This window comes from Corynebacterium epidermidicanis (assembly GCF_001021025.1).
GTDB lineage: Bacteria > Actinomycetota > Actinomycetes > Mycobacteriales > Mycobacteriaceae > Corynebacterium > Corynebacterium epidermidicanis.
The window spans coordinates 517,553-632,082 of record NZ_CP011541.1; the positions used below are offsets into that span (position 1 = coordinate 517,553).

The 114,530-nt window shown below is 57.4% G+C and carries 106 protein-coding genes and 2 pseudogenes (2 of these 108 running past the window's edge); 54 read left to right on the forward strand and 54 right to left on the reverse strand.

Features of this window, described 5'->3' with window-relative positions; all coding sequences use genetic code 11:
* Positions 1–362, forward strand: the final stretch of a protein-coding gene (locus tag CEPID_RS02470; protein ID WP_236684277.1) for a protein adenylyltransferase SelO family protein. The gene continues 790 nt to the left of window position 1, outside the view; only the last 362 of its 1,152 coding nucleotides appear in the window; the start codon falls outside the window, past its left edge; its stop codon occupies positions 360–362.
* Positions 363–364: 2 nt separating this feature from the next.
* Here CEPID_RS02470 and CEPID_RS12800 read toward each other — a convergent pair.
* The 4 genes and pseudogenes from CEPID_RS12800 to CEPID_RS02495 all read right to left on the reverse strand — a co-directional run.
* A pseudogene (locus CEPID_RS12800) lies at positions 365–1,598 on the reverse strand (IS3 family transposase); the annotation flags it as partial.
* Positions 1,599–1,931: 333 nt separating this feature from the next.
* Positions 1,932–2,609 (reverse strand): methionine ABC transporter permease, encoded by a 678-nt coding sequence (locus CEPID_RS02485; protein ID WP_047239619.1) that lies wholly within the window; start codon positions 2,607–2,609, stop codon positions 1,932–1,934.
* Positions 2,606–3,652, reverse strand: a complete 1,047-nt coding sequence (locus CEPID_RS02490; protein WP_047239620.1) for a methionine ABC transporter ATP-binding protein — start codon at positions 3,650–3,652, stop codon at positions 2,606–2,608. The genes CEPID_RS02485 and CEPID_RS02490 overlap by 4 nt, the downstream gene beginning before the upstream one ends.
* 4 nt (positions 3,653–3,656) lie before the next feature.
* Entirely contained in the window at positions 3,657–4,517 is an 861-nt protein-coding gene (locus CEPID_RS02495) for a MetQ/NlpA family ABC transporter substrate-binding protein (protein ID WP_047239621.1), read from the reverse strand.
* 258 nt (positions 4,518–4,775) lie between these two features.
* Between CEPID_RS02495 and CEPID_RS02500 the strand changes: the two genes are divergently transcribed.
* The 3 genes from CEPID_RS02500 to CEPID_RS02510 all read left to right on the forward strand — a co-directional run bounded on the left by CEPID_RS02500 (position 4,776) and on the right by CEPID_RS02510 (position 13,470).
* A complete protein-coding gene (locus CEPID_RS02500) occupies positions 4,776–7,940 on the forward strand; it encodes an error-prone DNA polymerase (protein WP_047239622.1) in 3,165 nt (1,054 codons plus the stop codon).
* A 211-nt stretch (positions 7,941–8,151) separates the two neighbouring features.
* Positions 8,152–9,534: an anaerobic C4-dicarboxylate transporter gene (locus CEPID_RS02505; RefSeq protein ID WP_047239623.1), complete on the forward strand. Its 1,383-nt coding sequence runs from the start codon at positions 8,152–8,154 to the stop codon at positions 9,532–9,534.
* A gap of 675 nt (positions 9,535–10,209) precedes the next feature.
* On the forward strand, positions 10,210–13,470 hold the full coding sequence (locus CEPID_RS02510) for a proline dehydrogenase family protein (RefSeq protein WP_083984339.1): 3,261 nt from the start codon (positions 10,210–10,212) through the stop codon (positions 13,468–13,470).
* 33 nt (positions 13,471–13,503) lie between these two features.
* Here CEPID_RS02510 and CEPID_RS02515 read toward each other — a convergent pair whose 3' ends face one another.
* Entirely contained in the window at positions 13,504–14,124 is a 621-nt protein-coding gene (locus CEPID_RS02515) for a trimeric intracellular cation channel family protein (RefSeq protein ID WP_047239624.1), read from the reverse strand.
* A 115-nt stretch (positions 14,125–14,239) separates the two neighbouring features.
* Between CEPID_RS02515 and CEPID_RS02520 the strand changes: the two genes are divergently transcribed.
* The 7 genes from CEPID_RS02520 (at position 14,240) to CEPID_RS02550 (ending at position 20,321) form a co-directional block, all read left to right on the forward strand.
* Entirely contained in the window at positions 14,240–14,689 is a 450-nt protein-coding gene (locus tag CEPID_RS02520) for a PH domain-containing protein (RefSeq protein WP_047241288.1), read from the forward strand.
* Positions 14,686–16,047: a PH domain-containing protein gene (locus tag CEPID_RS02525; RefSeq protein ID WP_047239625.1), complete on the forward strand. Its 1,362-nt coding sequence runs from the start codon at positions 14,686–14,688 to the stop codon at positions 16,045–16,047. Before CEPID_RS02520 ends, CEPID_RS02525 begins: the two co-directional genes overlap by 4 nt.
* 108 nt (positions 16,048–16,155) lie before the next feature.
* A complete protein-coding gene (locus CEPID_RS02530; protein WP_047239626.1) occupies positions 16,156–17,277 on the forward strand; it encodes a metal ABC transporter substrate-binding protein in 1,122 nt (373 codons plus the stop codon).
* Positions 17,274–17,930, forward strand: a complete 657-nt coding sequence (locus CEPID_RS02535; RefSeq protein WP_052843317.1) for a metal ABC transporter ATP-binding protein — start codon at positions 17,274–17,276, stop codon at positions 17,928–17,930. The genes CEPID_RS02530 and CEPID_RS02535 overlap by 4 nt, the downstream gene beginning before the upstream one ends.
* Positions 17,930–18,775, forward strand: coding sequence for a metal ABC transporter permease (locus CEPID_RS02540; RefSeq protein WP_047239627.1), 846 nt, complete (start codon positions 17,930–17,932; stop codon positions 18,773–18,775). Before CEPID_RS02535 ends, CEPID_RS02540 begins: the two co-directional genes overlap by 1 nt.
* The gene (locus tag CEPID_RS02545) at positions 18,772–19,632 is read left to right on the forward strand and encodes a metal ABC transporter permease (RefSeq protein WP_047239628.1); all 861 of its coding nucleotides are present in this window, start codon (positions 18,772–18,774) and stop codon (positions 19,630–19,632) included. The genes CEPID_RS02540 and CEPID_RS02545 overlap by 4 nt, the downstream gene beginning before the upstream one ends.
* 5 nt (positions 19,633–19,637) lie before the next feature.
* Entirely contained in the window at positions 19,638–20,321 is a 684-nt protein-coding gene (locus CEPID_RS02550; RefSeq protein ID WP_047241290.1) for a metal-dependent transcriptional regulator, read from the forward strand.
* Here the strand turns inward: CEPID_RS02550 and CEPID_RS02555 are convergent.
* Entirely contained in the window at positions 20,294–20,776 is a 483-nt protein-coding gene (locus tag CEPID_RS02555) for a tRNA (cytidine(34)-2'-O)-methyltransferase (RefSeq protein WP_047239629.1), read from the reverse strand. The two genes, CEPID_RS02550 and CEPID_RS02555, sit on opposite strands and share 28 nt — an antisense overlap.
* 100 nt (positions 20,777–20,876) lie before the next feature.
* Between CEPID_RS02555 and CEPID_RS02560 the strand changes: the two genes are divergently transcribed.
* Both CEPID_RS02560 and CEPID_RS02565 read left to right on the forward strand, forming a co-directional pair.
* On the forward strand, positions 20,877–21,725 hold the full coding sequence (locus CEPID_RS02560) for a bifunctional methylenetetrahydrofolate dehydrogenase/methenyltetrahydrofolate cyclohydrolase (RefSeq protein ID WP_047239630.1): 849 nt from the start codon (positions 20,877–20,879) through the stop codon (positions 21,723–21,725).
* Between the two features lie 21 nt (positions 21,726–21,746).
* Positions 21,747–22,079, forward strand: a complete 333-nt coding sequence (locus tag CEPID_RS02565) for a DUF3017 domain-containing protein (RefSeq protein WP_047239631.1) — start codon at positions 21,747–21,749, stop codon at positions 22,077–22,079.
* Here the strand turns inward: CEPID_RS02565 and metX are convergent.
* Together metX and CEPID_RS02575 are read right to left on the reverse strand one after the other, a co-directional pair.
* Positions 22,047–23,183, reverse strand: coding sequence for a homoserine O-acetyltransferase MetX (gene metX / locus CEPID_RS02570; RefSeq protein WP_047239632.1), 1,137 nt, complete (start codon positions 23,181–23,183; stop codon positions 22,047–22,049). The two genes, CEPID_RS02565 and metX, sit on opposite strands and share 33 nt — an antisense overlap.
* The gene (locus tag CEPID_RS02575) at positions 23,183–24,499 is read right to left on the reverse strand and encodes an O-acetylhomoserine/O-acetylserine sulfhydrylase (RefSeq protein WP_083984340.1); all 1,317 of its coding nucleotides are present in this window, start codon (positions 24,497–24,499) and stop codon (positions 23,183–23,185) included. The genes metX and CEPID_RS02575 overlap by 1 nt, the downstream gene beginning before the upstream one ends.
* A 363-nt stretch (positions 24,500–24,862) precedes the next feature.
* Here CEPID_RS02575 and CEPID_RS02580 point away from each other — a divergent pair, with 363 nt between their 5' ends.
* Positions 24,863–27,127: a carbon starvation CstA family protein gene (locus CEPID_RS02580; protein WP_047239634.1), complete on the forward strand. Its 2,265-nt coding sequence runs from the start codon at positions 24,863–24,865 to the stop codon at positions 27,125–27,127.
* A complete protein-coding gene (locus CEPID_RS12805) occupies positions 27,114–27,293 on the forward strand; it encodes a YbdD/YjiX family protein (RefSeq protein ID WP_083984341.1) in 180 nt (59 codons plus the stop codon). The genes CEPID_RS02580 and CEPID_RS12805 overlap by 14 nt, the downstream gene beginning before the upstream one ends.
* A 12-nt stretch (positions 27,294–27,305) precedes the next feature.
* On the opposite strand, the gene CEPID_RS02585 is transcribed toward CEPID_RS12805, so the two are convergent.
* Positions 27,306–28,493, reverse strand: coding sequence for a saccharopine dehydrogenase family protein (locus tag CEPID_RS02585; RefSeq protein ID WP_047239635.1), 1,188 nt, complete (start codon positions 28,491–28,493; stop codon positions 27,306–27,308).
* A gap of 423 nt (positions 28,494–28,916) precedes the next feature.
* On the opposite strand from CEPID_RS02585, the gene CEPID_RS02590 reads away from it, so the two are divergent.
* From CEPID_RS02590 to CEPID_RS02605, 4 genes are read left to right on the forward strand one after another with little or no spacing between them, the layout of a single operon-like run.
* Positions 28,917–29,150 carry a hypothetical protein gene (locus tag CEPID_RS02590; protein ID WP_047239636.1) on the forward strand — a complete coding sequence of 78 codons (234 nt, stop codon included), beginning with the start codon at positions 28,917–28,919 and terminating at the stop codon, positions 29,148–29,150.
* Between the two features lie 3 nt (positions 29,151–29,153).
* Positions 29,154–30,545 carry a glycosyltransferase family 2 protein gene (locus CEPID_RS02595; protein WP_052843319.1) on the forward strand — a complete coding sequence of 464 codons (1,392 nt, stop codon included), beginning with the start codon at positions 29,154–29,156 and terminating at the stop codon, positions 30,543–30,545.
* 5 nt (positions 30,546–30,550) lie between these two features.
* Entirely contained in the window at positions 30,551–31,186 is a 636-nt protein-coding gene (locus tag CEPID_RS02600) for a family 16 glycoside hydrolase (protein ID WP_047239637.1), read from the forward strand.
* 26 nt (positions 31,187–31,212) lie between these two features.
* Positions 31,213–32,982, forward strand: coding sequence for a DUF2334 domain-containing protein (locus CEPID_RS02605; protein WP_052843321.1), 1,770 nt, complete (start codon positions 31,213–31,215; stop codon positions 32,980–32,982).
* Positions 32,983–32,991: 9 nt separating this feature from the next.
* Here CEPID_RS02605 and wecB read toward each other — a convergent pair whose 3' ends face one another.
* Positions 32,992–34,140: a non-hydrolyzing UDP-N-acetylglucosamine 2-epimerase gene (gene wecB, locus CEPID_RS02610; RefSeq protein ID WP_047239638.1), complete on the reverse strand. Its 1,149-nt coding sequence runs from the start codon at positions 34,138–34,140 to the stop codon at positions 32,992–32,994.
* 450 nt (positions 34,141–34,590) lie between these two features.
* On the opposite strand from wecB, the gene CEPID_RS02615 reads away from it, so the two are divergent.
* Positions 34,591–35,502 (forward strand): DUF2599 domain-containing protein, encoded by a 912-nt coding sequence (locus CEPID_RS02615; RefSeq protein ID WP_158408013.1) that lies wholly within the window; start codon positions 34,591–34,593, stop codon positions 35,500–35,502.
* A gap of 1,165 nt (positions 35,503–36,667) precedes the next feature.
* Here the strand turns inward: CEPID_RS02615 and CEPID_RS02620 are convergent.
* Positions 36,668–38,884, reverse strand: a complete 2,217-nt coding sequence (locus tag CEPID_RS02620) for an NADP-dependent isocitrate dehydrogenase (protein WP_047239640.1) — start codon at positions 38,882–38,884, stop codon at positions 36,668–36,670.
* Between the two features lie 139 nt (positions 38,885–39,023).
* Between CEPID_RS02620 and CEPID_RS02625 the strand changes: the two genes are divergently transcribed.
* The 3 genes from CEPID_RS02625 (at position 39,024) to CEPID_RS02635 (ending at position 41,928) form a co-directional block, all read left to right on the forward strand.
* Positions 39,024–40,256: an MFS transporter gene (locus CEPID_RS02625; protein ID WP_236684279.1), complete on the forward strand. Its 1,233-nt coding sequence runs from the start codon at positions 39,024–39,026 to the stop codon at positions 40,254–40,256.
* A gap of 120 nt (positions 40,257–40,376) precedes the next feature.
* Positions 40,377–41,012 carry a hypothetical protein gene (locus tag CEPID_RS02630; protein WP_047239641.1) on the forward strand — a complete coding sequence of 212 codons (636 nt, stop codon included), beginning with the start codon at positions 40,377–40,379 and terminating at the stop codon, positions 41,010–41,012.
* Between the two features lie 10 nt (positions 41,013–41,022).
* Positions 41,023–41,928 (forward strand): exodeoxyribonuclease III, encoded by a 906-nt coding sequence (locus CEPID_RS02635; protein ID WP_047239642.1) that lies wholly within the window; start codon positions 41,023–41,025, stop codon positions 41,926–41,928.
* On the opposite strand, the gene CEPID_RS12390 is transcribed toward CEPID_RS02635, so the two are convergent.
* Together CEPID_RS12390 and panC are read right to left on the reverse strand one after the other, a co-directional pair.
* On the reverse strand, positions 41,919–42,242 hold the full coding sequence (locus CEPID_RS12390; protein WP_052843324.1) for a thiol-disulfide oxidoreductase DCC family protein: 324 nt from the start codon (positions 42,240–42,242) through the stop codon (positions 41,919–41,921). The genes CEPID_RS02635 and CEPID_RS12390 overlap by 10 nt on opposite strands.
* On the reverse strand, positions 42,239–43,132 hold the full coding sequence (panC, locus tag CEPID_RS02645) for a pantoate--beta-alanine ligase (protein ID WP_047239643.1): 894 nt from the start codon (positions 43,130–43,132) through the stop codon (positions 42,239–42,241). The genes CEPID_RS12390 and panC overlap by 4 nt, the downstream gene beginning before the upstream one ends.
* 132 nt (positions 43,133–43,264) lie before the next feature.
* On the opposite strand from panC, the gene trpS reads away from it, so the two are divergent.
* The 4 genes from trpS (at position 43,265) to CEPID_RS02665 (ending at position 47,402) form a co-directional block, all read left to right on the forward strand.
* The gene (trpS, locus tag CEPID_RS02650; RefSeq protein ID WP_047239644.1) at positions 43,265–44,293 is read left to right on the forward strand and encodes a tryptophan--tRNA ligase; all 1,029 of its coding nucleotides are present in this window, start codon (positions 43,265–43,267) and stop codon (positions 44,291–44,293) included.
* 174 nt (positions 44,294–44,467) lie between these two features.
* Entirely contained in the window at positions 44,468–45,538 is a 1,071-nt protein-coding gene (yhjD, locus tag CEPID_RS02655; RefSeq protein WP_047239645.1) for an inner membrane protein YhjD, read from the forward strand.
* 72 nt (positions 45,539–45,610) lie between these two features.
* A complete protein-coding gene (locus CEPID_RS12395) occupies positions 45,611–46,405 on the forward strand; it encodes an RDD family protein (RefSeq protein ID WP_052843326.1) in 795 nt (264 codons plus the stop codon).
* Between the two features lie 22 nt (positions 46,406–46,427).
* Positions 46,428–47,402, forward strand: a complete 975-nt coding sequence (locus CEPID_RS02665) for an amidohydrolase family protein (RefSeq protein WP_047239646.1) — start codon at positions 46,428–46,430, stop codon at positions 47,400–47,402.
* Between the two features lie 9 nt (positions 47,403–47,411).
* On the opposite strand, the gene CEPID_RS02670 is transcribed toward CEPID_RS02665, so the two are convergent.
* From CEPID_RS02670 to CEPID_RS02680, 3 genes are read right to left on the reverse strand one after another with little or no spacing between them, the layout of a single operon-like run.
* A complete protein-coding gene (locus tag CEPID_RS02670; protein ID WP_047239647.1) occupies positions 47,412–48,638 on the reverse strand; it encodes a hypothetical protein in 1,227 nt (408 codons plus the stop codon).
* Between the two features lie 24 nt (positions 48,639–48,662).
* Positions 48,663–49,541, reverse strand: a complete 879-nt coding sequence (locus CEPID_RS02675; protein ID WP_047239648.1) for a C40 family peptidase — start codon at positions 49,539–49,541, stop codon at positions 48,663–48,665.
* Entirely contained in the window at positions 49,538–49,819 is a 282-nt protein-coding gene (locus CEPID_RS02680) for a hypothetical protein (protein ID WP_047239649.1), read from the reverse strand. Before CEPID_RS02680 ends, CEPID_RS02675 begins: the two co-directional genes overlap by 4 nt.
* A gap of 71 nt (positions 49,820–49,890) precedes the next feature.
* Here CEPID_RS02680 and upp point away from each other — a divergent pair, with 71 nt between their 5' ends.
* Complete coding sequence (upp, locus tag CEPID_RS02685) at positions 49,891–50,532, forward strand: uracil phosphoribosyltransferase (protein ID WP_047239650.1); 642 nt, start codon at positions 49,891–49,893, stop codon at positions 50,530–50,532.
* Positions 50,533–50,541: 9 nt separating this feature from the next.
* Here upp and CEPID_RS02690 read toward each other — a convergent pair whose 3' ends face one another.
* Complete coding sequence (locus CEPID_RS02690) at positions 50,542–52,098, reverse strand: phospho-sugar mutase (RefSeq protein ID WP_047239651.1); 1,557 nt, start codon at positions 52,096–52,098, stop codon at positions 50,542–50,544.
* A gap of 75 nt (positions 52,099–52,173) precedes the next feature.
* On the opposite strand from CEPID_RS02690, the gene CEPID_RS02695 reads away from it, so the two are divergent.
* Together CEPID_RS02695 and CEPID_RS02700 are read left to right on the forward strand one after the other, a co-directional pair.
* Positions 52,174–53,406: a M20 family metallopeptidase gene (locus tag CEPID_RS02695; protein WP_047239652.1), complete on the forward strand. Its 1,233-nt coding sequence runs from the start codon at positions 52,174–52,176 to the stop codon at positions 53,404–53,406.
* 94 nt (positions 53,407–53,500) lie between these two features.
* Positions 53,501–54,877 carry an NAD(P)H-quinone dehydrogenase gene (locus tag CEPID_RS02700; protein ID WP_047239653.1) on the forward strand — a complete coding sequence of 459 codons (1,377 nt, stop codon included), beginning with the start codon at positions 53,501–53,503 and terminating at the stop codon, positions 54,875–54,877.
* Between the two features lie 70 nt (positions 54,878–54,947).
* Here CEPID_RS02700 and CEPID_RS02705 read toward each other — a convergent pair whose 3' ends face one another.
* From CEPID_RS02705 to CEPID_RS02720, 4 genes are all read right to left on the reverse strand, one after another.
* Positions 54,948–56,060 carry a hypothetical protein gene (locus tag CEPID_RS02705; protein WP_144413426.1) on the reverse strand — a complete coding sequence of 371 codons (1,113 nt, stop codon included), beginning with the start codon at positions 56,058–56,060 and terminating at the stop codon, positions 54,948–54,950.
* 32 nt (positions 56,061–56,092) lie between these two features.
* Entirely contained in the window at positions 56,093–57,742 is a 1,650-nt protein-coding gene (locus CEPID_RS12400; protein ID WP_052843328.1) for a YiiX/YebB-like N1pC/P60 family cysteine hydrolase, read from the reverse strand.
* 18 nt (positions 57,743–57,760) lie between these two features.
* A complete protein-coding gene (locus tag CEPID_RS02715) occupies positions 57,761–57,949 on the reverse strand; it encodes a hypothetical protein (protein ID WP_047239655.1) in 189 nt (62 codons plus the stop codon).
* A 143-nt stretch (positions 57,950–58,092) separates the two neighbouring features.
* Complete coding sequence (locus CEPID_RS02720; protein ID WP_047239656.1) at positions 58,093–58,542, reverse strand: hypothetical protein; 450 nt, start codon at positions 58,540–58,542, stop codon at positions 58,093–58,095.
* 182 nt (positions 58,543–58,724) lie between these two features.
* On the opposite strand from CEPID_RS02720, the gene CEPID_RS02725 reads away from it, so the two are divergent.
* Both CEPID_RS02725 and CEPID_RS02730 read left to right on the forward strand, forming a co-directional pair.
* On the forward strand, positions 58,725–62,129 hold the full coding sequence (locus CEPID_RS02725) for a pyruvate carboxylase (protein WP_047239657.1): 3,405 nt from the start codon (positions 58,725–58,727) through the stop codon (positions 62,127–62,129).
* Between the two features lie 21 nt (positions 62,130–62,150).
* Positions 62,151–62,957 carry a hypothetical protein gene (locus CEPID_RS02730; protein ID WP_236684280.1) on the forward strand — a complete coding sequence of 269 codons (807 nt, stop codon included), beginning with the start codon at positions 62,151–62,153 and terminating at the stop codon, positions 62,955–62,957.
* A gap of 12 nt (positions 62,958–62,969) precedes the next feature.
* On the opposite strand, the gene CEPID_RS02735 is transcribed toward CEPID_RS02730, so the two are convergent.
* The 11 genes from CEPID_RS02735 to CEPID_RS02780 form a co-directional block, all read right to left on the reverse strand.
* Positions 62,970–63,887, reverse strand: a complete 918-nt coding sequence (locus CEPID_RS02735; RefSeq protein ID WP_047239658.1) for a Sir2 family NAD-dependent protein deacetylase — start codon at positions 63,885–63,887, stop codon at positions 62,970–62,972.
* A complete protein-coding gene (gene glpK / locus CEPID_RS02740) occupies positions 63,884–65,377 on the reverse strand; it encodes a glycerol kinase GlpK (protein ID WP_047239659.1) in 1,494 nt (497 codons plus the stop codon). The genes CEPID_RS02735 and glpK overlap by 4 nt, the downstream gene beginning before the upstream one ends.
* Before the next feature lie 177 nt (positions 65,378–65,554).
* Positions 65,555–65,803, reverse strand: a complete 249-nt coding sequence (locus tag CEPID_RS13710) for a DUF1963 domain-containing protein (protein WP_407921612.1) — start codon at positions 65,801–65,803, stop codon at positions 65,555–65,557.
* 49 nt (positions 65,804–65,852) lie between these two features.
* The gene (locus tag CEPID_RS02745) at positions 65,853–66,251 is read right to left on the reverse strand and encodes a DUF1963 domain-containing protein (protein WP_047239660.1); all 399 of its coding nucleotides are present in this window, start codon (positions 66,249–66,251) and stop codon (positions 65,853–65,855) included.
* A gap of 176 nt (positions 66,252–66,427) precedes the next feature.
* Entirely contained in the window at positions 66,428–66,790 is a 363-nt protein-coding gene (locus CEPID_RS02750; protein WP_047239661.1) for a hypothetical protein, read from the reverse strand.
* A 270-nt stretch (positions 66,791–67,060) separates the two neighbouring features.
* A complete protein-coding gene (locus tag CEPID_RS02755; protein ID WP_047239662.1) occupies positions 67,061–68,272 on the reverse strand; it encodes an MFS transporter in 1,212 nt (403 codons plus the stop codon).
* Positions 68,272–69,015 carry a cytochrome P450 gene (locus tag CEPID_RS02760; RefSeq protein ID WP_158408015.1) on the reverse strand — a complete coding sequence of 248 codons (744 nt, stop codon included), beginning with the start codon at positions 69,013–69,015 and terminating at the stop codon, positions 68,272–68,274. Before CEPID_RS02760 ends, CEPID_RS02755 begins: the two co-directional genes overlap by 1 nt.
* A gap of 1,317 nt (positions 69,016–70,332) precedes the next feature.
* Complete coding sequence (locus tag CEPID_RS02765) at positions 70,333–70,740, reverse strand: DUF1707 SHOCT-like domain-containing protein (RefSeq protein ID WP_047239664.1); 408 nt, start codon at positions 70,738–70,740, stop codon at positions 70,333–70,335.
* An 18-nt stretch (positions 70,741–70,758) separates the two neighbouring features.
* Complete coding sequence (locus CEPID_RS02770; protein WP_047239665.1) at positions 70,759–71,541, reverse strand: DUF1963 domain-containing protein; 783 nt, start codon at positions 71,539–71,541, stop codon at positions 70,759–70,761.
* Between the two features lie 79 nt (positions 71,542–71,620).
* Entirely contained in the window at positions 71,621–73,402 is a 1,782-nt protein-coding gene (locus tag CEPID_RS02775; protein ID WP_047239666.1) for an acetyl/propionyl/methylcrotonyl-CoA carboxylase subunit alpha, read from the reverse strand.
* A gap of 175 nt (positions 73,403–73,577) precedes the next feature.
* Complete coding sequence (locus tag CEPID_RS02780; RefSeq protein WP_047239667.1) at positions 73,578–74,456, reverse strand: sulfurtransferase; 879 nt, start codon at positions 74,454–74,456, stop codon at positions 73,578–73,580.
* A gap of 201 nt (positions 74,457–74,657) precedes the next feature.
* Here CEPID_RS02780 and CEPID_RS02785 point away from each other — a divergent pair, with 201 nt between their 5' ends.
* Positions 74,658–75,713 carry a Cj0069 family protein gene (locus tag CEPID_RS02785; protein WP_047239668.1) on the forward strand — a complete coding sequence of 352 codons (1,056 nt, stop codon included), beginning with the start codon at positions 74,658–74,660 and terminating at the stop codon, positions 75,711–75,713.
* Between the two features lie 37 nt (positions 75,714–75,750).
* On the opposite strand, the gene CEPID_RS02790 is transcribed toward CEPID_RS02785, so the two are convergent.
* From CEPID_RS02790 to CEPID_RS02835, 10 genes and pseudogenes are all read right to left on the reverse strand, one after another.
* Positions 75,751–76,020: a hypothetical protein gene (locus CEPID_RS02790; protein ID WP_047239669.1), complete on the reverse strand. Its 270-nt coding sequence runs from the start codon at positions 76,018–76,020 to the stop codon at positions 75,751–75,753.
* 374 nt (positions 76,021–76,394) lie between these two features.
* Positions 76,395–76,688 (reverse strand): hypothetical protein, encoded by a 294-nt coding sequence (locus CEPID_RS02795; RefSeq protein ID WP_047239670.1) that lies wholly within the window; start codon positions 76,686–76,688, stop codon positions 76,395–76,397.
* A 3-nt stretch (positions 76,689–76,691) separates the two neighbouring features.
* Positions 76,692–77,909: an inorganic phosphate transporter gene (locus CEPID_RS02800; RefSeq protein WP_047239671.1), complete on the reverse strand. Its 1,218-nt coding sequence runs from the start codon at positions 77,907–77,909 to the stop codon at positions 76,692–76,694.
* Positions 77,910–78,025: 116 nt separating this feature from the next.
* Positions 78,026–78,997, reverse strand: coding sequence for a lactate/malate family dehydrogenase (locus CEPID_RS02805; protein ID WP_047239672.1), 972 nt, complete (start codon positions 78,995–78,997; stop codon positions 78,026–78,028).
* Between the two features lie 42 nt (positions 78,998–79,039).
* A pseudogene (locus CEPID_RS02810) lies at positions 79,040–80,981 on the reverse strand (OPT family oligopeptide transporter).
* A 120-nt stretch (positions 80,982–81,101) separates the two neighbouring features.
* The gene (locus CEPID_RS02815) at positions 81,102–81,467 is read right to left on the reverse strand and encodes a DUF3151 domain-containing protein (RefSeq protein ID WP_083984346.1); all 366 of its coding nucleotides are present in this window, start codon (positions 81,465–81,467) and stop codon (positions 81,102–81,104) included.
* Between the two features lie 10 nt (positions 81,468–81,477).
* Positions 81,478–82,074 carry a Maf family protein gene (locus CEPID_RS02820; protein ID WP_047241298.1) on the reverse strand — a complete coding sequence of 199 codons (597 nt, stop codon included), beginning with the start codon at positions 82,072–82,074 and terminating at the stop codon, positions 81,478–81,480.
* 23 nt (positions 82,075–82,097) lie between these two features.
* Entirely contained in the window at positions 82,098–82,304 is a 207-nt protein-coding gene (locus tag CEPID_RS02825) for an acyl-CoA carboxylase subunit epsilon (RefSeq protein WP_047239674.1), read from the reverse strand.
* Positions 82,305–82,312: 8 nt separating this feature from the next.
* Positions 82,313–83,938, reverse strand: coding sequence for an acyl-CoA carboxylase subunit beta (locus CEPID_RS02830; protein ID WP_047239675.1), 1,626 nt, complete (start codon positions 83,936–83,938; stop codon positions 82,313–82,315).
* A gap of 148 nt (positions 83,939–84,086) precedes the next feature.
* Positions 84,087–85,685: an acyl-CoA carboxylase subunit beta gene (locus CEPID_RS02835; protein WP_047239676.1), complete on the reverse strand. Its 1,599-nt coding sequence runs from the start codon at positions 85,683–85,685 to the stop codon at positions 84,087–84,089.
* A 294-nt stretch (positions 85,686–85,979) separates the two neighbouring features.
* On the opposite strand from CEPID_RS02835, the gene CEPID_RS02840 reads away from it, so the two are divergent.
* Together CEPID_RS02840 and CEPID_RS02845 are read left to right on the forward strand one after the other, a co-directional pair.
* Entirely contained in the window at positions 85,980–86,747 is a 768-nt protein-coding gene (locus CEPID_RS02840) for a biotin--[acetyl-CoA-carboxylase] ligase (RefSeq protein WP_047239677.1), read from the forward strand.
* On the forward strand, positions 86,747–87,226 hold the full coding sequence (locus CEPID_RS02845; RefSeq protein ID WP_047239678.1) for a PH domain-containing protein: 480 nt from the start codon (positions 86,747–86,749) through the stop codon (positions 87,224–87,226). Before CEPID_RS02840 ends, CEPID_RS02845 begins: the two co-directional genes overlap by 1 nt.
* Positions 87,227–87,384: 158 nt before the next feature.
* Here CEPID_RS02845 and CEPID_RS02850 read toward each other — a convergent pair whose 3' ends face one another.
* The gene (locus CEPID_RS02850) at positions 87,385–87,693 is read right to left on the reverse strand and encodes a hypothetical protein (protein ID WP_047239679.1); all 309 of its coding nucleotides are present in this window, start codon (positions 87,691–87,693) and stop codon (positions 87,385–87,387) included.
* A gap of 1,404 nt (positions 87,694–89,097) precedes the next feature.
* On the opposite strand from CEPID_RS02850, the gene CEPID_RS12815 reads away from it, so the two are divergent.
* From CEPID_RS12815 to CEPID_RS02875, 7 genes are all read left to right on the forward strand, one after another.
* Complete coding sequence (locus CEPID_RS12815; protein WP_083984347.1) at positions 89,098–89,418, forward strand: transposase; 321 nt, start codon at positions 89,098–89,100, stop codon at positions 89,416–89,418.
* 340 nt (positions 89,419–89,758) lie between these two features.
* Positions 89,759–89,950, forward strand: coding sequence for a hypothetical protein (locus CEPID_RS13085; RefSeq protein ID WP_144413427.1), 192 nt, complete (start codon positions 89,759–89,761; stop codon positions 89,948–89,950).
* A gap of 291 nt (positions 89,951–90,241) precedes the next feature.
* The gene (locus CEPID_RS02860; RefSeq protein ID WP_047239680.1) at positions 90,242–91,450 is read left to right on the forward strand and encodes an IS110 family RNA-guided transposase; all 1,209 of its coding nucleotides are present in this window, start codon (positions 90,242–90,244) and stop codon (positions 91,448–91,450) included.
* A gap of 234 nt (positions 91,451–91,684) precedes the next feature.
* Positions 91,685–92,410: a hypothetical protein gene (locus tag CEPID_RS02865; protein WP_047239681.1), complete on the forward strand. Its 726-nt coding sequence runs from the start codon at positions 91,685–91,687 to the stop codon at positions 92,408–92,410.
* Positions 92,411–92,416: 6 nt separating this feature from the next.
* Positions 92,417–92,992 (forward strand): SdpA family antimicrobial peptide system protein, encoded by a 576-nt coding sequence (locus tag CEPID_RS12825; RefSeq protein ID WP_083984348.1) that lies wholly within the window; start codon positions 92,417–92,419, stop codon positions 92,990–92,992.
* Positions 92,973–93,842: a hypothetical protein gene (locus CEPID_RS02870; protein WP_144413428.1), complete on the forward strand. Its 870-nt coding sequence runs from the start codon at positions 92,973–92,975 to the stop codon at positions 93,840–93,842. The genes CEPID_RS12825 and CEPID_RS02870 overlap by 20 nt, the downstream gene beginning before the upstream one ends.
* A 6-nt stretch (positions 93,843–93,848) precedes the next feature.
* Positions 93,849–94,334, forward strand: coding sequence for a hypothetical protein (locus tag CEPID_RS02875; protein WP_047239683.1), 486 nt, complete (start codon positions 93,849–93,851; stop codon positions 94,332–94,334).
* A gap of 877 nt (positions 94,335–95,211) precedes the next feature.
* Here CEPID_RS02875 and CEPID_RS02880 read toward each other — a convergent pair.
* Positions 95,212–95,748, reverse strand: coding sequence for a hypothetical protein (locus CEPID_RS02880; RefSeq protein ID WP_047239684.1), 537 nt, complete (start codon positions 95,746–95,748; stop codon positions 95,212–95,214).
* A gap of 91 nt (positions 95,749–95,839) precedes the next feature.
* Between CEPID_RS02880 and CEPID_RS02885 the strand changes: the two genes are divergently transcribed.
* From CEPID_RS02885 to CEPID_RS02895, 3 genes are all read left to right on the forward strand, one after another.
* Complete coding sequence (locus tag CEPID_RS02885; protein WP_047241299.1) at positions 95,840–96,997, forward strand: 5-(carboxyamino)imidazole ribonucleotide synthase; 1,158 nt, start codon at positions 95,840–95,842, stop codon at positions 96,995–96,997.
* 990 nt (positions 96,998–97,987) lie between these two features.
* On the forward strand, positions 97,988–98,488 hold the full coding sequence (gene purE, locus CEPID_RS02890; RefSeq protein ID WP_047239685.1) for a 5-(carboxyamino)imidazole ribonucleotide mutase: 501 nt from the start codon (positions 97,988–97,990) through the stop codon (positions 98,486–98,488).
* Positions 98,489–98,935 (forward strand): YdcF family protein, encoded by a 447-nt coding sequence (locus tag CEPID_RS02895; protein WP_047239686.1) that lies wholly within the window; start codon positions 98,489–98,491, stop codon positions 98,933–98,935.
* Here the strand turns inward: CEPID_RS02895 and CEPID_RS02900 are convergent.
* The 6 genes from CEPID_RS02900 to CEPID_RS02925 are packed head-to-tail and all read right to left on the reverse strand — an operon-like array spanning position 98,932 to position 102,760.
* Positions 98,932–99,195, reverse strand: a complete 264-nt coding sequence (locus CEPID_RS02900; protein ID WP_047239687.1) for a type II toxin-antitoxin system RelE family toxin — start codon at positions 99,193–99,195, stop codon at positions 98,932–98,934. The genes CEPID_RS02895 and CEPID_RS02900 overlap by 4 nt on opposite strands.
* A 7-nt stretch (positions 99,196–99,202) precedes the next feature.
* The gene (locus CEPID_RS02905) at positions 99,203–99,457 is read right to left on the reverse strand and encodes a type II toxin-antitoxin system prevent-host-death family antitoxin (protein WP_047239688.1); all 255 of its coding nucleotides are present in this window, start codon (positions 99,455–99,457) and stop codon (positions 99,203–99,205) included.
* A gap of 40 nt (positions 99,458–99,497) precedes the next feature.
* Positions 99,498–100,130 carry a response regulator gene (locus tag CEPID_RS02910; RefSeq protein ID WP_047239689.1) on the reverse strand — a complete coding sequence of 211 codons (633 nt, stop codon included), beginning with the start codon at positions 100,128–100,130 and terminating at the stop codon, positions 99,498–99,500.
* Positions 100,127–101,260, reverse strand: a complete 1,134-nt coding sequence (locus CEPID_RS12405) for a sensor histidine kinase (RefSeq protein WP_052843332.1) — start codon at positions 101,258–101,260, stop codon at positions 100,127–100,129. The genes CEPID_RS02910 and CEPID_RS12405 overlap by 4 nt, the downstream gene beginning before the upstream one ends.
* Before the next feature lie 10 nt (positions 101,261–101,270).
* Positions 101,271–102,098, reverse strand: a complete 828-nt coding sequence (locus tag CEPID_RS02920; protein WP_047239690.1) for a hypothetical protein — start codon at positions 102,096–102,098, stop codon at positions 101,271–101,273.
* Positions 102,099–102,100: 2 nt separating this feature from the next.
* Positions 102,101–102,760 carry an ABC transporter ATP-binding protein gene (locus CEPID_RS02925; protein WP_047241301.1) on the reverse strand — a complete coding sequence of 220 codons (660 nt, stop codon included), beginning with the start codon at positions 102,758–102,760 and terminating at the stop codon, positions 102,101–102,103.
* 130 nt (positions 102,761–102,890) lie between these two features.
* Here CEPID_RS02925 and CEPID_RS02930 point away from each other — a divergent pair, with 130 nt between their 5' ends.
* Together CEPID_RS02930 and CEPID_RS12830 are read left to right on the forward strand one after the other, a co-directional pair.
* Positions 102,891–103,145, forward strand: coding sequence for a type II toxin-antitoxin system Phd/YefM family antitoxin (locus tag CEPID_RS02930; protein ID WP_047239691.1), 255 nt, complete (start codon positions 102,891–102,893; stop codon positions 103,143–103,145).
* A gap of 5 nt (positions 103,146–103,150) precedes the next feature.
* Positions 103,151–103,405 carry a Txe/YoeB family addiction module toxin gene (locus CEPID_RS12830; protein WP_083984351.1) on the forward strand — a complete coding sequence of 85 codons (255 nt, stop codon included), beginning with the start codon at positions 103,151–103,153 and terminating at the stop codon, positions 103,403–103,405.
* On the opposite strand, the gene CEPID_RS02940 is transcribed toward CEPID_RS12830, so the two are convergent.
* From CEPID_RS02940 to CEPID_RS02950, 3 genes are all read right to left on the reverse strand, one after another.
* The gene (locus CEPID_RS02940; protein ID WP_047239693.1) at positions 103,374–103,835 is read right to left on the reverse strand and encodes a hypothetical protein; all 462 of its coding nucleotides are present in this window, start codon (positions 103,833–103,835) and stop codon (positions 103,374–103,376) included. The genes CEPID_RS12830 and CEPID_RS02940 overlap by 32 nt on opposite strands.
* Before the next feature lie 170 nt (positions 103,836–104,005).
* Positions 104,006–105,139 carry a hydrogenase formation protein HypD gene (gene hypD / locus CEPID_RS02945; RefSeq protein ID WP_047239694.1) on the reverse strand — a complete coding sequence of 378 codons (1,134 nt, stop codon included), beginning with the start codon at positions 105,137–105,139 and terminating at the stop codon, positions 104,006–104,008.
* The gene (locus tag CEPID_RS02950; RefSeq protein WP_047239695.1) at positions 105,136–105,399 is read right to left on the reverse strand and encodes a HypC/HybG/HupF family hydrogenase formation chaperone; all 264 of its coding nucleotides are present in this window, start codon (positions 105,397–105,399) and stop codon (positions 105,136–105,138) included. The genes hypD and CEPID_RS02950 overlap by 4 nt, the downstream gene beginning before the upstream one ends.
* Before the next feature lie 72 nt (positions 105,400–105,471).
* Between CEPID_RS02950 and hypE the strand changes: the two genes are divergently transcribed.
* Both hypE and CEPID_RS13550 read left to right on the forward strand, forming a co-directional pair.
* On the forward strand, positions 105,472–106,575 hold the full coding sequence (gene hypE / locus CEPID_RS02955) for a hydrogenase expression/formation protein HypE (RefSeq protein WP_083984352.1): 1,104 nt from the start codon (positions 105,472–105,474) through the stop codon (positions 106,573–106,575).
* 74 nt (positions 106,576–106,649) lie between these two features.
* Complete coding sequence (locus tag CEPID_RS13550) at positions 106,650–106,952, forward strand: hypothetical protein (RefSeq protein WP_083984353.1); 303 nt, start codon at positions 106,650–106,652, stop codon at positions 106,950–106,952.
* A gap of 72 nt (positions 106,953–107,024) precedes the next feature.
* Here the strand turns inward: CEPID_RS13550 and hypF are convergent, their stop codons facing one another.
* Positions 107,025–109,157 (reverse strand): carbamoyltransferase HypF, encoded by a 2,133-nt coding sequence (hypF, locus tag CEPID_RS02965; RefSeq protein ID WP_047239697.1) that lies wholly within the window; start codon positions 109,155–109,157, stop codon positions 107,025–107,027.
* Positions 109,158–109,189: 32 nt separating this feature from the next.
* Between hypF and CEPID_RS02970 the strand changes: the two genes are divergently transcribed.
* The 5 genes from CEPID_RS02970 to cybH form a co-directional block, all read left to right on the forward strand.
* Positions 109,190–109,522 carry a hydrogenase maturation nickel metallochaperone HypA gene (locus CEPID_RS02970; protein WP_047239698.1) on the forward strand — a complete coding sequence of 111 codons (333 nt, stop codon included), beginning with the start codon at positions 109,190–109,192 and terminating at the stop codon, positions 109,520–109,522.
* 3 nt (positions 109,523–109,525) lie between these two features.
* Positions 109,526–110,332 (forward strand): hydrogenase nickel incorporation protein HypB, encoded by an 807-nt coding sequence (gene hypB, locus CEPID_RS02975; protein ID WP_047239699.1) that lies wholly within the window; start codon positions 109,526–109,528, stop codon positions 110,330–110,332.
* A gap of 276 nt (positions 110,333–110,608) precedes the next feature.
* Positions 110,609–111,772: a hydrogenase small subunit gene (locus tag CEPID_RS02980; RefSeq protein ID WP_047239700.1), complete on the forward strand. Its 1,164-nt coding sequence runs from the start codon at positions 110,609–110,611 to the stop codon at positions 111,770–111,772.
* Positions 111,772–113,523 (forward strand): nickel-dependent hydrogenase large subunit, encoded by a 1,752-nt coding sequence (locus tag CEPID_RS02985; protein WP_047239701.1) that lies wholly within the window; start codon positions 111,772–111,774, stop codon positions 113,521–113,523. The genes CEPID_RS02980 and CEPID_RS02985 overlap by 1 nt, the downstream gene beginning before the upstream one ends.
* Positions 113,520–114,530 carry the 5' portion of a Ni/Fe-hydrogenase, b-type cytochrome subunit gene (gene cybH / locus CEPID_RS02990; protein ID WP_047239702.1) on the forward strand. It continues 168 nt past the right edge of the window, so only the first 1,011 of its 1,179 coding nucleotides appear in the window; the start codon lies at positions 113,520–113,522; its stop codon lies off the right edge, out of view. The genes CEPID_RS02985 and cybH overlap by 4 nt, the downstream gene beginning before the upstream one ends.

Consider the following 114,530-nt stretch of genomic DNA (forward strand, 5'->3'; position numbering starts at 1 on the left):
CCTATGGGCGCCAGCCCGCAATCCTGCAGTGGAATCTCGCACAGCTGGGTTTTACCGGGGATTTCGTCTCGATGTTCTCCGATGCGTTGCAGGAGGTGTTTTCACGCAAACTGGGCACCGCCGACCCCATGGGCATCAATGAGTGGTTCGCCTCCTTGCCCGGAAAGGACCACACTCTGGCTCACGCCGAACTCCCAGGGGAAAACCCTCAGGTCATCCCTCGTAACTTCGCGGTGCAGCGCGCGTTAGATACCGCGAACGAGGGAGACTTGGCACCGTTCCTGGAGTGTCTCGAAGTCTTGCTGAGGCCATTTGAAAAGCCTGCCGACGTGAACTGGCCCCCGAAAGTTGGACTGGTTTAATTCTAGGCGGTTTGGGTTTCAAGGGTCTGGTTCCGATAGTGCATCGGAGTCAGGCCCTTAAGTCGTTGTTGGATGCGTTCGTGGTTGTACCAGTAGATGTAGTCATCGAGTGCGTGGTAGAACTCGTCCAGGCTGGTAAATGTTTCACCGTGGTACATCTCTGTCTTGAGGTGCCCGAAGAAGTTCTCCATCACCGCGTTGTCGTAGCAGTTACCTTTCCTTGACATTGACTGCACACCACCAATGCTGTCAATGAGGTCGCGCCAGCTGGAATGCTGGTACTGGAACCCTTGATCCGTATGCACCAGTAAACCTTTTCCTGGTGATTCTTGTGCGATGGCATCACGCAAAGACTGTGACGTCAATGCGGTATTCGGTGAGGTAGACACGCTATACGACACGATCGCCCGATCATATAGGTCCATGATCGGCGACAAGTAAACCTTGGTGCCAGCGACCCGAAACTCCGTGACATCACTTACCCACACCGTATTTGGTGTATCCGGTGTGAAGCATCGATCCAGCACGTTCTTGGCGATGTGGCTGACAGTGCCTTTGTACGAGTTGTACTTCTTTTTCACCCTGACCTTGGATTTCAGCCCTAACTCATCCATAAGCTTGTAGACCAGCTTGTGGTTAACCGCCCACCCTTGCCGTTGGAGTTGAGCATGCACCCGCCGGTAACCATAACGACGGTTCATCCGCTGAAAGATGTCACGGATTGCCTGCTTAAGCTGGGCATGCTTATCAGCTGCAGTGAGGCGTTGTTGGTGATAGTAAAACGTCGACCGGGCAAGACCTGCCGCAGCAAGCAGATCATCCAGCCGGTGGTCTGACTTGAGGATGACGATAGCCTCGACTTTTAACCTCGTCGCTGGTTCCTCAAGTCCCGCAATTTTTTTAGGTATGCGTTTTCCGCCCGCAGTTTCTCTACCTCGCGGCGCAGCCGATCCTCCTCGGTCACTGTCTTCGTAGGTGAACTGCCCTTGGGTCGTCCTTTTGGCTTCGGTCGCAAGGCTTCGTCACCACCTGCACGCCAGGCACGGACCCAACTCGAGACAAGCTGGTCGGAGGACAACCCGAACTCGCGGGCAAGATCCATCTTCGACTCACCAGCAATGAAGCGATCGACGACTTCCTTCTTCACCTCGAAGGAAAACTGCTGCTTGGTTGGTTTTTCCACAAGACACAGCTTGCCATGAAGCTTGAACCGGCGTTCAAGCTTTCGCACCGGATCACGAGCGACACCAAGCCGGCGTGCCGCTGCTTTATAACCCAAGCCTTGTTCAAACAAGTCAACGAGCTGCTCTCGCTGCAGCTTGCTCAGAGAACTTCGTGCCCTCAAAGAAATACTCCCCACTAGTTAGAAACTGATTTCTCAGTCCAACTAATGGGGAGCAGTTCAACGCCACGTATTTAGCGGCGGGCCCGAGCGAGTCAAGCTTCGTAACTTACTGCGGAACATAAGGTGAATTTGTGCTGCAGAGCTGTTCCTGCTCACTGCTCTCACCACGAGCAGCGCATACGCAAAAGGCCCTCCCGAAGGAGGGCCATGAGCGCAAAACAGGTTTACCGGCGCATGATCTTCTTGGACAGGTAGTTGCCGAGCAGCTGCGCGATCTGGACGATCACGATGATCACGGCAGTTGCAGCCAATGTGACTTCGGTGTCGAAGGATCGGTATCCGTAGACGATCGCGAAGTCGCCCAGGCCGCCGCCACCGATGTAGCCGGCCATCGCGGACATGTCGACTACCGCGATGAACACGAAGGTGTAGCCCAGGATCAGCGGCCCCAGCGCCTCAGGAATGATCACGGTGCGGATGATGCGCCATGGGGAAGCGCCCATGGAGCGGGCTGCTTCGATCATGCCGGGGTCGATGGAGACGAGGTTTTGCTCGACGATGCGGGCGATGCCAAACGTCGCGGCCACGGACATCACGAAGGTCGCGGCATCAATGCCGATTGTTGAACCGATGACTAGCTTGGTCAACGGCCCGATGAAGGCAATCAAAATGATGAAAGGGATCGGTCGAACAAAGTTCACGATCACGTTGAGCACGGTGTAAAGCGCCTTGTTCTGCAAGATTCCGCGAGAGCGCGTCGTGTATAGTAAAATGCCGAGGCCAAGGCCGAGGATGCCTGCCACCACCATCGTGATCGAAACCATGTACAAGGTGTCGATAATGGAGGTCACAAAGGAGTCGCCTAAGCGATCCCAGTCAGCTGCAAGTACGGTCTGGTTCATCGGATGATCTCCTGTACGTCAGCATTGGTGGACACGGCCTGGTAGAACTGTTCAATCGCCTCGTCCGGGCCGGTGAGCTGCACTGTGACCTTGCCAAAGGACTGGTGCTGCAACGTGGTAATGCCGCCGTGCACAATGTTGATGTTGACACCAGCTTTGGTGGCATCGGCGGAGGCAGCGAAGAACCCGGTTTTTTCGGTGAGGTCGATGGTAAAGATTCGGCCGTCGCGAAGCGCGAGCTCGTCGGATTCGACCATGTCGGGGGTGTTGCGCAGCGATGTGGCTACGAAGCGGGCGGCCACATCGGTCTTCGGGTGGGAAAAGACCTCGTAAACTGAGCCATATTCGACAACGCGCCCAGACTCCATGACGGCGACCTTGTCCGCGATGGAGCGGACCACTTCCATTTCGTGGGTGATTACGACGATGGTGATGCCGAACTTCTTGTTCACCTCGCGGAGCAAACGCAGCACGTCTTGCGTGGTTTCGGGGTCGAGTGCGGACGTCGCTTCGTCGGCAAGCAGCAGTCGCGGGTTGGTGGCCAGCGCGCGGGCGATGCCGATGCGCTGTTTTTGGCCGCCAGATAGCTGCTCCGGGTAGTGCTTGGCTTTGTCGGCAAGACCGACGAATTCGAGCAGTTCAGCCACGCGCTTTTCTCGCTCCGCTTTCGGCACGCCAGCAAGTTCCAACGGGTAAGCGATGTTGCCGGCGGCGGTGCGGGAGCTAAAGAGGTTGAACTGCTGGAAAATCATGCCGATGTCACGGCGTACCGATCGCAGTTGGCGTTCGGAAAGACCGACGACATCGAGGTCGTCGAGAAGCAGCTGTCCGGAGGTGGCTGCCTCCAGACCGTTGATTAGGCGCACGAGGGTGGATTTGCCCGCGCCGGAGTAGCCGATGATGCCGATGATTTCACCGGGCTCGACGGTGAGGGTGACATCCTCGAGCGCGGTGGTGGTTTTCTTGGCGTTGGTAAACACCTTGCCAACGCCGCGGAACTCGATGCGAGTGCCACGGCGTTGCGTTTGATTTGAATTGCTCAATGTTCTACTTCGTGTTTTGGAGACGATCCAGGATGGCCTTCAGATCTTCCTTAGAGCGCTTGACCTCGACGGACGTGCCCTTGGAGTCTTCTGCAAGCGCCTTTTGCACCTCAGGGGAGTGGTAGACATCAACGAGCTTAGCGATCTTTTCGTTGTTGACGTCTTTCTCTTTCACCACGATGGCGTTGATGTAAGGCTCTGCTTCCTTGGAATTCGGATCATCCTTGAAGATCGCGGTCTTCGCATCAATCTTCGCGCGCTCGAGGAAGGTGTTGTTCACGATTGCTGGCTTGCCTTCGTTGTACACCGTCGCGGTCTGCGCGGAGTCAACTGGCACGACCTTCACCTTCGACGCAGCCGTATCGACGTCCGCTGGGGTAGGAGTAACCAGATTCTCGGACTTCAGCGTGACCAATCCGGCCTGCTTCAAAACGTTGATGGCGCGCCCCTGGTTGGAAGGATCGTTAGGTAGGGCGATGTCTTGGCCTTCGATGCCATCCAAGCCGGTGTGGCCCTTCCAGTACAGCGCCAGTGGCACGATCTGGGTGGAGCCGATTGGCACGAGGTTGTCGTTAGCACCCGTGTTGTAAGCAGCGAGGAACTTCAGATGCTGGAAGAGGTTAGCGTCTACTTCGCCTTCGGAGAGCGCGCGGTTTGGTGTGTTGTAGTCTGCGAACTGGGTGGTCTTGATTTTCACGCCAGCCTTTTCGGCTTCCTGCTCGAAGACCTTCCAGTAGCCCATGTCGGCCTCGGTGGTGCCGAGCTTAATGGTGTCTTCGTCCGAAGCGCCACGACCGCAAGCGGCGAGGGACGTGGTGGTTGCAATAGCTGCCAGCGCGAGCGCTGCTGTACGGCGGAATTTCATTTCTTGCTGCCTTTCTAGACCAAGCTTTCTGTTTGTTGTTGGGAACACTAGCAGCTTTAGGAAACCAGGTACAGCTTAGTCTAGAAAGCTTGGTCTGTTCTTTCGCGTGAAAGGCGGGTGAGCTGGGGTGTCGGCATGCGTGTGAGGTGCATCACGGCGGGGTGCTTTGGTTGTCGAAGGAGGTTGATTCCAGGCTTTCTGGCCATGTTCGACCATCTTCAATTTTGAGCCGGGAGCCATTGACGGTTCTGGTCGAACATGTGTACGCTTGCGTCTGTGGAATGGAACGGGGGAGGATTTAATGGACGTCCGCTGAGCTGGTCGAAGCTTGAGCGTATCTTGAGCGGCAAAGAAGTGCCCACGCCTGTTTCCGTCTTACATACCGCCACGGCCAATCCGGAGCCAAAAGCGGAAACTACCACAGCTTTTGTGGAGCTCCATGCTCGAGGCAGTTATAATTTTCTGGTCGGCGCTTCGGAGCCGGAAGACCTCGTCGCGGAGGCCGTTCGGCTAGGAATGCCCGCCTTGGGAATCGTTGACCGGGATGGATTCTATGGGATGGTGAAATTCGCAGAAGCTGCCGGACGGTCTGGGTTGGCAACTGTGTTCGGTGCTGAGCTTTCCGTGCAGGGGCCAGAAAACCCACCCTTGACCGTGCTTGCCCGGGGGCCGGAAGGATACCGGCGTCTTTCTCGGGTTATCTCCGCTGCCCGAATGGCAGGCGGAGACAAAGATTCCGTGTGCTATCCCATGCTCGAGGAACTCGCCGAACACGCATCCTACTGGCTCGTCCTTGCAGATCACGAGTGGTTCCCAGCGCTGGATGCGTTGATCGCCACCTTCGGCTCCGACAGCGTGGTGCTGGAGCACCGCTGTGCGATGTTGCCCGTGGACTCTGACCGGCTGGCCGCATTGCGCGTCGAACAGCAAAAGCGTGGACTGCGGGCGGTGATCTCCGGGACACCGAACGCTGCCACGCGTGAGGATGCGGGACTGGCAGCCGCTAAAAACGCCCTCTATCTGAAGCAAAGCCTTGGAGAAGTAGTGGGCGAGCTCCATCCCATGGGTAGCACCTGGTTGCGGGACGCGGAAACCTTGTGGCGTGCCGTGCCGGATGCGTCCGACTTGATTGCGGAAACCCTGCGGATAGCGCAGGAGTGTGCCTTCGCGCTGAACCTGGTCGCGCCTAATTTGCCACGGTGGGAGACCCCCGAAGATCACACCGAAATGAGTTGGCTGCGAAAGCTAACACGGCAACGGGCCGAGATTCGCTACCGTAGCTGGCCGGCAGACATCCAGGAAAAGGCGCACGCTCAAATCGCATATGAACTAGGTGTGATCGAGAAGCTGGGATTCCCCGGTTACTTCCTCATCGTGATGGACTTGGTGGATTTTTGCCGCAAGCAGGACATTTTGTGTCAAGGCCGGGGGTCGGCCGCGAACTCGGCTGTCTGTTTCGCGCTCGGGATTACTGCGGTGGAGCCGATTCAGGCGGGGCTGCTGTTCGAGCGGTTCCTTTCGCCTGATCGGGACGGACCGCCGGACATCGACATTGACATCGAATCCGGTCGTCGCGAAGAAGTAATCCAGTATGTCTACGACAAGTATGGTCGGGACAACGCCGCCCAGGTTGCGAACGTAATTACCTACCGCACCAAAGGCGCAATTCGCGACGCCGGTCGCGCGCTCGGCTATCCGCAGGGCGCCTGTGATGCGTGGTCTCGCGGTGTGGAGGAGCCGCCGGAGCGAGTGCTTGAGTTGGCTGCGAAGTTCAAAGGGCAGCCACGTCACCTGGGCATTCATTCCGGTGGCATGGTGATCTGCGATCGCCCCATTGCCGATGTGGTGCCCACCGAGTGGGCCCGCATGGAAAAACGATCAGTGGTCCAATGGGACAAAGACGACTGCGCCTCTGCTGGGCTTGTGAAATTTGACCTGCTCGGCCTCGGCATGCTCGAAGCGCTGCACCACATGATTGACCTGGTGAAACAGCATCGTGGCCGCCAAGTAAACCTGTGGGAGCTCGACCTCGCCGACCCAAAAGTCTACGAAATGCTCGCCCGCGCTGATGCCGTCGGAGTTTTCCAAGTCGAATCCCGCGCCCAGATGGCCACCCTCCCACGCCTGAAACCCCGCTGCTTCTTTGACCTGGTGGTTGAAGTGGCCCTTATCCGCCCCGGCCCCATCCAAGGCGGCAGCGTCCACCCCTACATCCGGCGTCGCAACGGTCAGGAGCCGGTCACGTTCGACCACCCCTGCCTGGAAAACGCCCTAGCCAAGACCCTCGGTATCCCGCTCTTCCAGGAGCAACTCATGCAAATGGCGCGCGACGCGGCGGGCTTTTCCGGGGCCGAGGCCGATGCTTTACGACGTGCCATGGGCTCCAAACGCTCTCCCGCCAAGATGGCGGCGCTGCGTAGTCGCTTCTACCAGGGGCTAAAAGACACCAACGGCATAGCAGGATCGGTGGCGGATAACCTCTGGAACAAGATGGTTGCTTTTGCAGCGTACGGCTTCCCGGAATCCCACTCGCAATCTTTCGCGGGGCTGGTGTATTTCTCCGCGTGGTTCAAGTACTACTACCCGGCGGAATTCTGCGTGGGGCTGTTGCGCGCGCAGCCGATGGGGTTCTATTCGCCACAGTCATTGATCCAGGACGCGCGCCGACACGGCGTGCAGATTCTGCCCATCTCGGTCAACGATTCGGCGGTGGAAGCCGACTGTCCGAATGGGGAGATCCGGTTGGGATTGAACCTGGTGAGCGGACTCGGTGACAAAGCTGCGCAGCGCGTGGCAGCCAACGCTCCCTATCGAGACATCGCGGATGTGGCTCGCCGGGCCGAGCTCAACGTGCCACAGACCGAGGCGCTAGCTAAAGCCGGGGCATTTGATTGCTTCGGGGTGGACCGTCGACAAGCATTGTGGCAAGCAGGCGTTGCGGCGACGGAGCAGGAGGAGATGCTGCCGGGCTTGTCGTCGATTAGCGCGCCAAGCCTGCCTGGGATGAACGCGTTTGAAATGGTGGTTGCAGATGTGGCGGCGACCGGGGTTACGCATGACACGCAGCCGATGGAACTACTGCGGGATGCGCTCAACTCGCAAGACGTGGTGCCTGCGAACAAATTGCTGGAGCCGGAAGATGGGACGCGGATCCGGGTGGCGGGTGTGGTCACGCACCGGCAGCGCCCGCAAACCGCGAGCGGGGTGACGTTCCTTGGGATGGAGGACGAGACCGGGCTGATGAACGTCATGATCTCGCCTGGGCTGTGGGCGCGTGAAAAGCGGGTGGCGCGAACCTCGAAAGCGCTGCTCATCCGCGGGATTATCCAGAATGCCACCGGCGCGCCCACCCTGGTGGCGGATCGCATTGAGCCTCTGCCGATTGGGGAATGGATCAGTCGTGGTTCACGTGACTTCCGTTAGTCCGTGCTTGGATGTTGTGGTTTCCCAAAAAAAATGGGCGTGAGTATGTTGTTTAACGCGCTGTCAATTTTTGATTATGTGGGATTTATTAAGCCCTGTGCGTTAGGTGTGGAGACTCATGCGGTTTTAAGCTAGAGATGATGCAGATTGCGAATCGAAGCGTGATCTGGGTTTGTATCCAAAACCTGCTTAAAAACCGAAAGGGGAGATCGTGCTCGCCTCGATCCTCGACCCGTCCTCCGCCCTCGCCATCGTGCTCCAAATAGCCGTGGTGCTGTTCTGCCTGCTCTTGGGCACGCGCTACGGCGGCATCGGCCTGGGCCTCATTTCCGGCTTTGGCCTCTTGCTCATGGTGTTCCTGTTCGGCCTGAAGCCGGGCACCCCGCCTGTCGACGTCATGTTGACCATCATCGCGGTAATCGGCTGCGCCGCCACGCTGCAACAAGCCGGCGGTCTCGACGTGATGATGCAATACGCAGAAAAGTTGCTGCGCAAGAAGCCCGAAATGATCACCATTCTGGCTCCGTTGACCACCTGGTTCTTGACCGTGCTGTGTGGCACCGGCCATGTTGTGTACACGATGTTCCCGATTATTGAAGACATCGCGATTAAGAAGGGTATCCGCCCAGAGCGCCCGATGGCAGTATCGTCCACATCTGCACAGATGGGTATTACGGCTTCTCCGGTATCTGTTGCGACAGTATCGCTGGCCTCGATTCTGGCTAAGGAAGCCGGTGCGATCGACAAAGCGTTTACTATCCCACAGATCCTTATGGTTGCCATTCCAGCATCGCTAGCTGGCGTTTTGCTCGCGGCACTCTGGTCCCTGCGCCGCGGCAAGGACTTGGATAAGGACGAGGCGTTCCAGGAACGTTTGAAGGACCCAGAATTCCGGGCAAGTGTCTATAACTCTTCCGAAACCTTGATTGGCAAGGTCTTCCCGAAGGAATCCTTCCGTGCCATGTGGACATTCTTTGTTGCAATCGCAGTGGTGGTTATCCTTGGTGCTTTCGAAAATCTTCGTCCAGCTTTCGAGGGCAAGAAGGGCATGGAGCCACTGTCGATGAACCTCGTGATTCAGATGGTGATGCTGGTAGCCGGTGCCTTCATCTTGATTTTCTGCCGTGTAGAGTCCAATAAGATCGCCTCTACCGCAGTGTTCAAGGCCGGAATGACGGCCGTGTTCTCGGTGTTCGGAGTGGCGTGGATGGCGGACACCTTCTTCCAAACACACATCGACGCTCTGAAAGGCTCCTTGGGTGGCGTAGTGGAAGCAGCCCCATGGGCATACGCAATCGTACTGCTTGTCGTTTCTAAGCTGGTCAACTCCCAGGCTGCGGCCCTGGTTGCGATCGCCCCTATCGGCCTCCAGCTGGGTGTAGCGCCTGAACTGATCGTCGGTTTCTACGGTGCTGCGTATGGCTACTTCATCTTGCCCACGTACCCATCGGACTTGGCTTGCATCGGCTTCGATAAGACCGGCACAACCCGCATCGGCAAGTACGTGCTCAACCACTCCTTTATCATCCCGGGCTTCATCTCGGTGATTACCTCCTGTGTCGTGGGATCGCTGCTCGCACAGGTAGTGCTGTAGCCGTGGCGTGAGTTGGTCGTTTCCCATGGACTCGGACGTCTGAATGACAAGTTTTAGCTGTGTTAAGTGGTGGCCACTCGTAGTGGCTGCCACTTAACACTTTTTGTGGGTCGCCGCGGGTTAAGTAAAGATAAGTGTGTCTCGTCGGCGTGTCGTCGGCCGTGCGGGTGTGCTGCACAAGTGCTATGTCGTCGCTTCGGCGTAGTCCGACTACGCAGAGCAGCGTTTTTTAATGAATTAAATCCCACAGCGGTAGTCCGACTACACCGAAGGGACGACATCGAGCGAGCTACGGCTCCCAGACAACACTAAATACTGGCTTCAGGCCCACAACGCTGCGGGAAACATGCATCAGAGACACACTTTTCTTTACTTAACCCGTCGCCGCGGTGGACCCGGCTGGACCCGGCTGGACCCGAAACTTGACCACATAGTAGCGTCTGATTTTGGCCTGAAAACGGTCATAGGGTGTGGCGAAGTTTTGCCCGCCTCCATAGGCACAGCCCAAAGCGCCTACCGCCTAGAACAGGACTATTGTGGCCAGAGTTGCCGACCGCCAGCGAAAAAGAAGCGCATTAGGGGTTTCTCACTTGGTCGTTCGAGGGTAACCTGCAACACATAGGTGGTGTTTCGGTTCACCGATCACTTGCGAATACAGCGTCGGAGAGGAGACCCATGTCTGACCAGCACGCACGAAAGAGCGAGGCCGCCGACCCACTGGCCGCCGACCCACTGGCCACGGACCCATTAGCAGGGGTCATTTCCCAAGCCACCGCGCAGGCGGTGCAGTGGAATGCTGGAATAGATCAGGAAAACCAAATCTCAGACATGGTGCGCAGCGATGGGGGAATCGATTTCACCATGCGTTTTGTGGATCGTGTGGCACGGCCTACGGATAATAAGGCAGCCGCGAAGGCGCTCCATGAGCTTCAAGCACCACCGAGCTTCATCAGTGGTGTGGATCGCGCGCTGTTTCTCGCCGGCATCAGGCTTGCACCTGTGTTGCCACACATCGTTATCCCGGCGGCTAAGCTGCGGTTACGGCAACTAGTGGGGGACCTCATCCTTGATGCGGATGGCAGCGCCCTCAATGAGCTTTTGGATGAGGCCCAAGAGCAGGGCATTCAGCTTAACCTGAACCTGCTCGGCGAGGCTGTGTTGGGGGAGAAGGAATCTGACAAACGCCTGCAGGACACCATTGAGTTGGTGAAGAACCCTCGGGTGTCCTATGTGTCCATCAAGGCGTCGTCAGTGGCAGCCCAGCTCAACCCCTGGGACATGGAGGGTAACCTTGCCCGGTTGAAGGGGCGTCTGCGTCCGCTCTACCGGGCGGCCCGGGACAATGGGGTCTTCGTCAACTTGGACATGGAAGAGTACAAGGACCTGCAGGTCACTGTGCGCCTGTTTACGGAGCTGCTGAGCGAGGACGAGTTCAGGGACTATCAGGCCGGTATCGTGCTCCAGGCATACCTGCCGGATAGCTACGATGCGCTTCGCAGCCTGGCAACGTTTGCCACTCAGCGGGTCGCCGATGGGGGCGCGAGCGTGAAGGTCCGTATCGCGAAGGGCGCGAACCTTTCCATGGAGCGTGTCGAGGCCGAACTGCACGACTGGCCGCAGGCGCCGTACCTCACCAAGCATGAAGTCGATGCCAACTACTATCGACTCCTCGACTTCATCCTGCAGCCCGAATACGCCGACAGCATCCGCATTGGCGTCGCCAGCCATAACCTGTTCACGATGGCTTTTGCTAAGAAACTGGCTGCTGCTCGTGGGGTCGAGCGCCAAATCGACATGGAGATGCTGCAAGGCATGGCCCCGGCGATCGGCGAGGAAATCCTCTACACCCCAGTGGTCCGGGCCGAAGATTTTGACGTTGCAGTGTCCTACCTGGTTCGTCGATTGGAAGAAAACGGCGCCGAAGAAAACTTCTTGCATGCGCAGGCTGTGGGCGACTTCGAGGGGCAAAAGGCTGCGTTCTTAAGTGCAGTGGCGGATCGGTGGAACGTTGCCGATACGCCTCGGCGTAGCCAAGATCGGAGCGTCGACAAGCAGGCCCACGCCGGGCACCGCGGTTTCCGCAACGAACCAGACACCGACCCTGCACTCGCAGTGAACCGCGCATGGGCGTTGCAGCACTTGCGCCAAGACCCTGGCCCGGCGCGCTCGGCGCAAGTCACCGACGTGCAGCTTATCGACGCCGCGGTGGCTCGCGCTCGCGATGCGGCACCGCTTCCCGCGGCGGACCGGGAACGACTGCTCCACGCGGCTGCGGATGCGCTTGCTCGTCATCGCGGTGACTTGATCGCGGTGATGGCGTACGAAGCGGGAAAGACGGTGGATCAGTCGGATCCGGAGATCTCCGAGGCGATCGACTTCGCGAATTACTACGCGTCGTGCATCGCGGGACTGGATGATCGATTTACTCCGAACAGGGTCGTGGTGGTGATTCCGCCGTGGAACTTCCCGGTGGCAATACCGATGGGTGGGGTGTTCGCGGCGATCGCTGCTGGTGCCCGGGTCATCCTGAAGCCGGCGCCGCAGACGCTGCGGTGCGCCGAGGTGGCTGTGCAGGCGCTGCGAGAAGCTGGCATCACCGAGGATGTGCTGCAACTGGTGAATGCCGACGAATCGGATGCGGGCAAGCGACTCATTTCGCATCCGGAGGTGGACACGGTGGTGCTGACGGGTGCGTCGGAAACCGCGCGGTTGTTCCGCTCGTGGCGTCCGGAAATGAACCTGTTGGCGGAGACGTCGGGGAAGAACGCGATTATCGTCACCCCGCACGCGGATCCCGACCTGGCAGTTGCTGATGCCTACAAGTCGGCCTTTGGGCACGCGGGTCAGAAGTGCTCGGCGGCTTCGTTGCTGATTCTGGTCGGTGACTGTGGGCGCTTCAAAAACCAGCTGGTGGACGCCGTTGCCACGCTGCGTGTTGGGCGGGGAACGGAGATCTCTACCACCATGAATGGACTGATCGAAGCTCCGGGCGAGAAGCTGCGCCGGGGGCTCACCCAACTCGACCCAGGGGAGAGCTGGCTGCTGCAACCTCGCGAGATTGCGCCGGACCTGTGGACGCCGGGGATCCGAGACAACGTCCAACCCGGGTCCTGGTTCCACACCACCGAGTGCTTCGGGCCGGTGACAGGGATCATGTATGCATCTTCGCTCGAGGAGGCCATTGAGTGGCAAAACAGCACTGGTTTCGGCCTGACGGGTGGGTTGCATTCCCTCGACGAGGAAGAAATCGCTTACTGGCGGGAGCACGTCGAGGTGGGTAACGCCTATATCAACCGTGGTATTACCGGGGCGATCGTCCAGCGGCAGTCGTTCGGTGGCTGGAAGAATTCCGCCATTGGGCCGGGGGCGAAGGCCGGTGGTCCGAATTATGTGGCACAGTTTGGCAGTTGGGAAGATGGCGCATTGTCGCCGGTCGCCGGAGTTTCCTTGGCTCCAGCCGTAACTCAACTCCTTCGCGCTGCCCACCTCCCAGCTGCGGACCTGGAGTGGGTGACCCGAGCCGCCGAACTCGACGCGTTCGCCTGGGCCACGGAATTCGGGGTGGAACACGACCGGACCGGGCTACGCAGCGAATCGAACGTCTTCCGCTACGTTCCAGCCGACTCCTATCTGTACTATGCCGCGGAACTAACCCAGCGCGACGAGCTACGGCTCAAGATTGCCAGCGAACTCACCGGGGTGCCGCTCATCCGCCTCCGATCCGCCGACTTCCCCGCCAATTCCCGAATCAGGGTAATCGGCGACGCGCCCGAAGAGCTCCGCCGGCTCGCCGCCGACAACGGCTCTTACCTGCTCGAAGGGCCATTGCTTGCCGACGGCCGCCGCGAGTTACTCCTCTTCCTCAAAGAGCAAGCTATCTCGCAGACCATGCATAGGTTTGGGGTGATCGCGGCGGGCGCCCACGCCGGTCGCTGATCTGGGGCAAGCTGGCGAGGCAATGGGCGTCGATTAGCTGCGTTCTTGGTAATCAAAGATTGGCAGCGACCAGCCTCGCCAAATGGCCAGGAGGCGCACCGTCACCGCGACCAAAATGGACACGATGACGGTGACGGAATCCGAAGCGCCGAGCGCGCGCAACAAGAAATAAACGCAGGTGGCGAGCACGGCCACGGAGGCGTACAACTCCTCCTGGAAGACCAGTGGGATTTGATTACTCAGCAGGTCTCGGATCACGCCACCGAACACCCCAGTCACCACAGCGGAGACCACCGCGATCACAAAGCCATGGCCCAACCCCAAGGCCACTTGGGTGCCGATGACGGCAAAAACAGAGAGTCCCACGGCGTCCAGTACGAGGAACACAACTCGGAAATTTTCCAACAGGAAAGGCATGCTGACGGTGACGAAGCTCGCCACCACAACCAGGACCAGGTACTGTGGCTCCGCCACCCACGTCAACGGATAGTGCCCGAGTAAAACATCGCGAATCGAGCCACCACCGATCGCAGTCACCGACGCTAAAACTGCCACCCCAAAGAGGTCCATCTTCCGGCGACCGGCAGCAAGCGCGCCAGTCATCCCTTCAGCGGTGATGCCGATGATCCAGAGGATTTTCAACAAAGAGAGCATATGCGCAACGCGGCCTTACTAACCGAGGAGGAAAACAGGACACGTAGAGACTAACCCACCGGCGAATTCCGCAGCGATGCGCCCAGGCATAATGGGAATCATGAGCATGCCACACATGAATCCAGCAGAATCGAAATACATCAAGGTGCGCTACCTAGTGGAGCTGCCCTGGATTGTCGTCTTTGCTATCGGGTGTGCCATCGGTGGTCTGCTGTGGACTCCGTGGCTGCACATCGCCACCGGGGTATGCATGTTGTGGTTGCTGTGGTGGTTGTGGCTAGTTCCACAGCAAGTAAAGAACTTAGGTTGGCTGGAAGCCGAGAACGAACTACTACTGACGAAAGGCAAGTTGTGGCATACCTTTACGGTGGTGCCCTACGGACGCATCCAGTTTGTCGACGTCAAAGCCGGTCCTGCCGAACGAGCCTTTGGCCTCAAACACGTGGAACTACACACCGCGTCTGCCACCAGTGATTCCAAAGTTCGGGGACTCAGCGCCACCACTGCAGATGAATTGCGCGATCGCTTGGCCATGAAAGCGCGCGAACGGATGAGCGGGCTATGAACGAGTTCCGTCATGTGCATCGAGCTACGCCACTGCTGCAATTTTGGACGACCATCCTAGCGATCCTCGCGGTCGCCCTGGCTAACGTCTCGGCGACAGTCCTACGTGACATCGTTGCTGCCGTGCAACACGGGCAGATCAAGTCGGTGTGGTTCCTGGCGGCCATCGCCGGTTTCGTCGCCCTGTGTGCGGTCATTTGGCTGGTTTCTGGCATCTGGTGGAAAGCGATAGGCTTTCGGCTCGGCTCGGAAGAACTGGCAATCAAACACGGGGTGATCTCGCACTCTTTGCGGACCGCCCGCTATGACCGCATCCAGGCCGTGGACGTTGTGGAGCCGGTAATCGCGCGGATCTTTGGCGTGGCGAAAGTACGGGTGGAAACCGCCGGCGGTAACAATTCCGTACTGGAGATCAGCTATCTCAAGCGCGCAGAAGCTGAACAAGTTCGCGCGGAGGTGCTGGCGCGCCGGGCAGGGATCGGCCATGAAAACCCGCGAGAAGCAGGCGAAACAGATAACGCCGGGCTACTCCCTCCGCAAGCTGCACCTGCGCTCATTCCGCCGATCCCGGTGTCACGCAGCATTGCTGTTGCCGTGTTGTCCAGCCACGCGGTTGTGGTCGTGTTGTCGCTGCTGGGCGCGGTGTTTCTTCCCGGTGGCTTCGGAATCGTGCTGCCTTTCATAGTTGGTTTCGGTCCGGCGCTGTGGCGAATTATCGATACCTCCTACGGATTCACGGCCGAACTCGATGAGGACGTATTAAACATCTCCTACGGGCTCGCTGATCGACGCCGCCAGTCCATTCCGCTGGGACGCATTCACGCGGTCCAAGTCGAGCAGCCACTGTTGTGGCGGGGCACCGGCTGGTGGCGGGTACGCGTCTCGATCGCTGGGTATGGCGTCGACAAGCAGAATGCGTCGACGACGTCCCTGCTGCCAGTGGGCACTTTCGAGCAGGCGCTCGCAATGCTTGCGGTGATTACCCCGCTGAGCGAGCAGGACCTCGCTACGGTCGCAGACCCGCGCGGGCATAAGGGGGCACAGTTCCGCAGCCCAAAGGTGGCGAAGTGGTTGAGCCCCATTGATCGCGATCAGCAGGCAACCACGCTTATCGACGACCGCGCGGTGGTCATGCACGCCGGTCGGTTGGGGCACCGGATGAAGGTGATTCATCCCAGCCATATCCAGGAGCTGTCTTTTGATCAGGGGCCGATTGGGCATGCGTTGGGTCTGGCAAATGTGCGTCTTGACTTGGTTCGTGGTCCGGTGGCAATGACGGCTGCACAGCTTACGCGCGCGGATGCGTCGATCTTGTTGGAGCACCTCAGACATCGAAAGTTCAATTCATTGACCATCTAATTTCAATGTATTGAAAATAGTGTTAGGGTGAGCTTGAAAAGCTCACTCTAATGCTGCGCGCCTTTCCTCGGCGAGGAGCATTAGCCCAACCCTTGGGAAGGATCGTCAATGTCCGTTCGAGGTACCAAAGCCCTCATCGTGGCCAGCGCGCTCGCGCTAGGCGGGTGTAGCCAAGCAGCCACCCAATCGCACTCCAGCCAGCCAGCAGCGCTCCGAGTGGTAGCCACCACCACGCAAATCTGTGACTACCTCACCCAGCTTTCTTCCGGAGTGCCAGTACGCCTAACTGACCCCCAAGGCAAGACCCACACCAGCGAGCAGCAGGACCCGAAACTGGATCTCACCTGCATTTTGTCTCCCAACGCATCGGCGCACGAACATGAGATGACTGCCCAACAGATGGCGGCATTGGCCACTGCGGACGTGATCTTCGTCAACGGCGTGGACTTGGAACGCTTCATGGATCAAGCCATCGAATCCTCCGGATTCCATGGCAAATTAGCCGTCACTTCCGGCAAAGACGACACAGCTCAGTCTGCCGGGAAGCGCGAGTACCAGCGCGTCGTTGGCACGCACAAGATCGATGTCGCCCCTTGGCCGTTCGCGCCCGAACCGGGTGAAGAAGCGGAGTTCGAATTCGACCCGCACGTCTGGACCAGCCCCAAAGGCGCCATGATGCAAACTCGCAATATCGCCGAAGCACTAGCGGCGGAAAGCGCTGGCGATGTCCAGTGGAACGCGCAGGCCGAACCCTACCTCAGCAAGCTCGCTGATCTGGACCGGTGGGTGCAAGATAGCTTGCAGACCGTACCGCGTGAAAAGCGGGTGCTATTTACCTCGCATGATGCCTTCGGCTACTTTGCGCGCGACTATGATGTGGACTTCATTGGGTCTGCACTCTCGGACTTCAACGCCCAGCAGGATGCAACATCCCAGCACATTCAAGCGGGCGTCGATCAAGTGCGTCAGGCCCACGCCGAAGTGATTTTCGCGGAGAACTCGAACAACGCTAAGTCCATTGAAGCTATCGGCCGGGCGGCCGGGGTGCGCGTCATTACCGGTGACGAAGCCCTCTACGGAGATTCGCTCGGCCCAGCAGGCAGCGACGGCGCCACCTATATCGGCTCGATCCTGCACAATGTCACCAACCTGGTGCGCGCGTGGGGTGGCACCCCGGCACCATTACCTGTTTCCTTGCAGCCTTGGGCCCCGAAGGAAACTATCCAATGAGCACGCCGGTGGTGACTTTTGACCAGGCATCGGTGGGCTACCGAGGCCACGAAGTGCTCACTGATGTTTCCTTCTCGATCCCCTCACACAGCATGGTCACGCTGGTAGGCGACAACGGGGCTGGTAAATCAACCATCTTGAAAGCGATCTTGGGACTCGCTGAAGTGTTGCGTGGAAGCGTGACCGTGGATGGCGAACACCGCACAAAGTCAGCGCAAGGCAGCGTCGGGTATGTGCCTCAGAAACTCGACGCCGCTAAGGATTTCCCGATTACCGCCCTTCAGGTTGTGGGTCTTGGTCTAGTGAGCCGGTTGGGTCCGTTCCGCAGGCTCAGCAAAGCTGATCGGGAAAGCTGCCATCGGGCGCTCGCCGCGGTAGACCTCGCCGACTGCGCACGCTTGCGTTTCGGGGAGCTTTCCGGCGGGCAACAGCAGCGGGTACTCATCGCCCGCTCCCTCGTCTCCGGACCCCGACTGCTGCTTCTCGACGAACCCTTCAACGGCCTCGACGAAGCTGCCCGTAATCGCTTGATCACGCTGCTCAACGAGCTCAAACATCGTGGCCTAGCGATCATCGCATCCACACACGACGTGCGCCTGGCCACCGAAACCGATGCCCGCCTGCTGCGGGTGGAAGACGCGACGGTGCGCTGATGGAAGTGCAGGCGTTGTTCACAATCCCATATCTCTACCGGCCCCTGATCCTTTTGCTCGCGCTCGGTATATCCGCAGGGTGCGTGGGTGCGCTAGTAAATCTCCGACAAGCAGAATTCACCGCGGAGACCATGGCACATGCGATCTTCCCGGGCGTGGTACTTGGGTTCATCGTTAACGGAATCAGCGGGATTATCCCGGGTGGTTTTTGGGCCGGTTTGCTCTGCGCCGCGGTACTGACTGTGCTGCCCCGCACTACCGACCACAGCAACGAGGCCGGTACCGCAGTCATTCTGGCAACCTTCTACGCGGTGGGCATGGTCATCTCCCTGGCCCACGCCGACCGCTCGGGTCAACTCGAGGCTCTGATGTTCGGCCGTCTGCTCGAGCTGTCCCCGGCACGCCTTCAACAATCCCTGGTGATCTGCGGACTGGCCACTATCACCATGCTCAGCCTGCTCCCCGCGCAAGTCAGCGTGGCGTTTGATCGGACGACGGCCACGATCGACGGAATCCGCCCCCGGCTTCTCGACGCGATATTCAACTTCAGCGTCGCCGCCACAGTAGCTGCCGGTGCCTCAGCTGTGGGGGTGCTGCTGGTGGTGGGATACCTCGTCATTCCAGCCGCCGCGGGCAGAATCCTTTGCCGCACCGTGGGCGCGCAATTGGCATTCGCGGTGGGTTTTGCCAGCGTTGGAGGTCTGGTGAGCATGTTGATTGTGACGGGGCAGCACAGCCACCCGGTCTCCGCGCAGGCGTGCGTCATCATGGTGTTTTTGGTGCTGTTCGGCCTAGCAATCGGCTGGGTTCAGTTGCGCCATCGGGTAGCGGGAGGTCGACGATGAACTGGTGGGAGATACATTTCTGGCCCCTCGCGGAGGTCCTCGTGCTGGGGGCCGGTACCGGTCTGGTTGGGGCACTGGCATTGCTCCATCGCCGGATCTTCTTCGCCGAGGCGATCTCGCACGCGTCGTTTCCCGGGGCTGTTATCGGGGTGGTGCTCGCGGCTTCCTTGTCCGCAACTCAGCTGACGGGCTATATCTTCCTTGGGGCCTTTGCCGGCTGCGTAGCGCTAGCGCTGTTGATGCGGGCATTGGTGGACGTTCCGGGTCTCAACAGCCAATCTGCTGCGGGTATTGTGCTGTCATCCGGGTTTGCTTTCGGATATTTCCTGGCCAATTGGTTTAAACCCTTACCGATCCGAGTCGATTCTTTCCTCACCGGCTCTGTTGTGAGCGTGGGAAGAATGGATGTGTATGCTTCGGTAGCAGTGGCGCTGACCGCGTTATTGGTGGTGGCTGCCTTCGGCTCCGCGCTGATCAGCATGGCCTTTGACCAGACGCTTTTCCGCGCCGCTGGAGGAGCTACACGACGTCTGGATGCCCTGGTCCTGTTGTTGATTTGTGCAGTCATTGTTGTGGCGATTCCCGCGGTGGGCACCATTGTGGTGATCGCGCTGTTGGCCGCACCTGCAGCGAGCGTGCAACCGTGGGTACGCAGCCCAGTTGCGTTGTTATGCTGGTCTCCGATCCTGGGTGTGCTGGTGGGCGGGCTCGGTTTTGCGTTGGCAGTTCAGTGGGGCCTGTCGGTGGGCGGGACAATTGCCATCGTGTGCGGTGGGTGTTTCACTGTTTCCCAGTGTGGGCACCAGCTAGCGACGAGTACCCGCCAACCGTCAGCCATGTTCCGACGCTATTCTTGATCACCATGGACGTCGCTACGCTGCCTGCTAAAACCCAGGACTACCTGAAGATTATTTTTGACATCGTCGAGCGCACCGGCCAGGCGGCGACGATGGGCGAGTTGGCGGCGGCGATGAAACAGCGCCCGTCAACCACCACCGAGGGAGTCAAGCGACTGGCGGAAAAAGGACTTGTCCACCATGAGCGTTACACCGGAATCACGCTCACCGAAGCTGGCCGGGGCATTGCGACGGCCATGGCGCGTCGGCACCGGCTGATTGAAACCTTCCTCGTCGCGCAGCTGGGCTATAGCTGGGACGAAGTGCATGCAGAAGCGGATCTGCTCGAACACGCGGTATCCGACCTGTTTATCGCGCGTATCGACGAACTCCTCGGCCATCCGACGCGGGACCCACACGGTGATCCGATCCCGTTAGCAAACGGGGAGGTCGAGGAAATCAGCGTCACCCCATTGCAGCAGCTTCCCGACGGAGCCAGCGCTTTAATCGAGCGAGTTCACGATTCCAATGCAGACCTACTGCGCTATCTAGCGGAAAAGGGGATTCGCCCCGGGGTGGTTGTTCAAGCCGTGGGGACGGAATTCGCCGGGATGCGGCTGATTTCCGTTGCTGGGAGCAACATTGCGCTGGCCGCGGAAGCGCTCGAGGTCATCGATGTGAGCTACTCGCCACCGACAAATCCCAGCTGACGCCAGGCTTCATAGGTAGCCACCGCGGCAGCATTCGACAGGTTCATCGAGCGACGTCCTGGAAGCATAGGGATACGCACTAGTTCCGTGATCCGAGGGTGGTTGAGGGCATAATCATCGAGCCCGGTCGGTTCGGTACCGAACAATAGGACGTCGCCGTGTTCAAAAGCGATATCCGTGTGGCGGATGCTGGTGCGGGCGGTGAAAGCGAAGACTCGGGCCGGACCGATCGCTTCGAACGTGGCGTCGAGATTGTCATGCACGGAAACGTCAGCGAGGTCGTGATAGTCCAGTCCGGCGCGACGCAAGTTCTTTTCCTCGAGGTTGAAACCCAATGGCCCGGCCAAGTGCAGGCGCGCGCCGGTGCCAGCACACATGCGAATAGCGTTGCCGGTGTTCGGTGGGATCACTGGTTGATCAAACACGACGTGGGCAAACGGGGAGTCAAAGTGCATGTGGTTAGGGTAGCCCTGAAGAAGCGCTGATTGAAATTTGCCCGGTGTGTAAAAGACGCGATTCCTCAGCTACTCCGCCAAACGTGGAATAATGTCCCCTATGACTGCAACCAAGCTGGATGGCAACCTGTACCGTGATGAAATCTTTTCCGATCTTGCGCAGCGTGTAGCCGCACTCAATGAACGAGGCATCGTCCCGGGCCTGGCGACGGTCCTGGTGGGTGACGACCCCGCTTCGCATTCCTACGTGAAGATGAAGCACCGCGACTGCGAGCAAATCGGAGTTCGTTCGATCCGCAAAGACCTCCCAGCCGACGTTTCGCAGGAAGATTTGCTCGCAGTCATTGAGGAGCTCAACAACGATCCGGCCTGCACTGGCTACATCGTGCAGTTGCCGCTGCCGAAGCACCTGGATGAAAACGCCGTGCTCGCTGCCATCGATCCAGCCAAAGATGCTGATGGCCTGCACCCAGTTAACTTGGGGAAATTGGTTCTCAACGAGCCTGCACCACTGCCTTGTACGCCGAATGGTGCGATCTCTTTGCTGCGTCGATTTGGCGTCGAGCTTGATGGTGCGAAGGTCGTCGTGATTGGGCGCGGAGTGACCGTGGGGCGCCCGATCGGTCTGATGCTCACGCGACGTTCGGAAAACGCGACCGTCACCTTGTGCCACACCGGCACCAAAGATCTGGCCGCAGAGACCCGCAATGCAGATGTCATCATCGCCGCTGCTGGTCAGCCACATATGCTCACCGCCGACATGGTGAAGCCAGGGGCTGCCGTGCTTGACGTCGGAGTTTCCCGGAAGGACGGAAAACTGCTGGGCGATGTGCATCCAGACGTATGGGACGTTGCCGGTTTCGTTTCGCCGAACCCTGGTGGAGTTGGGCCACTGACCCGTGCGTTCCTGGTGCGCAACGTGGTTGAGCGCGCAGAGCAGCAGGCCTAGTTGCGGTAAAGCAGTTCTTTCGTGCCCCGACAGCGCCGGAACCAGTTGGCGAATCCTCACGACGTAGGACTCGCCCCTTCCCGCCTACCCAAACAAATCCAATTCTTTGGTCTCGCCGCCTTGGCGGTGCTGTTGGTGGTGGCATTGGGGTATTTCGTCACCGAACACTGGCGTCGAGGCACCCTGGTATTCGGCGTAGCGGTGCTGTGGTTGGCGGTGCTTCGCCTGGCTTGCGATTCCGGGGTGCTGGGGGTTTTGGCAGTCCGCTCTCGTCGATTCGATTTTTGGTTCACCACGGGGTTGGGCTGCGCAATCGTCTACCTAGCTGTGTCGATCGACGCCCTCGGCAGCTAATGGCCGATCGCCTTGCGCGCGCAGTAGCCGAAAGAAGCGCCGCATGATTTGATCCAGCTGTCGCGTTTCCGTCAAGAACGCATCATGCCCGACTGGCGAGGTGATCTTTGCCATCCCCAGCAGGTTGCCTACATTGCGCGAAAGGTGTTCCTGCTGGTGGTAGGGGTACAGGATGTCGGTGTCTACGCCAACGATGAACGTCGGCACGCTCATCGACGCCAGTGCCTTGTTCAATCCGCCTCGCCCCCTACCGACGTCATGGCGGTTAAGGGCCTCGGTGAGTGCGACATAGGAGCCGGCATCGAATCGCGCCAGCAGCTTCTGCGCCTGATAATCCAAGTAGCTTTCCACCGCAAAGCGTTCGTCGGCAGAGCGAAACACTCCGAGTGGTTGTTCGCCTTCCTGCGGGTCAGTGCCAAAGCGCTCGTCGATTTCCAGCTCGCCGCGGTACGTCAAGTGAGCTAGTTTGCGTGCGGTCGCCATCCCGGCGTCGGGGGAAACGCCCGTGCTGTAGAAGTCCCCTCCGAGCCAATCTGGGTCTTTTTCGATGCTTGCGATTTGTGCGCATTGGATCCCGATTTGCCACGCGCTCGCTCGCGCCGACACTGCCAGCACCAGAGCAGCCGTTGTCATTTCGGGATACATCAACGCCCACTCGAGCGTTCGGGCGCCACCCATGGAACCGCCGATCACCGCGGCCAGGCGATCAATTCCCAGAGATGTCAGCAGCTTGTGATCTGTGGCGACGATGTCGCGGATGGAAATCGCAGGGAAACGAGAGCCCCAAAATCTGCCATCGGGGTGCGGAGACGATGGTCCGGTCGAGCCTTGGCAACCACCCAGCGCATTGGTGCAGATCACACAGTAAACATCTGTGTCGATCGCCAGACCCGGACCGATGAGCCCGGCCCACCAGTCCACGGCATTGGCATCGCCGGTGAGGGCGTGGTTGACCAGAATCACGTTACTGTCGGTCGCGGTGACGCGTGGGATGCCCCAGAACCGGAAGGCGATATGGACATCCCGAATCACACCACCAGCCTCTGTGGTGACATCGCCGATCCGCCGGACCTGCTGCTCGCCGGGGGTGCCGAGGCTGAGCATTAGACCGCGTCCAGAGCCTGGCGAAGATCAGCGAGGATATCGTCGATGTCCTCAATGCCGACGGACAACCGTACCGTGGCCTGGGTGACACCAGCGCGGGCGAGTCCGGCCTCGTCAGACTGAGAGTGAGTGGTCGAAGCTGGGTGGACCACCAAGGAACGGACATCACCAATGTTGGCGAGGTTGGAGTGGAGGCGAAGGGCGTCGATAAAGCGCCAGGCCTCTTCGCGGCCGCCGTCGATGTCAAAGGACAACACGGAGCCGGTATAACGCAGGCCGAGCTTCTGCTTGACTTCGTGCCATGGCGACGTCGGCAGGCCAGCAAAATTCACTTTGGTGACCTTTGGATGCGCTGCCAGGAATTCTGCGACGGCCTGGGCATTGTCGTTGTGCTTGGCTACGCGCAAGCTCAGGGTGTCGAGACCCTGTGCCGTGACCCAGGCATTGAATGGGGATGGCGTGGCGCCAGTGTCGCGCAGAATACCGACCCGGGCCTTGAGCCCGAAAGCAGGTGCGCCGAGGTCGGCATATTTCAGGCCGTGGTAGGCCGGATCTGGGGTGACGAACTGTGGGAACACGGGCTTGCCGTTGCGCTCGACGGTCCAGTCGAGTTTTCCGCCGTCGACAAGCACGCCGCCCAGGCCGGAGCCATTGCCGGTGTAGAACTTGGTCAGCGACGCCACCACGATGTCGGCGCCGAGTTCGAGTGGTTTGACTGCAGCGGCGGTGGCAATGGTGTTGTCGATGATCAGTGGGACATTGTTGCGGTGCGCGACTTCGGCGACGGCTGGGATGTCCAGGACGTCAGCGATCGGGTTGCCGAAGGTCTCGCCGTAGAAAGCCACCGTGTTTTCCTGTACTGCGTCCTGCCAGGACTGGGGATCATCTGGGTTTTCTACGAAGGTGGTTTCGATACCCAGGCGTTTGAGGGTCACCTGGAAGAGGGTTTCCGTACCGCCATAGAGGCGTGGGGAGGTCACGATGTGGGACCCGGCTTCAGCGAGGTTGAGGATTGCAGCGGTTTCCGCTGCCTGGCCTGAGGCGAAAAGAACTGCGTGGACACCGCCTTCCAAGTTGGCGATGCGGTTTTCTACTGCCTCGACAGTCGGGTTAGTCAGTCGCGAGTAGACCGGGCCGGCATCCTCAAGGGCGAAACGCTGCTTGGCGTGCTCCGCGGAGTCAAACACGTAGGAAGAAGTGAGGTAGATCGGGAGGTTACGTGCTTTCACGTCAGAATCGAGTGGCTGTTCGGCGTGGATAGCGCGGGTGGCAAAACCCCATTCAGCTGCATTTTCGTTGCTGTACTTAGTCATGATCGTGTCCTTCGTTTGTGATTCGAGAGTGGGTAAAACCAGCTTGGGTAGTGCAGCATGTTGGCCGCTGCGCGGGGCCTCACCAAAGCTTGTTACACACCATAGCGGACAGCTTGGTCTATGTAAACCGCTTTGTCTATTTTTCTGTAAAGTTGCAGGTTAATGGCGTAAAATATTCATACCGCTCAGTCTGTGAGCTGCGCGGTAGGTAGCTGTGATCTACCCATGGCTAGAAAGTAGTTGTGCCCTGACCTGATCCATAGTTGACTTGTAATTAGTTCAACTCGTCGGTGGAGATACCCAGCATTCACAACCCGTGTGCGCAGAGTGCTCCCAGCAACTGGATACCGAAAGGGGAGTGCACACATGAGCAGCACTCTGGCAGTACCAAAAGACGTCGAATTGCTTCATTCCGAAGCCACAGACTTGCCGGTTGGGGTCGTGGATAACCGGCCAATGAGCACCAAAAAGAAAATCATCATTGCGGTGTGCGGACTTCTTGCAGCGTTGGGCTGGGGAGCGATCGCCACCGCGCGCGGAGAAACCGTCAATGCGGTGTGGCTAGTTTTCGCCGCCATCGGCTCGTATATCATCGCGTTCACGTTTTACGCGCGCCTGATCGAATACCGCATTGTCCAGCCCAAAGACAATCGCGCCACTCCGGCGGAATACCTTCAGGATGGCAAAGACTTCCTGCCTACCGACCGTCGCGTGCTTTTCGGACATCACTTCGCTGCGATCGCTGGAGCCGGACCGCTGGTCGGTCCCGTGATGGCAGCCCAAATGGGCTACCTACCGGGCACGCTGTGGATCGTCATTGGTTGTATCTTGGCGGGCGCGGTGCAGGATTACCTCGTGCTGTGGATCTCTACCCGTCGCGGTGGCCGCTCCATGGGACAAATGGTGCGTGATGAACTCGGCGCATTTGGCGGGTTTGCCGGCATTATCGCCGTTATCGCCATCATGATCATCATTATCGCGGTGCTGGCGCTCGTAGTGGTGAACGCGCTAGCGGAGTCGCCGTGGGGCGTGTTCTCCATCGCGATGACCATCCCGATCGCTCTGTTCATGGGCATATATCTGCGCTTCCTGCGCCCGGGACGCGTGATGGAAGTCTCCCTCATTGGCGTTGTTTTGCTCCTGCTCGCCATCGTCGCCGGCGGCTGGGTAGCCGAAACATCGTGGGGCCAAGATTGGTTCACGCTCAGCAAACTCACCCTGGCTTGGTGTTTGATTATTTATGGCGTCGTTGCTGCGATTTTGCCAGTGTGGCTGCTGCTTGCGCCGCGTGATTACCTCTCCACCTTCATGAAGATCGGCGTGATCGGCATGCTGGCCGTGGGTATCGTTATTGACCACCCTGAGGTGCACATGCCGGCGGTGACTGAGTTCGCGCGGACGGGGCAGGGGCCAGTCTTTTCCGGAAACCTCTTCCCGTTCTTGTTCATCACCATTGCCTGTGGCGCGCTTTCGGGTTTTCACGCGCTGATTTCCTCCGGCACGACTCCGAAGCTGGTGGAGAAGGAATCGCAGATGCGCATGATCGGCTACGGCGGCATGCTCATGGAGTCGTTCGTGGCTATCATGGCTCTGATTACGGCCGTGGTTATTGACCGGCACATGTACTTCGCCATGAACGCACCAACCGCGTTGACCGGGGCGAACCCGGAGATGGCGGCGGCTTTTGTCAACGGACTGGGACTACCTGGCGACGGCATTACTGGCGCCCAGCTCACTGCCGCAGCCGAAGCAGTTGGCGAGCACACCATCGTTTCTCGTACTGGTGGCGCCCCAACCTTGGCATTCGGCATGTCGCAGATTCTTACCAGCATCGTCGGGCATCCTGGTATGCAAGCATTTTGGTACCACTTTGCGATCATGTTTGAGGCGTTGTTCATCCTGACTACCGTCGATGCTGGTACCCGCGTGGCACGCTTTATGATGACTGATACCTTGGCTAACGTCCCAGGGCTCGCCAAGTTCCGCGATCAGTCTTGGACGGTAGGCCACTGGATTTCCACCATGTTTGTGTGCGCACTATGGGGCGCCATCTTGATCATGGGTGTTACGGATCCGCTTGGTGGCATCAACGTGCTGTTCCCGCTGTTCGGTATCGCAAACCAGCTCCTCGCAGCCATCGCGCTTTCGCTCATCGTGGTGATCGTGGTGAAGAAGGGGCTGCTGAAGTGGGCCTGGATTCCAGGGTTGCCGATGTTCTGGGACCTCATCGTCACCATGTACGCCTCCTGGCAGAAGATCTTTTCCGACGACCCAAAGGTGGGCTACTTCGCGCAGCACAACCGCTTTGCCGAAGCCCAGGCTAAGGGGCTACACGAATTTGGCACCGCGAAAAGCCCGGAGGCTATCGACGCCGTGGTCCGCAACACCATGATCCAGGGCATGCTCTCGGTAATCTTTGCCGTGCTTACCTTGATTGTGGTGCTGGTAGCCATGTGGGTATGTGTGCGAACGATCGCAGCGCAGCGACGCGGGGAGGCTACGCCTACCAGCGAAGACCCGGATGTTCCATCGGAGTACTTCGCACCTATTGGCATGGTAGCGACGGACGTCGAAAAGCAGATCGAGGCGCAGTGGCAAGCGCGTGGCCCGGTGGCGCATGCGCACACTTAAAGCAGTGTGGTGGTGGCTCGGGGAGCTTGTTGGTGAGCGGGAGTATGAAAAGTACGTGGCTCACCTGCGGGCTAGACACCCCGGGCACCCGATACCTAGCGAGCGAGAGTACTTCCGCCAGCGCTTCGCGGAAAAGGACGCGAACCCAGGCGCGCGCTGCTGCTAACTAAACCTGCTGCTAACTAAACCGCATGCCGTTGCGGTGAAGCGCTTCCACGTATGCTGAGCCGAGAGCGGTGGCGGGGGTGAGCACCCCAGAGCGCTGTGGCAGATCCTCGGGGTGCGCTGCGAGCAGCACCGCCGCCTCGGCCAGCATCATTGCCGTGACCTTGTAGCCGGGATCGCCCTCAGCCTGGACCCGTGCGGAGTGCAGGCTTCCGTCGGTGGCCCGGCCATAATGCGTGATGCTAAAACCACCCTTATTGATGTCTTTCGGGCCCTCGCCGGCGACGGGGAAGATAGCCTTGAGAGGTTTACGGAGGCTATCTGTCATGACGGCCGCGAAACCCAATTTGACCGCAGTGTCCAGTGCACGTGCCTTAAGCATTCCGGCAAGTCCAGTGCCTGTCGGCATGACCTCGCGGTAGCGCAGGTGTGACCCATATGCGTAATCCTGCAGGGTGTTGGAGCGCCGGACGACGCGCGTGTTAAACATCGCCATGAAGAATGGGCCGGTCCACTGCCGGATGAGCTGGTCGAAGTGGACCTCGAAATCTGGTTGAGGCCCCAGGTCCGGTTCTTGTTTGTGATCGGGGGAAAGCGAATATGGGCTATGCAAGATGGCGCCACCATGAGGCATCCGCTTCGCATCCGCGCTGACTTCGCGCATCGAGTCGACGGTGCCTCCGGAAAGGCCTCCGCGGAGGTCTTCGACAGCCATCGTCACTGCATCAAACTGTTTCCCGGACTTTTGATGCAGGTGAAATAGCCCCATGTCACTGGGGACGGAGTCAAAACCGCAGGACGGAACAATTTTGGCGTTTGTGCGGCCGTGCCAGCAGTCAATGATCCTGCGGATGAAAAGTGCTTCGCCGCATAGATCGACGTAGTGGGTATTATGCTCGGCGCAGGCGTCGACGAGCATATCGCCGTAGCGGGTGTAGGGGCCCACCGTGGAGATCACAACTTTTGTACGAGCGGTGAGCTCATCCAGCTTCGGCTTGTCGGTAGCATCCGCGATGATGAGGGGGATGGAGTCCGCACCGATGTCTTTACACAGGGCTTGCAGTTTGTGTTCATCGCGCCCGGCAAAAGCGATCCGGAGCTGTGGGTGCTGCTCAATCAGGTAGGCCGCGGTGGTCTTACCAACGAAGCTGGTGGCGCCAAAAAGGACGAGGTCGAAGTCGCGGGTCTCTTGGGAAGTCATGACCTTCACTGTATCGGTAAAACAAGGTACGAGTGGGACGGCGCATGAGCGGAAAATCGCTTAAAGATGCCCGCGGCCTATTTATTTTGCATTAAGTTCAGTCTTATTTATGGGGGTATTTTCTGGGGGCTAAATTTAGTTCCGACTACCACGGTGGGTAGGGTTGGGGAATTTTGAAATCTCACACTATTGCTGGTCGAATGCGGTGGAAAACGTTTTGAAAGTGTGGGATCGGACTTAAACCCACACCTTCGACTTTGGGGATACCTTTAGCGGTGAAACATATATATGGATTGATTATTTGGCCAATGTTAAGTTTTTGAGTCGTTGAATACACTCTTGACCACCATTTATCCGATGGGCTGCGTAAATTACGTCTTTCGGAGAGCCATTTTTAAGCTTTAGATGAGGGGATGTAAGTCAATGTTGGAAAATGTGTCCGCAGTAGAAGATATCCTTCTTAATTTTTCTCGGCTTTTGCTGGAAATCGGTGCAACGCTAGTGCTCGCCGGCATTATCGCGATGGCAATCATTCTGCTGCTCACGTGGCGGCCAAAGACTACCAAGATGGCCATGGTGGAGGCCTATCGAGCAGAAATGATGGTTCGGGCCGAGTTGATGCACACTGGCGTCGACAAGCGCCACGCGCAGGTGTAGCGCATGGTCAGTTTCCGAGGCGAGATTTACGATATCGTCCTATTAGTTTCGGTCGCAGCTATCGTGCTGTCTTTGGCTTACCTAGCCATGTTACTAGTGCTCTCGCGCGTTAAGAAGCCCAAATGGCGCCCGCGGAACTATGACAGCTGGACCGGTACCACTCCGGAAATCGTCTTCGTGATGCCCTGCTTGAACGAAGCCACCGTGGTGGGTGCCTCCCTGCAGCGTCTGTTGGCGATGGACTACCCGCGGCTGAGCATCGTCGTCATCGACGATGGTTCCGACGACGGCACCGGAGACATCGTCAAACAAGTTGCCGACCCCCGCGTCCACCTGTTCCAACGCACCCTCCCCAATGCCCGCAAAGGCAAGGGCAAAGCGCTTAACGACGCCTTCCAGTTCATTTACGACGGTGGCATTAATCCCCATATCGACCCGGAAAACACCATCCTGGTCGTCGTCGATGCTGACGGAAGAATGGATCGACGATCCTTGGACTACGTCATTCCAGCCTTCGACGATCCGATGCTGGCCGGGGTGCAAATCGGCGTGCGGATCAACAACCGCGTCAGCAACATGCTCGCGCGTATGCAAGACCTCGAGTTTGTGCTCTATACGGAAGTTTTCCAGCGTGGTCGAGTCAAACTCAACAGCGTCGGGCTGGGTGGCAACGGGCAGTTCGTGCGCCTTTCCGCACTTCGTCTCCTGGGACGTGACCCCTGGAGCGACTCCCTCACTGAAGACCTCGATCTAGGCATCCGACTGCATCTGCTTGGATTCCGGCTCGACTACTGTCCGGAAGTAGCGGTGCACCAGCAAGGACTGGAAGACCTTGGGCGTTGGATTCGCCAGCGGACCCGTTGGTTCCAGGGATACTTGCAGGGCTGGAATCAGGTGGCCAATATCCTCGTTCGGCTCTGGGGCACCGCACGCATCGACCTGTTTTGGACAATCGCCAGTCCAATCCTGCTGTTGTGCGTCACCTTCTTCACCGCCTCGTTCCTGGTCTGGCTCGTGGCATTCGGAATTGGGTTTGCGCGGGGAACGGCACACTTTGGTTGGCAATTCCTGGTGATTTACCTCCTAGCCTTCGGCCCAACCCTGGTGTTGAGCTTTCTGTACCGCAAGAATGAGCCGCAATTGGGCATCGTGAAGGCGCTGCTGCTTGGGCACGCTTACGTGTTCTATGCACAGCTGTGGGGAATCGCGGGGTGGAAAGCCGTGTGGAACCAACTACGCGGGCGCACGGGTTGGGCAAAGACTGAACGGGTGGCTGAAGTTCCAGAGGCGGAAACCCCAGAGCTAGAAGCCGAACGGCAACCGGCCCTAGAGCCGGGGCCCATCCCGCAGCCACTACCCGATGCTCGCGCGACGCACCTGCACAAGGAACACTAGGGGACATGTGGAGAAAGATACTTGGCGTCCTAGTAGGACTGGTGGCGATGGTGTCAATCAGCGCGTGTAGCCCAGGCACAGATGACAAATGGCACGAAGGAAAAACCTACGGTCAGTGGCACCTCGCTTTTGACGGGCATGGGGCAGTGACCGGCAACGACGCCGAAGTCCAGATGTACCCAAAGTCTGCCGAAGCTGCGGAAAACACCCATGCCTGCCTGGTGCACACCGAGAAGAAGTTCGCCGAAAACGTGGACTTCTCAATCAATGTACGCACCGAAGAACAAGTACGGCGCGGCACGCCAAACCCCTGGGAAGTGGGATGGGTGCTGTGGAACTACGAGAACAACGAGCGCTTCTATGCTCTCGCTCTCAAACCCAATGGCTGGGAACTGTCTAAGCAAGACCCGGCCTACCCGGGCAGCCAGCGCTTTTTGGCCTCTGGCCACGAACCTGGCTTTGCCATCGGTACGGAAAACCACGTTCGTGTCAGCCAGCACGGAAGCACCGTCCGATTCTGGGTCAACGGCACCCAACTCGGCGAATTCACCGACACGGAACGCCCATATTTAGGTGGCGCGATCGGACTTTATACCGAAGACGCACGAGTCGTTTTTAAAGATTTGGCGGTTGAGCCTTAACACTAAAACTAAGGAGTACAGCGAAATTGGAAGCGAAAAAGCTAGATCAAAAGCGTCAACGCACCAACGTAGTCCTCGGGGTGGTGGTAGCGCTGAGCGTGCTCGTCGCCACGATCGTCATCTTTTCCTTCACTGATCGGGATTTGGAAAAGGGCACCGAGTCGGCGCTGGTGCGAACCTTTGTTCAGCCTTATCGCAACACCGCTGACATCCAAGGCTCCTACCAAAGCTCTACCTTTAGCTCGACTTATGGCACCCCAGGCGGCAAACGCACGCTCGTGCTCTACGATGACTCCGCCTCGGACAGTGAAGTGCTCGGCATCCTCGCCGCGAACCTGGCAACCCACTTCGGTACTGCAACGGTGCAGCCCATTGGCGCATACACCGCAGGGCAGATCGCGGACTTTGATGCCGTGGTCTACCAAGGCTATGACTACAACCAAGTCATCCCGGATTCACTGCGCACCGATATCCGCACTACCGAAAAACCCGTCTTGTGGGCAAACGCCAACCTGCGGAAACTAGCCGGGCCCGCCGGGAGTCCCGAGGCAGCCGAGTTTGTGGAGCACTACGGGATAGATCCGCACGCTTTCACCCTCAACGAGGCCGACAAAATCAACACAGTCCGATACAAAGGACAAGAACTGTCCCGAAATGAAAACAGCAGGGGAATGCAGGTGCCGGCCGTCGTGAAGCCTGAGCTCGTGCGTACGCTGGGCGAGGCCGTGTGCGACGGCACTTCCTGCACCGGCACTGAGCACAAAGAATTCCCTTGGGCAACGCAAAGTGGCAACCTCATCTACGTTGCCGATTTGCCTTTTGAATGGCAAGAAAATGGTTCGCACTACCTCGCCTATGCTGACCTGTTTTACGAGATGCTTGATCCGCACGCAGCTCCCTCTGCGAAGGCCGCGGTCCGCATCGAAGACGTCAGCCCCAAATCCAACCCCGCCGACTTGCGACGCGTCGCCGACTACCTCGGCTCTCGAGGTATCCCATTTCAGGTAGCGGTAGTACCCATCTACATTGGTCCGAAAGCTAACCCAAAGGACGACCGCGCTATCGGACTCGAGCTCAAAGACACCCCCGAAGTCGTCGAAGCGCTCAAATATATGGAATCCAAGGGTGGCGAGCTCATCCAGCACGGCACCACCCACCAATTCGGTAACACCCCAAACCCTTACCCGGGCGCGGCCACCACTGCCGACTACGAATTCATCCGTTCCCAATGCAGCACCACCAACACGCCACCGTGGACTTTCGAGGACTGCCAGCAGAATTCGTGGGTCCAGCTCACCGGCCCGCTTATCGACGACCGTGTCAGCGACCACACCAAACGCATCGAAGTGGGGAAGAGGGCTTTCGAAGCCGCAGGATTGCGGGTGCCAGAGGTTTTCGAGACCCCGCACTATGGCGCAACGCCGAACGCCTACGAAGCGATGGGGCAGCAATTTGCCTACCGATACGAGCAAACCGAATACTATGCAGGCCTCGTATCGGGCCAGAAGCAGGACTTTAGGACCTCTCTCACCCAGATCCTGCCTTATCGGGTCACCGATGTTTATGGGGCTACAGTCTTGCCGGAAAACATCGGTAACCCATCCATCGAGGACCTCAACAACCACGCCGCTCGGCCACCGGCACTGCTGGTGGACAATGCAGCAAAGAACCAGGTGGTGCGCCAAGCCACGGCTAGCTTCTTCTTCCACCCGTTCCTTGACACCGCACTGCTAGCCGAAATCGTCGACGGCATCGAGGGGCTGGGCTATGAATTCGTCCCAGCCCGTGAGCTCTAAGACTGGCGGTTAAACGCTAGCGAAATCCGGCAGGCGCTCGCCGATGCCTAGTAGTTGGGCGATGGCTGCGACGGTGCGGGCGGCGGCTTTGCCGTCGCCGTAGGGGTTGACGGCGTTGGCCATCGCTTCGTAGGCCGCTGGGGTATCCAGCAGGATCTTAGCTTCGGAGACGATGCGGTCTTCTTCGGTGCCGATGAGTCGGACGGTGCCTGCGGTAACTGCTTCGGGGCGTTCGGTGTTTTCCCGCATCACTAGGACAGGCTTGCCCAGCGCGGGTGCTTCCTCTTGCACTCCACCGGAGTCGGTGAGCACGATGTGGGCGCGTGCCATCAGCTTGGTGAACTCGTTGTAGGGCAGCGGGTCAGTGACCAGGATGTTGTCGCGCCCTTCGATCTCCGGGAAGACTGCTGCCCGGACTTTAGGGTTCAGGTGTGCAGGTAGCACGAAGACGATGTCTGGGTAGTCTTCGGACAGTCGGCGCATAGCCCGGCCGATGTTGGCCATCGCGTCGAGGTTTTCACGGCGGTGGGTGGTAAACAGCACGATCTTGGCATCGGAGTCTGCTGCTGCTTGGAGTCGTTCGTCGCTGAATGTGGTATTCCAGGAGGTTGCTTCCAGGAGTGCGTCGATGACGCTGTTGCCGGCTACGACGATGTCGGCGGAGCGGAAGTCCTCGCGCTGGAGGTTGCGTTTGGATTCTTGCGTCGGTGCGAGGTGGAGGGCTGCGACCTGGCCGATGATTCGGCGGTTGGCTTCCTCGGGGAAGGGGGAGAGGATGTTGCCGGTACGTAGTCCTGCTTCGAGGTGGACGATTTTCACGCCGCGGTTGAATCCGGCGATGGCTGCTGCCATGGCGGTGGAGGTATCGCCCTGGGAGATGATGATGTCGGGTTGTTCCTGCTCGATGATGGTGTCGAGGCCTTCGATGGCGCGGGCGACGATGCCGTTGAGGGTTTGTCCAGGGCGCATGATGTCCAGGTCGTGGTCTGGGGTGATGCCGAACTGCGCGTTGACCTGGTCGAGCATTTCCCGGTGCTGGCCGGTGGTCACCGCGATCGAGGTGAAGCGCTCATCAGCCTCAAGGGCTTTAATCACCGGAGCAACCTTGATCGCCTCCGGGCGAGTGCCGTAGACGGTCATAACCTTAGGAGCAGACATAAATTATCCTTGAGCAGCGTTGATGCCAGTAGAGTCTCTATCGAGTATAGGTGCTCAGGCCCGGGCTCGATGTCTTGGCGAGCGCTACGGTGGTATCCCTGTTTGCGACGTTCTCTGGAAAAGGTTTTCCTGTAAGGAGGAGTCACTTGAACGTGACGAACTGAAGCATGCTGACTGGGTCTGGCTCGTCGTCTCCGCACGTGGACTAGCCCGTGTGATGGCACTCGATGCATATGACCTCGGAGACTAGGGCGACTATGACTTCGGAAAATGTGAAGAAGTTGGGTTAGCAATCCGTTATCGATTAGTTATCGATAATTCAACTCGGGTTTATTTTCATCAACATATGGTTGAAGGTGTCCGTTCCGTTTTTTCAAAGGAGGAAACTGGTGAAACAGTCTCGCGTGTTAGTTTTTTTTGGCATCACTTTCACTGATGCTGAGTCCGTCAGTGGCGGATGCACAGGAAAGTCATGAAGTGACACCTGAGCAGATTGCTGATTTGATTGGGGTCGATTATCGGCCACAAATTCATGAGGAAGACCGCGCTTCGACCCGTTCGGCGGATGCGAGTGATGATCGAAACGTGAAGCTGCGGACGACTGCTGGAGATATCGAGCTTTCAATTCCAAAGGGAACTCAAAATGCTTCTAAAACCGCAACCGGCATTGGTGATCGGTCGGTGATGTTTGATCAGGGGGACGACACGGTTGCTACGGTAACGGCCTATCCAGATGAAAGCATGCAAATGCACTCGGTCATTTTGTCTCCGACTGCGCCGCACGAGTTTCGCTACGACGTTTCGTTACCTGCTGAGGTCTCAATGTCAAAGAATGAGGATGGTGGCATTGATTTTGTTGACTCGAAACAGAATTTTGTTGCGGGGATTGCGCCGGCATGGGCTCGAGATGCCGAAGGTAACAGGGTTTCCTCTGAGTACGACGTCGTTGGAGATTCGATCGTGCAAAAGGTAGCTACGGTATCTGCCGATCAATACCCGGTTGTTGCGGATCCATTCCTTGGTAAGCATCTGTTTAACAACCTTTGGCAAGGTGAATGGAATGGTGACGCGACCTTCAATGGGACAGTTTCTCCCTGGGGAGCCGTAGTAATGACTGGCGGAGGCGGAGTTGGTGGCTACGTTGCCGGGCAAGCAATAATGCGCGATGCAGGGTGGAAAGAATGGGAAGCGGCATTCCCCGATATCAATTCCAAAGCATCTGTTCGCCAACAATATGAATGCCATATTCTAGCTGGGACCCTCGGTCTGCCATATACCGGCGAATACAACCTTGAGCGGGCACGGCCTGACAAGGGAGATTGGGCCTTGACTCCCCACCAACACCATTGCAATTGGGAATAACATTGAAAAAGATATCTACGTCGAACTTGCTTTGGCTTTGCGGGTTGATCGCTGGAGTACTGTCATTTGTTGTGTCGATCATTGCTAATGGCCTCCACTACCGGGCGCATGAGCATGATCCTGGGGCAAAAGCATCCTACACGCCCCAATGGATCCTAAACTGGCACTATTTTTCTTTGGCCTTCATCGTGATTTGCCTAATCGGACTGCTGTGGACCTGGTGGAGGAGGCGTCAACAATCCTAAGGCCACAGTTTTCATCTCAACAGGGGTTCATTAACCTGATGTAAGTCGGTAGTGATTGCTGGAGTTGTGCCGACTTCGAACGGTGAGATTTATCCCTGTCAGTGGCGTTGTGGCCTCAGTCCGGAGCGGTTTCCTAAACCGCTCCGGATATCGAGCTTGGTATCGATCCAGTTCATACTGCCTTGTTATCCACTTGTTTTGCCAGGTTTCGCCGAAGGCCTCACTCGGAGTGAAATCTCCAGTTCTGGTGCGGACCTTTTTTGGTTTTGTGACGGTCCCCAGCGCTTCATCCAGGCGCGTGCTGATTCAAGATCCCTAAAAATTCCGGGATGAGTGGGGTGTGTTTTAATCGTTGCGAAACCGACTCCGAATACGAATTATATTTAGAATCCCACGGCCTCGAATTCGATGGTTGTGCCCCGAACTGTCCAAACAACTCCTTGTCCTCACGAGGGATCATGGCAGCACCATTTTCGGCATGAATCACACCTGGTATAGACACATTAAAAGGGGCAAGTCCGGTGGAATAGTATCTGGTGGAATGGTGTACGAACCCTTTTCGATCTAACTGGGGTTATGTCATGAGCTTGGGTAGGAGTAGACATTACGCGGCGATCTCCTTTCCAGCCGAAAGCAAGATGCTTTCCAGACTCTGCCAAGACAATTTTGCGGTTGTGTGTCGAAGAAAGCTCGGGAGCAGGCCGATCGGGGATGCTGCGACAGCATTTCGGCATCAGAAGCAAGAAACGAGCAAGAAAACGTTAGTGCAGGTAAAAGCAGGTTTCTGGTGTGAAAAGTGTCGATTTTGAGCAAGTTTTCGGCGAACGGAGCAAGAAACGAAGCATGCTGTGCTGCATGCGAAAAGCCGCCCCCACCAACGACGTGGTGAGTGGCGGCTATCGGCGCAAATAAGATGAAGTTTACTTCTTCAGTGCGTCGATGATTTCGTTGAACTTCGCTGATGGGCGCATGACTGCGTTGAGCTTGTCTTCGTCTGGTGCGTAGTAGCCGCCGATTTCCACTGCCTTGCCCTGAACATCCAGGAGGTCTTTTTCGATCTCGGTGGAAGCTGCAGCCAGAGAGGCAGCCACCGGCTGGAAGATGCCGGCCAGCTCAGCGTCTTCAGACTGGGAAGCCAGTTCTTCTGCCCAGAACTTGGTTAGGAAGAAGTGGGAGCCACGGTTGTCGATTTCTCCAGCCTTGCGGGATGGGGAGAGGTTCTCGTCGAGAAGCTTCTCGGTGGCCTTGTCGAGGGCGTCGGCAAGCACGGCAGCCTTGGCGATACCAGCGGTGTTAGCGAAGTGGCGCAGGGACTCAGCCAGCGCGAGGAACTCGCCGAGGGAGTCCCAACGCAGGTGGTTCTCGTTGACCAGCTGCTCGACGTGCTTTGGTGCGGATCCGCCAGCACCGGTCTCGAAGAGGCCACCACCAGCCATGAGCGGAACGATGGACAGCATCTTCGCGGACGTGCCGAGCTCGAGGATTGGGAAGAGGTCGGTGTTGTAGTCACGCAGGACGTTACCGGTGACGGAGATGGTGTCTTCGCCGCGGCGGATGCGGTCGATGGAGAACTTGGTGGCCTCGACTGGGGACATGATGCGGATGTCCAAGCCATCGGTGTCGTGGTCCTTCAGGTACTTCTCCACCAGGGAGATGAGGTTGCGGTCGTGAGCACGCTCGGTGTCCAGCCAGAAAACGGCTGGCATGCCGGAGAGGCGGGAGCGGGTAACGGCGAGCTTGACCCAGTCCTGGATTGGGGCGTCCTTGGTCTGGCAGGCGCGCCAGATGTCGCCCTCGGAAACCTCGTGCTCCATGAGAACTTCACCAGCGCCGTTGACGACGACAACCTTGCCGTCAGCTGCGATCTTGAAGGTCTTGTCGTGGGAGCCGTACTCTTCGGCCTTCTGAGCCATCAGGCCGACGTTAGGGACGGTGCCCATGGTGGCTGGGTCGAATGCGCCGTTCTCGCGGCAGTCATCGATGACCACCTGGTAGATGCCAGCGTAGGAGGAATCAGGCAGCACCGCGAGGGTGTCCTGCTCCTCACCAGCAGCGTTCCACATGTGGCCAGAGGTGCGGATCATGGCTGGCATGGAAGCGTCCACGATGACGTCGGAAGGAACATGCAAGTTGGTGATGCCCTTGTCGGAGTTCACCATGGCAACCGCCGGGCCCTCAGCCAGACCCTTTTCGAAAGCAGCCTTGATTTCTGCGCCGTCGTCGAGAGACTCGAGACCGGAGTAGATGGCAGCCAGGCCGTTCTCGCCGTTCAGGCCGGCAGCCAGCAGCTGCTCGCCGTACTGAGCGTAAACGTCAGCGAAGTAAGCGCGAACCACGTGACCGAAGATGATTGGGTCGGAGACCTTCATCATGGTGGCCTTGAGGTGGGTGGAGAAGAGCACGCCTTCTTCCTTGGCGCGCTTGATCTGCTCCGTGAGGAAGGCGTCGAGGGCAGCTACGCGCATGACGGTGGCGTCGATAACTTCGCCCTCGAGGACCTTCAGGCCCTCCTTGAGGACTTCCTCAGAGCCGTCAGCCTTGATCAGCTTGATGGTAAGTGCATCGGCAGCTGGCATGATGACAGACTTCTCGTTGTGGCGGAAGTCGTCGGCAGCCATGGTGGCCACGTTCGTCTTGGAGTCAGCGGTCCACGCGCCCATGCGGTGTGGGTTCTTCTTAGCGAAGTTCTTCACCGCGATCGGTGCACGACGGTCAGAGTTACCCTCACGCAGCACTGGGTTCACGGCCGAGCCCTTGACTGCGTCGTAACGTGCGCGGATGTCCTTTTCTTCGTCGGTTTCAGGAGCATCTGGGTAATCCGGCAGCTGGTATCCCTCGGCCTGCAGTTCCTTGATGGCGGCCTTGAGCTGAGGCACAGAAGCCGAAATGTTAGGCAACTTGATGATGTTCGCCTCAGGAGTCTTGGCCAACTCGCCCAGCTCAGCCAGAGCATCGGCAACTTTTTGCTCCTCGCCCAGGTAATCCGGGAACTGAGCCAGGATGCGGCCAGCCAGCGAAATGTCGCGGGTTTCTACCTCAATGCCGGCGGTGGAAGCGAAGGCCTCAACAACTGGCTTCAGCGAGTAGGTCGCGAGCAGTGGGGCTTCGTCAGTGCGGGTGTAGATGATTTTTGCCAATGTAACTCCCTAAAAAAGTGTGTAGTACAAAGCTCAAGTTTAGCTGTACTTGCCCGCTTGTCGACGGGTAGGGGTGCGCATCGGGGCGATTCAGCACGCAACATGCGTCGGGGAAAGAGAGCGGGTAGCGTGAGCGAACGTGAATTCCTTGCCACTGCCTCGTCGTCGAGCTCTGCCGCTGCAAACCGAAATTTCTCCGCTTCATCGTTCGATCGTGATGTTCGCAATTGCACTCGGCGGCTTTGGAATTGGCACCACGGAATTTGTCTCTATGGGTTTGCTTCCCCTCATTGCTGCCGACTTTCAGATGACGGAGGAAGAAGCTGGCCGGATTATTGCGGCGTATGCGTTGGGGGTCGTGATCGGCGCGCCTGTGATTACCACGCTGACGGGTCGGATTCCTCGGCGGCGTCTCTTGCTTATTCTGATGGCGTTCTTCGTGTTGGGAAACGCACTGTCGATGCTCGCTCCGAGTTACGGGTTGTTAATCTTGGCCCGGTTTATCGCCGGTTTTCCCCATGGGGCATACTTTTCGGTTTCGGGGCTCTGTGCCGCATCGATGGCGCCGGCGGGTCAACGCGGGCGGGCACTCGCGTTGGTGGGGATTGGGTTCTCAGCTGCCACAATCGGCGGGGTGCCCCTGGCGCAGTGGCTTGGCCAAGTTGTGCACTGGAAAGCGGCATATGGCGTCGTCGTGACCGCCGGGGTTTTGACCCTGCTTGCGCTGTGGTTCTTCATGCCCCACATGACGGAGATGAAATCAACCTCTCCAGCTACCGAACTGGGCGCTTTGGCCCGCAGTCAAGTCTGGTTAACCCTGGCAATCGGCACCGTGGGCTTTGGCGGGATGTTCGCGGTGTACACCTACATCGGTTGGACGATGACCGATCCGACTCGCGCAGCGATGTCTGCCTCCCTCATTCCGTTTGTACTGGCGGCCTATGGTGCCGGTGGTTTGGTGGGCAACCTGTTTGGAGGGCACCTAGCAGACCGAAATTTGGAACTTGGCATTGGCTTTGTCTTGAGCTGCATCGCTATCACGCTGGTTTGCTTCTATTACCTGTCCGCCTGGGTAGCGGGCGGAATGGTGCTTTTCGCACTGCTCGGCTTGTTTGGTTCGGCCCTTGTGCCTCAGTTGCAGATCCGGCTCATGGATGTCGCGGGTGATGCCCAAACACTGGCAGCCGCCCTCAACCACTCAGCGCTCAATATGGCCAACGCAGCTGGAGCTGCCGTCGGCGGTGCACTCATTGCCTCAGGATTGTCTTATGCTTCCCCAGCGTTGGCTGGCGCAGCCATGGCAGGCGCCGCTCTTCTGGTCTGGTGGGCTGCCGTAACAACTCGGGCCAAGACCCGCGCACACACCCTGTGAGATGTATTAATAAAGCACAGGTTTTTGCTCGTGCAAGCATTAGGATAGTTTTACGTAATTGACGACCCCGCCTTTTCACGCTCGGCCGTGAACGAACTCGGCCGAGTAGGAGACTGGTACATGAAACGCAGATCGACACTTGCTCCAGAGCAAGAGACTCCCAGAGTGGAGTGTTGGGGTGCCTTCTGTGGCGCGTGCTCCTTGTTGGCCCAGTTCTTCACCAGCTTGATGAGCAGCTCAGCAGAGCGACCAAGCGACCTTTACTTCATATTAATTGCCGTCAATTCCATTTTGTTTGTGCTCTCCATAGCCTGTTTTGTCGTATTTTGGCGTCGTGACATGGTTTGGGCATTATCCATGTTCCTATTGGGGTTGGTGGGAACCAGTGTTTACCAATACGAAATGCACACCATGCCAGAGATGGTGGAAAACTTCGCCACAGCCGAGTACCCCATCCGGCTCTCTCAGCTGATTCTGCCATTAGGGTTGATCCCAATTTCCGTGTTGTGCTTTCATGACGACCGCGTCCCTAACTTGTTGGCGTACTTCTTTGCGATAAACGCGACCTGCTGGTTCACCCTAAGCGCAGTCAACGGCAACGTATCGGCACAAGTGTTCTGGGCCTTCATGACGGACCTTTCCGCGCTGATCGCCAATGGCGCGTTGTGCACCTGGATGATCTACCTTGGTTCGAGTGTGTTGAAAGCGCCGGCGAAAGGCGAATCCGGAGGAAACACACCAGTGCCCGCAAGTTAAGCTGTGAGTCATGACTTTCACAATTAGCACCGTCAACGTCAATGGAATCCGCGCCGCGGTGAAGGAACGAAGCGAAGAAAACAAGGGTTTTCTTGCCTGGCTCAACGAATCTACCAGCGATGTGGTGCTGCTCCAGGAAGTGCGCGCCAGTGAAAAGCAAACCTTGGACGCCCTAGCCCCTGCGTTGGATGACGGTTGGCACTACATAGGCGCTGAAGCATCAGCGAAAGGGCGCGCCGGGGTGGGGATCCTGTCGCGCAGCCCGCTCACTGAGGTCAAGGTTGGTATCCCAGGTTTTGAAGAAGCAGGCCGCTACATTTCGGGGACTCTCTCCGAAGAAGGCATCACGGTGGCATCATTGTACTTGCCGTCGGGAAGCGCGGGCACCGAAAAGCAGGACGAAAAGTACCTGTTCTTGGATGTGTTTGAGGACTATCTCGCTGGGCTCGCTCAGGCGCACCAGCAGATGGTAATTGGTGGCGACTGGAACATCTGCCATCGGCAACAGGATTTGAAGAACTGGAAAACCAACCAGAAGAAGTCCGGGTTTTTGCCTGATGAGCGGGCGTTCATGGATGCCGTATTCGGGTGTTACCCGGATGAGGAATCGCAAGTGGAAGCGCACGGGGAGTTCCTTGGTGCGGTGGATTATGTTGCCAGCAAGCCACGTCGTCAGCCGACTACCCAGCCTGCTTGGTTCGATGTCGCCCGTCGGCTCAACCCGGAAGATGCCGCCTACACCTGGTGGACGTATCGAGGTCAGGCTTTTGACACCGATGCCGGGTGGCGGATCGACTACCAAGCCGCCACTGCCGCGATGTTGGAAAAGGCTGTGCTTGCGTGGGTGGACAAAGCAAACGCTTATGATTTGCGCTGGTCAGATCACTCGCCGCTGAACGTCACCTATCAGATCTGACAGCTAGATACGCCCACTAGCGGGCCGAGTCGGTGGCGGTTCATTGCGACGAGACGATAAATGATCGCCGCCGGAGGTATGCCCACTACGCGGCCCAAAAAACGGATCAGGGCGGTTCGCCCGTGGCGGAGCAACGCGTGGCTGATCCCGCGGTGCCCGAGGAATTCCTTGCCGTTGTCGTCGACGTAGTAGGCGTTTCGTTGGATGTAAAGGCCACGGCCTGGGGCTGTGGTGAGGTTGGTGGTCATGCGACGCAGATGACCTACGGCCCAGGTGCAAAAACCGCAGTCCGCGTCGTAGTAGAACACGCTCATGACGGACGGGGCTGGCCGGTAACTTCTTCGGAGCCGAAGTCGATGCCGACGTTGTCGAGTAGTCGAGTGCTGCCAATCCGGGCTGCTACCAGGAGCCGGTTGGCTCCTCGCGGGTCGACGTCGCCAAGCTGCGCCCCGCGCAGTTCCAGGTAGTCCACAGCAATGCTGGGCTGCGCCTCGAGCACTGCTTGGGCCGCAGCGAGGACGGCCTCGGGACCCTGGCCAGCGTGGTAGGCACCCGCCGTCAGCGCGGCCGAGAGTGTTAAGGCGAGCTCGCGCTGCTCAGTGGACAGGTATGCATTGCGGGAGGACAGCGCGAGGCCGTCGGTTTCGCGGACGATAGCGGAACCGATGACCTGGACATCCAGGTTGAGGTCGGTAACCATCTGTTGGACCAGCAACAATTGCTGATAGTCCTTTTCTCCGAAGATTGCGTGGGTGCAGTGGGACAGCTGCATCAGTTTGTGGACGATCGTCAACATGCCAGCAAAATGGCCCGGCCGGGATGCGCCCTCCAAAATGTCGCCGAGAGGCCCAGGAGTAATCATTGTTCGTGGCCCGTGCGGGTACATCTCCTCAGCTGCGGGGGCAAACACCGCATCCGCACCAATTGCTCGCAGCTTTTCGACGTCCGTTTCCAACGTACGCGGGTAGGCAGCCAAATCTTCACTTGGGCCGAATTGCGTGGGGTTGACGAAAATACTCACCACGACCAGCGCACCGGGGATCCGTTTAGCTTGCGTCACTAAGGAAAGGTGACCGGCGTGCAGTGCACCCATGGTGGGCACAAGTACAACGGGTCGCGCGAGTTTTCGCCATGCGCGCGTGAGCTGCGCGATCTCGGAAGCTGCGTGAAACACGGTGGCCTGGCCTGGTTGGAAAGTGCTCATGGCTTCCACATTGTAGTGTGGCGTTACCGTGGCGTTTCACGTCGGCTGCGCTCGGGGAACCGGCTGGCTGCGGTGCGCGTTTGGGTTAAGTTATGGCGAACCAAGCAGACGAAGGCGATAGACTAAGACACCATGAGCGAACAGGTATCCGAAAAGAAGAAGCGCGTCCTTTCTGGAATTCAGCCGACGGCAGATTCCTACCACCTGGGAAATTACCTGGGTGCTTTGAAGCAGTGGATTGATCTCCAAGACGATTACGAGGCGTTTTACTTCATCCCGGACCTGCACGCGATCACGGTGGATCAAGATCCCAAGGAGCTGCGCGAACGCACCATGACCGGCGTAGCACAGCTGCTAGCGCTCGGCATTGATCCGGAGCGCTCGACGCTTTTTGTGCAGTCCCACGTCCATGAGCACGCGGAACTAGGCTGGGTGCTTACCTGTTTGACCGGTTTCGGCGAGGCATCGCGGATGACCCAGTTCAAGGACAAGTCCGCCAAGCGGGGTGCGGATCGCACTTCGGCTGGTTTGTTCACCTACCCGATGCTCATGGCCGCTGACATTTTGCTGTACCGCCCACAGGTGGTTCCGGTAGGTGAAGACCAGCGCCAGCACCTGGAGCTCACTCGCACCCTCGCAGAGCGGTTCAACTCGCGGTACAAGAAGACCTTCGTGGTGCCCGAGGGCCTCATTCCGGAAGGTGCCGCCAAGATCTACGACTTGCAGGAGCCTACTGCGAAGATGAGCAAATCGGGCGCCAACCCGAAGGGCCTCATCAACTTGCTGGATGAACCGAACATTTCGGTCAAGCGCATCAAATCCGCCGTGACCGATAACGACGGTGAGATCCGCTATGACAAGGAAAACAAGCCCGGGGTATCCAACCTGCTGGTCATTCAGTCTGCCCTGACCGGAAAAAACATTGATGACCTCGTGGCGGGGTACGCGGGCGCCGGGTACGGAGCACTGAAGACGGACACCGCCGACGCGCTGGAGGCCTTCACCACGCCACTTCGCGAGAAGTTCAACCTCTATATGTCTGATCGTGGCGAATTGGAGCGGGTCCTCGCCCAAGGAGCGGAGCGAGCTTCCGAGATCGCATCGCGCACGCTTGCCGACGTCTACGATCGCGTTGGTTTCCTCGCTCCGCGTGGCCGCTAGCTTGCGACGGCTGGTGGCGCAGCTCACGTCGAAAAGCGCGCGGTTAGCGGAAGTTGGGTAACAATCCCGCAAAGACCTGCACCACGGAACCCTAAGTGTCGTGTGGTGCAGGTCATTTGTCATTAGGGTGGAACAGAACGTTATTAATTATTTGTGAAAGGTTAGCCACCCACTATGCCTGCTGTTACCCGACCGGAAAAATCGAAGACCGATGAATACGGGATTGAGCGTGTTAACAAGGACGACCCGGGGTTTGTCGCTAAGTTGAGGCTCGAGCATGAATGGTTTGACCATCTCATGCGGATGAACGAGAGGTTTGGGCAGTCCGGCGGTAACCAATATGCCGCCGGCATTACCTACTTTTCGGTGCTCTCGATGTTCCCCATCCTGATGCTGGTATTCGCCGGTGCTGGTTTTGCCTTGGCGAACAACCCAGAACTCTTAGCCGAGGTGCAGGCTAAGATCGCCGACTCCGCGCAAGGGGAGATGGGCAAGACTATCAACGAGGTGCTGGTCACGGCGATCGATCAGCGAGGCGCTATCGCTGGAATCGGTACGTTGACGGCCTTATGGTCCGGGCTGGGATGGATGGCCAACCTGCGCTACGGGGTTTCCAAGATGTGGAAAGTTGATCCGAATGCGCAGAATTTCCTCGTAGGGAAGCTGAAAGACCTTGTTGGTTTGATCGGACTGTTGGTGGCGTTGGTGGTTGCGTTTGGCGTAACCGCGGTTGGTTCTTCGGGACTGACGATGACCTTGATGGAACGCATTGGCCTAGACCATATCCCGGGTATCAGCACTGTCGCTTTCGTCGTCGCCTTGGTGGTTGGCTTGCTGGCGAACTTCCTGGTTTTCCTGTGGTTGATCAAGTACTTGCCGCGTACGAAGGTGCCGATGCGCTCAGCGATCCACGCAGCCATGATCGGCGCGGTGGCCTTTGAGGTGTTTAAGCAGCTGGCCAGCGTGTTCTTCTCAAATGGCCTGAAGAACCCCGCGGGTGCGACCTTCGGTCCGATTATTGGGCTGATGGTCTTGTTGTACTTTGTTTGGCGTATCCTGCTGTACTGCTCTGCCTGGGCGGCAACCACTCGAGAGTCCCTGGCCCAAGCCGTTGTGGAGGTGCCGGAACCGGCGGTTATCCGGGTCCGCAATGAGGTGCGTGCTAAGCCTGCGTCTCCCGCAGTGTGGGGGTTGTCCGCGTTGGCAGGTACGGTTGTTGCGGCGCTGGCATTCCGCAAGAAATAACTTGTGAGTAAGCTTTGAAATGCTGGTTAAAAGCACTTCATCGATTTTCTCAATTGCAAAGGACTATGTGCGATGGCTCCGTTGGGCAATCAGGATAATTTCTATACCCGATTGAATCTCGATCCCAGTGCTAGTTCCGAAGAATTGGGGATTTTGCTAGCTGGCCGGGATGCGCAGTTCGACCAGTACGGGGTGCCTCCTGAGGCCCCCGAGCGTCGCGAAACGATGGTGGCCTATGGCATCCTGAGCAAGGAAGAAAACCGCAGGCTTTACGACGAAGCGATCCTCAACCACCGCCCGCTACAACAATACGAGCTGGAGCACCTCGCTAACTTTGGTGCGTGGCCGGTGATTGCCCAACCTTTTGCTGCCCCTTCGTATGCTGCTCACGTGCCTGAGGTAGCTACGCCCCAATCGCCCTCCGGGCCTCCCTACGCTTTTGCATTGCCGATGCGAGCCTCCATGGGGATGCGGATATGGATGTCCGTCATCGACACATTTCTGGCGATGATGTTGGGTGGGGCGGGTGCGGTCGCTGTCGAGGGAGCTGGTGGCATGTTTGAAATCGCGGTGTTCGGTATCGTAATGGTGGCTTACTTCTTGGTGTCGGAAGTCTGGTTAGGTGCCTCACCAGCCAAAATGATGTATGGTTACACGGTTCGCGATATCGATACTGGCAAGAAGCTAACCCTGGCGCAGGCTGCGAAGCGCAATTGGTGGCGGCTGTCCTGTCTGGTGCCAGGGGTAGGGCCCGTGATCTCGGGTATCGCAGCATTAGTGCTGGTCTCTACGATTACGCCAGCGAACGGCCAACTTGGCAGCCATGATCGCCTCGGCGGGGCTGAAGTAGTGCGACGCAATCGCTAGCGCGTTGCCTAGACTGAAAAACATGCATGATGACCTTCACGTAAGCCCGGAATACAAAGCCCACGCATCCGACCTGGTGCGGAGCCTGCCCAAGATCGAGATTTTCGACTCGCTCGCTGGCGCCATCCGCCCCGATACCGCTAGCGAATTGGGTGATGTTCGGGATGACGCGGCCTGGACCCGCATCGCCAAGGAAGCGGTGGAGGACCTCGCTGCCGATGGAGTGGTGTATGCCGAGCTTCGGCATCCGATTGCAAATGATGCTGAGCTGGCGGCCATCTGTGCTGGCTTGCAACAAGGGGAGAAAAACACCGGCATCACCGCGCGCCTCCTGGTAGAACTGGCTGGCGATTCCGCGACGGAGCACGCCGCCTTGCTCAGCGCGCACCTTATGGTGGTGGGTGCTGTCATCACCGATGAACCCGCGCTTGCGGCAGCACCGGTGTTGGCCGAAAACTTCATTCCGTTCAGCGTGGACTGTCGCGCTATTGAACTCACTAATGCCGTGCTCACTGGGGCGGCACGCCTTACCCAGGCGATCGATATTTACGAAGACTTCCATGTGGACATTGAGGGCATCCACCCCGGTCCGTTGTCGGCGCATGTGCGCGATCGGGAGGTGCCGGTGGAAATGTCGCTCACCTCGGCCGTCGAGTCCGGGCTTGTCGACGAGCTCGGCGAACACCCATTCCCGCTGCTACATCAGCTCGGCTTCACGTGTGTGCTCGGCGTAGAAAACCGCCAAGGTGGCCGGACACTGTCCGCGGAGATGCAGGTGCTGGTCGATGGTTTTGATTTTGGGTTGGAGGAACTTTTCCAGCTCACCCTGAATGCGGTGGAGAGCTGTTTCCTGCCGCTGCCACAGCGCAAGGAGCTGTTGCATGACGTGGTGGTGCCCGGCTTCCAGCAATTCGCGGAAGAACCAGATGATCCAGAGCAAGACACCGAAGACGACGAAGCCGGTGACGTTGAGCTCAACATCACCGGCCTGGATTAGGGCAGTGCTTTAGACCTTGGAGAATCGCTTGGTGAGCGATTCCTCGAGTTGCTTCCAGCCTTCCGCCTCATCGGTGTATGGGGCGGAAGGGATGTAAGAGGAGTGCGCGCCCAGCATGTAGGAGATGTAGTCCTGCAGCCCTGGGTTGGCCAGCAGGAGTGAGTTCAGGGAGTCGTCGTCGGCCCAGTCGGCGGCGTCGGCAAGCAGTTCGTAGGCTTGGCGCATCTGGTTGGTGTCCACTTCTTTAGGGCCTTTGGCGATGTCGCGGGTGAGCCCAGTGAAGGAGTAGATGTTGTCCCGGTGCACGCTGATTTCCGCAGTGCCGCCGTTGACGGCATCCATGACTTCCGGCCAGGTGGCAACTCTCGCGAGGTCGTGATCTTCGTGTTCCACGAGCCAGCGCAGCAGGGCCTTCGGGTTAGAGAAGGTCCGGATTTCGCCGAATTTGCCCAGGAAGACTGGGGAATTGTTGACATAGGTGCGCAGGGTGTAGAGCACCCGGCCGTCGATGGCGATTTTTATCGGGTCAATGCCGGTGGTTCCCCAGAGGGACTCGTCGTAGGGGTCAACTGCTGCAGCCGCGGCGGCGGCTTCCTGCTCCCGGCGCTCCTTTTCGGCCTTGGCATCAGCAATCGCCTTGTCGATGTCTTGCTGCGCCACCTCGACCTCAGCCTCATTGAGGCTCGGGGTGTGCACGAGCTCGTCGAGCTTATCGACGACCCCATCCCAACGCTTCAGCACGGTGCGACCGATAGCAGACCACTCCGAAAAACCGTTTTCCCCGGCGAAATGCTCGGATCCGCGCTCGACGTTGCCGAGCATGGAATAGCTGGCGAAGAAGGTGGCTACCTCAGCAATCGAGGCAACATTGCCCAAGCTTTGGGTGACGGCGAAGGCGCGGGCAACACCTTTGACATTGTCATGGGATGGGCGTTCCGCCAGCAGGGCAGGGGTGCCGATGACATCGTAAAGATCACGCGGACCAGGCACGACCCGGTCTGCAGGTCCTGCCTGGAAAGCAGCCCACTGGGGGTGCGAGCTGAGGTCGTGCGTAGGGTTCGCTTTCAGGTAAGCCAACAGCTGTGCTGGGCTTTCGAAGAAGAAGACGTGGTCGCCCTTGCCTAGGAATGCTTGCCATTCTGCGCCGTGCTCTTTCCAGAGTGGAGCCCACAAGGTGTAGTAGTCGCCCTCGGTGAGGGCCAGTTTGATCGGGAGGATGCCTTCGGTTTTCGCCATAGTCACACATATTAGCCGTTTGGGTTAGCCAGTAGGTCGGTAGTAGCCCTTGAACGCCATTCCCATGTTTGTTGTTCGGATCGGATTGACGCTGATGGGGTCTCCGGCTTCCACGATGGATCCGGCGCCGTCGTACATGGCGACGTGCCCATCCCACACCAGCAGATCACCAGCCTGCAGGTCCTCGTAAGCCACGGGACGTCCCACGGTCTGTTCTTGGGCTAGTCTGGGCAGCTCAATTCCGGCTTGTCGCCACGCCCATTGCGTCAGGCCACTGCAATCAAAACCTGCGCCGGGCGTGGTGCCACCCCAGACATACGGCACGCCGATCTGGGACTTCGCGGCCGCGACAGCTGCTTCCCCCGCAGCGGTTGAACCGCTCTCGGAAGTTGAGAGTGACACAGTAGACATCGCTGGGGTAGGTGCCGGGGCAGCCGGGGGAATTTCTGCTGGCAGCTCCGGTATCGGGGCGAGGGCGACGTCGTTTGCGCGAGTGGTAGCGGGTTCGAGTTCTTTAGCGAGCTGGGTGAGACGTTCGCCAGCTTTCGCGATTGCAATCCCGGGCAGGGCTAGGAGTTGAGCAAAAGCGATCGCTGCATCGCCGGGGATTGGCGATAACAAGCGAGGGAGTAGTTTGCCGGCGTCAACAAGGAACTCTTGTCCGATGGCCACCAAGTCGAAGGCAGCTGCGCTAACGATAGGGGTGGCAGTGGTGACCACCTCCAGTAGTTGGCGGTGGGCGAGCGTGAGGAGCTGGTGGGCGTCGTGCAGCTTGGCTGGGTTGGCGCCGACCGCGGAGGCGAGCTCGGCGGCTGCATGGAGCTCAGGTATGTGTCCAATTAGTTGCGGTACTATCGGCAGTAGCTTTTCGATTTCCTGCAGGCAATTGACGAGATCGATCATGAGTTGCTCAGCTCCAATCGCTCGAGAGCCTGGGCATGTTGGATGTCGTTTAATTGGGCGTGATCAAGCACACGCAAGGAGTTGTTGGCCACTCGATTGCTGAACGAGTGCACGGCGGCAACGTAGGAGTTGCAGCGATCCACCGCAGCGGACAAAGCGAAACCAAAGTCATTATCTGGGCAGGCAGTCAGGGAAATCGGGGCGAGTTGGGCGGTTTGTTGGGAAAGCTCGGCGGACAAACGGACAATTCGGTCTGGTTCAAAATGTAAATCCCTCATACTTAGTTGGACTGTCCGAGCACCCCAAACCGTTCCAAAATTTTCAAAATTAGTGCCTAGAATGAGTAAACATGGATATCCACGTGGTTAATCACCCGCTCGCAGCGTCTCGCTTGACCATCATGCGCGATGAACGTAGCGACAACTCTGCATTCCGTGCCGCCCTGGCTGATCTCGGAGCGATGCTGATTTATGAAGCCTCCCGCGATCTAGCGACGGAGACTTTTCCAGTCCAGACGCCCGTCGCAGTGGCCGAAGGGGCCCGTCTGCAGGATCCACCGATCATCGTCCCTGTGATTCGCGCCGGCCTCGGCATGATCGATCCGGCTTTGTCCATGATCCCGGACGCCCAGGTTGGCTTCATTGGCCTCGCCCGCGACGAAGAAACCCATGAGCCGGTGCCTTACCTCGAAGCGCTCCCACAAGACCTGACTGGGCGCACCGTTTTCGTGGTTGATCCGATGCTCGCTACCGGCGGCTCCTTGCTGCACGCTCTGCGCTTGCTCGCGGGCCGCGGCGCCACGGACATCACCGCGGTCTGCATGGTTTCTGCGCAGCCAGGCGTGGACGCTTTGGCCAACTCCGGTTTGCCAGTGCGGCTCGTTACCGCCACCATCGACCCAGAGCTCAACGAGGACGCCTACATCGTGCCCGGGCTTGGCGACGCCGGAGACCGCCTCTACGGTCCCCGAAACATTGACCTGTATGCATAGTCGGGTCGCCTAAAGCGAGGCAACCAGAAGCTCCACTTCTGCCCGCAGGCGTTCCAGCTGTTCATTGGCGCCCTCTGGTGTCCATGGTTGGTGAACTTCGAGGTAGAACTTCAACTTGTTTTCGGTCCCGGAGGTTCGAGCCAGGGCGCGTACGCCGGCACCGGAAAGCAGGATTCCATCCGAGATGGACAGATCAGCCGCGTGGATCGTTTCACCAGCTAGGTGCGTCGGCGGGTGAGCGCGCAGGGCGGCGAGTAGGCCCTCCGGGTCGCTCGTGCGTACGGCGACTTGGGTGCCAGCGAAGATGCCGTATCGCTTGTGTAGTGCGGTGAGCTCATCGAGCAAGGTGAGGCCCTGTGCTTTGAGTTCAGCTGCCCAGGCGCAGGCAAAGAGCGCGGTGGCGATGCCATCTTTGTCCGCTACGAGGTGCGGTGCTGGGGCGGTACCGTTGGCTTCTTCATACGCAAATACCAGTTCCCCGGGCCGGGAGGTGGCTGCCCGGATGAGGTTTTTAAACCCGGTGCAGGATTCCTGGTAATCCCATCCCCGTTCCGCGGCGATGACCTGCAATAGCCGGGAAGAAACTTCCGAGGTCACTACGACTGGAGCTGGGCCACCACCGAGAAACGGTGGTACTAGTCGCGTCGCAAGTAGCGGGCCAAGCTCGTCGCCACGCAACATGCGGTGGCTGCCGTCGGCAGTGCGCACGCCTATTGCGCAGCGGTCCGCGTCTGGGTCGAGGGCAATGAGGACGTCAACATCGTGTTCGGCTGCAGTGCCCAATAGGAGGTCCGTGACCCCAGGTTCCTCTGGGTTCGGGAAATCTACGGTCGGGAACAGCGGATCTGGGTAGTGCTGCGCCAATACCGGGAAGATCTGGGCAAAGCCTGCGGCCTGGAGCGCCTGCGTCATCGCGCGGCCCCCGACCCCGTGCAGTGAAGTGTAGGCCACTTTCAAGGCAGCTCGTTCATTGTTGACGCGCAGCAGCTCGGCTTGGGTGGGCGCGATCAGGTCCGTGATGTCGTCGATATAGCGACGCAGCTGGTCAGTGGTGGGTCGGACCATCACGCGGGGGACGTCGATAGGCGAGGTGACTTCGCGGATCATCGCCTCGATTTCCCGCTCGGCGGAGGCATCGAGTTGGGCGCCGTCGGCGAGGTAGACCTTGTACCCGTTGTAGGCGCTCGGATTGTGGGACGCGGTGATCTGCACTCCGGCGTCGAGACCGCGGAAGCGGATGAGCCACGGAATGATTTGGGTCGGGGCGGGGGCAGGAAGCAAGGTAACCTCGAAACCAGCACCGGCGAAGACCTCAGCCGCTGTGATCGCGAAGTTCGGTGAACCGTAGCGGGCATCGTAGCCAACGACGACCCGCAACGGCCCTTGCTGGCTACACACAGAGGCTACGGGGTGTTCGTTGCGCTCTTGACCAATCTTGTGGGCCAGCCACGCTGCCACACCAGCGGTTACGCGCGTAACTTGGGTGACATTCATCTGGTCCGTGGCCGGGCCGATCGGCGCACGCATGCCAGCGGTGCCGAAATTGAGCTCGCGAGGTAAAGACATACCTTCAAACGTAGTGCCAAACCGCACGGCGTGGGAGCAAACTAGCAGTATGTGGGAAGTGGGAGAGACTAAGCGATGACAAAACCGACAGCGACAGACAAGTCCACAGTCGCGGCGCCAAAGCTGAGCCTGCGGGAGCATATCGACGACTGGCTGCTGCGCAACGAGTCCACCCTGCTCGAATGGCGACGCCACCTGCACCGCAACCCCGAACTATCACACATGGAGTACGCCACCACCGACTTCCTCGTCGGGGTTCTCGAATCACATGGCCTGAAACCACAGCGGTTCCCTGGCACCGGATTGATGGTAGACCTAGGCCCACAAACCGGCCCGAAGATCGCCTTCCGAGGCGACATCGATGCGCTACCCATCACCGAGACCACCGGGTTGCCCTTTTCTTCCCAGCACGCGGGAGTGATGCACGCCTGCGGGCACGACGTCCACACCTCTATCGCCCTGGCCACCGCCGTCGCCTTGAGCAGCTACCCGCTCGACACGGGCGTTCGCGTGATTTTCCAACCCGCCGAAGAAGTCATGGATGGCGGTGCCAGCCAGGTCATTTCTTGGGGCGGACTCGACGATGTCGACCAGATCTTCGCAGTGCATGCGGAACCGAAGCTCAAAGTAGGCCGAATCGGCGTGCGCACCGGTGCGATCACTTCTGCCAGCGACATCCTAGAAATTCGCGTCTCTGGCCCCGGCGGGCATTCGTCCCGGCCCCAAGACACCGTAGATGTGGTGTACGCACTCTCGCTGTTGGCCACCCAACTACCTGGGCTGCTGTCGCGACGGGTGGATCCCCGCACGGGAACCGTGCTGGTCTTCGGGGCGATCAACGCTGGATACGCGGCCAATGCGATCCCCGAAACCGGAACGATCTCCGGCACGATTCGCACGGCCGACATCAAAGTCTGGCGCAGTATCGAGGAACTGCTCCGCGAGTTGATCGCCCAGATTCTCGCCCCTACCGGTGCTACCTTTGATATCCGTTACACCAAGGGCGTGCCGCCAGTGCTTAACGACGAAGTGGCCACCGCCCTCTTGGTGGATGCCGCCCGCGGCATTGATCCGAACTCGATCGTGGAGGCCCCGCAGTCTTCGGGCGGCGAAGACTTTTCCTGGTACCTTGAGCACGTACCCGGTTCCATGGCCCGACTTGGCTGTTGGGACGGCAAAGGCAACCGCTTTGACCTGCATCAATCTGATCTCGTGGTGGACGAACGGGCCCTCGCGGTCGGCGTTCGGCTCTTCGGAGCGGTCGCTGCTCGCTTTGCTCAAGCGGCCCGGGCCGATGAGCTCGACTAAGCTGGTTGCGGATAGTTATTGATTTTGGTCGGTTTACCCGGTTTTACAGGGATTACTACGGACTAGTACGGACTACACGGAGGACTTAGGTTAAGTGACCACTCGAATCGTCATTATTGGTGGTGGCCCAGCAGGCTACGAGGCAGCACTCGCGGGTGCTAAGTACGGTGCTTCCGTCACTTTGGTGGAAGATCAGGGCATGGGTGGTTCTGCTGTCGTCTATGACTGTGTTCCTTCCAAGTCTTTCATCGCTGCTACCGGCATCTACACCGAGATCGACGGCGCACGCGAGCTCATGCATATCGAGGAAATCAACCGTCGCGTGAAGGAGCTGGCACAACAGCAGTCCACGGATATCCTTGGCCAGATGCAGCGCGCCGGCGTGCGGGTAATCAACGGCCGGGGGCGTTTCGATGATTACAACGCCAAGCAGGTCCTCCACTATGTGGCAGTAACTCACGCTGACGGTACGGAAGAAACACTCGAAACCGACCTCGTACTGGTTGCTACTGGTGCGTCGCCACGCGTGCTCAAGGGCGCGGAACCGGATGGTGAGCGCATTTTGAACTGGAGGCAGATCTACGACCTCACCGAGGTCCCAGAGCACTTGATCGTAGTCGGGTCCGGCGTGACCGGCGCAGAGTTCGTGTCCGCATATGCACAGCTCGGCGTGAAGGTGACGATGGTGGCCTCCCGCGACCGCATCCTCCCGCACGACGACGCCGACGCCGCCGACGTGCTGGAGACCGTGCTCGCTGAAAAGGGCGTGGCACTCGAGAAGCACGCCCGCGTGGACCGCGTGGAGCGTACCGACGACGGCGTGGTGGTCTACACCTCCGACGGCCGCGAGATCGCCGGTTCGCACGTGCTGATGACCGTTGGTTCTGTGCCGAATACCGCTGACCTGGGCCTAGAGACCGTGGGTGTGGAGCTCGCCCCATCGGGCCACATCAAGGTGGACCGGGTTTCTCGTACTACGGTTGCGGGAATTTACGCCGCCGGTGACTGTACTGATTTGTTCCCTTTGGCTTCGGTGGCTGCGATGCAGGGTCGTATTGCGATGTATCACGCGTTGGGTGAGGGTGTTTCTCCGATTCGGTTGAAGACGGTTGCTACTGCGGTGTTTACTCGTCCGGAAATTGCGACGGTGGGTGTTACGCATCAGGAGATTTTGGATGGCAAGGTGAATGCTCGTGTGATTACTTTGCCGTTGGAGCGTAATGCGCGCGCTAAGATGCGTGGTTTGCGTCATGGGTTTGTGAAGCTGTTCTGTCGTACTGCTTCTGGTCAGATTATTGGTGGTGTGGTGGTTGCGCCGACGGCTTCTGAGTTGATTTTGCCGGTTGCAATTGCGGTGAATAAGCAGCTGACTGTTTCTGATTTGGCGGAAACCTTCAATGTTTATCCGTCTTTGTCTGGTTCTGTTGTGGAGGCTGCGCGTCAGCTCGTGGCTCACGACGATTTGGGGTAACAGGGCGCGTAAGGGAGACCGATGCCCCCGTCCGTGCAGGGAAGTGCGGACGGGGGCACTGCGCAGGTTACTACATCGGAGAGACCGGATATATCGACGTTATCATGTAGAAACCTTCTTTGGGGTTCACACCAATTTGTGTGTCGTCGATTGGACGTAAAGGAATGCTTTCGCTCTTTAATTGCCGGGAAGAATTATCAAACACTTGGATCGCGTGTTGGCCCTTTTTTGATTTAGGCCTAGATACTAGGTGGATCCCCGAGTCGAAAATTCTTGCTGCGACTACCCCTCTCAGGTCTTCGACCGGCTGACTCTTAAAGATTGGTTCGCCTGTCGCAATCGCGAATTGCGAAACCGTGAGATCGGTGCCCACTACCGTGAACTTTTCGCCATCTGAGTCACTAAGTCGAGCCGATAACTCGGTTGGCATTTGCGGGGCGGGAATCTCACTAATTAAATGAAATCCGCTGGCAGCCTCACTGAACGTATAGAAGGCATTTCGAGACTGCAAATACATTGGGCTATCTCGGCACGGAAGCTTGTTGGGGCCGTCTGGGAGTTGCTTGAAAGTGTGGGGAATTCGATCCTTCCTTACCACACCATTCTCTAAAGTCACTACATTTACGAAACCGCTCCGACCTTGGGCTTCCGTCCCGCCGTCTTGCACGTTTTCGAGCCAGCGGGTCTTTCCGTCGTCACAGACGGTTAACGCTGACGTGTAGTGCTCATTGACGACCTCAGTTACCGAAGTACCGTTGGTGAACACAACCACATTTTTTTCGGGATTGTTTTGTCCCCCATCGCTTTCGTTAAAGACATATGCCGCAAAGCTGCCACTCGGTGAGCTTGTCGACCGGGTCTCGGTTGCTGCATCGGTATTTTTCAATTCAAGAGAACGAATCTTGTCCAGAGACTTCGAGAAGATCTCGATAGAGTTGGTTCCTGGAACGGAAAAACCATCTTGAACAGGTTCCACGCTGGGGAAGTAGGTATTTCCAATTTCTGCAACGGTTGTCAGGTTTCCAGCCTTGTCAATGCGAACCAATCTATTCGGCTTGCTGATTTTCGAATTGGTAAGGCTTACAACTCCGACGTAAGCTACTTCATCGGTCGCGGGATGAAGGGAGGAATTAGAACCTGCTCGTGAACATGCTGCGATCATCAAAATTAAGGTCGCAATCATTGCTCCAAAGCCCAGCGTAGCCCTGTATAGCCTCATTGGAACTCTCTGGTGTTGTGTGAAAGCAAGATGTCTAGAGGAAACACCGCCGGTTGATAAGGCTCATACGGGTAGCGTTCCCCGATGTCAAGTCCGCCTCCGGAAGCTATTTTGAATGCAGCCCATACAAGTTGTGAACAATTGTACTGATCCTTCTCCAAGCCGCCGATCCGTGTGGTTAGGAAATTGTTGTTGTAGCCGGAGCCGACTTGAGATTCGGCCCAAGCCGCTGCTCGGTTTCGAGTTTCATCGTCGGTCTTGACACTTAAATAACGGGGGTTGCATACGCCTATTCGATCTCGACCGCGCAACTTTTGGACACCCTTTTCGGCGTTAACGGCTTCCACTGTAGCGATGTTTTCCGGATTTCCGTCAGGGTTTTCAACGAAAATTCCAGCGTGGCCGTGGTTTACAACATGCTTTGAAACGGCTTTGGAGTAGAAAACATCGCCCCGGTTCGTCCGGGAATTACCGGGAGCAATGAAGGAATCGCAAGGTAGACCAGGTATCGCAGCGTTGTCATAAATAGTTGAGTATGGCGTGACCAGCGTCTCTTCGGGCGATCCATTGGCGTTTAAAGGCTGACGATGGATTCGAAGTGAGTCATTAGCTCGCTCTGACAACGCGATGAACGATTCTTTGACCTCTAAATTGTGATCTTGAAAGTCTTTAACTAAAAGATCGTAGACGGAGTCATAATCGTTAAATGAGATTCCCACCGAAGAGAAAAGTGAATGGATTGGTGGAAGGAATCCTCCGATGTTCCCTCGTTCAAAATTCTGTGTAATTCTGAAGTACTGGTCGTTAGTGAAATCGGCTACTGGATAGCCCCAATTGCTTCTCTCAAAACCTGCTGAGGACCAGCGTAGGAGAATTGTTCCTAGGAGAGGGTGTGCGCCGTGGTTGGGGTGCCAGTAGATCATGCCGAGTGCGAAGCGGTTGTAGCGGCCGACACCGTCTGGGGTGCCTTCTTCGTCGGTGGCTGGGTAGCCGAGTGGGCCTTTTTCTTCACCGGTTTCTACCCATTTTTCCAGGATTTTTCCTTCGATGGACACCACGCCGGATAGGGAGCCGTAGATGCGGCCGCGTTGGAAGTATTGTTTGCGTCCTACTCTGTCGCCGGTGCCGATTTCATCGGATGTGGGGTAGCCGAGGCGTCCTAGTTCCCAGCCGTTACGGGCCCACACTATGGAGTTGTGGGTGGTGACTGACCAGGCTCCGGTGTCGGGGTGCCAGTAGATGAAGCCGTTATCGAATTCGGTGCGTTTGCCCACTCCGTCGGGGTTGGTCAGTTCGTTGGACTTGGGTAGGCCGAGGAAGGAGACGGGTGTTTGTCCGGCCCAGGTCACAGCCATGGATTCGTATTTCGCGCGGATCGCACCGCAGACCTGGAAGCTGGATGGCCAGTAGGTGCGGCAGTTATCGGCGGCGAAGGTCCGGATCATGGGTTGGTCGCCTGGTGCGGTGATGCCTTGTTCGCGGGCTTCTTGTACTTCAGCCAGGTCTGCTTCCTGCTTGGTGACGCCTTCGGGCAGTGGGATGCGGTCGGAGCGCATCTTGCCTGGGGTGATCACAGGTTGCGGGTCGCCGAGATCAGCGGGGAGGGCGCGTTCTAGTTCGTGGTTGTCCACAGTGTTTTTGTTCATGCCGGGTTCGTTGAAGTCTCAGTCTGAGGTGTCTACCTGGCGGTAGTGGTCTGGTTCGTAGGGCGGGATGAACGGCTCTGTGGCTACCTGCTGGTTGCTAGCCGGTGGTGTGAGGTCGATGTCTTGGGCGGTGGCAATAATGGGGGTGAATACGCTAGTGGCGATCACGGTCAATACTGCCCCGAGTTTTTTTAGGTTCAGCTTCATGGCCTATGCGTTCCTTAGAAGGGCGAAGGTTATCGGTGCTGTCAAAGGTGTTACTGGCACCTGTCAAGAAGCTTAAGATATTAGCCGGGAATTGTCTCGGGGAAATTGAGTTTTTCTGTGAAGGCGGATTTGATAGGTAGCGTCTACTCCGGGCGTTCCTGCGTCACCTCGGTCAATACCCAGCCTCGCCCGTGCTTTTCAAAAGTGAGAAGGTCGCTCGCAGGCCGGATTGTTGGGGAGGGGTCCGAACCGCTCGGGCAGAGGTTGACCTCGTCGCGTGCGTATTTCTGGGTCCATACGCTGCCGTCTGCAAGGAGGCTTACGGCGGAATTGAGCACACTGTCGTAGCCGTCAGAGGGGACTTTGACGGATTCGCCACCGACAAGCTCGGAAACAGTATCGGCTGGGATGTATGGGCAGACGATGATGAATGACTGCGCGCCGTCGATAAGCAATTCGCTGGCGGGGAGGATGGCGTGGGTGCCTGGCTCCTTCTTGAGGCGGGCGAGGGCGTCGTGTGGGGGCGAGCTGCATGCGGTGAGGCTGGCCCCGATGAGGGCGAGCAGGATCGGGAAAGCAGGCAACTGACGCATGCTTAACAGCTTAGCTTGGGGGTAATGGGGTGGGGGCGGTTCGCTCAGTCGGGGTTTCGCAACGCTGTTAACTGCGGTTTTGGCGCAAATGAGAAATTGGGGTTTAATCTGCGAAAATTTTCCGATAGCATGGGAATGTTAAGTGATCACCGTCACGAATTGATCGAAATTAGAGGAATAACATGTCCCAGCAAAATGGGTTAGCAAGCTTTGCAAAAGTTTTGGTTGCTAACCGAGGTGAGATCGCCGTGCGCGCTTTCCGTGCGGCATACGAAATTGGTGCCGAGACCGTCGCAATCTTCCCTGTCGAAGACCGCAACTCGTTCCACCGTGCGTTCGCATCCGAAGCCATTAAGGTGGGCGCCGAGGGTTCTCCAGTTAAGGCGTACCTGAACATCGATGAGATCATCCGCGCAGCCAAAGAATCTGGCGCCGATGCTATCTACCCTGGTTACGGCTTCCTTTCGGAAAATGCGCAGCTCGCCCGCGAATGCGCGGAAAACGGTATCACGTTCATCGGCCCCACCCCAGAGGTCCTCGATCTCACCGGCGATAAGTCGGCAGCTGTCTCTGCCGCCCGCGCAGCAGGACTACCAACCCTCGATGAGTCCGAGCCGTCCGCGGACATTGAAGTGCTGGTCAAGCAGGCAGAAGGGCAGCAGTATCCGCTGTTCGTTAAGGCAGTAGCCGGTGGCGGTGGTCGCGGCATGCGCTTTATCCCGAGCCCGGACCAACTTCGTGAGCTAGCCGCCGAAGCGTCCCGCGAGGCAGAGTCCGCATTTGGCGACCCACGCGTCTACATCGAACGCGCTGTCATCAATCCGCAGCACATCGAGGTGCAGATTCTGGCCGACGCCACCGGAGATGTCGTTCACCTCTACGAACGCGACTGCTCCTTGCAGCGTCGCCACCAAAAGGTCGTGGAAATCGCCCCGGCGCAGTTCCTAGATCCTCAGCTGCGTGAGCGCATCTGCGCAGACGCCGTGAAGTTCTGCAAGCACATCGGTTACCGGGGCGCCGGCACCGTCGAGTTCCTCGTGGACGAAAACGGCAACCACGTCTTCATCGAGATGAACCCCCGCATCCAGGTCGAGCACACCGTTACCGAAGAGGTAACCCAGGTTGACCTGGTGAAATCCCAGATGCAGATCGCCGCTGGTGCCACCCTCAAAGATCTCGGCCTGGAGCAGGACAAAATCCACACCACCGGGGCCGCACTGCAGTGTCGCATCACCACCGAAGACCCGAACAACGGCTTCCGTCCGGATACCGGCATCATCACCGCCTACCGCAGCCCGGGCGGTGCGGGCGTGCGTCTCGACGGCGCAGCGATGCTCGGTGGTGAGATCACCGCGCACTTCGACTCGATGCTGGTCAAGATGACCTGCCGCGGCGCAGACTTCGCCACGGCTGTCGCTCGCGCGCAGCGCGCACTGAACGAATTCCACATCTCCGGAGTTGCTACCAACATCGGCTTCCTCCGCGCGCTTCTGCGCGAACCAGATTTCACCGGCAAGCGCGTGGCCACCTCGTTCATCAATGAGCACCCTTGGCTGCTGTCCGCACCACCGGCCGACGATGAAGCCGGACGAATCCTCGACTTCCTCGCGGATGTCACCGTAAACCGGCCCAATGGCAAGCCGAAGATGACGGTGCGCGCCGTCGATAAGCTGCCGGAATTGCCGGAAGAGCGTCCAGCCGGCGCTCGCGATGAGCTGCTGGCGGTCGGGCCGGCAAAGTTCGCGGAAAACCTCCGAGCTCGCAAGGGACTCGCCGTCACCGACACCACGTTCCGCGATGCGCACCAATCGCTGCTGGCCACGCGGGTGCGTTCCCGTGCGCTCGTCGATGCGGCCGAGGCAGTGTCCAAGCTGACCCCGCAGCTGCTCTCCGTGGAAGCCTGGGGCGGAGCGACCTATGACGTTGCCATGCGCTTCCTGCACGAAGACCCATGGGAGCGTCTCGACGCCCTGCGCGCCGCCATGCCAAACGTGCCCATTCAGATGCTGCTGCGTGGTCGCAACACCGTCGGCTACACGCCATACCCAGACTCGGTGGCGCAAGCTTTCGTGGAGGAAGCTGCTGGATCCGGCATCGATATCTTCCGCATTTTCGACGCCCTCAACGACGTCTCCCAAATGCGACCAGCCATCGACGCCGTACTGTCCACGAACACTGCAGTAGCAGAAGTAGCCATGGCTTACTCCGGAAACCTGCTCTCCCCGGCAGAAGACCTTTACACCCTGGACTACTACCTGCGTCTTGCTGAGCAAATCGTCGACTCAGGCGCGCATATCCTCGCGATCAAGGACATGGCGGGCCTCATGCGCCCAGCAGCGGCTGCCAAGCTGGTGACCGCCCTGCGTGAGCGCTTTGACCTCCCGATTCACGTCCACACTCACGACACCGCCGGCGGCCAGCTGGCTACCTACCTGGCGGCGGCGCACGCTGGAGCCGACGCCGTAGATGTGGCCTCCGCACCACTGTCGGGTACTACCTCTCAGCCATCGATGTCCGCGCTGGTCGCAGCGTTCGCCGACACCGACCGAGACACCGGTCTCTCCCTCCAAGCGGTGTCCGACCTCGAACCATACTGGGAGGCGGTCCGTCAGATCTACGCGCCATTCGAGTCCGGCACTCCGGGCCCAACCGGCCGCGTGTACCGCCACGAAATTCCAGGTGGACAGCTATCCAACCTGCGTGCGCAGGCCGTAGCGCTGGGGCTTGCCGACCGCTTCGAACTCATCGAAGACGCCTATGCCGGCGTGAACGAGATCTTGGGACGACCAACTAAGGTGACCCCGTCCTCAAAGGTCGTCGGCGACCTCGCATTGCACCTGGTCGGCGCCGGGATCACGCCACAAGAATTCGCTGAGAACCCCCAAAAGTACGACGTCCCGGACTCCGTCATCGGCTTCCTTCGGGGCGAACTAGGCACGCCTCCAGGTGGATGGCCGCTGCTTCGCGACGCCGCGCTGGTCGGCCGCGCCGAGCCAAAGCCTATGGCTGAAGTGCCTGCGGAGGAAGCTGCCCTACTAGAGCAGCCAGGCATTAAGCGCCGTGGCGCCCTTGATCGCCTACTCTTCCCGAAACCGGCAGCCGAATTCGCCGAGCACCGTCGCCTATTCGGCGACACCTCCATCCTGGAAGACCGCGAGTTCATCTACGGGCTGGAAGAAGGCGTAGAAACCACGGTCAAGCTAGCCGACAACCGGGTCCTCCTCGTCCGCCTCGACGCAATCTCCGAACCAGACGCGAAAGGCATGCGCAAAGTCATGCTCACCGTCAATGGTCAGGTCCGTCCGATGGAAGTGCGCGACCGAAATGTGGAATCGGTCGTCGCCACGGCTGAGAAGGCAGATGCCACCAACCCTGGGCACGTTGCCGCTCCGTTCGCGGGTGCCGTGACCGTGAACGTTAAGGAAGGCGACGAGGTCAAGACGGGTGACCCAGTGGCAATCATCGAGGCCATGAAGATGGAAGCCACGATCACCGCGCCTATCGACGGCCGTGTCTCCCGAGTGGTGCTGCTCCAGCCAACCAAGGTTGAGGGAGGCGACCTGCTCCTCGTTTTGGAGCAGGGATAAACGCCCTATAGGATTATTTATGTGAAAAGAGTGGTCATTGGGACAGTGGCCTGCGCGCTAGCGCTTTCAACAACTCCAGCGCAGGCGTATGCCCCGCCACCACGTACCGAAGTCAGCGTCCGGGACGCTGGGGGAGCCAACTTCAGTTGGAATAGCCAGGTTGCCCCAGCGCTATCGCTCATCAAGCTGCCACTGGGCTACTGGGTGCTGTACCACGGCAGCGACGAGGATAAAGCGCTGGTCGAGCCGATGATTCAGCGCAGCGACGACGGGATCGCTACGTACCTGAATCAGAAATATCCCAGCGCCATCGGCGATGTCGTCCGCGATCTGGGGATGATGGAAACCGAAGTCGCACCATTCTGGGGCAATTGCCGGATGTCGATGGCTGACGTCACCTACTTCCTGCACCGCACTGCAAGTGACCCGGTAGCCGAACCGCTGCGCCAAGGCATGCGGCAGGCCGCGCCCATCGCCGCAGACGGCAATCCCCAAAACTACGGAACCGCAACACTACCTGGGGTGGAAGGGACGAAATTCGGCTGGTCCGACGACCGCAAGAGCATGAACGCGACCGCTTCATTCGGCCCCGGCTTCACAGTCGCCGCCCGCACAATTGGCCCCGCCGAGCAGCTGACCGCTGATGTGCAGGGCGTGTCACTACCAGGGAAAGCACCTGCGCCGTGGCCTGGAGCCCCAGTGCCTGGTGCCCCGCAACCAGCTGCCCCGAATCTCTTTGGATCCGTGGAAATCCCAGGGGTGGCCTTGCCTGTTATCCCGCTGCCAACGTTGCCACCGCTGTCCCCGGCACCGCTCTCTAGTTACTAAACGTCGAGCTACTTAAATATCGAGCTCGTCGAGAAGCGCGTCGAAAGCGGGCCCCACGGCGGTCCGCCACACTACCTTCGCGCGCGGATCCGCCCGGCCCGGGCCACCGTTGATAACGCTGACCACCTTGCCCTGTTTCTCCGCATCCAGCACCAGGCGTAGTCCACTCATGACCGCTAGCGAAGTCCCCACCGCCAGGACCGATTTCGCTGCTAGGAGCATTTCTTTAGCTTGTGCTTTTCGCTCGGCCGGTACGGGTTCGCCGAAATAGACAACATTGGGTTTTAAGAGGGTGGAGCCGCAGCTTAGGCAGCCTACCAAGTGGAATTGGGCGACATCGGCGTCCGAAAGCGCCACGTCGCCGTCCGGGTTTACCTGTGATTGGTCGTAGGCGGGCGCGAACCGGGGGTTGGCGGAGGCCATCCGTTGGTCCAGGCTGCGACGATCCTCCAGGTTTCCGCAGTTCAGGCAGACCACATCCGCTAGCGAACCGTGCAAGGCCAGCACATTCTTCGACCCGGCGGCCATGTGTAGGCCATCGACGTTTTGTGTGATCACCCCAGAAACAAAACCCGATTGTTCCAGCTCGGAGAGAGCGAAGTGTGTGCGGTTGGGGCGGGCAGCTGCCATGTGCCGCCAGCCCACGAAAGACCGCGCCCAATAACGCTGCAGGGCAGCTGGGTCATGTTTGAATTCCTGGTAGGTCATGGGCCGGTGCCTGGTCAGTGAACCATTTGGGCCACGGTAGTCGGGAATACCAGAATCGGTGGACACGCCAGCGCCCGTGATGACGAGCACCCCGCCGGACCGCAACTGCCCCGCTATTTCCGGTAGCGCCACCGCCGGGTCGGTAGGCGTCACAGTTTCTTCCACTACTCGCGCGATGGATCGCAGTGCCGATTGGTGTGCTATCGATTGGGCAAGGCTCATGAGTCGAAGCTCTTTTCTACTGCTTTTCGCCAGCCGTCGAAAAGCGCGTCCTCGGTGGGATGCGGGTGGTAGGTGCGCTGCTCCCGCCACATCGCTCGGATGTCTTTCATGGATTTGTACACCCCAACTGCCAGCCCGGCGGCGTAGGCTGCACCCAGCGCAGTGGTCTCGGTGATTTTCGGCACCATCACCGGCACGCCCAGCTGGTCGGCTTGAAACTGCATGAGCAGCGAATTCCCGACCATCCCGCCGTCGGCTTTGAGCGCAGTGATGGGAATTCCGGTGTCTTGGTTCATCGCCTCGACAACTTCACGAGTCTGATACGCAGTGGCCTCCAACGCCGCCCGCGCGAAGTGCGCCTTGGTGTGAAACCTGGTCAAGCCACAAATGACCCCGCGCGCATCTTCCCGCCAGTAGGGGGCGAGCAGCCCTGAAAACGCCGGGACAATGTAACAACCGCCGTTGTCCGGGACGCTCTCTGCCAGCTTTTCGACGTCCGGCGCTGTCGAGATAATCCCCAAGTTATCCCGCAGCCATTGCACCAAAGAGCCCGTGACCGCGATGGAACCCTCGAGAGCATAAGTGGTGGGTTCGTTTCCCAGCTTGTAGGCCACGGTGGAAATGAGCCCGTGTTCGGAACGCTTGATCTCATTGCCGGTGTTGAGCAGCAGGAAATTGCCCGTACCATAGGTGTTCTTAACTTCCCCCGGCTCCAAGCAGGCTTGGCCGAACGCGGCGGCTTGCTGATCCCCGAGCACCCCAGCGATCGGTACATTGTTAAAGCCATTGACCCGCTTGATCTTGCCGATGACCTGCGAATTCGACACAATCTTTGGCAACATCTTGACGGGGATTTGCAGCTTCTCAGCCAGCTCGTGGTCCCATTTTCCGGTGCTGAGATCCATGAGCATGGTGCGGGAGGCATTGGTGACGTCGGTGACGTGCTCGCCGCGGGTCAGATTCCAGATCAGCCACGATTCGACAGTGCCGAAGATTAGCTCACCGGTTTCTGCGCGTTCGCGGGCCCCGGGGACATTGTCGAGGATCCAGCGGATTTTCGGTCCGGAAAAGTAGGTCGATACTGGCAGCCCGGTGTGTTCGAAGTCGGCCGCCTGCAAGTCCGCGCAAATTTCCGACGTCCGGGTGTCTTGCCAGACAATCGCGTTATACACTGGCTGGCCAGTGGTTTTATCCCACACGACGGTCGTCTCGCGCTGATTGGTGATGCCCACTGCTGCGATGTCGTCGCCCGTCACTTCCGCCCGCGCCAGCACATCAGCCATGACGCGCCGCGTGTTCGCCCAGATCTCCATCGGGTCGTGTTCGACCCAGCCGGGGCGGGGGAAAATCTGCCTATGCTCCAGATGGGAGGAGGCGATTGCTTGGCCGTGGTCGTCGAAAAGCATGCAGCGTGTCGACGTCGTGCCCTGATCAATAGCGGCCACGATTGATCGCCTGTGTGGAATCCGGGTGGGGAAACGGGGTGCCATAGGGGAATAGTTTAGTCTGCAGGGCTGGAAGTTCTTGCCGTGTCACTAATTGGCGTGAGCAGGAACAGACCTGTGAGAAAGCGACGGGACATCCTCACAGCAGATGGTAGTCGCACTCGAATCTGGGCTGGCCAGAATCTCACCACCGCCAGCGATCAGACCTGCGTGAGGCCGTGGTCAGGGAGAATAGCTATTAGCCGCAAGCCCAATCCAACAACACCTTGGTGAAGTCTTTCCTTCTGAGGTCGGCGGGGTCGATAAAAACTGCATCGTGCCCATATCGCCGATGCGCTGCATATCCAGGTCGCCGTCGATCTGGAAGAGCAAACGGAGTGGCGTCTCTTTGGTGCGGGGATCGTTTTGGGCAAAATCGGCGTATCCTCCGACCTGATGGCTAATTTCACCTAGCAGGTCTTTTCGGGGCACTCCGCTTGGAAAGGCAGCTCGCCATAGCGCTTCCTGTGTATCGGAGACTTCAGCATGCAATCCGGGCTTGGGCAACCTCGGGGTGCTCCAAAATCGACAGTTCGGTGTAGCACGGCGAGACAGCAAGATGGTCTCCTCGGGAATTAAGCTCCGGTGCTGGGTTTTCGCGTAGCCATTGGGTGTCCGAGTCGAAGATGGCCTTCCACGCAAATACCGGTTCATCGGCCGGTAGGTCGGGGTCAACTATGTATGCGACGAAGCAATCAGGCTGGCCGGTAGCAAGACCATAGGCGTCATCGAAGGGCAAAAAGAATTGGATGAGGCCGGTCGTCGGTAAGGCGCCGTCAAGCAGTGGCGGGATGCCGAGTTCAATTCGGTCTCGTTCCACTTGCGCCAGGTTCAGCTGGGCGACGAAGCTGTAGGGGTCACCTTTGGCGTTTTTGGCCATCCTGCACCGCACGGTCGATATGGGGCGCCGCCGAGTTTTGAGTCGCGGAGCCCAGCTTGTCGCATGCTTCCGGAATGGATCCTAAAGGTTGACTGGTATGTCAGGCGGGGGGAGGGGTACGAGCCCAATTTCATGAGCAAACTGAACGTGATCCTTACCCATTTACGATTCTTGATCTACCCGTTTTGTTCCCGGTAAGTCGGCAAAAACCCATCGATCCAACGCTGGAGAAAGACTCGTCCCTCGGCCACTCCGTCGCGGACTTTCTTCGGCTCCAGGATTGGGTCGTTCGGAAGGTCGCGCTCCGGGTCGCCCACCGGCACGATCTCGAGCTCCTTCTGGTCATAGCGAGCGATGGCCACCGCATTGACATTGGTTTGTTCACAAACCGCCCACGAGTAAGCGGTGTCGCTCAGCCATTCCGCCCGAGCTTGGCTTATCGACGTCACGCTGCTGGCAGCCTCCGCTAGGGCAGAAGCATCGTCGTCGCGAAGTGGGCGGGCGTAGAAACGGCCACCGTTGACATCCATGGGTTCCATTCAATTTCCGATCTCGATGTACTGGTGAACAATTCATTATTTCTAGAGACGCGTTTCGACTGTACAATCAGAACAATTAATAGCACTCGAAGGCGTATAAATACAAAACAAAACCGGCTTTTAAAATAACTGGTTTCCCGCACTCATATGCAGTGGAAAAAGCAATGCATTACTTGATTCACTATTCCGACAAACACTGAAAACGAACTTGAAAACTGAAAGTGTGGCGAGCGGCATATCAGTACCCTCAAACCGATATGACCATGCAGCCTAGGATACGCGCATTGAAAATCCTTTGTAGAAAACGAAGAATAGAGCTAAAAGACACGAGCACGCCCACAAAGTCAATGGAATCATAAATCCAGCATGGTCAACAAGTAATCCACTAAACATTGTGCCGATAGGAACCACAGACATTGATAGCGCTCTAAGGGTGCCGAAGGTTACGCCCGCGTTGGATTTATCCACGTACCGCGAAATAGCATCGGTAGATACTATATTTACAATTACGACCCCGACCGTCCAGGAAAAACCCGCGAACATTGCAATGAAAAGTACTGGCAAGGAGAAATGTAAAGCCAATAGATAAGTTACTGGTGATAATAATTCGGCGAAAATGCACATAAAAATTAAGTGAATGTAGTGGAAAAGTGTGATCAGGCGTGGCGCCACTAATGCTGTGACAAGACCCCACGCGCTGCACCAAAGTGTGAGAAACGTAAATTGACTCGGGGGCAGTGAGAAATGTCTGAGGAGCAGCAAAGAGGCTGTTAGATCTCCCATTGCCAAGCCGAAATTTGTTATTATCATTACGGCGACTGCTATCGAAAGCTGTGGGGATTTTGAAATAATGCGAAAACCCTGGGTGAAGTTCGATCTATTCGTCGTTTTGCGAGTTTGAACACCGATATCTCCTGTATGCAAATTCCACAATGGTAAAGCGGTTAGAAAACCCAGAAATGCCGCGAAAATGACAAACTGAAGGACCAGGGAATAATGATTTCCGTGAATTGAAAACATTAAAATAAGCGGGCTTAAAATGCGCGCAACTTGATCACCTGACGCGATAAGAGAGGCGAGCGAAGTTTTAGAAATATCATCTGGAAGCGATATGGAAGCAACAAGCTGTGAGTTATTTAAAAATACTGCAATGACTCCGATAAGAGCCTCGTAAATAAATATTGAATGAAAGCTCAGTCCAAAAACTGTGAAAGAAAAGAAAAACAACACGAAAAGAACTAGTTTGGTAAATAGCAACAGCATTAAACTTGTACCAATATTAAGCCTGTCGGCCACTAGACCGGCGAAAATGTTGAGCGATAGAAATATTGCCAAACTGCTGACATTGAGTATGGCAAGCTGTGTTCCTGAAAAGTTGAGTTGATTTATGCAAATCAGCTCAAGTGTCAAGGTGAAAAGTTGGCCAGCAAAGCCATCTAACACGTTGGATAGCAACAAAGGCAGTCGCTTGTTACTTGACATTAGTGAGGCTCCTGCCTGCTTTTTGCATGTAATGTACCTCTAGGGCAGGACCGGAATGTGCCGTAAATCTCCATTGCGAAAACATCTTTCTCAAAGTTTAGATCGTATGTAGAGTTGACATATTTGAGTGCGTAACTCAAGAATGTTATGGCTGGCGCTCGCGCCGGGCAAGGCGAAGGGGCGAAGCCAAAGCTAAAAAGCTGAGACTTCTTTGTGCTTGAAATATTCCATCTATCGGGAAGGAAATTCTCCGGCTCGATCCATAGCTTATCGGACAAATGAATTGCGGGAAGGAGGGCGATTATTCGACTTCCTTCAGTGAAGATTTTGTCTCCAAATTTAATCTCACTGCAGAGTGTTCGATCTAGCCTCCAAATGGGATTATACTTTCGAAGTATTTCATAGACATAATAATGATCTATGGGAAAAATTTTTCCATAATTGCACAGTGACAACAGCCCCCATTCAAGCGTGCATCCAGTGAAGCCCACTACGGAAAGAATAAGCCTTTGGAATATTTCCGCCTGCTGATCTGGTTGAAGTTCGAGCCTTTGACAGATCTCAAATATAGACGCTGGATTGGCAGCGTTATCCAAAGTCCTAACTCTAAACTGGTCGCTTAAGTATCGTCGAGTTTCAAGAATGACTGTTTGGTTTTTATGTTTCTTTGACCTACATTCCTCCTGGACAATGGAATTGTGAAGATAGTTATGCATAACTTGCCGAAAGTTCTTATCGGTCATTGGGCTCAGTATGGAGTTAAAAAATTCATACGTGATTACATAGCCAATTTCCTGCGTTTGAACTTTCGTGTTTTGAAATAGCCGGTCCAGGGTCTCGGTTAAAAGTTGACCGTTGTCTCGAAGATGATTTTCTAAAAGTGTTCGCAATGACTTGGAGAGGTAGATTCTTTTCGATTTGTCGAGCGGTATAGAGCCGAGTCTATAGAAACCTGAATCCTCGATTGTCTTTCGGCCTCCATGCCGGATGACCAAGTCTATTAAATCTTGATTTGTGGTAACGAAAAGATTTGGAAGAATTTCTGCCGTACGCCCCTCCGGCATTTTCAAGTACATGCGATTGACCCAGCGTGTTCCTAAGAACTGCAAGATGTTGTGCGCCGACATGTATGTCCTCGTGGTAAATGGTCCTTGATTCCCTTAGTGTTAAATTGTATCCTAGGTCACAACCACATTGTGTCTTTCGACACACTTAATCCGTGTGGTTAATCAATGTCTTGAGTGGGAAGGAGGGGAAATGGCGCTCGTACGTCGAATCAGAACTGTCTTTGCAAGTATCTTTGATGGTTCCGGATACAAGAATCAGTATGGTGGAACGTAGGGTTCCGCCGGTGAGATGGGGGTGCGTGTCCACTTCTCGAGATGTGCACCCCCTCAAGGTCAAAGTGTTCCTCTGCTGGCATGAGTTGATCTCCTCGAATCTTAATCCGTTGTCCAGCTAAGGTCTGTTTTACTCAAAATAGGTCGCTGTTTCATGCGAATTTAGCTTTTTGACAACTGTATTGTTGCGTTCGTTACAGCATCGTGTTTGAGGCGGTGTTTAAACATAGGTGGACCGGTAAGAGGGTGGATACAACTCGGACAACGTTTCGTAATCGACCTGCCGGCATTCTAAGAGCAGGACTATGTGTGCCCCTTGAAATGAGTCATGGGAACGATCGCCAGTAATTCGATTCGTTCGAATTTCTAGGTATGTTGGGATCGTAATAGGTCACGCGCGATTTGATCGATGTTCGCGTCTGTTCCGGGCAGTTCCGTTCTGTAATGCTCGGGATGAAATCGTGTGTTTTGTCGTTGGAATAATGAATTCCGAAGCTGTCGTATTGCGGTGGTTTCCTGTGTGATCGATGTCTTCCGGTAGAAGCGTAGGGCGGAAAAATAACATAGTCTTCATCGGATCCTAAAACCCGAACTAGGAGTTTGTGTGACTCTTGGGCTTAGCGACGCCACGCTATTGGCCGCCTGCGCCAGGGCCGGGGCATCGTTGTCGCGAAGTGGGCGGGCGTAGAATCGTCCGCCGTTGACGTCCATAGGTTCCTTTCAGTTTCCGATCTGTTTGTAGCTGATTTTGGGCTGGTAGAGCGACTCGGGGTCGATTTTCAGGATGAACGGCGGCACGAAGAGGCTGTCACCATGAGCGCCACAAAACCGGCGAAACTGCTTGCCATGAGTCCAGCGATCGGGATGAGGCAGGACATTGAACGCCAGATTGCCGAATCGTTTTTGTAGACCAGAGGTGCGGTGGGTGTGGATCATGAGGTCGTCTGGGATATCGCGTAGCAGAGTATCGATGTCGCCCTGGTTACGGGCGTGTCCTGCGAGTTCTGCTCTACGATCAAATTCGATCAGCGGGAGATGCCTGGACTGCACTGCGCTCTTTAGTTTGCGCAGGGCATATTCACGTTCGTAATCGCCAATCAGGTAGCTGTGCCGCTCGATGTCCGTCACGACAACCAATATGCCCCATCAGAAACAGGAATAATAGACTCGAGCGGTGGAAAAACCTCGGTCTTTGATGAACACCTGCAGGCTCCCGCAGTCGCCCAGCCAGGCGAAATGTGGGTCGTAGTCAATCTGGAATAGCAGCTGCTCTGCCTCCGGGGGTGCGTCGAAATCGGTTTGAATCAGGCAAGGGAATCCGCCGATTTGGATGCCACCCTGCGCGGACTGCTCATGAATCGCTAGGTATTCTTTCCGCGCTGCATCTCTTAGGTATTCCAGGATTTCTGCACGCCCAGGCACATTGGAATCGATGTCCTCGTCCAATTGGGGGAGTTGCTGTATTACCTGCCCCGGGGTGAGACGCAGTCCGAAACAGGGGTTGAGCAACGCGCATTTCTGGAGGGTAAAGGCTATCCCGGATTCGCCATGTCTCATTGGGTAGCGCTCGGGCTGTACGTCTTCGGAGCGGAACGTGGTGCCGTCGAAAAGCAAGGGCTCGGCAGGATCGTCATAGGTAGGCCAGTAATCAATGTGGCAAAACGGGGGTCCGTAGCTGCCGTAACCCTCGGCGAACGGCAGGAAGATTTGCAGCAGGCCGGTAGTGGGGAGGTCGAGTACCTGGGGGAGCTCCCCGAGGTTGAGCTGGGCCAAAAGGTACATGTTGGCTGGCCACGGTGCGCCGATCGGGCGGTAAGGTGCACCGCCGAGCTTGGTGTCGGTCAGGCCGGCGCGGGGAAGCTCGGGTTGGCTAAAGTCGGCTTCGACCTCGAAAGAGAGCGCGGGGCGGGTGAATTGTGCGAAATTCATGGCTGAGAGACGCGAAATGCCTTTGAGATGGTCCAAATCTTTACGGGATGAGGCATCTCAAAGGCAATCGGTGGAGGGGTTACTTGATCTCCATCAAGACTGCGCCCTTGGTTACGCCTTCGCCCGCAGCAGCGGACAGGCCGGTGACAACACCGGACTTGTGTGCCTTGACTGGGTTTTCCATCTTCATGGCTTCGAGGACCACGACGGTGTCACCTTCGGCGACTTCCTGGCCTTCTTCGACGTTGACCTTGATGACAGTACCCTGCATCGGTGCAGCTACCGCGTCGCCGGAGACAGCTGCCTTAGCGCCACCAGCGCGACGCTTCTTGGCTTTCTTCTTTGCGCCACCTGCGGCACCACCGCCGAGGGCGAGGTCGCCAGGGAGAGCGATCTCCACGCGACGGCCGTCGATCTCGACGACGACCTTCTGGGCTGGGGTAGCTTCTTCGTCTTCTTCCACGTCAGCTGGATCGACGTAGGCAGGGATTGGGTTGTCCCACTCTTCTTCAATCCACTTAGTGTAGACGTCGAATTTTTCCCCGTCGCCCACGAAAGCAGGGTTCTCGACGATGTGGCGGTGGAATGGCAGGACAGTCGGCATGCCTTCGACGACGTATTCGTCCAGTGCGCGGGCGGCACGCTGCAGCGCCTCGTCACGGGTCTCACCGAAGACGATCAGCTTCGCGAGCATGGAGTCGAACTGGCCACCGATGACGGATCCCTCGACGATGCCCGAGTCCATGCGGACACCTGGGCCAGCTGGCTCGATGTACTTGGTGACCTTGCCTGGCGCAGGCATGAAGTTGTTGCCAGCGTCTTCGCCGTTGATGCGGAACTCGAAAGCGTGGCCGCGTGGGGTCGGGTCTTCCTTGATGTGGAGTTCCTTGCCCTCTGCGATGCGGAACTGCTCGCGGACCAGGTCCAGGCCGGTGGTGACCTCGGTGACCGGGTGTTCCACCTGCAGACGGGTGTTGACCTCGAGGAAGGAGATCAGTCCGTCAGAACCAACCAGGTACTCAACGGTACCCGCGCCGTAGTAGCCGGCTTCCTTACAGATAGCCTTTGCGGATTCGTGTAGGCGAGTGCGCTGGTCATCGGTGAGGAATGGGGCTGGGGCTTCTTCGACGAGCTTCTGGAAGCGACGCTGCAGGGAGCAGTCACGGGTACCTGCGACAACAACATTGCCGTGCATGTCGGCGATAACCTGGCACTCGACGTGGCGTGCCTTGTCCAGGTAACGCTCCACGAAGCACTCGCCACGGCCGAAAGCTGCGACAGCTTCACGGGTAGCAGATTCGTAGAGGTCAGCGACCTCTTCCATCTTGTAAGCGACCTTCATGCCACGGCCACCGCCACCGAAGGCTGCCTTGATGGCGATTGGCAGGCCGTGCTCTTCCGCGAACGCAACTACCTCAGAAGCATCCTTAACTGGCTCCTTAGTGCCAGGGGCCATTGGAGCGTTGGCCTTGAGTGCGATGTGGCGAGCGGTGACCTTGTCACCGAGGTCGCGAATCGACTGCGGAGATGGCCCGATCCAGATCAGACCGGCATTGATGACGGCTTCTGCGAAGTCACCGTTCTCGGACAGGAAGCCGTAGCCTGGGTGAATGGCATCGGCGCCGGACTTCTTAGCGGCGTCCAGAATCTTGTCGAAGACCAGGTAGGACTCGGCAGAGTTTTGACCGCCCAGGGCGAAAGCCTCATCAGCCATTCCGACGAAAGGTGCGTCGGCATCGGGTTCCGCGTACACAGCAACGCTCTTGATCCCGGCGTCACGAGCTGCGCGAATGACGCGCACAGCGATCTCACCACGGTTAGCAATCAGTACCTTGGTGATTTTCTTGGTTTCGACGGTCAAGTCAAACCCCTCCTGGTTGTGAATGTTGTACTCTCGCTTAAATTTTGTGCCGCTTCCCACAAATGAGAAAAGGGGTGCAGCGCATGACACTTATTGTTACATAGATAACCCGGGTGAAACCCGAAAATATTGGGAAGTTTGCCAAGCTGCACCCCCATGCGGGAGTGAAAAAGTCCTAAACGATGTTCAGTTTGCCGGGCTGTTCGCCGGCGACGACGGGCATTTTCACCATGTTGCCCCACTCCAACCAGGAGCCGTCGTAATTGCGGACATCGCTAAATCCGAGCAGGTACTTCAGCACGAACCACATGTGTGCCGAGCGGTCGCCTAACTGGCAGTAAACCGCGGTGGATTTTCCGGGGTCTAGCATGGTGAATTGCTGGTCAAGCTCGGATCGGGATCGGAAGTAGCTATTGGCCATCACAGTGGTGTGCCATGGCACATTGACAGCTCCTGGGATGTGGCCGCTGCGGCGGACAGTGAATGGGGAAGTGGAGCTCAAACCCATATATTCTTCGAGCCGACGGACGTCGACAAGCTGCGCCGGGCTGCCAGGGGTGATTTCGTCCACAAAAATACGTGTCGCGGTGACATTCGGGGTTGGGACTGGGTAGTTGGTGGAAGGAAGTTGGGGAACGTCGTAAGAGGTGTCGCGTTCCTCGGCCATCCAGGCGTCGCGACCGCCGTCGAGAAGGCGCACATCGGCGTGGCCGTAAAGTTCGAAGACCCAGAAGGTGTAGGCGGCCCACCAGTTAGATTTGTCACCGTAAATGACTACGGTGTCGTCTGGCGCGATGCCCTTGGAGTTCATGAGGTTTGCGAAGCCTTCGGGGGAAATAAACTCGCGGGTGACGAGGTCGGAAAGGTCCTTGTGCCAGTCGATGCGCTGCGCGGTGGGGATGTGTCCGATGTCGTAGAGCAGGGAATCTTCGTCGGATTCGATGACTTTAAGCCCGGGCGTGCCCAGTTTTGCCGAAAGCCACTGTGCTGAGACGAGGCGCTCCGGGCGGGCATAATCGGCGAACTTTGGATGCGGATCTACAGGTACTCCCACGGTGTTTCCTTCTTATTCATTAGTGGCTTCTGCTCTGCTTACTTCTCTCAACAATAGTGCCCAATTGAACACCGCGTTGGGAGATTGTGTCCTTGCGCACCTTTGGAACTTTTAATGGTGCAGGGTCACGCATACAAAAGTATGGTTTTAAATGTTGGATCTAACGATGCCTGGTTGCAGGCGGACTAAAGGAGAAAATTAATGAAGAAGGCAATCGTCGTTTTCGAGGTTGAAGGTGGCTCCGACAAGAGCTTCGATGGGCACCGCAAGGACACCATGCCGATTGTCAACGCCATCAAGGAACAGGGCTGGAACGCTGAAGTTGTTTACTACCGCCCAGAGTGGTCCGAGAAGATCTTCGACTATGTCACCGAAAACTTCGACGCATACATCTCCCGCGTCAACCCAGGCAGCATCCCTGGTGGCGAAAAGGGCTACTTTGAGCTGCTGACCAAGCTGTCCAGGGAAGCTGGCCTTGTCGGCATGTCCACCCCAGAAGAGATGATGGCCTACGGTGCGAAAGATGCGCTAGTTAAGCTCAACGACACTTCCCTCGTTCCTGCCGACACCGCGGCATACTACGACGTTGAAACCTTCCACAACACCTTCCCAACCTCGCTGTCCTACGGCGAGCGCGTGCTGAAGCAGAACCGTGGCTCCACCGGTGAAGGCATCTGGCGCGTCCAGGTCGAAGACAAGTCCATCGAACTGGTCCCGGGCACCCCGCTGCCACTGGATACCAAGCTCAAGTGCACCGAGGCTGTGGACAACCACACTGAGATCCGCGAACTCGGCGAGTTCATGGACTTCTGCGACCAGTACATCATCGGCGACAACGGCATGCTCGTGGACATGCGCTTCATGCCACGCATCGTTGAAGGCGAAATCCGCATCCTCCTCGTTGGTCCACACCCAATCTTCGTGGTGCACAAGAAGCCAGCAGCTGGTGGCGACAACTTCTCCGCAACCCTGTTCTCCGGCGCGAAGTACACCTACGACAAGCCGGAGGCTTGGCAGCCGCTCATCGACATGTTCGCTGAGGCTCGCCCGGTTATCGCTGAAAAGCTCGGTGGCGACAACATTCCACTGATCTGGACCGCTGACTTCATGCTTGCCGACGGCGAAAACGGCGAAGACACCTATGTCCTCGGTGAGATCAACTGTTCCTGCGTCGGCTTCACCTCGGAGCTCGACATGGGCATCCAAGAGATGGTCGCCAAGGAAGCGATCTCTCGCGTCGAAAAGAAGTTTGCTTAAGTTGCCGGTGGCTTGGTCGCCATTGGTGGCGCTGAGGCTAGCTAGCGTGGAGTAAGCCGAAACTGAGGAGCAATTCCTCGGTATCCATTAACTCCTGGGCGGTAGCGGGTTGTCCCGTTACCGCCATAAACATTTCTGCGACTTCCTGCGGAGTTGCGGGCACGGAATCTGTGCAAATGAGGTGTTCGGCAACGGTGGCCGCAATGTTTACTGGTTCTGCGGGTGCTAGTACGTCTAATGCGGTGTGGGTGTTTCCGCTGCGGAAAGTATGTGACAGCGCATTGAAGAAAGTGCTGATTGACCTCATGGTTAACTCCTTTCGGGAACTAGAGTACGGACAGAATGTAGCTGTCCGTGATTGATGGGTAAGGACCCATTGTATGCCAAAGCCCGCTAAATCGGCAAGGTTTAATTTGTTTTTAGTTAACCTGTTGTTAACTTTTGAGGGCTGGGTTACCTCTTTAGGGGCGGGGCGCAAACTTGACCACACCGTAGCGGTGTTAGTGGTGGTGTTTTAGGCGTTACGGTGCGTTGAAGCTCGGGGCAGTTGGGGCGGTTGGGGTTGTTGTGGGTGGTGCCAGTTCATCGAGGGGCGGTCGTTTGGGTCCGCGCTACTAGTGCACCTTTGGCCACCCTGCAAGGAGCTAAACACAGGGCTCACCCGACGCAACCTTCTAGGAGTTAGTGCTTGCTGGACAAGCCTGGGAATAGGTTCCAACCGAAGAAATGGTTTAAGGAATCTTTTGCGATCCAGACGATGGCGATAGCGATAATCCCAGCTAGAACGGCGTAGACGGTCCAGCCGAGGACTTTCATCTGGGTGGAGGCGTCGGTGTCTCCGATGATTACGCCGTGTTCGTCGCGGATGGGGTCACCGGTCATGCAGCGCATCCCCAGAGCGAACAAGAACGGAATCCCTGCGCCAAAAGCGAGCGCGAGGAGAGCTACGTGGAAAATCGACGTTGCGATAGCCATTTGTTAAGCCTCCTGAGCGAGTGGCTTGATTACTGGTTTCATCGAAGAATCTACGGATTCGGCGTCGGCATCCCAATCGTCGTTGACGTTGGAGGCGTCCACAGGGTTCATGCGAGCACGCACCAAAATCACGGCAACCATGGCAATCAGTAGGATAAGGTCGACGATTGCGCCGGCGGTGATGTTCGACATCGCTGTCACCCCGTGCGCCAGCCACCAGGAAGCAAAGCCGACGGCGGCAGCACACGGCAGGGTGATCAACCAAGCGGCCACCATGCGCATTGCGACACCCCAGCGAACGTTAGCGCCCTTCTTGCCCAAGCCTGTGCCAAGGATCGAGCCGGTGGAGACGTGCGTCGTCGATAAGGCCATGCCACCCACAGCAGAGGTGAGGATGATCGCGGCGGAAGAGGACTCGGCAGCCATGCCCTGCGGAGACTCAATTTCCACCAGGCCCTTGCCCAAGGTGCGGATCACGCGCCAGCCGCCCGACAAGGTGCCGGCGGCGATGGCTACCGCACATGCCACGATCACCCAGGTCGGGATGTGCTGCGTGCTTTGTGCCTCGCCGGCCGCAACCAATGCCAGGAAGATGACGCCCATGGTCTTTTGCGCATCTCCAGCTCCGTGGGCCAAGGAGACGAGGCACGCGGTGACGATCTGGCCGTGGCGGAAATGCTCGTTCTTGATCTTGTTGGGGATCGTGTTGGTAACCCAATAGACCAAGAAGGTTCCGCAAGCAGACACCAGCGCCGCAATGAAAGGCGAAACAATCGCCGGGATAATGATCTTCCCAGCGATCGAAGACCAGGCCACGCCACTAGTGCCCATGGCTGCGAACGCTGCACCAATGAGTCCGCCGAACAACGCGTGCGAGGACGAAGAAGGCATGCCCAAGAGCCAGGTGAAGAGATTCCAAAAAATACCACCGATCAAGCCAGTGAACACTACCATGAGTAGTGCTTCGCCGTCGGCAATGTTGCTGACATCGTAGGAGTTGAGATTCACGATGCCTTTGGCCACAGTCGCGGCCACGTTCACGGACAAAAAGGCACCAATCAGGTTGAGGAGCGCCGAAATCGCCACTGCGTTGAAGGGCTTCAGCGCGCCCGTGGCGATGGACGTAGCCATCGCGTTAGCGGTGTCGTGAAAGCCGTTGGTGAAGTCAAACGCCAAAGCAGTAACGACGACGATAGCCAGGATGATGAGGGTTGCAGTCACTTAACTGTCCTAATCGCGGTGTGCAAGGAATAACCAAGGAATAGCCAAGGAATATCCAAGTAGGAAACTTTTCCGATCTAGACCTTACGCCCCGAAATGCCCGCAAACCACTTTGGTTAAAACTGCACGTCAGCGGCCTTCATGGCGTCTTGGATTGCGGCGACGGTGCGTCGTAAAGCTTGGCTTTCCCACTCGTCGAGGGTGAGCTCGAAGCGGCGTTGCGCACCACCTGCGCCAATGAGGGTCGGGAGGGAGAGTGCGACAGTGCCGTCGTAGCCGTACTCGCCGCGCAGGGTGGTGCAAGTGGGGAAGATGGTGCGCTCGTCGAGGAGGATGGCGCGGGCCATTGCGACGGCAGAAGCAGCCACGCCAGCGTTCGTCCAGCCCTTCGAGCCAAAAACTTCGTAGGCGGCATTGACGACGGCGGTCGCTAGCTCCGCGGGATCAAAGTGCACGCCGAAAACGCGCTCGATCTCCGCAGGTCCCATGCCAGCGACCGTGAGGTGTGACAGGGCCGGAAACGCGGAGAGTCCGTGTTCGCCCAGCATGTAGCCCTCAACCGACAGCGGTGACACTCCTAGGCGATCCGCCACGATCCGGCGCAGCCGTGCGGAATCCAACATGGTGCCGGTGCCGAAGATCTTGCCGGCCGGGTAGTCGAACTCATTCTCGGCGATGTAGACCATTGTGTCCAACGGGTTCGTGATGAGGATGATCACGGCATCGCGGGTGTGGCGGGTAATTCCCGCCATGACCTCCCGGATCACCTGCGCGTTATGGGGCGCCAGTGCCGCGCGGTCTGGCTTCGCATCCGGGTCATTGGGATCCGGAATCATCGAAGGGCCGGCGGCCACGATAATGACATCAGCGCCCACGCAATCGGCATAAGTGCCGGCGCGGACGCTGGTGCTGGAGAGGGTGTGCAGGCCGGTGGCCTGGTGTTGGTCGAGGGCCTCGCCATGTGCCACGTCGTGCTCGGAATCAATGGTGATGATTTCGCCGAAGAGATTCATCTTCATGGCGTCGGCAAGCACGTAAGAACCTACGTGCCCGACACCGCATACGACGAGCTTATGTGGGTTTGGCATGGTCTTCCTCTCCATCAAACGGTGCTGGTTAGACCAATAACCTTACGCCTGTTGCTTGTTATGAATCTTCTTTAGCCAGGAGTACAAGCCAGCGATGATCGCGACGAAGATAGCCAAGCCGATCCACTGGGCGCTGGACTCGAAGGACTCGCCAACGATCGCGAGCGGGGCTTCCTTGCCCGAGCCGGCGATGATGCTCGCGTTCAAAACACCAAACAAGGACTCGCCGACGATAAGCCCGGTGGCGAGCAAGGTACCCAAGCGCTCGGCTTTTTCAGTTGGAGCCCACTTGTTGTAGAGATAGCCAAGCAGGGCGCCGATCGGGATGATCAGCGTGAGGCTGACCGGCAGGTACATGCCCATACCGACGGCCAATGGAGGCAAGTGCAGTTTCGAGGTGGTGCGGGAAAGGACTTCGTCGATCATGATGACCACAGCGCCGATTAGCGCGCCTAGACCGACCAAGTTCCAATCCAAAGAGTCGCCGAAAATGCCTTGCGCCACAGAGGACAACAGCGCCGCCTGCGGTGCCGCCAAGGCATTGTCGCCTGCGCCTGGAGCTCCCTGGAAGCCGAAGGAGGTCATCATCAGCTGCAGCACTGGCGGGATGATTGCAGAGCCGAAGAGCACACCGAAGATAAGCGCGACCTGCTGCTTCCACGGGGTAGCGCCGACCAAGCTGGCCGGTCTTGAGGTCCTGGAGATTGTCGTTGGAAATCGTAGCGATACCGAAGACCACCGCTGCGGTAAACAGCGTGTAGGCCAGAAGCGCCTTTGGATCCACACCGGCATCGTGGGACGTCACGAGCTTGATGAGCAGCGCCGCCGAAATTACCACGATGATGCCCACACCAGAAATTGGCGAGTTTGACGCACCGATCAAACCGGCCATGTAGCCACAGATCGAGGCCACAATCAGACCCACAGCCAGCACGTACACGATCGACAGGGTGATGAGGCCACCAGTGTGATGGGTGATCGAGGTGCCCTGTACGAATAGCCACAACAGGATGCCCACGGGCACCATCGAAGCAAGGGTAACGCCCGCGACCACGTTGAATGGGATATCCCGCTCGGTCAGCTCAACTTCGCCGCCACTTTGGCGGGTACGTGAGGAAGCCAGGGATTCCCTCATGCCCTTTATGATTGGGCCGATGATCTTCAGCAATGTCCATATGGCAGCCACAGCCATGGCACCTGCGCCGATGAAGCGGATGTCTTGGGAGAAGGTGGAGGAAACATACTTCGCTAGCTTCATGCCCTCAGGGATGTCACCTGAGGTGTGCATCGGCAGCAAGATGCCGTAGGAAATGATGAGGCCTACGATCATGGCGACACCGACGCCCAGGCCGACGAGGTGCCCGACGCCGATCAGCGCCAAGGACATCGAAGAGCCGAGCATGGTGTAGCCGGGGCCGAACTTGAACACGGTAGACAGCTCGGAAGCTGCGACTTTCAACGCGGTGAGCAAGGCGTAGCCCGCCGATGCCAGGGCACCCCAGAGGATGACATGCAAGCCTTCCTTGTTGTCTTCCGCTGAGCCGTGATCATCGCCAACCTTGAGCACCTCGGCTGCTGCGACGCCTTCAGGGAAAGGCAGATCAGAACCTGTTACCAGCGCGCGCCTCAGCGGGATGGAGTACATCACGCCGAGAATGCCACCGATGGCACACACCGCCGCGGTGGTGAGGTAGCTGAATCCGCTCCACCAACCGATCATGACCAGGCCAGGGAGGACGAAGATGATGGCGGAGAGCGTACCGGCGGCCGAGGCAACGGTCTGTACGATGTTGTTTTCCTGGATCGTGTGGCCGGAAAACTTTCGCAGGACCGCCATGGAAATCACGGCGGCGGGGATTGAGGTGGCGAAGGTCAAGCCCACCTTCAAACCGAGGTAAACATTTGCTGCAGTAAAAACTAGGGTGATAAGTCCGCCGATGATGACGGCGCGAGTAGTTAATTCTCGCTGGGGAGTTTGCTTCACAGCACCAGTTCCTCTCTTCCGGGTGGCTTCATCAAGAAAGCCTCACTCGGAAAATGGACTAGGGACTTCCCAGACGAATGGTCTAAAAAAATTTCGGAAAGTAGACTACTCCACACAGTGTTAAGTAAGTAACTCTGCTACGCAATCTGGGTCACAGTCCGAAAGGAGCGCCCGGCAGCGGTCGTATTCGGATTCTTCGTCGATTGCGCGGGCTGCCAGCGCCAATTGAGCGATAGAACGCAACACACCACGGTTTGGCTCGTGTGACCACGGAACCGGGCCGAAACCTTTCCAACCATTACCGCGCAAGGCATCGAGCCCACGATGGTAGCCCGTGCGAGCGAACGCATAACGGACCAGCGGATCGGTGGCGCCTTCGGCCAACAGGGCCCAGGCCAGGGGATTTGCCGGATTCTTCATTGCATCCGGCTCGCCCATTTCCGGAAGATGAACGGGAGGGGGAGCGAGCATGTCGTTGATTTTCATAACAGCTAGCCTAGTGCGGCGACCAAAACTCTGAGACATCGTAGCCAAATGAATATAATGCTCGGCGCAACAGAGGTAATGAAAGCCCAATCACTGAAGTTTGATCGCCGGAAATGGAGTCGATGAACCAGCCGCCGAGCGCCTCGAGTGTGAACGCACCCGCGCATTCCAGCGGCTCGCCGGAATGAGCGTAAGCGCTGATGTCACGGTCGGAGACGTCCGCGAAGCGGATTTCCGTGCGGATGGTCTCGGAGTAAGTTCCGTGCGGGCTGATGAGGTAATGCCCGGTGAGTAATTCGGCGGTGCGACCACGCTGAGCGTGCCAGCGTGCGATTGCCTTTTCGACGGTGTGTGGTTTGCCTTGGAGAACCCCATCCAGTAGCAGCATGGAGTCACATCCGATGAGAACGTCATCGGGAAAGCGTGTTGCCTGGGACTGGGCTTTGGCTTGGGCAAGCGCGGCCACAATATCTGCTGGCTCCGCGCCGGCCATCTGAACAGCGATAGCGTCTTCGTCGACGTCTGCAGGGGAGATGACTGGATTGATCCCGGCATTTTCCAGGATCATTTTTCGAGAGGGAGAGGCGGAGGCCAAGACAATACGCATGGCCTCCACGCTACCGGGATTTTCTAGTAGAAGCTCACGTTGTGGAACGCGTTTGGGTTGTACATCGTCGGGCGTCGGAGACGCTCAGCGATGCTGCCCCAGCGGTTGGTAGGCTTCGGCTTCTCTGGCTCGCCACCCGACATCGAGGCGAACAGCACGGTGAGTGCTGCGACCTGTGCGTCGGTGGGGTTGCCCTTGAGGACCTTGAGAAATGGTTTTTTGTCTTCCATGAAAGTCCTTACAGTGGGATGTTGCCGTGCTTCTTAGCCGGCACGTTGACAACCTTGCGGTCAAGCAGGCGCAGGCCTTCGATGATCTGGCCGCGAGTTTCGGATGGTGGGATGACGGCGTCGACATAGCCGCGCTCGGCAGCCATGTATGGATTGACGAGGGTCTCCTCATATTCCTTTTCATATTCCTTCATCAGCGCAGCTACGTCCTTGCCCTCTGCAGCGGCAGCCTTGAGTTCCTTGCGGTAGATGAAGCCGACGGCGCCGGATGCGCCCATGACGGCGATCTGCGCGGTTGGCCAAGCCAGCACGATGTCTGCACCCATGTCCTTGGAGCCCATCACGCAGTATGCGCCACCGTAAGACTTACGAGTGATGACGGTGATCTTGCCGACAGTCGCCTCGGAGTAGGCGTAGAGGAGTTTCGCACCACGGCGGATGATGCCGTCGTACTCCTGGTTGGTGCCTGGAAGGAAGCCTGGCACGTCGACGAACTCGATGATCGGTACGTTGAAGGCATCGCAGGTGCGGACGAAGCGCGCAGCCTTTTCAGCAGCCTTGATGTCGAGGCAGCCAGCGAACTGCATTGGCTGGTTAGCGACAATACCGACGGAGCGACCTTCAACTCGGCCGAAACCGATGATGATGTTCTCCGCGTAGTGCTCCTGGATTTCGAAGAAGTCGCCGTCGTCGACAATGCGGGTGATGACATCCTTCATGTCGTATGGCTGGTTCGGAGAATCCGGGATGATGGTGTCCAGCTCGAGGTCGGTGTCGTTGATGTTGTCCTGGATGGAGCCGACCATGATGTCGGCTTCCATGCGTGGGGCCTCATCACGGTTGTTCAGTGGCAGGTAGCCGACGAGCTCGCGAACCCAGTCCAGGGCATCGGCGTCGTCTGCGCCGGTGTAGTGCGAGGTGCCCGAGGTGGACATGTGCGTGTGTGCGCCACCGAGTTCTTCCTGGGTGACTTCTTCGCCGGTGACGGTCTTGATGACGTCTGGGCCGGTGATAAACATCTTGGAGGTCTTGTCCACCATGATGATGAAGTCCGTAAGCGCTGGGGAGTACACGTGCCCACCTGCGCAGGCGCCCATAATGAGGGAGATCTGCGGGATAACGCCAGAAGCTTGGACGTTGCGGTAGAAGATCTTCGAGTACATGCCCAGGGAGACGACACCTTCCTGGATACGAGCGCCAGCGCCCTCGTTAATGCCGATGAGAGGCACGCCGGTCTTGATCGCCAGATCCATGATCTTGACGATCTTCTCGCCATAAACTTCACCGAGCGCGCCACCGAAGACTGCGCCGTCCTGGGAGAAGACACAGACCTTGCGGCCGTCGATGGTGCCGTAACCGGTAACCACACCGTCGGTAACTGGACGCTTGGCATCCAGGCCGAAGTTCTTGGAGCGGTGGCGGGCAAGGGCATCGATTTCGACGAAGGAGCCTTCGTCGAGCAGGTATTCGATGCGTTCGCGGGCGGTCTTCTTACCGGCCTCGTGCACCTTCTCTACAGAAGCTTCACCCATAGGGGCCTGAGTTTCCGCGATGCGGGCACGAAGATCGGCAAGCTTTCCAGCGGTCGTGGTCAAATCAGGCGCGTCGGCGCCGGTGTTCATAGCGGCAGTCATGGAAGTTAGTTTAAGGGCTAGCGCTTGCTTTGTTCACAGAGTGGGCATTTCTTTCGGGTCAACGCCCGAAATTGGTGGTGACAGGCCACGCTTATGGGGGTAGATGTGTCCTGTCAGCTTATCGACGGCGCGTAGTGACCAGTGTCATCTACAAAGGAATGTTGCCGTGCTTGCGGGCCGGACGGGAAACATTCTTGTCCTTCAGCAGGCGCAGATTGCGGATAATCTGCGGGCGCGTCTCGGAGGGGAGGATGACGGCGTCGATAAGCCCGCGTTCGGCAGCAAGATATGGCGTGAGCATGAAGTCCTCGTACTCGCGCTCGAAGGAACGTACGAGCTCCACCACGTCAACCCCATGTGCGTGGGCATCCTTGATCTCTTTGCGGTAGATGAATCCCACGGCGCCCGCGGCGCCCATGACGGCGATCTGGGCGGTCGGCCACGCCAAGTTGACGTCAGCGCCAAGCCCCTTCGAACCCATGACGCAGTATGCGCCACCGTAAGCCTTGCGTATCGTGACGGTGATCTTGGGGACGGTTGCTTCGCCATAAGCGTAGAGCAGTTTAGCGCCACGGCGGAGGATACCGTCGTATTCCTGGCCGGCGCCGGGGAGGAAACCGGGGACGTCGACCAGCATGACGATCGGGATGTTGAAGGCATCGCAGGTGCGGACGAAGCGGGCGGCCTTTTCGGAGGCATTGATGTCGAGGCAGCCGGCGAAGTGCATCGGCTGGTTGGCGACGAATCCGACCGATTGGCCGTCGACGTGCCCAAAGGCGATAACGACGTTTTCGGCGCGGTCGGCCTGCACTTCGAAGAAGTCGCCATCGTCGGTGAGTGCGGAGATGACATCGCGCACGTCATAGGGGACGGTTGGCGAGTCAGGGATGATATGGTCGAGAGCGAGATCGTCCACAGTTTCTTCGAGTGGTGCCGTGTCCTGGACGGGGGCGAAAGTGCGGTTATTCGAAGGCAGGTAGGCCACGAGGTCTTGCACCCATTCGAGTGCTTCTTCATCAGTTTGTGCCACGTAGTGGCAGTTTCCGGCGGTAGCCATGTGGGTTGAGGCGCCGCCGAGTTCTTCCTGGGTGATGACCTCGCCGGTCACCGTCTTGATTACATCCGGCCCGGTCACGAACATTTTCGACGTCTTGTCCACCATGACCACAAAGTCGGTGAGCGCAGGGGAGTAGGCATTGCCACCTGCGCAGGCGCCCATAATTACCGAGATCTGCGGGACAACACCCGAGGCATTGACGTTGTGATAAAAGGTCTGCGCGATGAGGTCGAGGGAGACCGCGCCGTCTTGAATGCGGGCGCCAGCACCTTCATAGAGTCCGATGAGTGGGCGGCCGGTAGTGACGGCCAGTTCCATAATCTTGATCATCTTCTCGCCATACACCTCGCCGAGGGCGCCACCCATGATGGTGCCGTCCTGAGAAAACACGCATACCTCGCGTCCGTCGATGGTGCCCCAGCCGGTGACGATGCCATCAGTGACCGGGCGCTTGGTGTACATCCCGAAGTCATGGGTGCGGTGTCGCGCGAGCTGGTCGTACTCTACGAAAGAATTTTCGTCGAGGAGGAAGTCGAGGCGTTCGCGGGCGGTAAGTCGACCTTCGCGTTCCTTGGATACGGTCAATGCTTCCTGACGACGTGCCTTGAGATCGTTGATCTTGTCGGCGGTGCTGGCGTGCGCTGCGGTCACTGGTTCCTGCAGGCGTGGCAAAGGTGAGGAAATGGTCATGTTCGGGGATTCTATGTTCCTTTTTGGTTAGTTTCCACTAAGAAACAAAAGTAGTTGAGGTTTGTCTCATGTTTTGCCTGGTCAGCTAATAAAAGAAATTTGCGTCACACGGCGTGTCTCTATGCTTCATTGGGGAACCGCGTAGGGATCTGTTCCGGATTTTAAATTCCTACGCCAATCCTTCATCACGACCTGCAGTTTTGATTAAAAATCGCGTAGCGATTTGAATCGCAAGTCAGATCCCTATCGCGCACCCGTATCCGTTCCTTAAGGAGACGGTAGAATCCTGCAATTATGAGAACGCCTTTGGATGCTGAGAAGCTCCGCGCCCTGCCGCTACCTCGCATTGACTACACCCCGGAAACCGGATCCACCAACGCTGACCTGGTGCAAGCTGCACTCAAAGGTGCGCCGGAGTGGACTGCAGCCGTCACTGATTTCCAAAGCGCCGGCAGGGGACGACATGGCCGCGTGTGGACTGCGCCGCCAATGTCGCAGGCCACTCTCTCCATCCTGATCCGTCCTTCCGTCGAAGCCGTCGACCGGCTGGGAACAATGCCGTTGGTGACAGGCTTGGCGCTTATCGACGTCCTTTCCAGCGACTACGATGTCGCGCTGAAATGGCCCAATGACGTGCTGATCAATGGTCGCAAGGTCTGCGGCATCCTCGCTGAGGTGGCACAGTTCCAGCCGAGCCCAGCAATTGTGATCGGTCTGGGCGTGAATGTGTCATTGACTGAGGAAGAACTACCGGTGCCACACGCTATTTCCTTGGAAATGGTGGGGTCTGAGGTAGATCGAACTCAGCTCGTCGGAGCGATCCTCCTCGCCTTGAAAAACCGCCTCACGCAGTGGATGAACAATGATCCATCCCTGATGGCGGACTATCGCAAAGTGTGCAGCTCCATTGGTCAGCAGGTCCGCGTACATCTGCCAGGTGACAAGGAACTCCTCGGCGAGTGCGTCGGCGTTGCCGATGATGGCCTCATTCAAGTGAAATCCGAGGATAAGGAAGTGCACGCCATCGCCGCCGGCGATGTGGTTCACCTGAGGTTGCAGTAATGTCCGAGCAGCTGAGATATGACCTCACCGCGCCACTTAAAACGCTGACGTTTCCCGTCATTGAATCACTCTTCTTGACCGCAGTGTGTTGGATGGCGATCGGATGGGTAGATACCCAAGGCATCCCTGACCTGCACAACGGCATTGTTGCGCTGTGGTTCTTTCTGGTGTGCTGGCGGCTACTTCTTCCGATCCTGCGTTCCCGCAGGCAGCGGTTCGCTCTGACCGACCAACGCATTATCGTGCGCGCGCCAAGCTTCGGGGCACGCGAAGACACGATTCCGCTCACCCACGTGCGCCGCGCTTATCGACGCCGTGGCCAGCTCTACCTCGATGTCGCAGGCCGTAGCCAGCCAATGATTTTCCGGGACGTCCCCCGGCCGAAAAAGGTTGCGGAGGAGATTAACTGCCTGGTGGGGGTACGAGGGGTTTCAGCTTGCGGCTATGCCGATAGTGTGATTTCAAGAGCTGGATGCTAATGAGGAGCCAGTGTGGAGTTTCCAAAGGTTCACTCGTGGATTTTCACAACGCTGTCAGCCCGCGTCATGGTTCTTGCCGTGTCATTTCTGCAGGTACGTTTTTCGGCCGACAGTGGCAATGAATCTGGAGCTCGGGGCACGAGTTGGATTGTTCCTAATTACCCAACTTGAAAGATCGTGAAGCTTCGATCTTCCAATACCTCTGAAAACTTTAACTGATGGCTAATATCGGCCCAGGTAGAGTGCCGCGCAATTTCATCTGGAAAATCACGTGAAACTTGGAGAACTAGAGGATCGCCCATCAAACAGTAGGCGCTGAATGAACGAGCATATTCTAACTCGGGCGATGTGGGAAAGCTCCATACATTGTGATCCCAAAAATCATATCCGACAAATCCGGTGAATTCTTCCTTCAGCCTCAACATGATGATGATCTGAACAAAATCACCGGACTGCCGTATTGCCATTGTTTTCGTCTTTGCATGAAGGTTTTAATCCTCCAGCCAACTGAGTTGGTCGTCTATGCACTTGGCGAGAATAGGGATGTCCACGCAATTAGCCCATTTCGCATAAGCTGCATTGCGCCAATCGGGAACCTTTTCTGAATGATAAGGCGGATACCCTTCGCCGATTATCGGGTAGAAGGTTTATATCCGCTTATCAACGTCGCGTTCAGCTCTATCTCGATGCCACAGGCTTTGTCCAGCCGATGATTTTCCGGGACGTCTCTCGACCGAAGAAAGTTGCGGAGTAAATTAATTGCCTTGTAGGGTAGGGGGTGTTCCTATATAGGTTGTCAACTCCGTGGGTGAGATTGTTGGGGGTGTGAAGGACTTTTGCTTTACTTCGGCGTGTTGTTTCCGGGCACGCTGAGGAGCCGACTGGGCAGTTTCTGACGGCGACACTGACAACATCGCAGTAATCATCGCGCATTGCGACATTTGTAGGGCACGTTTCCTTCGAGTATTAGATGGTGGAGACAGGGACTTCGGGATTCCGCCAGTCTCATATTTCTACAGTTCCTGGTTTTGTGGAATAGAACAAGTCGCGATCGAATGACTGAACCATTCCGATTGACCACGGTCCCTGTAGCGATCCCGAAATATTTCCGGTTCTTTCTGGTTTCTCGCCAGTTTGTGAAAAGATTTCAACGTCGCCATTTTTGCTACTTAACCCGCAAACCTTCCCTTTGAGAGCGATATAGACGAAAATATTTCTGTTGGTAGCTTGATTTGATGCTCGTTTCGAGAAAGTTCGGCAAGTTTCCATTGAGGTCCAGCTATGTCCAATCGGAATGTGAATGTAGTAAGGCGATAGCTGTTTTCCGTTCCTGGAATCTTTTCAGGACGAGTGAGTGCGAATTCGCCATTGGACAAATATGCCATCCAGCAACTGGTGATGTCGGGGTAAATGGATCGAAACCAGCTGGCCACTCAAGGTCGTGTTTATCTCCTGAAACATTGATCCCCATAATACGAAAAACATGACAACTCCGTGAATGTTGCCTGTGTGCAAATATAAAGTGTTGGGGTGAAAACTGCTTGGTTACGAGAAAAGTCTTTCAGAAAAAAAAGGGGTGGACTGAAGTCTGGAGGACCAGGCAGACCGGGTAGCTGAATCCGGCATATAATTCAAAGAAGCATATGTTTTCGAAAATGAGCCCACTCGGGTCAGTCTTGGCTCGGTCAATTCCCGTTCATTCCGGTCACCGTGAGCCAACAACAATTGTAGCTGAGACATTCGATGCCCTGAAAGCTCATTCCGTCAGCGTCCCAGGTAATGCAGCAGCTGAGCTAGTTGTCCCGCAATTGGCGGAGAATATCAAAGCACTGCAATAGCGGCGGCACACCATTGCTGAATAAGTTGAAAAGATGCTTGATGACTTCCCTCTTTGCAAGGTCTTGATGAGTGTTCCTGGAGTCGGCATCAAAACCGCAGCACAGATCCTGCTAGCGATCGGCGATGGCTCCGACTCTGAAATGCTGGCCCTTAGGGTCGCCGATGCAGAGATTGCGCCAGTAACCAGAAGATCTGGCACATCCATCAGAGGGAAAATGCCCAGCGAAGTCTGGCAACAAGCAACTAAAAACGAAAAGGTCTATTCAGCTTTTCAGCGATACGTAGTCACGAGCCGTCACGGCGCTATTGTGCGCACAAACGAGCAGAAGGCAAGCGCCAGAATGCAGCTGTAAGCTGCTTGGCGCGACGTCGATGCAACGTTATTTTTGCGCAGCCGAAAAACAACGAGTTCTTCCGGGATATCCCCCACAAGACCAATCGCAGCCTGAGAAAACGGCACTAGTCTACTAGCCAAAGTTAGTCGACCAGTTGGTCTGCCCGAAAGTACCCCCAGCGTTGTAAATAACACGCGAGATAAAAACTTGACAAAAATATGGGGAGACCTCGCTAAAGTCTGACCCTAAGCCGAATTGAGCCTAAGAAAGCGCCTGCACCATTCTAGCGTTTGGTGTACCGACGACGAACGCCGTCCTGTTAGGTTAAGCAGCTTTAAGGACAAAATGTAGCTGGCAAGTGAATAAGTCGACCATTTCGATGGATGTGGTGAAAATAGGGCCCCTAATCGTTGACATTCGTGAACTCCAGGTCGGAGATACCCCCAACCCCCGGGTACAGAAGCTCGGTTGGCAGGTGGGCAATGAGAGGCCACACAACATGCCCATTACGTTGTTAGCAGTTCCACCTCAGGGCACCGAAGATTCATAGCCTGTCCACCCGATTGGGCGGGCTATGTTTATGTCCGTTCCCGCCATCCGAAAGGACAGTGGAACTAGTCGCTGGCTTCGGTATGGCTTATTCCTGTCCCTGTCTGAAAATGATCCGGGGGTGATGTCGCCGAAGACAGTGACATACTCAAACTGCTAATAGGAACCTGACCCGGCCCAGGCGGCATGAGGTCTCACAGTAATGTGGATGCCAGCGCAAGTATGTCCGACAACCCCAGCGATGAAACCTAAATAACCCAACTTCTAAATCGTCGCTAGGAGGCACACACCCATGGCCTATGACTTCGTCATTGGCATGGACGTCGGCAAATACTTCCACCACGCCTGCGTCCTCGATCCCCAGGGCAGTCAAGTCCTGTCCAAACGCATCAACCAACACAAAGGCTCGCTACGCAAGATCTTCGGCCAATTCCTCGCCGACAACGCCTCGGTCCTTGTCATTGTCGATCAACCCAACAACATCGGCCGGCTGACCGCCGCAGTCGCCCAAGCAATGGGCGCTGAGGTTCGCTACCTCCCTGGGCTTGCGATGCGGCAGCTCTCTCGTGTCCACGTCGGCAACTCCAAGACCGATGTGCGCGACGCCTACGTCATCGCCCATGCCGGTCTTAACCTCCCGGATGCCCTGCGCAGCGTCGACCGAGTCGAGGAAGTCTTCATCCAGCTAAAAGTCCTCAACGGTATCGACGAAGACCTCGCGAGGGCCTACACACGTTTGATTAACCAGATGCGATCCGCGCTCGTGGGAACCCATCCTGCATTCGAACATGTCCTACGCGGACAAATGATTCACCGAAAGTGGATCCTCCACCTACTTGCGAAATACGGTGGTCCCACCAAGATTCGACGCGTCGGTAAAGCTCGCCTAGCAGCCTTCGCACGCAGTCACAGGGCACGCAATCCTGAGCCTGTCATCGATGCCATGCTTGCGGCCATCCACGCACAGACCGTGACCATTGCCGGCGCAGAAGACGCCGAACTTGGCGTAGCAATGTCCGCCAAAGATGCACTGGCCAAGCTAGAACATCGCAAGGAAATCGAGGCCCAAGTACTCGAGCTCATTCAGGACATTCCTCAAACCGAGATTCTTTTGTCCATGCCCGGCATCGGCCCGCGTAGTGCGGCACAGATCCTCATGACTGTTGGCGATATGTCCGACTTCCCTGATGCAGCGCACCTAGCGTCCTATGCAGGCCTGTCGCCGCGGACGAATCAGTCGGGAACGTCCATCATGTCGAATTCACCCAACCGGGCCGGCAACAAAAAATTAAAGAACGCCCTATGTCAATCGTCTTTTGCATCGATCAGATTCCACGAGCGTTCCCGGCAATTCTATGAACGAAAACGCAAAGAAGGCAAAAGGCACAACGCCGCAGTCGTTGCACTCGCACGCCGACGTCTTAACGTCCTCTTCGCCATGATGCGTAGCGGCGAGTGCTACCGAGACATCTCCATAGTCCAGGAGACCGCAGCAGCCTAGAATCCACAAACCTCGCCTCAAGCCGATTGCGCAGGAAGCCCAGTCGGCCCCTCAGCGTGCCCGAAAACAACATCGCCGAAGTAAAACAGAAGCCATTCACACCCCCAACAATCTCACCCACGGAGTTGACAACCTGTATAGGAACACCCCTAATAAGGGACACTAAACAGTTTTAGGTAGAAAACTAGATTGGGGGCGGCTACTTTGTAATAGGAAAATAGGAAGGGTGGAAGAATGAGGCTAAAGGCATTAATTTCTGTCGTTACTGTATTGGGCATTTCCTTTTCATCGCTGGCGGTGGCAAACTCTGATGAGATGCAGAGACAGATAGCCGATCACCCCAAAGGAAACCAGCAGACAAACATTGGAGCGACTGAGACTGGGAAACAGGCGTTCAAAGCGATCTATTTTGGCACTGGGCCAGAAGCATCGAAGCTCCAGAAGAATTTGAATCTAAATCAATATTTAAGCAATTCGCTGCGGGCTAAGCATACTGAGCTATCCGAAGACGATCAATATCGAGTGCAAGTAGATCTTGTAGTTGATGAACTTTCGCAGAAGAATCCCGAATTTTTCACTACGTTTGGTGAAGGAATTCAAAGCGGTGATCCAAAGAAAGTTGAGCAAACCGTGGATTCTGGTTTCGATTATCTTGACCAACAAGTCGAGGAGCAAGGCACTGCGCCTAATATTGATGGGCGCGCCAACCCTACGTCACTAGTGGCTTTAATTGCGGCGGCCGTATGGGCACTGGTGGTTTGGGACGCCGCTGTAGCCGTGAACTATGCAGTTGCACTTAATGTCGAGGGCCACGTAAATGTGCATCAAAAGACAAATTTCTCAGTTTCTGAGTGGGGACAATCAAATCAAAAAATTCTGAATGGCGAGGGAGGTTCGATCCCTAAAGAAAGAGCGATAGCTGGAGTACTGAAAACATTTACCAATCAGAAAAGCGCCTAATTTGGCATGGCTACACATGAAAAAGTCAAGGTGTCGACCATGCAAATAGCATTGCCCATTTTATTTGCGACGATTTTGGTATTAAGCCTAATCTTTTCGAGTGTGAAGGCTATAGTATGGAGTCCTCAAAAAATTGGAATATGGCAAATTGAATACGCTCAATTGGTTACACCTCAAGGATGGTCCTTCTTTACGAGAAGTGCAAAGGAGCCCAACACCGTCGCTTTTGGAAGCAATGGAAGTCCATTGTCTAAGTTGCCAACTTCACGAACAACCAATGCTTTTGGTCTAAATCGCGAGGGAAGAGCTCAAGGAATTGAAATTGGGCTAATAACAGCATCTATTGGAGAGAAGAGTTTTCACAACTGTAAAGATTTAAACCTTCCGGACTGCCTTGCTGAAGCTAGAAATACAAATTTGGAACCCATAAAAGTCCATAACCCAGTAACGAGACCCTCGCTCTGTGGTGAAGTATTTCTTTTTTCCACTCGACCGTATTCCTATGAGTATCGGAAGTACGTGAAATCGCCTTATTATGGGGAAGGTTGGGTGAAGCTCGAAATTGAATGCCAAGCTAAATAGGATTTCCGTGTTATATATACCACGTGTTAATCCAAATGCCAACTTGTTATTGCGCCGTTCAATTGCTTTAAGTTTGATGCTAACTCTCATATTCACGCCAGTCGAGTTTCTCATTACACCGAGCGCTGTTAATTTAGAACCACTGCGTTGTGAGGGGACATTAAAAAAAGCGCTATTCTTTTGCATCGTACCCGTCGAATTCCTTACTTTGGGCAAATGGGTTGCTGTAGTGCTTTGTGGACTAGTTATTGTTGGTAAATATCTCTTTCTTTCCAGCTTGATTCTTTTCTGGATTTCCAGCACAATGTTTCATATGATTCCCACCTCAGATGGTGGCGAACAAATTGCACTGTGCTTATCAACACTTTTGTTGATCTACAGCCTTGGGGGCCTCGCGGAGACTTTTAAAAAGCGGATTGGTTTTAAAAGCAGAGGGGCTGAGGCGTGGCATTATGTATGGCATTTAATGATTAAGATTCAAATGGCTGTCGTGTATTTTCAGGCAGGTATTGCAAAACTCGGAGTTGAATCATGGGCTGATGGTAGCGAAATTTATTACGACTTACTGAATCCGATGTTTGGCGCAACTGGTTGGCGTTTGAAACTAGCGATGCTGATTGTCGACTATGACTTTATTTTATTAGCTATAACCTGGGGTACAATATCAGCCGAAGTATTTATTTCTTATGCGATCTTTGGGGGTGATTCTGCAAAGAAAGTTGCTTTGACTTTGGCTGTATTGCTACATTCTTCAATTGCCATCTTTCTCGGTATTGTCAGTTTTTCGATTGTGATGATTGGCGGTGCAATTTACGCTTTGCTTCCAGCCAGGTTTGCATACGGAAGATAGGGTGCTATGGGAAAGCTGTTGTACCGTAGTCTGATCTTAAACGTTGCTGTCTGGGTAATTGCGATAGTTCTAGTCCAAGTTCTAAAATTTCAGGTCGTTGATTTGGTGCCAGTGCATTTTGGGCAGAAAGGTAAGCCTGATTTATGGGGAGAACGTACCTTTTTTAATGTATATGGTTGGAGTATTTACGCCATAGGTGTGGTTGCTTTTGGCTTTTTAATCTTTATTTTCCTGACCAATAGCGCTTTTATGAAAGGATCGAACAGCTATTTTGGCGTTGTGCTAGGTAAGGTAATCCTTAATTGCTGTTTTATATATTCCTATTTTTTTTGCTTTCTTTTCATTACTTCAAATTTTGCACCATCGTCCACCATTATGCAGGTCGCTGTTATTTCAACTGCTATCTATTCATTTTTGTTTATTCCGATTCTGTTAGCAATTTCCATAGTGTTAACTGATCGTAAGCTAGGCACTGGCCTTACAGAGATGTAGTTGTTCAATCTCGGATCACACCCCAGGTACTAGCTACGCACTCTAAAGCCGGAAGAGCCGATTTAGTTCTCGTGCAAATGAGAGTTTTGGTTTTAGACGATGCAGCGACCTCAATGGCGCCAGCCAGCTCGCCTGTGGCATGGGAGCCGCCGTCAGAAGCGATGGGATACCTATACACGAACTCGTTCGCGTTTGAATCATTGAAGAACATGGAGCTATTATTACGCCCGTCGGGCGATACGTTGTTTCTCTCGGTGAATGTATTTGGGAAATCAAGGGTTCGAGTTTCTTGACCATGGAGAATCGTGGAATCACTGTATTGAAAATAGGTAGATTGATTCCCGGCCAATGCTTGTCCCCGTAGACGGAGGATCCCGATATGCTACTGGTGTGTTTTCCTTGTGAATCGAAAAGCAGGAAATTGGTCGTTGCCTGTCGATGAATAGGCTCGTAGTGTGGACCGAGGCCAATCAGGGTGCCCCCGCTGCTATTCCATCCGTTGGAAAGATCACCTGTTTGTGTGGTGCTGCATGAGGCACAGAGAAACCCGAAGGAAAAAATCGCTAAAGGGAATTTTTGACTTCTCAACATTTGGTATTCCGCATTTTTGAATTAGGACTCAACTTAGCGTCCAGCCTTCGCAGCGCAGTGCACGCCCCTGCTGTGAGGAACCACTGCCCTACGAAGAAGTAAATACCCGGAATAAACAGGTCCGTCCACATCCCGGAAGTAATAGATAGTTCCCGCGATGATTCTGACGCCAAAGATGATGAATAGTGCATCAGCTAGGAACGACCGAACTGGTGCAAAGTTCACAACCAGCGACAACACAAACGAAGGGATCATCAGGACCAGCCAGGTGAGTATCAGTTCATCGTCAGTGTCGTAACTCACCCCGAACCCGGCAAAGGTGCTGAGGACTATCTCCGGGAGTGGGACTCGCCACCATCGCACCGGCCACAACATATAGGCTCCAGCCGAAGTCTTCAGACGGCTTCGTTTCCAGCTTCGGGGCATCACTCGACCGTGCGCTGATGGTGACTCCCCACGGAATCTCGTCAATGTAGGCAAACAGTCGGGGCGTCTCCTCGTGGGTGAAATCGAAGTGGCTATCCCACGCGGTTGTTTGGGTATCGACTCTCACTGTGATCATCGAAACGAGCATCCACAGGCATTCATTGTCTGTGGTGAGGTCGATTCGGCCACAGGGGAGTTTGTAGGATGCTGCCATCTTAGGTAGGTCAAACACGAGAGGCACATGCAGTGTCCACGATGGTTGGTTCTCCGTGGTCACTACCGCATCGGGATAAAACAGGAGGGCGTCGCTAAGCCACACGTGCTCGCCGAGCTCGATGCTGGAGCCCGCGCACATCTTCTCCCACGCGATTGGAAAACTCTGCCGATCAAAGTCCATAAAACCCTAGGTTATCGGCATGAACAACGAACCGCTATAGTTATTAGCCGTGACTCACAACATCGATAATCCGGCAGCGCACGCACCAGACATGCCAATTCTGTGTGTGATCGGCGATGGGCAATTGGCACGCATGATGCAAACCGCGGCGATTGAGCTTGGACAGTCCGTCCGCGTGCTCGCGAGCTCGCTCGATGCCTCTGCCGCCCAGGTCGCCGCCGATGTTGTGTTGGGCGACTACACCAACCTCGACGAACTTCGCGCGGTCACCGCTGGTTCTACCGCGGTCACCTTTGACCATGAGCACGTGCCAAACGAGCACCTCGAAACCCTCATCGCCGAGGGTATCAACGTGCAGCCGCGCCCGGAGGCGCTGATCAACGCGCAGGACAAGCTGGTCATGCGCACGCGCTTGAAGGAACTCGGTGCTCCGGTGCCTCCATTCGCGGCTATCGAATCCATCGAAGATGCTGAAAAGTTCTGGAATGCCGTCGAAGGCCGCGTGTGCCTGAAGGCTCGCCGCGGCGGCTACGACGGCAAGGGCGTGTGGTTCCCGGTGTCCTTCGATGAACTGAAGGACCTGACCCAAGAGCTTCTTGCCAACGGCACCCCGCTCATGGCGGAAGAAAAGGTCAACCTCGTCCGCGAGCTCTCCGCGATGGTCTCGCGCCGCCCATCCGGCGAGGTCAAGGCCTGGCCGGTGGTGGAATCCATTCAGAAGGACGGCATTTGCTGGTTTGCCATTGCCCCTGCTCCTGGTCTCAAGGAAGAGCTGCGAGCGGAAGCGGAACGAGTAGCCATCAAGACTGCCGAAGTTCTTGGCGTGACCGGCAACCTGGCCGTTGAGCTCTTCGAAACCCCAGAAGGGATCTTCGTCAACGAGCTCGCGATGCGCCCGCATAACACCGGCCACTGGACCCAAAATGGCTGCGTGACTGACCAGTTTGAACAGCACGTCCGCGCTGTGCTGGACATGCCGCTAGGCTCCACGGAAACTCTCCAAGAGTGGACCGTCATGGCAAATGTCCTCGGTGCTCCTGAGGATCCGGAGATGCCGATGCCGGAGCGCATGGTCGAGGTTTGGAAGCGCTTCCCAGATGCGAAGATCCATTTCTACGGCAAGGGCCACCGTCCGGGCCGTAAGATCGGACATGTGAACATGACGGGCGCCGGGGATGTCGAGGAACTTCGTCGTAACGGCGAGCTCGCAGCCCACTTCTTGGTGCACGCTGAGTGGAAGGATCAGTGATGTTGTGGCTATTTTTTGCGCGGCAACGCAAAGAGTAGCCACAATAGCAGGCCTATTGCAGGAAGTGTAACCACGATTAGTCCCCAGAAAACTGCCGAGATAACAGAGTTTTTCTGGAGCTCAATTCCCGCGACAGTCAGTACGATCGCTAGGTGCACGAAGAATAAGCTGGCCCAGGCAAGATCTGCGCCCCAAGGGATAGTTGTTGCGGACGCAAGGTTATGGCATGCAGGAACCACCGATATGTCCTGACGCTTCAGATCGACCGGGGAAAGTGGTTTGACGAGCGCAAGGGTAGTGGTGTGTTCCTGGAATCCATTCTGGTGCGTCCCAGACCTTAAAGTGTCCTTGAGCTACCGATACGCCCCGATCTCCGTAGTTGGTCGCTCCTTGTGCTGAGATCCCTTCAAAAGTATAACCTGGAGCAACCTTTTGACCACTGGCGCCCGTTATGGAATGGGAAGTGATTCGATCGTTTTCTGCACACCAGTGGCTGGATACAAAGAGTCGATATGTTACAAAGCCAAAGTTGCTTCGGTAGTCTTGCTGGATTTGTTGATTCCAACAACCATTGCTTGCTCGCATTGGCATGGCTTGATCGGTAGTGAGCTCAGTTGTTGTCACTGTCGTAGGGGCCATTGCCTCGACGAAGGTGTGTTTCTCAGCATCGGTTAGTTGGGAAAATGTTTGTTCAGGATCTGCCGATTGCATGACATGCGTTACCAGTTGTTCATTGTCCAGCGTATTTGCTGAAGCTACGGCGGGAAAATTTATTGCGGTCAGTAATGCGCAAACGGGTAGGCGGAGTTTTTTTTAATTTCATGGCAAACCTTTCTTGTTGAGGTCTTGCTTGTTGGGACCGGAAAGAGCGGTTGGTCGCCCTTGAGGGCCAGTGTATTTGAAAAATGGAATAATGCAATGCATTTTCAAAAACATGGTGTTACGGGGTGCTGGTAATGTTATGGCGAGCAAGAATTGGAAGGATTAGTAATGGAGCCACTCGTAGGACTCATCATGGGCTCGGATTCGGACTGGCCGACTGTCGAGCCGGCTGCCGAGGTGCTCGCGCAGTTCGATATCCCGTTTGAGGTGGGCGTCGTGAGCGCGCACCGCACCCCGGAGCGCATGTTGGCGTACGCCAAGGAGGCCCACACGCGTGGCCTGAAGTGCATTATTGCCTGCGCCGGTGGCGCGGCGCACCTGCCGGGCATGGTGGCTGCGGCAACCCCGCTGCCGGTCATCGGTATTCCGCGTGCGTTGAAGGATCTCGACGGCATGGATTCGCTGCTGTCGATCGTGCAGATGCCTGGTGGCGTGCCGGTTGCGACCGTCTCCATTGGTGGCGCGAAGAACGCCGGTCTACTGGCCGCGCGCATTCTTTCGGCCGGTGATCCAGGTTTGGTCGAGAAGATGGTCGCCTACCAGGACGCCATGCGCGAAGAAGTACTTGCAAAGGATGAGGCCTTGCGTCAGCGCCTCATGGAGAGCTAGATGCACGAGCCCGTGCTGATCCTGGGCAGCAGGCTTATCGACGGCCGTCCCGGGCGCACCCTTGAGCGGCGACTTACCGCCGCACTGCCTCACATTTCCGATCACGTTGTCGTCTCCGGCCACATGGGGGAGGCCGAGGCGATGCGTGATTGGCTCATTTCTCATGGTGTCCCTTCGGACGTGATCACCGTGGAGAATCAGGCCCGCTCGACCAATGAGAACCTGGAGCATGCTTTCAGCGTTTTGAAGGGCTACCCACGTTGGATCGTCGTGACCAGCGATTTCCATGCCTGGCGCACCAAGATGTGGGCGTGGCACCACGGCATTTCTATTGACTTGGTGACCGCTCGCACGCCGGTTTCTAAAGCGCCGAAAATGTGGATACGAGAAGCCTTCGCGCTCCCGCATTCCTTGGGGAGGATCCTGTGGCGGAAGCTGCGGGGTTAAAAGTCGCGGTACACTTCGCATCGATGCCCGATGGCCAACACGAGAATGAGCAATACGCCGTCTTGAATCTCGTAAATAATGCGGAAATTGCCAACTCGGATCCGCAATTCGCCAGCTCCGCCCATAATTTTCTTGACACCAGCTGGGCGGGGATCATTTTGGAGTCGTTCGATCGTTCGAACTATTGATACCTGTTCCTTCTTCTGAAGCTTTCGCAGGCTCTTTGCAGCGGCGTTGGAGTATCTGATGCCGTAAGTCATCTATGGCCTACTGGTCGATGCCGAGTTCCGCCTTCAGTTCCTCATGGCTGATTGTCACGGTTTCCTCGCGAGCTTTCGCTGCTGCGGCGATGTCGTCTCTGTCTTCCAAAGCTTCGATCGCCGCCTCATAAAACTCTTGGGAAACGAGTACTGCTCGGGGACGGGTGCCACGGCTCAAAATTGAAACGGGTTCCCGCTGGGCGACATCGATGTATCGACTCATTTCAGATCGAAACTTGGAGGACGTGATGCTGGTGGTCATTATCTGAAGTGTACGAGATGTACAAGTTGTACGTCAATGCCTAGCTCACCACTCCAGCCCGAAACGCCCAGATCACGAGCTGCACCCTTGAACTGGCCCCGACTTTCGCCATCGCGGACGACAAGTGAGTTTTCACTGTAGAAGGCTCCAAGTACAACTCCCGCCCGATTTCGATGTTGGTGAGGCCCTGCCCCAGCGCCCGAACGCAGTCGAGCTCGCGTGCCGTGAGCAGCTCTGAATCCACCACGGCACGCGCTTTTCGACGCCCGAATTCCGCAATCACACGTTTTGTGACCGCAGCATCCACCATGCCTTCTCCTGAAGCCGCTCGTTTGACGCCCTCGATGAGGTCAGCCATCGGAGAGTCCTTGAGCATGACGCCGCAGGCGCCAGCTTCGAGCGCGCCAAAGACGTATTCGTCAAGGTCAAAGGTGGTGATCACGATGATCGCAGGCGGATTCTCTTGCTTGTTAATCTCCGTGGTGGCGTAGATGCCATCCCCATCGGGCATGCGGATGTCCATGCACACCACGTCGACGTCGCGGGCCTTCGCAATGGCCTCATTCCCGGAAGCTGCCTCGGCCACCACGGTGATTTCTCCGGTGGCCTCGAAGATCGCTTTGAGACCCTGCCTGATCAGTGGCTGATCATCTACCAAAAGCACTCGAATCATGGCTTCCTCCACTTGATGCGTACGAGCCAGCCGTCGGCGGTTGGTCCGTTGAATGCGGTGGCACCAACCGCATGGGCACGTTCTTGGATGCTGATGATGCCGCGCCCTGATTCGCCTCGTTCAAAAGAACCTGACGTTAAAACACACAGTTCATCATCGCTCAAGGTCACGGTTACTGGAGCGCCGGCAGCATGCTTGCGTGCATTGGTGAGCGCCTCCTGGGTGATCCGGTACGCAGCAACTCGTTCAGCACCCGACAACACCGATGTGTCAGAAAAGGCTACCTCCTGTCCCAACCCACGAACTTCCGAGATCAACGCAGGCAAATCTGTAGGTTGCGGAACTCGAGAAACCTCGGCATCGGTGACAGAAAGCTTGCCCACCGTTGCGCGGACATCCTGCAGTGCCTTCGTGATGGATGAAGTCACGTGATCCAAATGCTCTTTGGACGCACGGGGATTGACGTCGATAAGCGCGCGTGCTGCTTGGGCCTGGATGGCGATGGCGGAGAGGTGGTGGGCGGTGGTGTCGTGGAGTTCGCGGGCGATACGGGCGCGCTCCTCGATGATGGCGTTGCGTTCGGCCAGCTCTGCCTGACGGGCGAGGGACTCGGTGAGTTCGCGGCTATTGCGGACCGCAAGACCGATGGCGAACATGACGACGAGCGGAAGCAGCCAGCCGAGTGCGGTGAGCAGGGCGAAAAGCGTCGGGTTCATGTCACCCAAAACTGGGGTGGTGAAAGCCCGGGCGATGCCAATCGTGAGGCCCGCAATCACAAGAAGCGCGATGTCGCGGGTCTTCGAACGGGTATGAAGCGCCAATGAAAACGCAGCAACCGTGGCGGCGATGCCGTTGTAGCCCAGGCTCTGCTCGCCGGTGACCAGGCAATAGAGGGGAAGCAGGAGTTCAGCTGCCGAGATACCGAGTATCACGAGGACCGGGAAATGGCGGCGCCACAGCAGCATGCTCGCTTTGGCAACAATGGTCAACAGGATGAGCCAAAACTGCACCGGAGAGACTGCGAAACTGAAGGTCGCTGGCGCCACCGTGTGGGACATCAGGAATCCGAACAGGTCCAGTCCCAGCGCGATGGCGGCTACCGAAATGTCCCTAGTAGAAGGGCGATTCATAACATCCATGTTAGAGGTTTGCGCGAGTGAATCGGGCAAGTCCAAGGCCCATGCTGAGTGCCGCCCACGCGCCAAGTGCACTGATGCCGACCCACGGATTGAGTGTTTGCGTCAGGCCTTGGCCGCCGGCGATCGTGACGGCAGAAGTCGGCAGCCAGCTGTACGCATAAGGATCCCAGCCAGCCATGGCGCCGACGGTTCCGAAGATCACTCCAGCCATCACCACAGCGACGACAATACCGATCGCAGAACCCACCTTGCGCACGGCCAGCACCACACCAGTGAGCGCGAGAGCCAGCAGCACAACGGCCAAAGTGCCGCGCAGCCACATCATCGCCACATCTGCGGTCGGAGCAACCAAGGACGCATCGCTCATGGGAGCCGCGACCAGGGCAATCAAGGCACTGAAGATGCATGCCCCGACGCACACAAGCAGGACGGAGCACAGCACTGCGGCTGTCAGAGACAGTGCCCACTTCAAACGCGAACCTGTTCCGACCACTTTCCACACCACAGCGCCACTGGAAAAGGCGTAGCTAGCTGCAGTGATGGTGAGCGCGACGATGGCGATGATAAAAATTGAGATACTAGAGGATTGCCCGGATCCGGTGATGTCGAGGGCTGCCAGCTGGAATCCGGCCTTGGCCGGGTCGGAGGCGTCGATAAGCGCCTGTACCTGCTGGCCTGCGGGGCCGTCACCGGCTTGCGGCGGGTCGATCTTGAGCAGGAATGGCAGCGACCATTGCAGGGTGGCGCCGACGCCGGCCATGAGGATCGCGAGGATAGATACGACCAGCATGTTTGGCAGGTGACGCAGGGTGTAAAGTTCGGATTTCATGGCTAGCCTTTCGTGGTGTGGGCGAAGTAGGTGGCTTCGAGATCGGGGATGTCGGCGACCGCGCCGGTGAAAGTGGTGTGGCCGCGGGCGATGATGACAACGTCGTCGGCAATGGCCGCAGCTTCGGCCAGGTGGTGGGTGGCCATGAGGACGGCCTTGCCCCGGTCAGCTTCGGCGCGCATGAGCTGGCCGAACCAGCGGATGCCGTCGGGGTCCAGACCCGAGGACGGCTCGTCCAGGATGATGATGTCCGGATCCTGCAGCAGCGCGCCTGCCAGTGCAATTCGCCGCTTCATGCCAAGCGAGAACGTCTTGATGAGCCGGTCGCAGCGGTGCGCCATGTCGACAAGCTCCAGGACTTCCTGCACCCGCCGCTTGTCGACGCCATAAAGGTGCGCCATCGCTTGGAGATGCCTGCGTCCAGTGAGAGTTGGGACGAGGCCACCGTCGTCAAGGAGGAGACCGATGCGACCATTGATCTCTTTGGTGCCGGTCGATTTCACCAGGCCGAGCGTGGCACGCAATGTGGTCGACTTGCCTGCACCATTGGGGCCGAGCAGGGCAGTGATTCGGCCAGGAGCTGCAGTGAGATTCGCCCCGTGTACAACCTCATGTCCGTTAAAGGAGACCGTGATGTCTCGTGCTGTGAATGTGGTGTTCATGCCTTTTACGCTATTGAGCAATGGCATGAAAAACATCGGCTAAGCAGGCAGTCTTTGGTTTCCGCCATCTGGGGGAGGTTTACTTCGCCGAGGATGGGATGTACTGTTTTTTGTACAGGAGGTGTTTGCTATGAAGACGATCAGTTACACCGAGTCGCGTGCGAATTATGCGCGGGTACTGGATGAAGTTGTCAATGATCGCGAACCTGTCACCATTACGCGGGCGGGCCACGAATCTGTCGTGATGATGTCCCTAGATGATTACTCGTCATTGCAGGAAACCGCTTACCTTATGCGTTCTCCGGCAAATGCCCGACGGCTTTTCGACGCGCTGGAGCGTGTGAAAGCTGGGGATGTAACAGAGCACGAGCTCATTGAGGACTAAGGTTCATGCTCCTCACTTGGGATGAGAATGTCTGGGAAGATTATCTGTGGTGGCAAGCGCACGACCGGAAAGTCTTGAAGCGGATCAATACTCTGATCAAGGACATTGCCAGGAATGGCAACGAGGGAATCGGTAAGCCCGAGCCACTGAAACATGAATTTGCCGGATTCTGGTCTCGACGAATCACTGAAGAGCATCGCCTCGTCTACCGAGCGAGCGAAAACGAAATCACTGTGCTGGCTTGTCGTTACCATTACTAGTTTTAGTCAGACGGGCTCGAGGCCGCCACGCGAAAGCAATCGCAGGGCAGATGAGTACGGCCATTCCGATGGGTTGAATGGTGTTGGGGCCTTCCTCCTGGAAGACGTATCCAATGAGCGGGAACGCGATGGCAAACCAGAGCGCGCACAATACTGCGAATGCCAGCAAAACCCATCGCCAAGAAGATCGCTCATCAACAGGTTCCTGGGGGACCAGCAATGCGCCCAAGCGGCGAAGAGCTGCAGAAACCGCTGCAACAACTCCTCCGTACGGTGCGACGAGTCCAAGGACCGCAGTCACGCTCAGAATTGGTTCGCCGCGCAGCGGGATTGAATACTTGTAGATGACTGCTATCGATGCGACGGCTAATAGCGCATCAACCCAAAAGGAGCGGATGCTGACTCGCTGCAGCAAGGGGAAGAAGAACACCGAGGAAATCGATCCCAGTAAAGCGAGGCCGGCCTACGGGCTCAGATCGAGAGGGAGGAAGTGGGCAACTACTGCCACCAACAGAAGCGCAATCTCGAGCAGCGGGTATCGCCACGTCGGGATGCTCGCTAGTGGGGCAGCAGATTTCCGCACTCTCTACCTCGTTGTTGCTAGTTCTGCGCCAGCTGCGCCGTCTCCTGTCGATCCAATCGACCGAAGTTGTAGTACGCCGCGCAGGCGCCTTCAGGGGAGACCATGCAGGTGCCAATCGGGGTTTGCGGAGTGCAGGCGGTGCCGAATACCTTGCACTGCCATGGCTTGATGCGTCCGGTGAGGACGGAGCCGCATTCGCAGGCGGCGGGGTCTTCGACGCGTCGGCCCGGTACGTTGAACTTCTTTTCGGCATCCCACTTCGCATATTCAGGGGCGATGCCCATGCCGGAGTTGTCGAGCCAACCGAGGCCGCGCCATTCGAAGGTGTCGCGCAGGGTGAATACGCGGTCGAGCAGCGCCTTAGCAGCCGGGTTGCCCTCTGCACGAACGACGCGGGCGTACTGGTTGTCCACGCGCTTTGGCTCGTCGTGTGCGAACTGGGAAACGAGCATGGCTACGGCCTGCAGTACGTCGAGAGGCTCGAAGCCTGCTACGGCGCAGGGCATGCCAAACTCCTCGACGAGGAAATCGAAGGCGTGGGTGCCGATGATGGTGGATACGTGACCTGGGCCGATGAAGCCGTCCACCTTCGTCTCGCCCCCGTTGACGATCGCGCGCAGCGGTGGCTCGATGGTGACGTGGTTGGAGAAGATGGAGAAATTATCGATGTCCTTCTTGCACGCAGTCTCCAAGGTCACGGCAGTGGAAGGCGTGGTGGTTTCGAATCCGACGGCGAAGAACACCACTTCTTTAGAGGGGTTGTCCTCGGCGAGCTTCAACGCATCGAGCGGGGAGTAGACGAAGCGGACATCGCAGCCTTTGGCACGGGCTTGCATCAAGGATTCGTTTGAACCCGGCACGCGCATCATGTCACCAAAGGTGGTGAGGATGACGTTCGGCTGGTTGGCGAGCCAAATGGCGTCGTCAATGCGTCCCATGGGGATCACGCACACGGGGCAACCCGGGCCGTGGACGAGCTCCACGTTTTCCGGCAGCAGGTTCTCCAGCCCGTAGCGGTAGATCGTGTGGGTGTGGCCACCGCAGACTTCCATCAGACGGATTGGCTCGTCAAGCAAGGCAGCGTCATGTTCGATGCGTTTCAACAGGGCTTTTGCGGCATCTGGGTCGCGGAATTCGTCGACGAATTTCAAATCGAACTCTCCTTAAACGCATCCAACTCGTCCTCGAAAGTGTTCGCGCCGAGCTGTTTGATCTGTTGCAGCGTCAGCTGTGCTTCGTCTTCGTCGATCTTGCTGAGCGCGAAACCTACGTGGACGAGCACCCACTCGCCGATCGCAAGAGGTTCGGTCATGAGGTCGGTGGAGATCATGCGGGTCACGCCACTGATCGAGACTTTCGCGCGCGCGGGCTCGGGAATTTCCACGATTTGCGCTGGCACACCAAGGCACATAAGTCCTCCTTTGAATATGGTTCAAGCTTAGCAGCGCTACCATGGGATCAGCCTAGGAGCGAAGGAGTAGTCGTGGACCCGAAGAACCGGCTTAACGAGGACGAATCCCGCGTCAACCTCAACATTTCCAAGGTGCGCTCGCGCCCATTCCGACTGCTGGAAGATCGCGTAACTCTCGCCCACGGCGCAGGCGGAAAGTCCTCAGCAGCGCTCGTTGAACAGGTCTTTTTCGACGCTTACGGCAACGACCTGCTTGCCCAAGGCGGAGATAGTTCCGTGGTCACTGCTGCCTCGCTTATCGACGCCCATGGCTCCTCCATCGCCATGTCCACCGACTCTTATGTGGTCAACCCCATCGAATTCCCGGGTGGCAACATCGGCGAATTGGCGATCAACGGCACAGTCAATGACCTGTCCGTGGCCGGTGCTGTGCCAAAGCTCATATCGGTGGCGTTCATCCTGGAGGAGGGACTGGAGTTCTCCGAGCTGCGTCGCATCGTGTTGTCGATGAAGGAGGCCGCCGATAAGGCGGGTGTTGTTATTGCCACCGGTGACACGAAGGTTGTGCCGAAGGGGGCGGGCGACAAAGTGTACATCACCACTGCTGGAATCGGCGTGATTCCGCCGTCTCGTATCCTGGGCTTTGATCAGATTCAGGTGGGGGATCGCATTATTGTTTCCGGCCCTATAGCCGACCATGGCATGGCCGTGATGATGGCGCGTGGTGACCTCGCTATTGAAGCGCCGATCGAGTCCGATACCCAGGCGGTTAACGGCCTGGTCGAGGCCCTGATTGAGGCCGCCGACGTGCGCTGGATGCGCGATGCCACCCGCGGGGGCCTCGCGACCTCCATGAACGAGATGGCTCGGGCTACGGGACTGGCTGCGGTGTTGGAGGACTCCAAGATTCCAGTTCGGGACATGACCCGCGGTGCCTGTGACATGCTGGGCATCGATCCGCTGTACGTGGCGAATGAAGGAACTTTTGCAGCTGTGGTATCTGAAGAGACTGCGGACGCTGCTGTTGCTGCGCTGCGGGAGGCCGGCGCAGAGGGCGCGTGCATTATTGGTCGGGTGGAGGCCCAACCGGCGGCTTCGGTCGTGTTGGTCACCGGGTTTGGCGGGACGCGAATGGTGGACATGCTGGTTGGGGACCCGCTGCCTCGGATTTGTTAAGGAGGCTTCCCTTCAGCGCGTTTTCAATATAAGCTTGTAATTGAAAACATGCTGCTAGTTGAAAGGCGACAATCATGTCCCACACCATTCACGAAAACCATGACCACCAGCACGGCCCAGACTGCGGCCATACTGCCGTAAAGCACGGCGACCATGTCGACTACGCCCACGACGGTCACCTCCACCGCGAGCATGAGGGACACTGGGACGAGTGCGTGCCAGCTGACGTGCACGAAGTCCACGCAGACCACGACCACGAGCATGGTCCAGACTGTGGCCACGAGGCTGTGCAACACGGCGACCACGTTGACTACATTCATGACGGCCATCTGCACCACAAGCACGAAGACCACTGGGATGAGTGCGTCTCTGCTTAAGCGGTAGCCGTAATTAAAATTCGACATTCTGGCCCGGAAGACTCCGGTTTGAACGGCCACAATGTCGAATTTTTATGCCTCGAAAAGCCTTCCCGCCAGCGCCTGACCTAATGACAATCCACCGTCATTGGCAGGCGCTGTGTGATGTTCTAAGACCTCGAGTCCGGCTAGCTCAGCGCGTAAGAATTGCATGAGCAGGCGATTTAATGCACATCCTCCTGTGACTCCAACTAACGGAACTTCAGTTGCGCGTAGAGATCGAGCTAATAGCACTGCGCAGCCGTGGTGGAACCGCATCGCCCGATCGGGAACGGGCACAGCGTCATCGAGGATTTCCAGCAGTAGTGATCGCCAATCAGTGGCAGTAGACCGCAAGCTGCCCGTTGCCACTCGCTCCAATTCCATGGCCGCCTGGGCTTCGTAGGTTTGCTCGACACAGACGCCAAGCATCGCGGAAACGGCATCAAACAAGCGCCCCAATGAGGAAGTCTGTACCAGGCCAATTTCGCGCGAGAGCTGCAGCTTGACCTGGGCCGATTCGGCATGGTCGTAGTCGAACGGCAGATCCCAGGCGTGAGCCAGCCCGAGAGCGAGTCGCCAAGGCTGACGCACGGCGCGGTCGCCGCCCACGATCGGAAATACGGGTAGGTGCCACGCACGGTCAAAGGTCCGCAAATCTCCAGATAGCACCAGCACCTCGCCGCCCCAGACGGTTCCGTCGGTGCCATAGCCCGTGCCGTCGATGGTGAGGCACGCGAAGGGGCCTTCGAATCGGCCATGCGAGGCCAAGAGTGATAGCGCATGCGCGTAGTGGTGCTGAACTGGGAAAACTGGGTAGCCGGAGCGCTCTGCCCAGGCAGTGGTGGCGTAGTTCGGGTGCAGGTCGCACACCACGAGGTCAGGGGTGCAGCGCTGCATCGTCAGCATCTGGGATACCGAGCGGTCGAAGGCTTTTTGGCTCGCAAGCGATCCCATGTCGCCGATGTGGGCCGAAACGTGCGCGACATCGTCGTGAGCGAGGCAAAACGTGTTTTTCAGCTCGCCGCCCACCGCCAGGACCGTACCCGAGCCCGGCATAGGGAAGGGGAGCGGGGCGTAGCCGCGGGAACGGCGCACCGGCATGGATTCGAGGAAGACCGAGTCTTCCACTGGGACGTGGATGTCGCGGTCGTGCAGCAGGAAGTAGTCAGCGAATTTGCTGAGTCGAGAAAGCGCTTCCTCATTCGTGTAGCACAGCGGCTCGCCGGAAAGGTTTCCCGAGGTCGCAACCAGTGGCCGGTCCACCAGCAAGGTGTGCAGCGGGGTGTAGGGGAGCATGATGCCCACATCCGACAATCCCGGGGCGACCGACGGCGCCAAATCATAAGTAGCTGACATCGGCGCGATCACGATCGGGTGCGCCGGCGATTTGAGTAGCTCAACCTGTTGTGGGGTGAACGAAGCCAACGACAAATCAGGGGTCATCACAGCGAATGGCTTTCCGGGGCGCGCCTTGCGACGTCGCAGCTCAGCCACCGCTTCCTCGTTCCAGGCATCGCACAGCAGATGGAATCCGCCAAGGCCTTTGACTGCCAGAATATGCCCCGCGGACAGTAAGGACTGTGCCTCAAGAATCGGATCCTCGCAGTCCACGCCCTCAATCCACAAGGTTGGCCCGCAGTTTGGGCAGGAAATCGGCTGCGCGTGATACCTGCGATCAGCGGGGTTGGTGTACTCAGCCTCGCACTCCGGGCACATCGGAAACTTCTTCATCGTGGTCAGTGGCCGGTCATACGGCAGATCCGCAATGATAGTCAGCCGCGGACCGCAGTTGGTGCAGGTGGTGAAGGGGTAGCGATACCTTCGGTTGTCAGGCGAGGCCATGTCCGCCAGGCAATCCGGGCAGGTCGCAACGTCAGGTGGGATGAGAGTGCGCTCGCCAGCAACGCGTCTGGAGGCGACGATGGTGAAGCGAGTCTCCGAAATAATCGGCAGGTCGGTCGTCGTCACGGAAAGAACGTGAGCCAGGGGAGGTAATCCCTCAAGCACGGCGGTGCGGAAGCGTTCGACGTCGACAAGCTTGCCCTGGGCTTCGATGAACACTTCGCGGTCGTCGTTGCCGCAAAGACCCGTGATGGGGAAGCGGGCGGCGACCTGGGCGACATGTGGTCGGAAACCGACGCCCTGGACCACGCCGCGGAGACGGAATTCGCGACGAACTAACATAAATTCCAGCCTAGACTGCTACGTTCAAAGATATGCATGAAGTTGCACTGGCCACGCAGCTCGCGCGGGCCGTAACCCGGGCAGCCGGCGACGCAACCGTCCACACAGTTCGGCTGAGAATCGGAGCCTTGCGCCAAGTTGTCCCCGAAACCCTGGTGTATGCCTGGGGGTTTGTGAGCAAAGGATCCCCGCTCGAAGGGGCCGAGCTCGACATAGACTGGGTGCCATTGCGGGTCACCTGCCCAAACGGACACGAAACAACGCTCAGCGACATCGATTTCAGCTGTCCGTCCTGTGGCCAGCCAGCGGAAATCAGCGCCGGCAACGAGTTCACCATCATCGATATCGACATCACAAGGAGCTAAACCATGGGTCGCTTCCACCGCCACGACGACGGAACCGTACACAGCCACGACCACGACCATGACGGCCACGAACACGTCCACCTCGACCACATTGACCCCGCCACCAGCGAGCACGGTGACCATTCCGGCTACGAAACCGGCCGCGAACGCATCGTCGTGCTTGAGGACATCTTCGCCGAAAATGACCACCTAGCAGCCCACAACCGCGAGGCCTTCGACGCGCATGGTGTGCAATGCGTCAATCTGATGAGCGCGCCGGGCTCCGGTAAGACCTCCATCCTGCAAAAGACCCTGGACGCGCTGCAAGGAGAGACGCGGGTGGGCATCGTGGAAGGCGATATCGAAACGGCTATCGACGCCGATCGGCTCGAGGGCTACGGCGCGCAAATCTCCCTGCTCAACACCGGTAACGGCTTCGGTGGCGAGTGCCACCTCGACGCCCCCATGGTCGCCCGAGCCCTCAAAGGCCTGGATCTGTCCACGCTGGACCTCGTGCTGATCGAAAACGTGGGAAACCTGGTGTGTCCAGCGGAATTTGAAGTGGGCGAGCACGCCAAAGCCATGGTGTACTCCGTCACTGAAGGCGAAGACAAACCACTCAAATACCCGGTGATGTTCCGCTCGGTCGCTGCGGTTGTGGTGAACAAGATCGACCTTTTGCCCTACCTGGACTTTGACATGGAGCTGTTCAAGGCCAACTTGGCTAAAGTTAACCCAGACGCGGTGATTTTCGAAGTTTCCGCGAAAACCGGCGAGGGGATCGAGCAGTGGATTGACTGGCTCCGTTCCCACGCGAAGCCACAGAGTTAGCGGGGGCGAGCCGGGCAGTGAATCCGGGATTGGTGGTGCCAATCGTGCTAGCCGCCAGATCAACCCACCCAGGGAGGCGCCACCCCCGGGCCTGCCCTTCATTTTACGGGCTTAAAAGTGTGACAAGTCTTTCATTTCATCGCATTTCGGGGGTAGACCAGCACGTTTTCACCTCCACAAAAATGATGCCGGTTGGTAGCGTGAGTCATAGTGATGCTTTTGACCTAGCGCTGCATTGGGTGGCGTGGGTCACTCAATATAGAATGGGGCTCGCCAATGAACATCGGATCATTGTGGCAGGGTGATACCCTGGCGGAGAATCTCGAACAACAAGGAATCGCCCGCCGTGATTTCATGAAACTTTGTGGCGGACTCGCCGCTATCTTCGCGGTCGGTGCACCAACCGCCAACCCGCCAGAAGTTCTGGCAGCTGAGATTGCCCGGAAATTGGGCGGAGTGAAGAAGCCTAATGTGGCTTGGCTACAGCTACAAGAATGCACCGGCTGCATGGAATCCGTGCTCCGCTCCGGCGGGACCACTGTCGAAGATGCCGTGCTGGACTTGTTGTCGATCAACTACAACGAACTCGTCATGGCGGCCTCTGGGCATGCGGCCGAGAAGGCCCTCGATGACCTCAATAAGGAACCCCACATCCTCGTGGTCAACGGCTCAGTGCCCATGAAAGAAGACGGTATCTATTGCACCATCGGTGGGAAATCCGCCGAGGTCATCCTGCGGGAAGCCGCCGAGAATGCTGTCGCCGTCTTGGCCGTAGGAGCCTGCGCCGTCTATGGATCCGTCCAAGCCGCAAAGCCGAACCCCACGGGCGCGGTGGGTGTTGACGAAATCATCACGGATAAGCCCGTCATCAACGTCTCCGGATGTCCACCGATCGGCGAGGTCATCACCGCAACCCTTGCGTACGTGCTCACCCACGGCAAAACCCCGGAAGTCGACGCCGAAGGTCGCCCGCTATTCGCCTACGACCAGCGCATTCACGATTCCTGCCCGCGTCGCGCGCATTTCGACGCTGGGCAGTTCGTTCGGCGTTTCGACGACGACGGCGCCCGAAACGGCTGGTGCCTGTATGAGGTGGGTTGCAAGGGGCCTTCCACCTTCAGTCCCTGCCCGATCGTGCAGTGGAACCTCAAGTCCGGCTGGCCAATCGGTGCTGGTCACCCATGCATCGGGTGCACCGAAAAGGACTTCTTCGACAAATTCACCCCGTTTTATTCCGAACTACCCGATGTCAAGGGATTCGGTATCGAAGAACCAGTGGCAAAGGTGGGGCTCGGTCTCATCGGCGCAGCGGCCGTCGGCACCGCAATTCACGGTGGTTTGACTTTGTTTAAGACCATTCCCGTCCGGGACTCCCAAAGCAATGACGAAGTATTGGCTGCGTTCGGCGATGAGCCTGTCGCAGGAAAGAAGGACAACTAATGGCTACCGAACGTGTTGTCATCGACCCACTCACCCGCATCGAAGGGCATCTGCGGATTGAACTCGAGCGCGAGGGCGACAAGATTACCAAGGCGTGGAGTGAAACGACCCAATTCCGCGGCATCGAAACCATCGTGAAGGGGCGCGATCCGCGCGATGTCTGGGCATTCGTCGGCAGAATCTGTGGTGTATGCACCGGTGTGCACTCGGTGGCCTCGGTTACGGCCGTCGAAAATGCCATTGGCGCCCATGTGCCCAAGCAGGGCCAGCTCATTAGGCAGTTGGTTCTGGCATCGCATGGAATTCATGACCACGTGGTGCATTTTTACCATCTGCACGCTTTGGACTGGGTCAATGTGGTGTCAGCTGCTGAAGCAGATCCGGCGAAGGCTGTCGAGTTTGCGAAGTCGATCGGTTCGACGTGGAAGCTGAACTCGGAGGCGCAGTTCGCCAAGGTTAAGAAGACCTTGCAGGACGTCCTCGCTTCCGGGCAACTGTCTATCTTCACTGGTGGCTACTGGGATCACCCTGACTACCGACTCCCGCCAGAAGCGAATTTGATGGCAGTTTCGCACTACCTCGATGCGCTGGCGTTCCAGCGCTCCATCATCCGCATCTCCACCGTTTTCGGTGGCAAGAACCCGCACCCGAACTTCCTGGTGGGCGGTATGGCATGTTCCATCGACCCGAACAAGTCCGAAACCGTCAACCAAGTGGTGCTGGATCAGGTGGGGGATTGGACGCGCGAAATCCACGAGTTCGTCAACGAATGCTACTACCCGGACGTGCGTGCGTTGATGAGCGTCTACAAAGACTATTTCGATATCGGCGCTTCCTCGCCCAACATGATGGCGGTGGGCATGCAGGGCACCACCTACGGAGGCTCCCTCAAAGGCCGCCCGGTATCCACGCCGAATGCGGACGTCAAGCCCGGCGTGCTTCTCGACGGCGACTTCCGAACCGTACATCCGATCGACGAAAACAAGATCAAAGAGTTCATCTCCTCCGCCTGGTATCAGTATGAAGACGGCGACGCCGCTGGTCTGCACCCGGCCGAGGGGGAAACGGAAGTCAACTACACCGGCCCGAAGCCACCATATAAGTGGCTTGCTGACCAGGATAAATACACCTGGTCCAAGGCGCCTCGCTATGACGGCCGACCCATGCAGATGGGCCCACACGCCCGAGTGCTCTTAGCGTACGCGCAGGGCGAACCAACAACGGTGCGGATCCTGGATGAAGCAATGCTCAAAATCGGCTTCCCTCTGGAGAAGATGAACTCCACCGCTGGGCGGACCCTCGGGCGCGCCATCGAAGCCGTCACCAACGCGGAAGCGATGCTCAACCGGGTGCTTCCCGAATTCATCGAAGGCATCGTCGCAGGCGACTATGACGTGTTCGACGGCACCAAGTGGGAACCCAGCTCGTGGCCGAAGGACGAAGTTTCTGGCTATGCCTTCGTCGAGGTGGCGCGTGGCTGCCTGTCTCACTGGGTGTCTATCAAGGACGAAAAAGTCAGTCGCTACCAGGCGGTTGTGCCTACCACGTGGCTGGCCGGTGGCCGGGACCCGCAAGGAAACCTGGGGCCCTATGAGCATTCGCTGTCCGGGGATGGCAAGCATCCACTGGTAGACCCGGAGCAGCCACTCGAGCCATTGCGTACCATCCACTCCTTTGACCCATGCATGTCCTGCGCGGTGCATGTGCTTGACCCGGACGGGAAACCACTGTTTCAGGTGATGACACAATGACGTCGACAATCGCCCCGGCCGACATTAGGGTCGCACAGGTCTATTCAGTGGGGAAATACACCCCGGATGAAGTACTGGCGTTTGCTGGCGCAGTGCCGAAGATGGCAACAGACCCCGTCGATAAGGCCCTGCGGAAGCATTCCGCCTACGAGGTGGATCAGTTCAACCCGGCGACTCCAGAGCGGAAGTACTCGCTCGCCGAGCTGCCACAAGGCCACGTCAAACAATTGGTGATGCGTGGCGATGCCAACGCCGTGCTAGCTGACGCGGGCCTGCCGAAGGCCGACAAGCGGAAGTTTACGGACGCGTACGAAGCAGCCCGCATCCTTGGCCATCGCATTATGGCTGTTGCCGTGGCGGACGTGGACCACATTGGGCAGAAGTCGGGATACTTTATGGCCGGTTTCGTGGCGCTCGGTATCGATCGTCCCGGGGCGCACCATGGTCCCGGAGCTCCCGGAAATGAGTGGGTGCGTGTAGAGCTGTGGACGCGCTCGCTACGCTTCCAGCACTGGGCAAACGTCGCCCTCATCATCTTGATGAGCCTGACGGGCTACTACATCATGGACCCATTCTTCGGTGGACAACCAGGCGTGCCCGGCGACACCGGATACCTCATGGGTTACATCCGGTTTGCGCACTTCCTGGCCGGTTTCGCGTGGATCGCGATGGGCGTGTGGCGGCTCAGCCTCTGGCTATTTTCTAGCCAGCGACAGCTGCGCTGGCGGGCACTATGGCCGTTGGATTCGCAACGCGACATACGTGGCCTGTGGGACACCGTCTTGTACTACCTGTTCCTCAAGAAGGATCACGCACCATATCTCGCGCACAACCCATTGCAGCAGTTCGCGTACACAGCGATCTATGCCCTGTGCATCATCCAGCTGCTCACGGGCCTGGCGCTGTTCGGACTGTATGACCAAAGCTCCTGGATCTGGGTCGTGCTGAGCTACCCGGTGCACTGGATTGGCGTGCCATATACCCGATTGATCCACGCGGCACTGATG

Bases quoted from the DNA above. Each gene is read 5' to 3' on its own strand.
- CEPID_RS02485 (WP_047239619.1), bottom strand. From the start codon at position 2,609: ATGAACCAGACCGTACTTGCAGCTGACTGGGATCGCTTAGGCGACTCC.
- CEPID_RS02495 (WP_047239621.1), bottom strand. From the start codon at position 4,517: ATGAAATTCCGCCGTACAGCAGCGCTCGCGCTGGCAGCTATTGCAACC.
- CEPID_RS02500 (WP_047239622.1), top strand. From the start codon at position 4,776: ATGTGTACGCTTGCGTCTGTGGAATGGAACGGGGGAGGATTTAATGGA.
- CEPID_RS02510 (WP_083984339.1), top strand. From the start codon at position 10,210: ATGTCTGACCAGCACGCACGAAAGAGCGAGGCCGCCGACCCACTGGCC.
- CEPID_RS02515 (WP_047239624.1), bottom strand. From the start codon at position 14,124: ATGCTCTCTTTGTTGAAAATCCTCTGGATCATCGGCATCACCGCTGAA.
- CEPID_RS02520 (WP_047241288.1), top strand. From the start codon at position 14,240: ATGAATCCAGCAGAATCGAAATACATCAAGGTGCGCTACCTAGTGGAG.
- CEPID_RS02525 (WP_047239625.1), top strand. From the start codon at position 14,686: ATGAACGAGTTCCGTCATGTGCATCGAGCTACGCCACTGCTGCAATTT.
- CEPID_RS02530 (WP_047239626.1), top strand. From the start codon at position 16,156: ATGTCCGTTCGAGGTACCAAAGCCCTCATCGTGGCCAGCGCGCTCGCG.
- CEPID_RS02535 (WP_052843317.1), top strand. From the start codon at position 17,274: ATGAGCACGCCGGTGGTGACTTTTGACCAGGCATCGGTGGGCTACCGA.
- CEPID_RS02540 (WP_047239627.1), top strand. From the start codon at position 17,930: ATGGAAGTGCAGGCGTTGTTCACAATCCCATATCTCTACCGGCCCCTG.
- CEPID_RS02545 (WP_047239628.1), top strand. From the start codon at position 18,772: ATGAACTGGTGGGAGATACATTTCTGGCCCCTCGCGGAGGTCCTCGTG.
- CEPID_RS02550 (WP_047241290.1), top strand. From the start codon at position 19,638: ATGGACGTCGCTACGCTGCCTGCTAAAACCCAGGACTACCTGAAGATT.
- CEPID_RS02555 (WP_047239629.1), bottom strand. From the start codon at position 20,776: ATGCACTTTGACTCCCCGTTTGCCCACGTCGTGTTTGATCAACCAGTG.
- CEPID_RS02560 (WP_047239630.1), top strand. From the start codon at position 20,877: ATGACTGCAACCAAGCTGGATGGCAACCTGTACCGTGATGAAATCTTT.
- metX (WP_047239632.1), bottom strand. From the start codon at position 23,183: ATGCTCAGCCTCGGCACCCCCGGCGAGCAGCAGGTCCGGCGGATCGGC.
- CEPID_RS02580 (WP_047239634.1), top strand. From the start codon at position 24,863: ATGAGCAGCACTCTGGCAGTACCAAAAGACGTCGAATTGCTTCATTCC.
- CEPID_RS12805 (WP_083984341.1), top strand. From the start codon at position 27,114: ATGCGCACACTTAAAGCAGTGTGGTGGTGGCTCGGGGAGCTTGTTGGT.
- CEPID_RS02585 (WP_047239635.1), bottom strand. From the start codon at position 28,493: ATGACTTCCCAAGAGACCCGCGACTTCGACCTCGTCCTTTTTGGCGCC.
- CEPID_RS02590 (WP_047239636.1), top strand. From the start codon at position 28,917: ATGTTGGAAAATGTGTCCGCAGTAGAAGATATCCTTCTTAATTTTTCT.
- CEPID_RS02595 (WP_052843319.1), top strand. From the start codon at position 29,154: ATGGTCAGTTTCCGAGGCGAGATTTACGATATCGTCCTATTAGTTTCG.
- CEPID_RS02600 (WP_047239637.1), top strand. From the start codon at position 30,551: ATGTGGAGAAAGATACTTGGCGTCCTAGTAGGACTGGTGGCGATGGTG.
- wecB (WP_047239638.1), bottom strand. From the start codon at position 34,140: ATGTCTGCTCCTAAGGTTATGACCGTCTACGGCACTCGCCCGGAGGCG.
- CEPID_RS02630 (WP_047239641.1), top strand. From the start codon at position 40,377: ATGAAACGCAGATCGACACTTGCTCCAGAGCAAGAGACTCCCAGAGTG.
- CEPID_RS02635 (WP_047239642.1), top strand. From the start codon at position 41,023: ATGACTTTCACAATTAGCACCGTCAACGTCAATGGAATCCGCGCCGCG.
- CEPID_RS12390 (WP_052843324.1), bottom strand. From the start codon at position 42,242: ATGAGCGTGTTCTACTACGACGCGGACTGCGGTTTTTGCACCTGGGCC.
- panC (WP_047239643.1), bottom strand. From the start codon at position 43,132: ATGAGCACTTTCCAACCAGGCCAGGCCACCGTGTTTCACGCAGCTTCC.
- trpS (WP_047239644.1), top strand. From the start codon at position 43,265: ATGAGCGAACAGGTATCCGAAAAGAAGAAGCGCGTCCTTTCTGGAATT.
- yhjD (WP_047239645.1), top strand. From the start codon at position 44,468: ATGCCTGCTGTTACCCGACCGGAAAAATCGAAGACCGATGAATACGGG.
- CEPID_RS12395 (WP_052843326.1), top strand. From the start codon at position 45,611: ATGGCTCCGTTGGGCAATCAGGATAATTTCTATACCCGATTGAATCTC.
- CEPID_RS02665 (WP_047239646.1), top strand. From the start codon at position 46,428: ATGCATGATGACCTTCACGTAAGCCCGGAATACAAAGCCCACGCATCC.
- CEPID_RS02670 (WP_047239647.1), bottom strand. From the start codon at position 48,638: ATGGCGAAAACCGAAGGCATCCTCCCGATCAAACTGGCCCTCACCGAG.
- CEPID_RS02675 (WP_047239648.1), bottom strand. From the start codon at position 49,541: ATGATCGATCTCGTCAATTGCCTGCAGGAAATCGAAAAGCTACTGCCG.
- CEPID_RS02680 (WP_047239649.1), bottom strand. From the start codon at position 49,819: ATGAGGGATTTACATTTTGAACCAGACCGAATTGTCCGTTTGTCCGCC.
- upp (WP_047239650.1), top strand. From the start codon at position 49,891: ATGGATATCCACGTGGTTAATCACCCGCTCGCAGCGTCTCGCTTGACC.
- CEPID_RS02690 (WP_047239651.1), bottom strand. From the start codon at position 52,098: ATGTCTTTACCTCGCGAGCTCAATTTCGGCACCGCTGGCATGCGTGCG.
- CEPID_RS02695 (WP_047239652.1), top strand. From the start codon at position 52,174: ATGACAAAACCGACAGCGACAGACAAGTCCACAGTCGCGGCGCCAAAG.
- CEPID_RS02705 (WP_144413426.1), bottom strand. From the start codon at position 56,060: ATGATTGCGACCTTAATTTTGATGATCGCAGCATGTTCACGAGCAGGT.
- CEPID_RS12400 (WP_052843328.1), bottom strand. From the start codon at position 57,742: ATGAACAAAAACACTGTGGACAACCACGAACTAGAACGCGCCCTCCCC.
- CEPID_RS02715 (WP_047239655.1), bottom strand. From the start codon at position 57,949: ATGAAGCTGAACCTAAAAAAACTCGGGGCAGTATTGACCGTGATCGCC.
- CEPID_RS02720 (WP_047239656.1), bottom strand. From the start codon at position 58,542: ATGCGTCAGTTGCCTGCTTTCCCGATCCTGCTCGCCCTCATCGGGGCC.
- CEPID_RS02725 (WP_047239657.1), top strand. From the start codon at position 58,725: ATGTCCCAGCAAAATGGGTTAGCAAGCTTTGCAAAAGTTTTGGTTGCT.
- CEPID_RS02735 (WP_047239658.1), bottom strand. From the start codon at position 63,887: ATGAGCCTTGCCCAATCGATAGCACACCAATCGGCACTGCGATCCATC.
- glpK (WP_047239659.1), bottom strand. From the start codon at position 65,377: ATGGCACCCCGTTTCCCCACCCGGATTCCACACAGGCGATCAATCGTG.
- CEPID_RS02745 (WP_047239660.1), bottom strand. From the start codon at position 66,251: ATGGCCAAAAACGCCAAAGGTGACCCCTACAGCTTCGTCGCCCAGCTG.
- CEPID_RS02750 (WP_047239661.1), bottom strand. From the start codon at position 66,790: ATGGAACCCATGGATGTCAACGGTGGCCGTTTCTACGCCCGCCCACTT.
- CEPID_RS02755 (WP_047239662.1), bottom strand. From the start codon at position 68,272: ATGTCAAGTAACAAGCGACTGCCTTTGTTGCTATCCAACGTGTTAGAT.
- CEPID_RS02760 (WP_158408015.1), bottom strand. From the start codon at position 69,015: ATGACCGATAAGAACTTTCGGCAAGTTATGCATAACTATCTTCACAAT.
- CEPID_RS02770 (WP_047239665.1), bottom strand. From the start codon at position 71,541: ATGAATTTCGCACAATTCACCCGCCCCGCGCTCTCTTTCGAGGTCGAA.
- CEPID_RS02785 (WP_047239668.1), top strand. From the start codon at position 74,658: ATGAAGAAGGCAATCGTCGTTTTCGAGGTTGAAGGTGGCTCCGACAAG.
- CEPID_RS02790 (WP_047239669.1), bottom strand. From the start codon at position 76,020: ATGAGGTCAATCAGCACTTTCTTCAATGCGCTGTCACATACTTTCCGC.
- CEPID_RS02795 (WP_047239670.1), bottom strand. From the start codon at position 76,688: ATGGCTATCGCAACGTCGATTTTCCACGTAGCTCTCCTCGCGCTCGCT.
- CEPID_RS02805 (WP_047239672.1), bottom strand. From the start codon at position 78,997: ATGCCAAACCCACATAAGCTCGTCGTATGCGGTGTCGGGCACGTAGGT.
- CEPID_RS02815 (WP_083984346.1), bottom strand. From the start codon at position 81,467: ATGAAAATCAACGACATGCTCGCTCCCCCTCCCGTTCATCTTCCGGAA.
- CEPID_RS02820 (WP_047241298.1), bottom strand. From the start codon at position 82,074: ATGCGTATTGTCTTGGCCTCCGCCTCTCCCTCTCGAAAAATGATCCTG.
- CEPID_RS02825 (WP_047239674.1), bottom strand. From the start codon at position 82,304: ATGGAAGACAAAAAACCATTTCTCAAGGTCCTCAAGGGCAACCCCACC.
- CEPID_RS02830 (WP_047239675.1), bottom strand. From the start codon at position 83,938: ATGACTGCCGCTATGAACACCGGCGCCGACGCGCCTGATTTGACCACG.
- CEPID_RS02835 (WP_047239676.1), bottom strand. From the start codon at position 85,685: ATGACCATTTCCTCACCTTTGCCACGCCTGCAGGAACCAGTGACCGCA.
- CEPID_RS02840 (WP_047239677.1), top strand. From the start codon at position 85,980: ATGAGAACGCCTTTGGATGCTGAGAAGCTCCGCGCCCTGCCGCTACCT.
- CEPID_RS02845 (WP_047239678.1), top strand. From the start codon at position 86,747: ATGTCCGAGCAGCTGAGATATGACCTCACCGCGCCACTTAAAACGCTG.
- CEPID_RS02850 (WP_047239679.1), bottom strand. From the start codon at position 87,693: ATGGCAATACGGCAGTCCGGTGATTTTGTTCAGATCATCATCATGTTG.
- CEPID_RS12815 (WP_083984347.1), top strand. From the start codon at position 89,098: ATGCTTGATGACTTCCCTCTTTGCAAGGTCTTGATGAGTGTTCCTGGA.
- CEPID_RS02860 (WP_047239680.1), top strand. From the start codon at position 90,242: ATGGCCTATGACTTCGTCATTGGCATGGACGTCGGCAAATACTTCCAC.
- CEPID_RS02865 (WP_047239681.1), top strand. From the start codon at position 91,685: ATGAGGCTAAAGGCATTAATTTCTGTCGTTACTGTATTGGGCATTTCC.
- CEPID_RS12825 (WP_083984348.1), top strand. From the start codon at position 92,417: ATGGCTACACATGAAAAAGTCAAGGTGTCGACCATGCAAATAGCATTG.
- CEPID_RS02875 (WP_047239683.1), top strand. From the start codon at position 93,849: ATGGGAAAGCTGTTGTACCGTAGTCTGATCTTAAACGTTGCTGTCTGG.
- CEPID_RS02880 (WP_047239684.1), bottom strand. From the start codon at position 95,748: ATGGACTTTGATCGGCAGAGTTTTCCAATCGCGTGGGAGAAGATGTGC.
- CEPID_RS02885 (WP_047241299.1), top strand. From the start codon at position 95,840: ATGCCAATTCTGTGTGTGATCGGCGATGGGCAATTGGCACGCATGATG.
- purE (WP_047239685.1), top strand. From the start codon at position 97,988: ATGGAGCCACTCGTAGGACTCATCATGGGCTCGGATTCGGACTGGCCG.
- CEPID_RS02895 (WP_047239686.1), top strand. From the start codon at position 98,489: ATGCACGAGCCCGTGCTGATCCTGGGCAGCAGGCTTATCGACGGCCGT.
- CEPID_RS02900 (WP_047239687.1), bottom strand. From the start codon at position 99,195: ATGACTTACGGCATCAGATACTCCAACGCCGCTGCAAAGAGCCTGCGA.
- CEPID_RS02905 (WP_047239688.1), bottom strand. From the start codon at position 99,457: ATGACCACCAGCATCACGTCCTCCAAGTTTCGATCTGAAATGAGTCGA.
- CEPID_RS02910 (WP_047239689.1), bottom strand. From the start codon at position 100,130: ATGATTCGAGTGCTTTTGGTAGATGATCAGCCACTGATCAGGCAGGGT.
- CEPID_RS12405 (WP_052843332.1), bottom strand. From the start codon at position 101,260: ATGAATCGCCCTTCTACTAGGGACATTTCGGTAGCCGCCATCGCGCTG.
- CEPID_RS02920 (WP_047239690.1), bottom strand. From the start codon at position 102,098: ATGAAATCCGAACTTTACACCCTGCGTCACCTGCCAAACATGCTGGTC.
- CEPID_RS02925 (WP_047241301.1), bottom strand. From the start codon at position 102,760: ATGAACACCACATTCACAGCACGAGACATCACGGTCTCCTTTAACGGA.
- CEPID_RS02930 (WP_047239691.1), top strand. From the start codon at position 102,891: ATGAAGACGATCAGTTACACCGAGTCGCGTGCGAATTATGCGCGGGTA.
- CEPID_RS12830 (WP_083984351.1), top strand. From the start codon at position 103,151: ATGCTCCTCACTTGGGATGAGAATGTCTGGGAAGATTATCTGTGGTGG.
- CEPID_RS02950 (WP_047239695.1), bottom strand. From the start codon at position 105,399: ATGTGCCTTGGTGTGCCAGCGCAAATCGTGGAAATTCCCGAGCCCGCG.
- CEPID_RS13550 (WP_083984353.1), top strand. From the start codon at position 106,650: ATGTCCCACACCATTCACGAAAACCATGACCACCAGCACGGCCCAGAC.
- hypF (WP_047239697.1), bottom strand. From the start codon at position 109,157: ATGTTAGTTCGTCGCGAATTCCGTCTCCGCGGCGTGGTCCAGGGCGTC.
- CEPID_RS02970 (WP_047239698.1), top strand. From the start codon at position 109,190: ATGCATGAAGTTGCACTGGCCACGCAGCTCGCGCGGGCCGTAACCCGG.
- hypB (WP_047239699.1), top strand. From the start codon at position 109,526: ATGGGTCGCTTCCACCGCCACGACGACGGAACCGTACACAGCCACGAC.
- CEPID_RS02980 (WP_047239700.1), top strand. From the start codon at position 110,609: ATGAACATCGGATCATTGTGGCAGGGTGATACCCTGGCGGAGAATCTC.
- CEPID_RS02985 (WP_047239701.1), top strand. From the start codon at position 111,772: ATGGCTACCGAACGTGTTGTCATCGACCCACTCACCCGCATCGAAGGG.